We start from the raw sequence: 112,427 nt of genomic DNA on the forward strand, positions 1-112,427 counted from the left end.
GCCGGAACGCCGAGTTCGGCCACGGTGAGTTCCTCGGGCAGCCTGCCGATGGCCGCGGGCTTGGGTTCGGCCTCCGGCCAGCGCGCGGCCCCCGGGGGCCCCCCCGCCCCCCCGGGGGGTTTGCTGTTTACCCGCAGGGCCTACTTGGCGTCGATTGGCACCAAGAGGTCCTTGACGGCCGGGTCCGTGCGCAGGAATTCCTGCACCGCGGGATCCTGGAACGCCTTGACGAGGTTCTGCACGTTTTCGGTGTCCTGGTATTCGGTGCCGATGGTCAGCTGCCCGGCGAACTCGTCGGGTGCCGCGGGGGCAAAGATCTGCTGTTCGAGCGGAACCTTCGCCGAGACGTAGTACTCGGTGTAGCCCACGGCGGCATCGAGGTCGGGCAGTGAACGCGACTGGGCTGCGAAGTCCAGCAGCTTGAACTTCAGGTTCTTGGGGTTCTCGGCGACGTCTTTCTGGGTGGCCTTCCACTTGTCCACGCCGTCGGCGAGCTTGATCAGTCCGGCACGCTCCAGCAGCCACAGTCCCTGGGCCTCGTTGGCGGGGTCGGAGTACAGGGAGATGGTGGCCCCGTCCGGGATCTCGTCGACCGACTTGTACTTCTCGCTCCAGATCCCGAAGCCCCAGCGGAAGACCGGGGCGGCGGCGGCGAGCTTGAAGTCCGGGTTGGCCTCCTGCACCTGCGAAAGCCAGAGCTTGTGCTGGTAGACGGTTCCTGCGACCTCGCCGGTGGACACCGCGCGGTTCAGCGTGGTCGAATCGGCCAGCCCCTTGAAGGCGACCTTGATGCCGTACTTGGGGGCGATCTCCTCGGCCACGAAGTTCACCAGGGCCTGCTCGGCGTGGTTGCCCTCCGCGGTGACCACCGTCAGGGTGGCCCCTGCAACGGTGTTCGGGGACTTGGTGCCCGCGTTGGAACTGATGATTGCGGCCGCTGCGATGGCACCGGCAAGGGCGAGGGCACCCAGGGTCCAGGGCCACTTCTTCTTTTTCTGGATGGTGAAGCCGTGGGACTCGGGACCGCTCTCGGTCTTGTTCTCGGTGATGGTCATGGGGAACTACCTTTCGGGCAGGGGAGTGGGCGAACGGGTGCTGCGGGAAGGACAAGGAGATGGCGCGGGCGGGTGCGGCACGGGCCGCGGCGCCTATGCGCGGCGGCGCAGGTGCGGGGTGGTGGCCCGCACCAGGGCGTCGCCGGTGAGCTGGACGACGGTGACCATCGCGATCAGCAGTATCACCGTGGCGAGCATGACCGTCTGGTCGAAACGCTGGTAGCCGTACGTGACGGCGACGTAGCCGATGCCGCCGGCGCCGATGGTTCCGGCGATGGCCGAGTATTCGATCATGGCGATGGTGTTGATGGTCAGCCCGCCCAGGATGGCCGGGACCGCCTCGCCCAGTTGCGCGCTGCGGATGATCTGCAGCGGGGAACCGCCCGAGGCGCGGGCGGCTGCTGTGACCGAGCGCGGGACGTCGCGCAGGCAGTTCTCCACCAGCCGGGCGAAGAACGGGATGCCGGCCAGGGACATGGGCACCACGGCGGCGGCAATGCCGATGTTGGTGCCGGTGACGAAGCGGGTGAACGGGACGATTGCCGCCATCAGCACCAGGAACGGCAGGGACCGGCCGATGTTCACGATCCAGCTGAGCACCGAATAGGTGCCCCGGTGCTCGTAGAGCCCGCCCGGCGCCATGTTGTGCAGCGCCACGGCGATCGGGGTGCCCAGCGAAACAACGATCAGCATCACGATGCCGACCATGGCCAGGGTCTCGCCCAGGGCCGGCACCAGCAGTGCGGGGAGCTCGGGCAGGGGAGTGTCGGAAAGCGCGCGGATCTGCACCGCGGCGGGGGTGCTTAGGCCCATTGGAGTTCCTCCGTGGATCGGGGTGCGGATGCGGCCGGGGAGACCGCTTCGCGGGGAACGGCACGCAGTCCGTGGCGGGCGAACGCCGCGGCGGCCAGGGGTTCGGGGGCGCGCAGCCCCACGGTGGCGTTGCCCGTGCTGGTGCCGTCGATGCTTTGGATGGTTGCAGCGAGCAGGGCCACCGGTTCGTTGAGTTCCGCCGAGACCAGCTGCAGCCAGTCCGCCGGGACGGTGCGCGAATCGTAGGTGACGTGCCAGGCCCGGGAACCGGCCCCGGGATCGGCCGGCGAGAGGTGCGGCTGCAGGGCCCGCCCCAGGGCCGAGTCGTGGTCGGTGAGCAGGTCCACCAGGGAACCCTGCTCGGTGATGCGCCCGTTTTCCAGCCGGGCGGCGGAATCTGCAACGTGTAGGACCGTGTCCATTTCGTGGGTGATGAACACGACCGCGAGGTCCAGGTCGTCGCGCAGCTGGCGCAGCAGGGAGACCACCGAGCGCGTGGTTTCCGGGTCCAGTCCCGAGGTGGCCTCGTCGGAGAGCAGCACGGAGGGGCGAAGGGCCAGCGCGCGGGCAATGCCCACGCGTTGGAGCTGGCCGCCGGATAGCTCGAACGGATAGTGGTCGGCACGGTGGGAGAGGCCGACGCGTTCGAGCAATTCCGCCACGCGCGCCTTCGTCTCCGCCGGGGTCACGCCCAGGTACTGGAGGGGCAGGGCGATGTTCTCCGCGGCGGTGCGGCGCGAGAGCAGGCTTGCGGACTGGAAGATCGTGCCGATGCGGCGCCGGGCGACCCGCAGCTTGCGTTCCGGAAGCCGGGCCAGGTCTTCGCCGTTGACGATGACCTGGCCGGAGGTGGGGCGTTCCAGGAGGTTGATGCACTGGGCCAGGGTGGATTTTCCGGCGCCCGAGGGGCCCACGATGGCAAGGATTTCACCGGTGGCAACGTCGATCTCCAGGTTGTCCAGGACCGTGACGGTTTTGTCTCCGTGTCCGTAGACCTTGGTGAGGTTCTTCAGGCTGATCATGCGATGGCTTTCCGTGCTGGCTTGGCACCCGCTGGTGCCGCTGTGTTCCTGCCCCGCCAGGGGGTGGAATTCCGGGGATGGTCAATTCTGCGCCGAGGCGAACGGCCGCGGCCATGGCTCGTTCACGCAGCGGCACGCAACGACTTTCTGCGTCACGCGGGAGGGGCCGGGCGCGGCATTTATTGCGTCCTGTGACGGCCGAAACGGCGCCGCGGACACATTGCGTCACAAACGTGCCGCTGGACGGTTGGGGCATGCCACGGGCCGAAACGCGGATTTATGGCCCGCCCGGCCTCGTTTCGCGCGGCGGGCGGCGACCCCGGGGCGTGTAGGGTGCCGCCGCCCTCGCGGCCGGCAATGAGGATCGTGACATCTGCGCGGCGGACATCGGGCATCGTCACGGTGGCGACTTCCGGAGGGGTGGCGATTGACGAAAAGGTGATCGTCCGCATATCCTGAACGAACGGTCAGTAAATAATCTTTTGTCACAGTGAGGTGAGCACTATGGCTGCACAGCAAGAAAGCGGCGGATCGCTATCCGCAGTTCTTTCTCCTGAGGAGCAAGCAGGGCAGGATCGCTTCAACGCGATCATTGCCGAGGATTCACGCATCGAGCCGCGCGACTGGATGCCCGAGGCATACCGCAAGACCCTGACGCGGCAGATGTCCCAGCACGCGCACTCCGAGATCATCGGCATGCAGCCCGAGGCCAACTGGATCACCCGTGCCCCGTCCCTGAAGCGCAAGGCCATCCTCATGGCCAAGGTGCAGGACGAAGCGGGACACGGCCTCTACCTGTACTCGGGCACCGAGACCCTCGGCACCCCGCGCGACGTCTTGAATGAGCAGTTGATGACGGGCAAGGCCAAGTACTCCTCGATCTTCAATTACCCGGCACGCTCCTGGGCCGACATGGGTGCCATCGGCTGGCTGGTCGACGGTGCCGCCATCGCCAACCAGGTCCCGCTGTGCCGCGCCTCCTACGGTCCCTACGGCCGGGCCATGGTGCGCATCTGCAAGGAGGAATCCTTCCACCAGCGCCAGGGATTCGAGATCCTGCTCGAGCTGGCCAACGGCACCGAAGCGCAGAAGAAGATGGCGCAGGACGCGATCAACCGCTTCTACGCCCCGTCGCTGATGATGTTTGGCCCGCCGGATTCCGACTCGCCGAACTCCGGCCAGTCCACCGCGTGGAAGATCAAGCGCTTCTCCAACGACGAGTTGCGCCAGCGCTTCGTGGGCATGATCGTCGAGCAGGTCAAGGTGCTGGGGCTGACCCTGCCGGACCCGGAACTGCGCTTCGACGACGAAACCGGGACCTGGAAGCACATGGACCTGGACTGGGTCGAATTCAAGGCAGTCATCGCCGGCAACGGGCCCTGCAACGCGCAGCGCCTGCAGCGCCGCCGAGATGCACACAACGAAGGCGCCTGGGTGCGCGAAGCTGCCGCGGCCTACGCGGCAAAGATGGCTCGAAAGACCGAGGTTGCATAGCTCATGACCGAAAAAGAAGGCACCTGGCCGCTCTGGGAAGTATTCGTCCGCTCCTCCCGCGGGCTCTCGCACGTCCACGCCGGTTCCCTGCACGCACCGGACGCGGAGATGGCGCTGAAGAACGCCCGCGACCTGTACACCCGCCGCAACGAGGGCGTGTCCCTGTGGGTCGTGGCCAGCAGCGACATCATCGCCTCGGACCCGGACGCGAAGGGCATGTACTTCGAGTCCCCGCAGGGCAAGGACTACCGCCACGCAACGTACTACACCAAATCCGAGGGCGTGAAGCACCTGTGAGCGCACACAACATCGACCACTCCCTGGACAGCTTTGGCGACGCCACGGCATCGGCCACCCGCGTCACCCCGGGCAACGCCCTGCGCCCCGAGGACATCGCCATCCAGCAGGCAAAGCCGTCCGAGCAGGTCGCCCAATACGCGTTGCGCCTGGGCGACGATGCCCTGATCCTGGCCCAGCGCCTCTCTCACTGGATTTCCCGCGGACCGGAGATCGAGGAAGACATCGCCCTGGGCAACATCGCCCTGGACCAGCTGGGCCACGCCCGCTCTTTCCTCTCCTACGCCGCCAAGGCCTGGGACCAGACCGAGGACGACCTGGCCTACTGGCGCGAGGAAGAGGACTTCCGCTCGCTGCACATCGTCGAGCAGCCCAACGGCGACTTCGGCGTGACCATCGCGCGCCAGCTGATCATCTCCATTTACCAGCACCTGCTCTACACGGCACTGCTGGACTCCAGCGACCCGACGATCGCGGCCATCAGCGCCAAGGCCGTCAAGGAGGTCGACTACCACCGCGACCACGCCATCGCCTGGACACTGCGCCTGGGGATCGGCACCGAGGAATCGGCACGCCGCATGCGCCACGCACTGGATGTCCTGTGGCCCTACGTGGGGGAGATGTTCGAGGACGAGGAACTGCACTCCGCCCTGGGCGACGTTGCGGTGGCACCGTCCTCGCTGCGCGCGGCCTGGGAAGAGGAAATCAATGCCGTGCTGCACGACGCGGAACTCGAAATCCCCACCATTCCCTTCGCGATGGCCCGCGGCCGCCGCGGCGAGCACTCCGAACACCTCGGCTTCATCCTGGCCGAGATGCAGGTACTGGCGCGCAAGCACCCCGGCGCCAGCTGGTAAGCAAAGGACACTGAAGACATGATTGCCACCCTCACCGAGCTGCGCGAGATCGCCGCGCGCGTGACCGACCCCGAGATCCCGGTGCTCACCATCGCGGACCTGGGGATCCTGCGGGACGTGGAAGTGGAAGACGGCACCGTGGTCGTCACCATCACCCCCACGTACTCGGGATGCCCGGCGATGGACGCAATCACCGAGGACCTCGGCATCGTCTTCAAGGACTCCGGCTACGACTCGGTCCGGGTCAACCTGGTCCTTTCCCCGGCCTGGAGCACCGACTGGATGACAGAGTCGGGCAAGGCCAAGCTCCAGGCCTACGGCATCGCCCCGCCCACGGGCACCGGCCACCGCGGGCCGGTGACCCTGGGCATGGCCGTCAAGTGCCCGCAATGCCACTCGCTGAATACCAAGGAACTTTCCCGCTTCGGTTCCACCTCGTGCAAGTCCATGTACCAATGCAAGGACTGCCTGGAACCCTTCGACTACTTCAAGGTGCTCTCATGACAGACACGACTGCCGCCCTGCCGGCCGACAACGGCGTTGACCCCGAGGTCCCGGGACGCCGCCGGACCACGTTCCACACCCTTAGGGTCTCCGAAGTCCGCCGGCTCACCGCCGACGCCATCGAGGTGACCTTCGCGGTCCCCTCGGCATTGGCCGGCCAATACGACTACCTTCCGGGCCAATACGTGGCCCTGCGCAAGGAACTCGAAGACACCGAGGGCAACCTCGTGGAACTGCGCCGCAGCTACTCGATCTGCGCCGAGCCCACGGCCGGGGAAATCCACGTCGCCATCAAGCGCGACATCGGCGGCATCTTCTCCACCTGGGCCAACGAGTCCCTGCAGGCGGGGGACACCATGGATGTCATGAGCCCCACCGGCGGCTTCATCTCCAAGCACAAGATGAACGGGATGAACGATCCGTCGGACATCGACGTGGAAACCGAGGACACCTTCGTGGCCGTGGCCGCCGGATCCGGCATCACCCCGGTCATGGCCATCGCCCGCACCGTGCTGGCCGCCAACGAGAACGTGCACTTCGACCTCGTCTACGCGAACAAGGCAGCAATGGACGTGATGTTCCTGGAGGAACTGGCGGACCTCAAGGACCGCTACCCGGCGCGTTTCGCCCTGCACCACGTGCTGAGCCGCGAACAGCGCATCTCCCCGCTGCTCTCGGGCCGCATCGACGCCGAGAAGCTGAACAAGCTGCTGGGTTCGGTCATCCGCACCGACCAGGTCGACGAGTGGTTCCTCTGCGGCCCCTTCGAACTGGTCCAGCTGGTGCGCGACAACCTCGCCGCCCAGGGGGTTCCGGCGGAAAAGGTGCGCTACGAGCTGTTCACCACCGGCGAGCCCACCCGCCCCGAGGGCAATATCGGCCGCCCGGTCGTGATCGACGAGTCCGATGAGACCTACCAGATCGCGTTCAAGCTCGACGGCCTGCAGGGCGAGGTCCAGAGCCCGGTCAACGCCCGGGAGACCATCCTGAACGCCGCCCTGCGCGTGCGCCCGGATGTCCCGTTCGCCTGCGCGGGCGGGGTCTGCGGCACCTGCCGCGCCAAGGTCGTCGAGGGTTCGGTGGACATGGACGAGAACTACGCCCTGGAACCGGACGAAATCGAGCGGGGCTACGTGCTGACCTGCCAGTCGCGCCCCACCACCGAACGCGTCCTGGTCGACTACGACGCCTAGGCACCAACCACCACGCAAGGATCCATCCGCGAAAAGCGGGTGGATCCTTGGCATAGGACCCGAAACCGGAGTGAACCCATGATTGAACTGAACATCACCGACGGCGTGGCAGAGATCGTGCTCAATGCCCCGGAAAAGATGAACTCGCTGAACGAGGCCGCACTCGATGAGCTCGGGGCCGCCTACGACAAGGCCGCCGAGGGCGTGGAAACCGGCGAGGTGCGCGCGCTGCTGCTGCGCGGCGAGGGCCGCGGCTTCTGCGCCGGACGCGACATCTCCGGCGTGGTCCCGGCCGACGACGACGTCATGGGCTACCTGGGCGGCAAGGTGCAACCGCTGCTGGCCAAGATGGCTTCCTTCCCGGCACCCACCTTCGCAGCGGTGCAGGGTGCTTGCCTCGGGGTCGGGCTGGGCCTGGCCATCGCCACGGACGTGGTCTACGTGGCGCAGAACGCCAAGATCGGTTCGCCCTTCGCCAACCTCGGCGCGACCCTGGACTCGGGCGGGCACTGGCTGTTCACCGAGCGCCTGGGCACGCACCGTACGCTGGATTTGATCTACACCGCCGAACTGATCAGCGGCGCCGACGCGGTGGCTTCCGGACTCTTCTCCCGGGCGATGCCTGCCGAGGACCTGTTGGAAACCACGCGCGGGATCGTCGCCAAGGTTGCCAGCGGTGCCACCGGAGCCTTCCGTGCCTCGAAGGAGCTCGTTGCCGAAATCCGCGATGCCCGGTTGGGGCTGTGGGATTCGATGGCCAACGAGAACGTGGCGCAGGCCGAGCTCTGCGCGACCGAGGACTATGCCGAGGGTTTCCTGGCGTTCCAGGAAAAGCGGAAGCCCGCTTTCAAGGGCTAGGTTTCCGCACTCTGGGATTGAACGGCGTCGTCACCCACGGTGGCGGCGCCGTTGCCTTGCGTGGGGCTTGGGCCGCTCGGGTGAGATCCGTTGAACTTCGAACGTCCGCCGAGTCCGTGCCGGGCTGCCAACGGGAAACAGCCCGCGAATTTGACGACCGGTTTACTTGAGGCGCATCGGATACGGGTGCAGACGTTGGCCGGCGGAACGGACGGTGTTCCGCCCCGGCAGGATGCCCGACGGCCTTCCGGGCAGCGAGGTCCCTGTATTGCGCCGGCAGCGAATCGGATGGCTTTCGGCAACCGGCTCAGCGAATGTGAGGGCATGCCAACAAGCCTGTCCGTTGTCGTCGGAGGCCTCACCCTGGCCCTCCGGCATTGGCCCGCCGGCGAGCCTTCGGGCAGGCCGCCGGTGGTGCTGCTGCCCGCCACCGGCGTAACGGCCGAGGACTGGGACATCGTGGCATCGGCACTGTGCCCGACGCGGTCCGTGTACGCGGTCAACCTCCGGGGCCACGGTCCCAGCGACTGGCCCGGGACCTACTCGATCGAACTGATGGCGGACGACGTGTTGCGCCTGCTGGACGGCGGGCTTGGCCGGATGCCCGTCGACCTGGTCGGGCACTCCCTGGGCGGGCTGGTGGCCTGCCGGGTCGCCGCCGCACGTCCCGACCTGGTGCGCCGGCTTGTGCTCGAAGACGTCGGGCTGCTTCAGCCCCGGCCCGCCGATCCTCCGACCAAGCCCGCGGGCATGCTGCCGTTCGACTGGCGTGTCGTCGAGCAGGTTCGCCCGGAGATCGACAACTTCGATCCCGGTTGGGCCGGCGTGGTCGCGTCGATCGCGGTTCCCACCCTGGTGGTGGCCGGCGGTGCATCCAGCCCTGTTCCGGAGGAGGCGATTGCCGACCTGGTGCGAGTCGTTCCGGACGGCCGGATGGTCACCATTGATGCCGGTCACCTCGTGCACGCGACGGAGCCCACTGCGTTCTTTCGCCAGCTGACAGGCTTCCTGGACGCGTAGCCCAAGAACGGCACGAAGTAGCGGTGGTGCATGCCGGGTTCAGCCTGCACCGGGCGCTGGGTGGGTGCCCGGTCTGTGACGGTGGACTTGAAGCATTGCCCTCGCTCGCCTATGTCAAAAATCCTTTACATCGATTGGCGGGCGTCGTAACCTCTCACGTAAAGAATCTTTGACATCGAGGAGTTGCGGAAAATGCCCGATGAAGAAAAAGTTGCATGGGCGACGCTGGGTTCCTTTGGCCTGGGCATGCTCGCCTTTGCCGCCCTGGTGGTGGTCCGCCTCCTGGGCGGGATACCGGTCAGCGAACAGAGCTATTCGATCCCCATCCTTATCTGCATGATGGTCATGACGGTTCCGGTGATGGTGATGCGGGCCATCTTGTCGAGGGGGAGCGGCGATACCGACCTCGGGCACGATGAGCGGGACCGTGAGATCACCCGTCGGTCGGACCAATCCAGATACCGGGTTCTGCTGCTGGCCTGTGTGGTTGTCCTGTCCATGACCTTCAGCGGCACGGAACATTTTTGGATCGCGTCGGTGGTCTTTGCCGGTTTGGGGCTTTCGTACCTCGTTGGCGCCGCGGTGCAGATCTCCGGGTATCGTCGTGGTGTGGCCGTCAGATGAACCACGGTAAGCTCGACAACTCCATCCGCAGGCTCAGGGCCGAGAACGCCGGCATGACCCAGGCCGAACTGGCAGGCCAGATCGGCGTCAGCCGGCAAACCATCATTGCCGTCGAACAGGGAAAGTACTCGCCGTCCCTTGAAACGGCTTTCCTCATCGCCCGGGTCCTGGGCAAGCCACTGACGGATGTTTTCACCTACGGGCCAAGCGAGTGAAAGTGCTCAGTCCTCGTGCGGTTCGAAGTCTCTCCGCAACGCCAGCAACGGCAGCGCCGCAAACGCGGTCAGCCCCACCCAAATCCACATGGCCGGCTGCAGGCCCAGCGCGTCGCCCGCCAGTCCGCCCACGATGCCAAGGACGGGTACCGGCCCCATGGTGAACACCAGCCGGAAGCCCTGTTGCCGACCCATCATGGCGTCCGGAGTGGCTCGGGCCAGCAGGCCGTATGCGGTGGCGTTGTAGGAAACCATGAGCGCGTTGTACAGGACCGAGTGGGCGATGACCAGGACGAGAGCGCCGTCCGGTAGATTGCCCGCCACCGGAACCAACACGACGGACAGCGGCAGGCAGAGCACCGTGAGCGCGAGGACCTTGTGTTCGCCCAGCTTTTCCACCAGCGCCGGGACAGCCAGCGACCCCGCAAGCCCGCCGACGGCAATCGTTGAGATGACCAACCCGATGGCCTGCGGAGTGAAGCCCAGGACCTTGACGAAGTACAGGGTTTCCACGGCCGAACCAAATGCCAGGCCCATGTTGGTGATGGCGGAGGAGGAAACGAGTGCGCGAATGGTTGGGTGCTTGAGCGTGAATCGCAGGCCCTCCCCAAAGGACTGCCGGAAGCCGATCCGTGGTGTCCGTTCACCCGGGGGAGATGCGGAGTCCCGATTTGAGCGAAGTCCCCAAAACAGGGTTGCAGCGGCGAATAGGTTCGCCGTCCCGGCGACGATCAGTGTGAAAGGTGCGGTCATGACCGCCACCAGCACTCCGGCCAAGCCCGGGGCCATGATCCCGACCGAGGTTTCGACGGTCTCCTTCCGGGCATAGGCCGCTGAAACCAGGTCGCGTCCCGCGATGGAAGGAAGGGCAGACCCCGCGCCCATGCTCCACAGCATCCCGGCCACGCCCACCAGGAACGAAACGAGAACCAGTTGCGGGTAATTCAATGCGCCCAGCAACCAGGCCAGAGGCACCGAGAAAATCGCCAGTCCTCCGGCCAGCTGGGCCCACATCATGGTTCTGACCCGGTTGACTCGGTCAAGCATGATTCCGGCGGGGATGGCCAGGAGCAGGAAGGCCACCGATTCGGCGGCATTGAGGAACCCGATCTGGGTGGCATTGGCGCCGAGCGCATAGATGGCGACGAGGTCGTTGGCGACATTGAGGATGCCCGAGGCCACCGCGCCGAACGCGATGGAGAGCAGCAGGGCCGGGAACCCCGGGCGGTGGCGCAGGAGCTGGAGGGGTGCGGCTGCAAGAGGCTCGGTTGCGGAGGCCTCGTCGATTGATTCCCCGTCCACGAATTCCCCGATCGTCCGTCTTGGATCAAGCCATTGGGAAGAGTCTATGGCTAATGGCCGACTAGCGGGTGTCGACGTCCTCGAAGATCAGGAACGTCTGGGTGTCCAGCACCCCGGGCATCGACTGCAGCTGGTCGAAGATCACCCGGCGCAGGTCGACGTTGTCCCGTGCCCTGACCAAGAGGATCACATCGAAGTTGCCTCCAACCAGGCCGATGTGGTGCACCTCGGGCATCGCGGCGAGGCGTTCGCGCATCTCCCGCCAGGAGTGCTGGCGCAGTTTCAGGGTCACGTAGGCGCTGGCCCGCAGGCCCGCGCGAAGCGGGTCGACGACGGCGGTGTAGCGCGTGATGACCCCCTCGTCCTGCAGGCGGTTGATCCGCGAATACGCGTGTGCACGGGAGACGTGCACCTTTTGCGCGACGGTGGTCACCGACTGGCGGCCGTCCTTGGTGAGCTCCTCCAGGATGCGCCGATCCACCTCGTCGAGCCGAACCGGGGGAGTCTCCATCAAATGCCTCTTTCCACTTCGTCCAAAAACCGTCATGTAGTGACGGTCACACTTTCAAACCGTCTCTAAGAATATCGATATCATGCGCAGTTTTCCAGAATATTCCAAGATGCTGGATACATTTCATCGAAAATACCGATACTTAGTACAAGAACTGACGCAACGACGGGTCGCCCCGGGCAGCAGCGTCGCACCGAACAGCAGAAAGCCGTGAACCGTGACAAACACCGAAGCACGCGTGGCAATTGAGCAGGTGAGCAGCAAGTTCGGGATTACGCCCGAGGACTACATGCTCCCGGCCCGCACCGAGATCCACATGCTCGACATCAACGGCAAGCTGCACCCGGCGGGGGAGCAGGGAGCGGAGCCCGGGCACGAATACCCGTTGCCCAGCCCCAGGGCCCTGGTGGATGCCTACGAGCAGCTGGTCATCGGGCGCCGCGTCAACGACCAGAACTCCGCCCTGGTGCGCCAGGGCCGCATGGCCGTCTATCCCTCCAGCCACGGTCAGGAGGCCGCCCAAGTCGCGGCCGCCCTGTGCCTGGGAGAGGACGACTGGATGTTCCCCACCTACCGCGACACCGTGGCAGTCATGGCCAAGGGCGTGGCGCCCATGGAGGTGATGGCCGGATTCCGCGGGGAGTGGCACAGCGGATACGACCCGAAGCAATACAAGGTCTCCATCCAATCCACCCCGCTGACCACCCAGCTGCTGCACGCGGTGGGCGTCGCCCACGCGGCCAAGCTGCGTGGCGAGGACACCGTGGTGCTGGCCATGTGCGGCGACGGCGCCACCTCCGAGGGCGACTTCCACGAGGCGCTGAACTTTGCCGCGGTCTTCAACCTGCCGGTGATCTTCTTCGTCCAGAACAACCAATACGCGATCTCCGTTCCGCTCTCCCAGCAATCGGCCGCACCGTCCCTGGCACACAAGGCGGTCGGCTACGGCATGGCCGGCGAGCGCGTCGACGGCAACGACCTGGTGGCCCTGCTGGCCGTCCTGGGACGCGCGGTGCGCCTGGCCCGCGAGGGCAACGGCCCGCTGCTGGTCGAAGCCCACACCTACCGGATGCAGGCGCACACCAACGCGGATGACGCCACCCGCTACCGCGAGGACGCCGAGGTCCAGGCCTGGATAGCCAAGGACCCCGTCGCCCGCATGCGCAGCTACCTTCTCGAGGCGGGTCTGCTGCCCGAGGCCACCGAGGCACGGATCACCGCCAGCGCCGAGGCGGTGGCCCAGGCCCTACGAGACGGCATGAACTCGGAGAACACCCCGGACCCGGCCGACCTCTTCGCCCACGTGTACTCGACCCAAACCACCCAGTTGCGCGAGCAGGCAGCCCTGCTCGCCGACGAACTCGCCCGCGAGGAGGACGCAAAATGAGCGGCACGGCTACCACATCTTCGGCCGCCAACGTCAGCGCGGCAACCGCCGCGGCAGCGGCCCGCACCGCCGACACCGGCACCCAGCCGGTGACCTTCGCCAAGGCACTGAACACGGCCCTGGCCGATTCCATGGCCGCCGAGGATTCGGTCCTGGTCTTCGGCGAGGACGTCGGGATCCTGGGCGGGGTCTTCCGCATCACCGACGGGCTGACCAAGCGCTTCGGCACGGGCCGCTGCTTCGACACGCCCCTGGCCGAATCGGGCATCGTGGGCATGGCCATCGGAATGGCCATGAACGGCATGCGCCCGGTCATCGAGATGCAGTTCGATGCCTTCGCCTACCCGGCCTTCGAGCAGATCGCCTCGCACGTGGCCAAGATGCACAACCGGACCAAGGGCAGGATGGCGCTGCCGATGGTCATCCGCATCCCCTATGCCGGCGGCATCGGGGGAGTGGAGCACCACTGCGATTCCTCCGAAAGCTACTACGCGCACACCCCGGGGCTGAAGGTCTTCACCCCTGCCACGGTAGGGGACGCCTACCTGATGCTGCGCGAGGCCATCGACTCCCCGGACCCTGTCATCTTCATGGAACCCAAGAAGCTGTACTGGACCAAGGAGCAGGTCGACCTGGACGCGCTGCGCGTCTCGCACGAGACCGACGCGGTGCCTCCGACCGAGGGACGGGCGGCCGTCGCACGCACGGGAACCGACGCCACGCTGATTGCCTACGGGCCTTCGGTCTCCACCGCCATGGCCGCGGCCGAGGCAGCCGCGCTCGAGGGCCGCAGCCTCGAGGTCATCGACGTGCGCACCATCGTGCCGCTGGATGACGCGACCATCGCGGAGTCCGTGCGCAAGACCGGACGCGCGGTGGTCATCGCCGAGGCCCCTGGCTTCGCCTCGGTCTCCAGCGAAATCGTCGCCCGGATCCAGGAACGGTGTTTCCACTCGCTGGCCGCGCCGGTGCTGCGCGTGACCGGGTTCGACACCCCGTACCCGGCACCGAAACTCGAGAAGTACTACTTGCCGTCTGTTGACCGCATCCTGGATGCCGTCGATGCGCTGCAATGGGAGGAAGGGGCATGAGCGTGAAAACCTTTTTGCTGCCGGACCTCGGCGAGGGATTGACCGAGGCCGAGCTGGTCAAGTGGCTGGTCGCCGTCGGCGACACCATCGTCATCGACCAGCCCATCGCGGAGGTCGAAACCGCCAAGTCCATGGTGGAGGTGCCAAGCCCCTACGCCGGAACCGTGCATGAACTCCACGGAAGCGTCGGTGAGATGGTCATGGTGGACTCGCCGCTGTTCTCGGTGCTGGAGGAGGGTGCCGCGGCCCCGGCAGTGCACGCCGCGGCACCCAAGGCCAGCGTCCCGGAGCGCGAGGTCGCCCAAAGCTACCGCGAGGAGGAGCGCGCCGGAGCCAAGGCCCCGGCGGGCGAAGGCTCGGGCAACGTGCTCATCGGCTACGGCACCCCGGAGGGGCTCTCCGCCAAGGCGCGCAAGCGCCGCCCGCGCTCCGGTGCCGCACAGGCACCCGCTCCGGCCGTCCACGAACGGGTCGCCGCGGTGGAACCCCGCCGCGCCCCGCTGGTCATCTCGCCCCTGGTCCGCAAGCTGGCCAGGGACCGCGGCATCGACATTGCCACGGTCAGCGGCAGCGGTCCCGGCGGCCTGATCCTGCGTTCGGACATCGACGTCGCGGGCAAGTCCACGGCGGCATCCGTTTCCGTGCCGGAGCCGGCGGCGGTCCCTGCCGCTTCACCGGCGGCTGCCGCCACCGCCCCGGGCGAACTGGATTCCAGATCGGGCCTGGCGATTTCCTCCAGGACCCCGATCACCGGGGTGCGCAAGACAATTGCCCAGGCCATGGCCCGTTCCCGGACCGAGATCCCCGAGGCGACGGTATGGGTGGACGTGGATGCCACGAACCTGCTGCAGATGCGTGCGTCCTTGAAGGCCACGAACCCGGAGAACACCCCGGGGATCCTGGCATTCATTGCCCGCTTCGTGGTGGCAGGGCTGCAAAAGTACCCGGCCCTGAACACGCGCATCGAGCGCAACGGGCAGGGGGACGCCGAAATCATCGGCTTCGACGGCATCAACCTGGGCATCGCAGCGCAGACCGACCGCGGGCTGATGGTCCCCGCCATCCGCAACGCGCAGCGGTTCAGCGCCCGCGGGCTGAACGCCGAGCTGGCCAGGCTCACCGAGGTCACCCGGTCCGGCAAGGCCACGGTCGCAGAGCTCACCAGCGGCACGTTCACCCTGAACAACTACGGGGTCTTCGGGGTCGACGGGTCCGCGGCCATCATCAACTACCCGGAGGTCGCGATCCTGGGTGTCGGACGGATCATCGACAAGCCGTGGGTCGTGGGCGGAGAGCTCGCGGTCCGCAAGGTCACCGAGCTGACGCTGGCCTTCGACCACCGGGTCTGCGACGGCGCCACGGCGGCAGGGTTCCTGCGCTTCGTGGCCGACGCCATGGAAAACCCGGCGGCGGTGCTGGCGGACCTGTAACGGTCCGCAACCCGTGGCAAACCGGTGCCCGCGGAGACAGGTTCTTGGTGAACCGTCGCCGCGGGCACCAGCGCATCCGCCCCGGGACGGGCGGATGCGCTGGTGCTTGGGGCAACCCAACATGCGCCTTGGGCATGGAGCAGGTGAAGGCGGCGCGCGGCCACCAACCGGGAGGACCTCACGCATTGACAGGCTGACGTCTTGTTCTTCATTCGCGCAACCCCTATGGAAAGAGGCTCCGACCCACTATCCTGATGCCATGGAAAAGCTACCTGCAGAATACGAGCACTACCTTGTAGGCAAGGACGAACTCCACGTCGAAACGATCATGCCGATCTTCCGCGAGTCAATCGCCGAAGGCAAGTTCGGGGTCCACATCCGCGGGCTCGGCGGCCATTCCGAACAGGCCTACGTGGACGAGAGCGTCCCCTTCGGCAAGATCAAGATCACTGTTCCATAGCACCTGCCTCCCCGGCAGCGCGAGAACATTCCCCGCGGACGAGCACACCGGCCACGGGGAATTGATTTTGCCCGGGCTCCTATTCGTGCAGAATGTGGACATCGCCGAAACCCCGGCATCGACCGGCACCGAGGAAGCGTGATCCCGCCATGATGCAAGCACTGGCCCCCAACGTGGAACAACTTGACGCGCGCTGCTGGCGATTGCACCACCATGGATTTTCCATGAATTCCGGGCTCGTCGTGGGAGAAGACCGGGCCGCGGTCATCGACACCGGCTCCGGGCCGCGCGAGGCGGCGGGGCTCTATGCCGCGATCCGCCGGATCACCGGCCTTCCGCTGATTGTGGTCAACACCCATGCCCACGGCGACCACGTCTTTGGAAACAAGTATTTTGCCGCCCACGGGGTGGAACATTTCCATGCCAGTGCCGCCGCCGTGGAGCATCTGCGCGGGCACGGCCATGAGGAACGCCAGCTGGTGCGCTTCCTGGAACCGGAAATGGCCCTGCGCCAGGGCCCGTACTCGAGCATTCTCATCCCTGCCGAGATCGTTGCCGAGTCCGGCGCGATGCTGGATCTGGGCGGCACGGCCTTGGAGGTCTTTGGCCTGGGGCGCGGGCACACCGCCGGGGACCTGCTCGTGCGCTGCGGCCGGATCCTGTTCGCCGGGGACCTGGTCGAGGAGGGCGGCCCGCCAAACTTCGAGGACGCCGATCCCTTTCTGTGGGCGGAGCTGCTGGGCAGGCTCGAGGAGGAATGCGGCCCGGACACGGTGATCGTCCCGGGGCACGGCAACGTGGTGGACGTGGACTTCGTTCGCCACCAACACCGCGAAATGCTTGCCGCCATCCGGGAGGGGAAGGAAATCGTGGCGTCCTGGCCGGCGGGAAGCTTCGACCCCACCGCGTACCAGTTGGAACTGCTGCCCTACGGACCTGAACAGTCATCGATCTTCCTGCAAAGGCTGCGTGAATTACGGCCATAGCCGGTTGCGTAGGATGAATGCATGAGTGAACCACCTTTCAGCCTGCGTCGGATCGCGGTGAAGGTGTACTCACCCTCCCTGCTGTACGGCCTCGGCCTGGGCGCGGTTACGCCCATCATTGCGCTCTCGGCACTGGACCGCGGGGCCAACCTGGCCACGGCGGCGCTGATCGTCACCCTGGTCGGTGTCGGCTCCCTGCTCTCCAACGTCCCGGCCGCGGTGCTGACGACGCGATTCGGTGAGCGCCTGGCCATGGTCTTCGCCTCCGGCTGGGCTTCGCTGGGCATGGTGCTGGGCATCGTCCCCTCGAACCTCGGCCTCTTCGCCGTGGGCGTCACGATGCTGGGCATGGCGGGCGCCGTTTTCAACCTGGCCAGGCAAACCTACCTCGCGGAGGCCGTCCCGCTGGCGTTCCGGGCCAGGGCCATGTCGACCCTGGGCGGCGTCATGCGCATCGGGGTGTTCATCGGCCCCTTCGCCGCAACCCTTGCCATGAAATGGCTGGGGATCGCCGGTGCCTACTGGGTGGGCATGGTCGCGATGTTCATCGCCATGATCGTGTGTTTCCGGATCCCCGACCTGGAATCGCGCGCACCGCTGGAAGCGGGCCAAAGCCGCGCCGGCGGATCCATGTGGAGCATCGCCAAGGACCAGTGGCGGACGCTGCTGGGGATCGGGCTGGGCATCGTGTGCATCACCGCGGTGCGCTCCACCCGCCAGGTCGTTCTTCCCTTGTGGGGCGAAAGCATCGGGATGGACGCCGCCACCATTTCCCTGGTCTACGGCGTCTCCGGAGCCGTCGACATGCTTGTCTTCTATCCCGCAGGCAAGGTCATGGACAAGCGCGGCCGGGTGTGGGTCGCGGTGCCGTGCATGGTGGTGATGGCCGTGGCGTTGTTCCTGCTGCCGCTGACCCACGGTGTTCCGACGATGATGGCCGCTGCCATGGTGCTGGGATTCGGCAACGGCATCGGTTCGGGAATCGTGATGACCCTGGGCGCCGACTATTCGCCGGTGTCCGGCAGGGCCAAGTTCCTGGGGCTGTGGCGCTTGATGTCCGACTCCGGGGCAATGGCCGGGCCGGTGCTGCTGTCGGCGCTCGTGGCCACCGCGACCCTCGGGGCCGGGATCTGGGCCATTGGAGGGGTTGCGCTGCTGGGTGCCGGGATCTTCGGCTACTGCATTCCGCGGAACCGCCGGCGGATGGGCGCCCCGTAGCGGGCAAACAGCACGTGCACGAACAGGCCGGTGACCATGGCCGTTCCCAGGACCAGGGCCAGGCCCACCGCCAGGAAGAGCAGCAGCGGCCCGTTCCCCACGGTTCCGATGGCCGGGTGCGGCATCGCCAATGCCAGGGCCAGGCCGCCTGCCACTGTCAGTGCGCCGAGGCTCGCGAGGACCCGCAGGAACCGCTCCGGAGCCGGCTGCGAGCCGTGGCCAGGGCCGTCCGAAACCTTGGAACTCCCGTGCGCATGGCGCAGGAACAATCCCGCCAGCACGCTCCACCAGGCCACCACGAGGTAGGCGGCGATCACATCGCTCGGGCGGTGCCACCCCAACACCAGGGTCGAGGCCCCGGCAATCGCGGCATAGCCCCATCCCAGCAGGGCCAGCAAGGGCCGATGCGCGTCCGGGGTGACGATGAAGATGGTGGCCATGGCCGCGGCGGCAAAGGTGGTGTGCCCGGAAGGGAACGAGTTCATGGACGCCCCCGAGATGTTCAGGTCCGGCCTCTCCAGCACCACGTGCTTGAGCAGCTGGGTGGTTCCGGCTGCGCCCAGCAGCAGCGCCCCGGCCACCAAGGGACGGAGGAAGTCGCGCCGGCGCACCAGGGCGAAGAGGATGAACGCGGCGGCGAGCAGCGCCGATGCCGCGGGCATGTGGTCCAGGAAGGCCAGGGCCGGGGCGCGGGTCTTGTCGGCGGCCAGGAATGCCTCCCCGCCCAGGAGCGCGGCCTCATCGATCCATTGCCCCAGTTTCGTGTCGACGAAGAAGCTGAAGCACGCCCAGAAGGCGGCGGCCAGCAGCACGAGGGCGCCGTACCATGGCCACACGGCGCGGCCCGGGGCGGTGGTCGGCAGATGTTGGGTGGAAGGGCTCATTGGAAATAGGGTTTCACAATTTCGTTCCCGAGTGTCCGGAACGTGGGCTTTATCCCACAGGTTCCTCACGGGCAATGTGACCTGGAACGGACCGGGCAGCGCTGGCATCTGCAACTCGGAAGGGCCGACGGTGCACGACTGGGCGGGCCGGCGGGAACCCCCGCAACGCCGCGGGCCGGGACCGGAGCACAATCGCCGCGACGTTTCGGGTTGCCGTGCCGGATAGGCTGGAAACCATGAACCAACTGCCCGATCTCGACGAACTCCTCAATGCCGCCCATGTGGTGTCCCTGCCCATGACGGTGCAATTCCGCGGGGTGCGACACCGCGAGGCGCTGCTGCTTGAGGGGCCGGCCGGCTGGGGCGAGTTCTCGCCCTTCCTGGAGTACGCTGCTCCCGAGGCGGCCTCGTGGCTGCGCTCGGCCATCGAGGCGGCCTGGGAAGGCTACCCGGAACCGGTGCGCAGCAGTGTTCCGGTCAATGCCACGCTTCCGGCCGTCGGCCCGGAACGGGTGGAGGCCGTCCTGGCCTCATACGACGCCACTCACACCATCAAGGTCAAGGTCGCCGAAAAGGGACAGGACCTCGCCCATGACGTCGCCCGGGTGGCGGAGGTCCGCCGGTTGCTCCCCGACGCTGCCATCCGCATCGACGCCAACGCCGGATGGGACCACGACGCCGCGCTGGCCGCGCTCGAGGCGCTGGCCGGCTTCTCCCTGCAATACGCGGAGCAGCCCGTTGCCGGGATCGCCGGCCTGGCCCGGTTGCGCGAAGAGGTGGCCCGCCGCGGGCTCGGGATCCCGATTGCCGCCGATGAATCGGTGCGCAAGGAATCCGACCCGCTGGCGGTGGCCCGCGCGGGCGCGGCCGACCTGATCGTGATCAAGGCACAGCCGCTGGGCGGGGTGCGCCGGGCGCTCCAGATCGTGCATGACGCAGGACTGCCCGCCGTGGTTTCCTCGGCGCTGGACACCTCCATCGGCCTGCGTCAGGGTGCCGCCCTGGCCGCCGCACTGCCGGAGCTGCCTTACGCCTGCGGGCTTGCAACCGGCTCGCTCTTTTCCTCCGACATCACCGCCGACAGGTTCGTCGCCGTCGACGGCGCCCTGCAGCTGCGGGACATCGCCGCGGACCCGGAACTGCTGCGCCGGCACGCGGTCGGCACCGAGCGACTGGCCTTCTGGTGCCGGCGGCTGGCCGACTGCCACGGGGAACTGCTGGGGGCAAACGCCTAGCCGAAGCAGGAAACGGTCCTCGGCGGGCGCCGGGACACGCGCCTCGGCGAGACCCACCTCACAATTCAGCCATTTGGGCCGAAACCGACGCCTGCCCGTTGCCCGCCGTTAACCTTGCGGCGGCCCGTCGCTCACCGGTGGCTGGAACGCTAAGAACCGAAGTCATCCACTCGATAGCGTTGCACGGAGAAAACCATGAGCCTCACACGTAAATTCCTTCCCATGCTCGGCCACACCCGTGGCAACCGCGATGCCGCAACCTGCCACTTCAAGTGCGGCAACGCCTGCGCCAAGGACGTTTGCAACACCAGCGAAAACGGCTACTTCCGGGACATTGCCGACGCGGCACTGAGCCGCCGCTCCATCCTCGGCTTGGGGGCCGTGGCTTCCGCCGCACTGGTGGTGGGCGTCGAGACCCTTGGCGCAACCACGGCCCACGCCGACACCCTGGTGGCCCCGAACGGGGGCGGCAAGCTCAACTTCAAGGCCATCGCCCCGGTGCCGCGCAGCGTCGACGCAATGACCGTTCCCGAGGGCTACGACTGGGCACCGATCATCCGCTGGGGCGACCCGCTGTTCAACAACACCGCGCAATTCGACATCAATGCGCAGACCGAAAAGCGCCAGGCCGGCCAGTTCGGCTACAACAACGACTACCTGAACATCATCGTGGACAAGTACTCGGGGCGCTCGGGCGTGCTGGTGGCCAACCACGAATACACCAACGAAGACCTGATGTTCGATCCGGCCTGGTTCGAGGTCAACAAGGCCGAGGCCGCGAAGATCGCCATGGCCGCACACGGCTTCTCCGTCGTCGAGATCAAGCGCGTCAAGAGCGGCACCCCCTGGGCCTACGTCCGCGGGGGCGAGCGCAACCGCCGCATCACCGCCACGACCCCCTTCGCCGTCGACGGCCCGGCCGCCGGGTCGGACCTGCTCAAGACCGTGGCCGACCCCGAGGGACGCACTGTGCTGGGCACCTTGAACAACTGCGCCGGCGGCACCACCCCGTGGGGCACCGTGCTCTCCGGCGAGGAGAACTTCAACCAGTACTTCCGCGGCACCGGCTCGGCCAGCGACGCCCGCTACGGGCTGGCCGACGAGGCGACTGAACGCGGCTGGGAAGACGTTGACCCACGCTTCTCCGCCCGCAACCCGGGCTACGAGAACGAGATCAACCGCTTCGGCTGGATCGTGGAGATCGACCCGCAGAACCCGACCTCCACCCCGGTGAAGCACACCGCGCTGGGACGCTTCAAGCACGAGGGCGCCAACGTGCGGATCGCCGACGACGGACGCGTCGTGGCCTACTCGGGCGACGACGAACGCTTCGACTACGTCTACAAGTTCGTTTCCAAGGCCAAGTACCGCCGCGGGGACCGCAAGCACAACATGACGCTGCTTTCCGAGGGCGACCTCTACGTGGCCAAGTTCTCCGGAAATTCCCCTGCGGCCCAGATCGACGGGTCGGCCTCCGTGCCTTCCGACGGCGCCTTCGACGGCTCGGGCACCTGGCTGCCTTTGGTCAAGGACGGCGCCTCCATGGTTCCGGGCATGAGCGTGGAGGAAGTACTCGTCTACACCCGCCTGGCCGGCGACAAGGTCGGCGCCACCAAGATGGACCGTCCCGAGGACGTTGAGCCGAACCCGGTCACCGGAAAGCTGTACATCGCGCTGACCAACAACACCCAGCGCAACACCACCGGCAAGGCGACAGTCGACGAGGCGAACCCGCGCACCAAGAACCGCGACGGCCACGTCATCGAGCTGACCGAACGCAACAATGACGCGACGGCCACCGAATTCGCCTGGAACATCCTGCTGGTGGCAGGTGACCCGTCCAAGGACGAAAGCACCTACTTCTCGGGCTACCCGAAGGACAAGGTCTCGCCTATCTCCTGCCCGGACAACCTGGCCTTCGACTCCAAGGGCAACCTTTGGATCTCCACCGACGGGCAGCCCGGCACCATCGGGTACTGCGACGCCTTGCACAAGGTCACGCTGACCGGTGCGGAGCGCGGACGCGTCGAGCAGTTCCTGGCCGTCCCGGCCGGCGCCGAGACCTGCGGCCCGCTGATCCACGACCGCGACGGCTCGGTGTTCGTGTCCGTCCAGCACCCGGGCGAAAACGGCACGTACCAGGACCCGACGTCGTTCTTCCCCGACTACGTGCTCAGCCCCTCCAAGGCCAAGCGCGGCCAGGTGTACGGCCCGCGTCCCTCGGTGGTCCAGGTGTTCTCCTCGGCCAAGGGGAACGGGCCCAAGAACAAGTAGGTAACTGAAGCCCGTCGGCCCAAAAGGCTCTCGGTCCCCACGGTTTGCCGCCGTGGGGCCGGGAGCCTTTTGCGTGCCCGGAAGATGACTTGCTGCGCGTTCTCTGGAATGCCTGGGCACCAACCGCAACATCGTCGTTTGCCGATGGCCGCGGAACGGTTCTGGTCGGGGACGGAATTAGGATGGTACTCATGCCCTCCGATTCCGTCCCCGATCTTGCCTCCATCGAAGTTGCCCGCCTGCTGCTTGCCGCACTGCAGAGCCACGGCGTCCGCGACGTGGTGATCTGCCCAGGATCACGCAGCGCCCCGCTCGCCTACGCCCTGGCCGAGGCGGAAGCCGCCGGAACGATTCGCCTGCACGTGCGCATCGACGAACGCGGAGCGGGATTCACCGCGCTGGGGCTGAGCCTGGCAAGCGGTGCCCCGGTGCCGGTGGTGACCACCTCGGGAACCGCGGTGGGGGAGTTGCTGCCCTCTGTCATGGAAGCCAACCACGTCGGAGCCAGGCTGCTGGTTGTTTCGGCCGACCGCCCCACGGAACTGCACGGCACCGGCGCCAACCAGACCACCAACCAGGTCGACCTGTTCGGCGCCCACGTGCGCGGAAGCGTCACCATCCCGGCCGGAACAAACCCCGATTCCCTGGTTGCCGCCGCCCTGGCATCCGCGCGGGGATCGGCCGCGGTGGCGCCCGGCCCGGTCCAGATCAACGTGGCTTTCCGGGATCCGTTGGTTCCTGTTCCCGGGGACAAGTTGCCGGATTTCGGCGCCAACGTGACCCATCCACCTGTCGCGCTTGAACCGGGCGCTGACTTGGGATGGAGGAATCACACACCAGGTGCCGAACGCCGCACGGTGGTGGTTGCAGGTCACGGTGCGGGCTCCGAAGCCGAGGACTTCGCGCGGACTTTGGGCCTGCCGCTCTTTGCCGAGCCGAGTTCCAACGCACGATTCGGCCCCAACGCCATTGGCCCGTACCGTACGCTGCTGGCCAAGCACCTGGGGCGCATCGAACGGGTGGTGCTCTTTGGCCGACCGACCCTCAGCCGGCCGGTGGGCATGCTGCTGGGCAGCCCGGACATCGAGTCGGCTCTATGGTCGCCGGCCCCGGCCCCGTGGTTCGAACGGGGGCGCCGGCGCGAGAAAAACATCTCCGATCCGGCGGCCCTCGTGGAGTTCGCCGGGGTGGCTCCCGAAGGGTGGCTGGAGAAATGGCAGCGTCTGGGGCGGCAGGCCGGGGAAACCATCAAGGCCTCCATCGCCGCAAACGGGGTCCTGAACGGCCCCGTGGTCGCCCGCGAAGTCTGGGAGTTGTCCCGCGGGAACCTGGTTCTGGGATCCTCCAACGTCATCCGCGATGCGGACCTCTGCGGACGCCCAGCGGAAAAGGCCGCGGCCAGGGTATATGCGAACCGGGGCCTGGCCGGGATCGACGGAACCGTTGCCACAGCCACGGGCATCGCCCAGGCGCGTGGGGGCAGGAAGACCACACTTTTGGTCGGGGACGTGACGTTCCTGCATGACGTGGGAGGGCTGCTGATCGGTGAGGGGGAGCACGAACCCGAGATGGACGTGGTGATCCTCAACGATGCAGGGGGCGCCATCTTCTCCACCCTCGAACACGGTGCTGTCGAGGAATCCGGGCGCTATGCCAATGCCGTCGAACGGCTCTTTGCCACCCCGCACCGGGTGCGGATCCAGCCGCTGGCCGCGGCCTACGGGTGGGAATACCTGGCCGTGAACACCGTGGAAGAACTCAGAAGTGTGTTGCAGACTCCTGGAACCCGCCGTCTGATCGAGGTGGCGGTGCCGCGCAGGGGCCTGCGCGCCATGCATGCGGGGATCACTGCACAAATCAACGAACTGGGCTGGCCGGAAGCCCGCTAGGCCAAACCAGATCGAGCCGGCTTCCCGGTCCCGGCAACGAGGTCGGCGAGGGGGATACGGCTGCGCGTGACTACACATCGGGTTCCAGGACGGGCGTGAAGCATCTGGCTCCGGGTGGGCCCTGTCGCTGATGACCGGGCCGTGAAGCGGTATTCGGTCCAGGCTGGTGGTGTTAACGACCGAGGGGACGGCTCGCCATCCGTATGGATGCCTGCCGCCCCCTCGGGCAATCGTGCTGTGCCGGAACTACTCCGCGATCTCCACGTGGGTGGGGTCGAGGACGCGCTTGAGGAAGTCCTGGGTGCGCGGCTGCTGCGGGTTTCCGATGACGTCCTTGGCCAGGCCCTCCTCGACGACGACGCCGCCGTCCATGAAGACCACCCGGTCGGCGACCTCCTTGGCGAAGGCCATCTCGTGGGTCACCACCAGCATGGTCATTCCGGCCTTGGCCAGCGAACGCATGATGGAAAGGACCTCGCCCACGGTTTCCGGGTCAAGGGCCGAGGTCGGCTCGTCGAAGAGCATCAACGTCGGGTCCATGGAAAGCGCCCGGGCGATCGCCACGCGCTGTTGCTGGCCGCCGGAGAGCTCATCGGGGTAGCGAGCGCCAAAGTCGGCCAGACCCACGTGTGTGAGGTTCTTCTGCGCTACTTCCTTGGCCTGGGCCGCGGGACGCTTCAAGACCTTGGTCTGTGCAATGGTGCAGTTCTCCGTCACCGTCAGGTGGGGGAAGAGATTGAACTGCTGGAAGACCATGCCGACCTTTTGGCGCATCCTGTCGAGATCCACTTCGGGATCGGTGGCATCGAAACCGCCCACATGGATCTTGCCGGCGTTGGGCTGTTCGAGCAGATTGACGCAACGGAGAAGCGTCGACTTCCCGGACCCCGAGGGGCCGATCAGGCATACGACTTCTCCGGGTTTGACCTCGAGGTCGATGCCCTTGAGCACCTCGTTGGATCCGTAGGACTTGTGCAGTCCCGTAATGGAAACGCCCGATGCCTTGAAATCGGCAGTGGTGTTGGTATTTGCAGTCATGAGTGTATTCCCTATCGCTTCGTCCGCGCGGAACGGGATTCGAACTTTCGAGCGACGAGGCTCAAAGGAACGGTGATCACCAGGTAAAGGGCGCCGGCCACGAGCAATGGCGTGATGCCGGCCCCGAGGGAGGTGATGCCGTCACGGCCGATCTTGGTCATTTCGTACTGCGCCATGCTGGCACCGAGGATAAAGGCCAGCGACGAATCCTTGGTCAGCAGGATGACTTCGTTGGTCATCGGAGGGAGAACGATCTTGAATGCCTGGGGGATCACGATGGTGACCATGGCACGCCACGCGGGCATGCCCAAGGACCTGGCGGCCTCGACTTGTCCCTTGGGAACCGCCTGGAGCCCTGCTCGAAGGGTTTCGGCGATGTAGGCGGCGGATACCAGGCCGAGGGAAACCATCACGACCACCGGCTGCGGCCAGCTGGTGCCGGGGAACGCGGTCGGCACCCCGTATCCAAAGGTGATCAGGACCAGGATTGCAGGAATGCCGCGGAAGAACTCGATGAATCCGGTGGCGAACCAACGGTACGGTGCGAAGCTGGCCATCTTCATCAGTGCCAGGAGCAGGCCAAGTGCGAGGCCGAAGGCAAAGGAGATGACGGTGTAGTACAGGGTGTTCTTCAACCCGACAGTGATCAGCTCGGGGAAGATGGGGCCTAGTTTGTCGAACGCGAAGAAATTGTCCGCGAGGAGCTTCCCGTCGACCTGCAGCACCAGAGCCACAATGACGCCGACGAAAATGACGATCTGAATGATTTTGCTTAATCGGGCGCGTTGACGAGTAGTCATGGCCATGAGATTAAAGCCTTCCGTAAAAGGTGGCGAGGCCCTGGATCCGTTCTGGAGCCGGGGCCTCGCTCGAGTGCTTGTGTCAAACGCAGCTGGCGTTAGTTGGTGGCGCCGAACCAGGTTTCCTGGTACTTGGCGAGCGATCCGTCATCGGTCAGGCGCTTGAGGGTGGTGTTGACCTTTTCCAACATCACGGTTCCACCCTTCGGCACGGCAATGCCGAGCTGTTCACCGGTCTTGAAGTCTGCGACGCGCTTGAGCGACGGGTCATCCTTGATGGCGTATCCCAAGACCGACTGGTTTCCCAAGGTGGCAACGGTCGTGCCGGCCTTCAAGGATGCGATCTGGAGGCCGGAGTCCTCGTAGCCGATGGCGTCGAGGCCATTGTCCTTCGCGTACTTGGCCCCCGTGGTGGCCTGCTGCACGCCGACCTTTTTGCCCTTGGCGGATTCGATGTCGGTGATGCCGGAACCTTCCTTGGCCACCAGGGTCAGGTCGTCATCCATGTACGGGGTGGAGAAGTCCATGTTGCCCTTGCGTTCGGGGGTGATGGACAGCGAGGAAATCGCGATGTCGCACTGGGTCCGGAAGAGTCCGGACTCGATGGAGTCGAAGCTGGAATCGATCACGTTCAGCTCGAGGCTCAGGTCCTTGGCGATCTCCGCGGCGACGTCCATGTCGAAGCCCACGTTCTTGCCGTCCTTCACGAATTCGAAGGGCTCGTAGGGGATGTCCGAGCAAACGGTGAGTTTCCCGGCGCTGATGAGGGGCAGAGCGTTTGCGTCCGATGATGCAGCGGGGGTGTCGCTGCCGCCGCAAGCGGTGAGGGCAAGTGCGCCGACTGCCGCTACGGCAAGGGACTTGAGCACGGTTGATGAAATCCGCATTGGAGTGTGATCTTTCTCTAGGTGATCGCTCGCAGGGTTTGCGTTGGTGATCATTCTAACCGGAAGCGCCGACCCATGAGATGTGCCTCACAGGCTACATTCTTTTTCTGTAGGTAAACAAGTGCCGTTGTGCAATCGTTGTCTGGACGCGTGGCGGTGGCTAGAGGCCCAGGGCCTCGCGCATGGGGCGCATCTTGGCCCACGACTCGGCCAGCTCGGCGGCCGGGTCCGATGCGGCGACGATGCCGCAACCCGCGTAGAGCCTGATGGAGGTCGGTGATTCAATCACTCCACCACGCAGGGCGATCCCGAATTCGCCGTTCCCGCGTGTGTCGATCCAGCCCACGGGCCCGGCATACGGTCCGCGGTCCATGCCCTCGAGTTCACGCAGGATCAGGCCGGCTGCCTTGGTAGGGGTGCCGCACACGGCCGCGGTGGGATGGAAGACCTCCGCCAAATCAAGCATGCTCGGCACCGAACCGTCTGCCCGGGTCGCCAGGGTTGCCTTCACATCGGAGGCCAGGTGCCAGACGTTGGGCAGCTGCAGGACGAACGGCTCGTCCGGGGCGTCCATGCCGGATGACAGCGGGCCGAGTTGATCGGTCAGCGAGTCGATGGCCAGCTGGTGCTCGTGGCGCTGCTTTTCGTCCTCCAGGAGCATGCGGTGCGCGTAGTGCGCATCCCCGCGCGGGGCGGTGGCGCGATCCAGGGTGCCGGCCAGCACGCGGGCCTCGGCGATGTCGCCGCGAACCCGGACCAACATTTCCGGTGTCGCGCCAATGAGCCCGTCCACCGAGTAGGTCCAGCAATCGCCATAACGCAGCGCCAGCTGGCGCAGCACCTGGGCCACGGCGATCGGCGAGCCGAGTTCGGCAACTGCGTCGCGGGCCAGGACCAGCTTGGTCACGGCGCCGGACTCGATGACGGAGACTCCCTTGCGCACCGAATCCAGGTAGGACTCCTCGGAGATCTGCCCCGCCACGAGCCGGTCGATGCCCGAGCCCAACTCGTGTTCGGGGGAGTATTCCTCCAGCAGCGCCGCAAGCTCCGCCTCGGCCGCTTCCACGCTCAGCTCGGCCCCGGGATCGGCAACCGTGTAGGTGATCCAGCTGCAGGCGTCGTTGCGGCCCACGACGATCCTGGGAACGATCAGCCGGGAGACGTAGGAACTACTGAAGGAAAAGGAGAAGGCACCGTAGGCGATCAGCCCCGTGCCCGACTGGTTCACGTTGTCCTCGACGTCGGCGGCGGCCGCCACCGCATTCCACCACGCGCGTGCCTCGGCAAAGCGCTCGGCACCCGTGGATTCAAAGCGCGCGACCTGGCCAAAACCAACGGTTCCCTCGCCGCGGCGGGACCACACCAGGGAGTCGTCGCGGACGACGTAATCGAGCAGGCCGTGCTCGCTCATGGCCGGTCGCTGGATGGTGATCGAACGCAGGTGCGGGACGATGCCCGGGGCCTGGGCCCCCAAAGCGGCGGAAAGTTGGGAAGTCATGATCTGCCAAGCTTACCGCCGGAAAACAACCGCCATGAAAGCACCGTGGCGCCGCTCACCCGCGTTTGCGGGAACGGGACGTTTTCCCCTAGCCACGGAACTTTGCAACAATGAAATGGTGAGCCGTGCATCGCTGGAAAAGCGCCCCGAAGAAGTCCAAGCCATGTTTGATGATGTTGCCCCGCGTTATGACGTGATGAACGACATCCTTTCCATGGGCCAGACCCGCCGATGGCGAAAGATCGTCGTCGACGCGGTGGGTGCCAAGCGCGGCCAGCGGGTCCTGGACCTGGCCGCCGGAACCGGAACCTCGTCGGAGCCGTACGCGGATGCCGGCATCGGCGTCGTCGCGTGCGATTTCTCCCAGGGCATGCTCAAGGTCGGCAAGCGCCGCCGCCCCGACATCGACTTCGTCGCCGGGGACGCCACCAACCTCCCCTTTGCGGACAACAGCTTCGACGCCTCCACGATCAGCTTCGGCCTGCGCAACGTCAACGAGCCGAAGAAGGCGCTGGCGGAGATGCTGCGCGTGACCAAGCCGGGCGGGACCCTGGTCATTGCCGAGTTCTCCCACCCGACCTTCGCGCCGTTCCGCACCGTGTACACCGAGTACCTGATGCGCGCGCTTCCTCCGGTGGCCAAGAAGGTCTCCTCGAACCCCACGGCCTACGTCTACCTGGCCGAATCCATTCGTGCCTGGCCCGCCCAGGACGGGTTGGCCTCGTGGATCGAGGATGCGGGGTGGGAATCATGCCGCTACCGCAACCTTTCCGGCGGCATCGTGGCCGTGCACCGGGCCACCAAGCCCCTGGCCTAGACCCGCGATGCGGGCCGCCGCCCGGCGTCCGACCTGCCAGGAACCCGGCACATAGGATGGCCGGGCAATGAATGGCGATAGAGTGATCCATGTACTAGAGCAGCTGGTGCCAACCGACCAGCACCCAGATTCGGCCACGTGCCGCGGCTGGAGCCGACCGTCGAGAGATAGTAAGTCTTAGAACAGTGACCGATTCCCAGACAAACTGGACAGCTGCCGGACACGGCGTGCACGACTCCTTTGATTTGAACCCCGAGACCGGCGTGCTGGCCGCGGCCGTCAACCTTCCCGGCGGCTTTGGGCTGATTGCCCAGGACCCCGAGTTCGGGCCCGCCATCGCCACCGGGCTGGCCAAGGTCGAAAAGCTGTTGCGCGACGCCATCGCCAACTCCGACCCGCTCATCGATGCCACCAGCCGCCACCTGGTCGAGGCCGGAGGCAAGCGCATCCGGCCCCTGCTGGTGATCCTCACATCCTTGCTGGGAGAGGGCGTGACCGAGGACGTCATCAAGGCCGCGGCCATCGTGGAACTGACCCACCTGGCCACGCTCTACCACGACGACGTCATGGACTCCGCGCCGCTGCGCCGCGGCGCACCCACGGCCCACGAGGTCTGGGGCAACTCGGTCGCGATCCTCACCGGCGACCTGATCTTCGCCCGCGCCTCGGTGCTCGGCGCCGAGCTCGGCCCGGAGGCAGTGTCCATGCAGGCGCGCACCTTCGAGCGCCTGTGCCTGGGCCAGCTGCACGAGTCCGTGGGGCCGCGCGAGGGCGATGACCCGATCGAGCACCACCTGAACGTGATTGCCGACAAGACCGCATCCCTGCTGGCCACCTCCGGCGCCTTCGGCGCGCTCTTCGGCGGGGTGGAGCAGTACGTCGAGGTGCTGCGCTCCTACGGCGAGAAGGTCGGCGTGGCCTTCCAGGTGGCGGACGACGTCATCGACGTCACCGGCGCGCAGATCCGCTCCGGCAAGACGCCCGGCACAGACCTGCGCGAGGGTGTGCCGACGCTGCCGATCCTGCTCATGCGCGATGCCGCCGCAGCCGGCGACACGGATGCGGCCGCGGTGCTGGAGCTGGTTGACGGCGACCTCACCGAGGACGCGGCCCTGGCCCGTGCGGTGGAAGCCGTCGCCGGCAACCCCGCCACGACCCAGGCCTGGGACGTCGCCCGGAACTGGGCGGATGCCGCCATCGAAGCCCTGGCCCCGTTGCCGGAGGGCACCGTCAAGGAATCATTGGCCGCGTTTGCCGACGCCGTGGTGACGCGCGAACTCTAGGCCAAGCGCACCGGAAGACTAGAAACGGAACCGATCGGGATTCTCTCCCCAGAGGTTCCCCTCGCCAAGGGCCGCCCGCAACTGGGCGGCCTTTTGCGCGCGCTCGGCGACCGGGACGCGGTGGCGCAGGTGTCCGTAGAGGTTGTCGTCCGGGAAGCGCGGGAAGACGTGCTGGTGGTAATGCCACACGTGTTGGTTCCCGGCCGGCTCGTTGTGCTGCCGGGTGCTGGTCCCCTCGGGGTCCCACGCCAGCTTCATGGCCAGGGCGATGCGCCTGGTTTCAAACATGACCTGCGCGGCGACCTCGTCGGGCAGGTCGTAGAGGGCCTCGTGGTGGTCCGCCGGGATGACCATGGCATGGCCCCCGTAGGGGCCGAAGCCGTCGCACGCCATGATGACGGCGACCTCCCGGGTGCGGTAGATCAGGTCACTGGGCACGCAGAGGTTGCCCGGGGAGAGCTCGCCGCCGGCGAGCAGCTCGCAAAACGGGCAGAGATAGCCCTCCGGTGCGTGCGATTTCCACAACGCGCCCATGAATCGAGCGTTAATTGTTCAGTTCGGGGGAGAGTTCGTCGAAGACCCACGAGAACATGTCCAGGACGTATTCGCTGAAGGTGCCCTCTTCGCTCTTCCAGATGCCGCGGGCATTCTGGCGGCGGTACACGATCGGGTCCGGGACCTCGAGCTGGTCCACGCGGATGCCCCACACGTACTTTTCCTCTTCGTCCTCCAGGAACAAGAGGTATCCGTCCTCGATCTCCAGCTCGTCGGGATCGAAGAAGTAGTGGTAGGCCTCCATCAGGTCCTCGCAACCGCCCAGGGCCAGGTAGAACTCGCGCAGCACCAGCGGAATGGGGGAGGAGACCTCGGAGAGGGCGTCGTCGAGTTCGGACTCGGTCAGCCCGTCTTCGACCTGCCACTCGTCCTCGAGGTACAACGGAACGAGCGAACGGAACTTCTCAAGGAACATTTCAGCCATGTCATCCATCATATCGGGCAGGGCGCTAGTGCAAGTCCATGGCCGTGAGCGCGAGCCACAATTGCACCCGGTCCGCCGTGGTCGTCGGGTCGTAGCCGGAGAGCTCGCTGATCTGTTGCAGCCGGTAGCGGACGGTATTGCGGTGCAATCCCAGGGCATCGGCCACGGCACCGACGCTTCCGTCGAGTTCCAGGTAGCTGCGCAATGTGCCCAACAACTCGGCCGAGTGCTTCCTGTCGAAGGCCTGCAACGGCTCCAGGGCCTCCTGCGCGAGGGCGTGCAGCGGCACGTCGCGGGCCGCGAGCAGCAGCGAGGTCAGCGAGAGCTTGGAGGGGGTGTTCAGCCGTTCGCCGTGGCGCAACGCCTCGATGGCCTCGAAGAAGCTCCAGCGCAGGCCGTTGGGTTGGGTGTAGCCGCCGCCAAAACCGACGCGTGCCCCGATTCCGGCTCCCTGCAGGTAGCGGTCGATCCCGTCGGCCAGCCCGGCGCCGTCGTGCAGCGCCACGACCAGCGCGAGCCGGTCATCGACGATGGCCGAGACGGCGTGCTCGAAGTGCGGCGGGATGGGCAGGGTGCGCAGCGCCTTCTCCTGGCCCTGCGCGGCCGCCACCAGCACCACCGAGTGCGGCTGGCTGGGGACGACCCCGATGCCCTGGAGCCGGGCGTCGGCCTCGGAACCCGTGAGCGTTCCGGCCAGGAGGTCCGAGAACGCTTGTCCCGCGACCAGCCGCGTGGATTCGCGCAGTCGCGACTGGTTGGCCAGTTCCAGCCCGATCAGGCCCTGGGCGTAGTCGACGAGGCCGTCGTGTCCGTAGGGTTCGGCCAGGTAGAGGGTGCACTTGTCCCGTAGGCCCGTGGCGATGGGCACCTCGTGCCACGAATCCTCGCCCAGTTCCGGCCCGTGGATCCGGGCGGCAAACTGGGTCAGCGCCACCGCGGTCCCCAGCATCCGGGAGAGCTCGCGCAGCATGGCCCGCAGGCCGCCGGTGAGCAGCGTGGAGGCCAGTTGCTGGTGGCCCTTGAGCAGCTGTTCGAGCCGCTGCAGGTGATCGGCGTTCAGTGCATCGGCAATGAGCTTGGTGATGGCCATGAACGGGGTTTCGTAGGGAACCTCGAAGACCGGGAGGCCCAGCTCGGTGGCCTTGCGGATGACGGCGGCGGGCACGGAGCGGTGGCTCAGGCCGGTCCCGTATCCCAGGGCCAGTACGCCGGCGGCATGAACCGTCTGGACGAACGCCTCCTGGTTGGCAATCGTGGTCTGCCGCAGGCCGGTGGTGAGCACGATTGCCCCCGTGGTGAGGAAGGGGGAGGGGTCGCGCAACTCGGTGACGGCTGCCCATTCGATGGGGGTGTGCCCCACGCCGGAAAAGTCGGTGAGGGCCTTGAGCCCCAGGGTGTGGGACTCAAGAAGTTTCAGCAGGGTGATGGCCATGCACCAATACTATGAAAGATTTTGTGCATTCGTACGACGAGTTGCACCGGAAACGCGCAATTCCGCTCGTGATGTCCTATAGCAGGGATCACATGTGGGTTAACGTAGGTGCATGACCACAGCATCTTCGAGCGGGACGCCCCTGGCGGCACCTGCCGGCAGGGAGACCTTCTCCTCGCGCAAACTCTTCATCCTCTCCGCCATCGGCTCCGCCGTCGGCCTGGGGAACATCTGGCGATTCCCGTACATCGCGTACGAAAACGGCGGCGGTGCATTCCTTGTCCCGTACCTCGTGGCACTGCTCAGCGCGGGCATCCCGCTGCTCTTCCTCGACTACGCGATCGGTCACAAGTTCCGCGGCTCCGCGCCGCTGGCCTACCGGCGCCTGCACCGCAGCGCGGAGGTCCTGGGCTGGTGGCAGGTGCTTGTCTGCTTCATCATCGCCATCTACTACGCGGTCATCATCGCCTGGTCCGCCATGTACACCTGGTTCTCCGTGACCAAGGCCTGGGGCGCTGACCCCGGCGCGTTCTTCACCGGCGACTTCCTCCAGGTCTCCGAGTCCGTCAACGTCGGCTTCAACTTCGTGCCGGGCGTTTTCTGGCCACTGATGATCACCTGGGTTGTCGTCATCGGCATCATGGTCGCCGGAGTGAACAAGGGCATTTCGCGGGCCAACGCGGTGTTCCTGCCGCTGCTGGTGGTCATGTTCATCATTCTGGTCGTCCAGTCGGTGTTCCTTCCCGGTGCGGTCGACGGGCTGAACGCGTTCTTCACCCCGAACTGGGAAGCCCTGGGAGACCCCGGCGTGTGGGCCGCGGCCTACGGCCACATCTTCTTCTCGCTCTCGGTGGCCTTCGGCATCATGGTGACGTATTCCTCCTACCTCAAGCGCAAGACCGACCTGACCGGCTCGGGCATGGTCGTCGGTTTCGCCAACTCCGGTTTCGAGATCCTCGCCGGCATCGGCGTCTTCGCAGCCCTGGGCTTCATGGCGCACAATGCGGGCACGGCGGTGGGAGACGTAGCGGTGCCGGGCATCGGCCTGGCCTTCATCGCCTTCCCGACGATCGTTTCCGCGGCGCCTGCGGGTGCGCTGATGGGCGTGCTGTTCTTCGGCTCCCTGGTCTTCGCCGGGGTCACCTCGCTGATCTCCATCCTCGAGGTCATCGTCGCCGCGGTGCAGGACAAGTTGGGCTGGTCCCGCGTGAAGGCCTCGCTGGCGGTGAGCATCCCGGTGGCGTTCATCTCGCTGTTGCTCTTCCCGACGGCCACGGGCCTGTACCTGCTGGACACCTTCGACGCCTTCGTCAACAGCTTCGGCATCCTCGCCGGTGCACTGGTCGCGGTGATCATCATCGCCTGGTTCCTGCGCAAGCTGCCGATGCTTTCGGACCACCTCAACAAGGTGTCCTCGGTGCGCATGCGCACGACCTGGATCGCCCTGGTCTCCGTCGTCGCCCCGCTGGTGCTGGGCTACATCCTGTACAACGAGTTCGCAACCAAGATCACCGAGACCTATGAGGACTACCCGGTGTGGTTCGTCGGCGTGTTCGGCTGGGGCATGGCCGGTGCCCTGGTCGTCGGCGCACTGCTGCTCACGCTGATCCCGTGGAGCGCCAAGTCCAAATTGAACGACCCCGAATACGCGGCCATGGTGGCCGCAGATGAAGCGGAGGAAACACGATGACACCCATCGCAATCGTCATGATGGTCATTGCCATGGTGACCGTCTGGGGCGGCCTGGGCCTCGCACTGGTCAACCTGGTCCGACACCCCGAGGACGAGGGGCACCTGCCCGAGACCATCGCCCCGGAGCTCTAGGGCCTCCGGCGTGTAGGCACACGTCAACCAACTGATCGGTCCGTTGCGGCTGCAGGTGATTCCTGCCGCCGCAACGGACCGATCGCGCTTAAGGAAATGGGCCAAGGCTCCCTGTGCACTTGCACTGGAATCCGGGATTCGGACTGTGCCAAATTCACTGGCGGGCGTTGTGGCGCGCGGCATAGGCTACTGGGTAGTAGAGACCACCAAGACACCGGGTTCCATGGTGCCCCCGGTGCCGGGACCGCAAAGGACCGGGCACCGGGAGCCAGGTCCGGGAAAGGACTGAACCTTCATGGACATCACCTATCGCATCGAGCAAAAGCGGCACATTTCCGGCGCTTTCCCCGGCCCCAAGTCGGTGGAGCTCGCGGCCCGCCGCAGCAACGCCGTCGCCCTGGGCGTGGCATCGGCCATGCCCGTCTACGTGGCGGACGCCGACGGCGGGATCATCGTGGACGTCGACGGCAACGCGATCATCGACCTGGGTTCGGGCATCGCGGTGACGTCCGTCGGCGCCTCCAATGAGAAGGTCGCGGCCGCCGTTGCTGCCCAGGCAGCCCGCTTCACCCACACCTGCTTCATGGTCACCCCGTACGAGGGCTACGTCGAGCTGGCCGAGAAGCTTGCGGAAATCAGCCCGGGCACCCACGCCAAGAAGGCAGTCTTCTTCAACTCCGGTTCCGAGGCCGTGGAGAACGCCATCAAGGTGGCCCGCGTGGCCACCGGCCGCACCGCGGTGGTCGCCTTCGACCACGCCTACCACGGCCGCACCAACCTGACCATGGGCCTGACCGCCAAGGCAGCCCCGTACAAGCGCGGCTTCGGTCCGCTGGCATCGGAAATCTACCGCATGCCGATGAGCTACCCGTTCCGCGAGGAAAACCCGGACATCTCCGGCAAGGAAGCCGCCGAGCGCGCCATCCTGGCCATGGAGAAGCAGATCGGCGGCGACCAGATCGCCGCCATCATCATCGAGCCGATCCAGGGCGAGGGCGGCTTCATCGTCCCGGCCGCCGGCTTCCTGCCGCGCCTGGCCGAGTGGGCCAAGGAGCAGGGCATCGTCTTTGTGGCCGACGAGGTGCAGGCGGGCTTCTGCCGCGCCGGCGCCTGGTTCGCCTCGGACATCGAGGGCATCGTCCCGGACATCATCACCGTGGCCAAGGGCATTGCCGGCGGCATGCCGCTGTCGGGAATCGTGGGCCGCGCCGACCTGCTGGACTCGGTCCACCCGGGCGGGCTGGGCGGCACCTACGGCGGCAACCCGGTTGCCGTGGCCGCGGCGCTGGAGACCATCAAGTTCATGGAAGAGCAGGACCTGGCTTCCCGCGCCCGCGAGATCGAGGAACAGTTCTTCACCCGCATGCGCAAGCTCCAGTCCGAGGTCGCGGTCATCGGCGACGTCCGCGGACGCGGCGCCATGGTGGCCATCGAGCTGGTCAAGGCCGGCGGCACCGAGCCGGATGCGGAGATCACCAAGAAGATTGCCGCAGATTGCCTGGCCGAGGGCGTGCTGATCCTCACCTGCGGAACCTACGGCAACGTCATCCGCCTGCTTCCCCCGCTGGTCATCGGTGACGAGCTGCTGGCCGAGGCGTTCGAGGTGCTCGAAAAGGCCATCCGCGCCAACGTCTAGCCCATGTGCTAGCGCAAGACCGGGAAAGGAGCCGGTCGGTTGTCCAGGGCTTTGGACAACCGACCGGCTCCTTTCTTCGTGCCCGGGCCCGGCGGGCGCCAAGCGAGGCGGCTCGGAAACGGACGGGCACCCGGCGCGCCTTGCGACGTCGACGCTCCCGGGAATGGACTCCTTATGCCACCTTGACGGGCACGACGCGACGGGGCAGGCGTGCCATGTCGATGCACAGCAGGATCACCGCGACCCAGACCAGCGAAAAGCCGATGAGGCGCTCCGGCGGCATGGGTTCCTTGAAGACCACCAGTGCCACGATGAACTGCAGGATGGGGGCCACGAACTGCAGGGTGCCGATGGTGGTCAGCGGCAGGCGGCGCGCGGCGGCCCCAAAGAGCAGCAGGGGAACGGCGGTGATGACCCCGCTGGAGGCCATCAGCCAAAAGTGCGCAGGTCCGGCGGACAGCACCGTGTCGGTGTTCGTGGCAACCAGCCACGCCATGAATCCGAGCGCCGGGACGGCCAGGATCGCGGTCTCCATGCTCAACGAGGTCAGCGCGGTGGCGGTGCGGCCCACCCGGTTCTTCACGAAGCCGTAGAGGCCGAAGGAGAACGCCAGCACCAGCGCCACCCAGGGGACGTTGCCGTAGGCGAATGACAGCGTCGTGACGGCGGCGAGGCCGAACCCGATGGCCACCCACTGCATGCGGCGCAGCCTTTCCTTCAGGAAGAGCACGCCCAGGGCGATCGACACCAGGGGGTTGATGAAGTACCCCAGCGCGGCTTCCGCCGCGTGCCCGTTGAGCACCGCGTAGGTGTAGGTCAGCCAGTTCACCGCAATGAGGACGGAGGCCACGGTCAGGCGGGCCATGGCCCGGCGGTCGCGGCCCAGCGTGATGAACCGGCGCCAGTTCCTGGTCACCAGCAGCAGGACCGCGCAGAAGACCAGCGAAAAGACGATGCGGCCCGCGACGATTTCCACGGGGGAGGCGATGGCAATGGTGAGGAAGTACAGCGGAAGTATTCCCCACAGGCCGTAGGCGCCCAGGCCCTGGAGCAGTCCGGCGTTGCGTTCGTTTGCGGGGGCGCTCGAAGCCGCGGTGGCCGTCGTGGCCGGGGAGGGCGTGGGGGTCATGGTCTCTTCAACCGGGATTGCATGGTTTCCATTCCGGGTGCGCGTGCACGCTGGTCGGGGTTCGGTGCGCAGCCTGCGCACCGAACCGAGCCTATCGCGGGCCCGAACGCCCCGGATGACGGGCCCGTCGGGCCTTGCAGCCCGGAGGCCTGTTTCGTGCGGATCCGGCCCCGGGGAGCGTGAGCATGCCCACACCGGTTCACGTTTAGCGGCCGGGGCCAATTAGACTAGCGTGGCGTGCGCTATTTGCGCGCCCGAATGATCATTCTCCGGAAGGAACCCCTCGTGTCCGATTCAGCAGTTCGCCCGCTCCGTGTCGCCATTATCGGGGCAGGTCCGGCTGGCGTCTATGCTGCCGACATTCTCACCAAGGCGGAGCGCGAGTTCGAGGTCAGCATCGACCTGCTCGATGCCTACCCCGCTCCCTACGGGCTGATCCGCTACGGCGTGGCCCCGGACCACCCGCGCATCAAGGGCATCGTCAACGCCCTGCACAAGGTGCTGGACCGCGGCGACATCCGCTTCCTGGGCAACGTGACCTACGGGCGCGACCTGACGCTGCACGACATCCGCGACATGTACGACGCGGTCATCTTCGCCACCGGCGCCATCAAGGACGCCCGCATGGACATCCCGGGCATCGACCTCGAGGGGTCCTTCGGGGCCGCCGACTTCGTCTCCTGGTACGACGGACAGCCCGACGTACCGCGGACCTGGCCGCTTCAGGCCAAGGAAATCGCCGTGCTGGGCAACGGCAACGTGGCCCTGGACGTGGCCCGCGTGCTGTCCAAGCACGCCGAGGACCTGCTGGTCACCGAGATCCCGGACAACGTCTTTGAGTGCCTGAAGGATTCGCCGGTCACCGACGTGCACATCTTCGGCCGCCGCGGCCCGGCCCAGGTGAAGTTCACCCCGCTGGAACTTCGCGAACTGAGCCACAGCCGCGACGTGGACATCGTGCTCTACCCCGAGGACTTCGAGTTCGACGAGGCCTCCGACGCGCTGATCAAGTCCAACAACCAGGTCAAGACCATGGTCAACACGCTGACCAACTGGATCGTCGAGGAGCAGGACACCGGTGCCTCGCGCCGCCTGCACCTGCACTTCCTGCACAACCCGGTCGAGGTGCTGGGCGAGGACGGCAAGGTGGCCGGCATCAAATTCGAGCGCCAGGAGCTTGACGGCACCGGCAACGTCAAGGGCACCGGCGAGTTCGTCGACTACCCGGTCCAGGCCGTCTACCGCGCCATCGGCTACCTCGGTTCCGAGCTGGCCGAGATCGAATTCGACGAGAAGCGCGGTGTCATCCCCAACGAGGGCGGACGGGTGCTGGACGCCGACGGCACCCATGTCCCGGGGCTCTACGCCACGGGCTGGATCAAGCGCGGACCCGTGGGCCTGATCGGGCACACCAAGGGCGACGCCTTGGAAACGATCGGGAACCTGCTCGAGGACCGCCTGTCGCTGCCGGTTGCCGGCAACCCCGACGAGGATGCGATCATCAAGCTGCTCGAGTCCCGCGGCATCGAATACACGACCTGGGACGGCTGGAAGAAGCTGGACGCGCACGAGATTTCCCTCGGTGCCGAGGCCTCGCCGGCGCCCACCTCCAACGGCCCGGTCGACCGTGCCCGCGTCAAGGTCGTGGAGCGCGAGGAAATGGTTCGGATCTCGCGCGGCTAAGCTGTAGGTGGGCAGGGGCCCGTATTTTTCGAAGTAGCGGAAAATGCGGGTCCCTGTCTCTTCTTAACGGCAAAGCGGCCCGGCCTCCTGGCAAGGAGGCCGGGCCGCTGTCGCGGGTGGCTGGAAGCCGGGGGCTGCTTAGGCCTTGCCGGCCATTTCAGCGGCGCCATCGGTTGAGCCGGCAACGCCGGCCGCGTAGCCCTCGCGCAGGATCGCACCGAGGTTCGCGTCGACGTTCGTCCAGTACTGGAAGAAGCCTTCGCGGATCGACTCGATGGTGATGCCCTGGCACTGGCCCAGCAGGGTCGCGTGGAAGCGTTCCTTGGCCTCGGCGTCGTAGACCTCGCGGTACAGGGTGCCTGCCTGGCCGAAGTCGTCGTCCTCGGAGCGCAGGGTCTGCGCGGAGCGAACCATTTCGCCGTCGGTTTCCCAGCCGCCCTCGCCGGCGCGTTCCGGCTGTGCCGCCGGGCCGCCGAAGGAGTTCGGGGTGTAGACGCGGGCGTCTGCGTCGTTGAAGTGGTACTGCATGGAGCCCTCATGCATGTAGTTGTTGACCGCGGCCGCGTGCGGCTGGTTGACCGGCAACTGGTTGTAGTTGGTGCCGATGCGGTTGCGCTGTGCATCCGGGTAGGAGAACACGCGCGCCATCAGCATCTTGTCGGGGCTGATGTCGATGCCCGGAACCAGGTTGGACGGGGAGAACGCTGCCTGCTCGATCTCGGCGAAGAAGTTGCGCGGGTTGCGGTTCAGCGTGAAGTGGCCGACCGGGATCAACGGGTAGTCCGCGTGCGGCCAGACCTTGGTCATGTCGAACGGGTTGAAGCGGTAGGTCTTGCCCTCTTCGTACGGCATGATCTGCACGGAAACATCCCAGGTCGGGAAATTGCCGGCCTCGATGTTGTCGAACAGGTCGCGGCGGTAGAAGTCCGCGTCGGAGCCGGCAAGCTTCTCTGCCTCTTCGTTGGACATGTTGTGCACGCCCTGGCGGGAGTGGAAGTGGTACTGCACCCAGAAGCGCTCGCCCTCGGCGTTGATCCACTGGTAGGTGTGCGAGCCGTAGCCGTTCATTTCGCGCCAGGAAGTCGGCAGGCCGCGGTCGCCCATCAGGTAGGTCACCTGGTGTGCGGACTCGGGGGAGTGCGTCCAGAAGTCCCACTGCATGTCGGCGTCGCGCAGGCCCGAGGCGCCCAGGCGCTTCTGCGAGTGGATGAAGTCCGGGAACTTGATCCCGTCGCGGATGAAGAACACCGGGGTGTTGTTGCCCACGACGTCGTAGTTGCCCTCGGTGGTGTAGAAGCGAAGCGCGAAGCCACGCACGTCGCGCCAGGTGTCCGGGGAGCCCTGCTCGCCGGCGACCGAGGAGAAGCGCAGCAGCGTCTCGGAGGTGGCGCCCGGCTGGAAGACCGCCGCACGGGTGTACTTCGATACGTCTTCGGTGACGGTGAATTCACCGAAGGCTCCGCCGCCCTTGGCGTGCGGGTTGCGCTCCGGCACGCGCTCGCGGTTGAAGGCGGCCAGCTTCTCGACGAGGTAGCGGTCGTGGAGGGCGGTGATGCCGTCCGGGCCGGAAGTCAGCGAGTGTGCGTCGCTGGCAACGGGGGCGCCGCTCTGGGTGGTGGTGAAGTTCTCGCTCAAGAGATTCTCCTTCTTCATGTGGGTTGGCAACTCTTCTGCAGGGTTCCCCGGCGGGCGGCTAGGCCGCACCGGTTTTCCTGCAGTCTTCACAGACGCCCTGGTAAAGGACATCGGCAATCTTGATTTCCATGCCGTGGCTGTTGGACGGGGTCAGGCAGGGGGCGTGGCCCACCGCGCATTCGACGTCTTCGATCCGGCCGCAGCTGGTGCAAATGGCGTGATGGTGGTTGTCGTTGACGCGGGTCTCGTAGAGGGCCGCGGAGTGCGGGGGAGTGAACCGCCGCAACATGCCTTGTTCCGTCAGATCATTAAGCACGTTGTAGACGGACTGGATGGAAACATCGGGCAACGCGCGGTGGACCGCGGCGACAACTCTTTCCGCCGAGGAGTGCGGGTGGCTCTGAAGGGCGTCGAGCACGGCGAGGCGGCCGCGGGTGACCCGCAGTCCGAGCTCGCGCATCTGTGCCGAATAGTCCATGTGACCCATTCCATCGGCTTATTTTGAATATGTCAAGATAAGGCGCGCCGTGTCCCGCTGCATGTCGCTAGACTCGATCCGTGGCCCGACTCCTTGCTGACCTGACACCTTTGCGCGAAAGCCCCGCCTTCAAGAGGCTGTGGATCGGTAACGCACTTTCGGCGGTCGGCGGACAACTCACCCTCGTGGCGGTCAGCCTCGAGGTCTACGCGCTGACGGGTTCCAGCCTCTACGTCGGCCTGCTGGGCGCCTTCGCGCTGGTGCCGCTGGTGCTGACTGGCCTGTATGGCGGCGCCATCGCCGATGCCCACGACCGCCGCAAGGTCGCGCTGGCCTCGGCGCTCATCCTCTGGGCGGCCACCGCGGCCATTGCGGCCCAGGCCTGGCTCGGCGTGGACAACGTCTGGGTGCTCTACGGACTGGTGGCCATCCACTCCGCGGCCGGAGGCATCAACCAGCCCACCCGCGGGGCCATCATCCCGGCGATCGTCGGTCTCAAGGCGCTGCCGGCGGCGAACTCCCTGAACATGGTCACCTTCGGCATCGCCCAGATGATCGGCCCTTTGCTCGGCGGGCTGCTGGTCGCCCAGATCGGCTTCGGCTGGACCTACACCATCGACGTGTTGACCTACGGCGCCGCCGTGTGGTCCGTCTACCAGCTGCCCGCGCTGCCGCCGGAGGGAACACCGGCCAAGGCCGGGCTGCGTTCGGTCATCGAGGGATTCAGGTTCCTGGGCACCCAGCCCAATGTGCGGATGACCTTCCTGATCGACATCGCGGCCATGGTCCTGGCCGCGCCCCGGGCGCTGCTTCCTGCCATTGGCGCCGTGCTGATAGGCGGCGGCGAGCTGACCATGGGCGTGCTCCTGGCCGCGACCGCCCTGGGCGCCTTCCTGGCGGGCCTGTTCTCCGGGCCCGTGGGGCGGATCCACCGCCAGGGCGTGGCGGTGTTTGCCTGCGTCTGCGCGTGGGGAGCGAGCGTGGGGCTCTTCGGGGTGGTCGTCATCCTGGCCGCCCGCAGTCCGGTCCCGCCCGACGGCTCGGCCGGTGCCTGGATCTGGCCCGCCGCGGCATGCATGGGGTTGGCAGGGGTCGCCGACGCCGTGTCCTCGGTGTTCCGCACCACCATCCTGCAGACCGCCACCCCGGACCACCTGCGCGGGCGCCTGCAAGGGGTCTTCATCGTGGTCGTTGCCGGCGGGCCGCGGCTGGGGGAAATGCTCTCCGGTTCCGTGGCCGGTGGCATCGGCGAGGGCTGGACGCTGCTTTTCGGCGGCATCGCGTGCATCGTGGCCGCCGCAGCATTGATGCGCTGGGAACCCGGCTTCCTGCGCTATGACGCGCGGCGTCCGCGGCCCTGAGTCCGTGCTTCCGGCGGGAACAAAGCACGCTCTCAGGCACGTTAACTAGACTGGACCCAAGCATCGGCCCGACGTGGCCGTTTTCGTACCTCGAGGAGAGAACCACAGTGCACAATCACAACAACGGCCTGAAGACGGCGGGGTTGCTTGGCGGCATGTTCGCGCTGCTGCTGGCCCTTGGTGCCCTGCTGGCCTCGGGAACCGGAAGCAGCTCCTTCATCTGGATCTTCGCCCTCATCGGCGTGGCCACCACCGCCTACGGCTACTGGAATTCCGACAAGCTGGCGATCCGCTCCATGCAGGCCTACCCTGTCACGGAGGCCGAGCAGCCGGCCATGCACCGGATCGTGCGCGAGCTCTCCATTGCCGCCCAGCAGCCCATGCCGCGGCTCTACGTTTCCCCGACCAACGCGCCCAACGCCTTCGCCACCGGACGCAACCCGGAAAACGCCGCGGTGTGCTGCACCGAGGGCATCTTGCAGCTGCTGAACGAACGCGAATTGCGCGGGGTGCTGGGGCACGAGCTGATGCACGTGTACAACCGCGACATCCTCACCTCCTCGGTGGCGGCGGCCGTCGCCGGCGTCATCACCTCCGTGGCCCAGATGATGCTCTTCTTCGGCGGCGGGGACCGCCGAAACGCCAACCCGATTGCCCTGATCGCCATGTCGTTGCTGGCGCCGCTGGCCTCCACCGTCATCCAGATGGCCATCAGCCGCACCCGCGAGTACGACGCGGACGAGGACGGGGCGAAGCTGACCAACGACCCGCTGGCCCTTGCCTCGGCCCTGCGCAAGCTCGAGGGCGGCGTGCAGCGGGCGCCGCTGCCGGCCGATGACCAGCGCCTGGTGAACACCTCGCACCTGATGATTGCCAACCCCTTCGCCGGCGCCCGGAAGCTCTTTGCCACCCACCCGCCGATGGACGACCGCGTTGCCCGGCTGGAAAAGATGGCTGGCCAGTCCCTGGGGTACTGACCACACACCAGGTGCAACCACGGCACCCCAAGCGGTCCCGGGCAATGGCCCGGGGCCGTTTTTCATGCCCGGGATGTCCCTGCCGCCAACGACGATCTGCCCTCCGGTCCGCATTGCCTGGCACCAATGCCTCCGGGAAGCTTTATTTCCGTGCAGTTCGCACCCACAATGGAGCCAAGGGGGCATCACCTCGCCAACGGTCACGGCCTGAAACCAGGAACGCTCGTTCTCCATGACAAGGAATTCCATGAAACCCGTTCGCTCGCTTCGGCTCACGGCGGTCCTTGCCCTGGCCGTCCTGCCAATCGCCGGCTGTGCCGGCGCTGCCCCCGAGGCCGAGGTGGACGAGGCCGTCCAGGTCACCAGCACCGCAGACGCCTGCACGCTCTCCACGGCCACGGCACCCGGCGGAACCGTCACGTTCAGGGTGAAGAACGAGGGCAACCAGGTCACCGAGTTCTACCTGCTGGCCGAGGACGGGCTTCGAGTCATTGGCGAGGTGGAAAACATCGGCCCCGGGCTGACGCGCGACCTGATCGTGGTGGCGCCGGAGGGCAAATACGTCACCGCCTGCAAGCCGGGGATGGTGGGCGACGGCATCCGCGCCGCCATGGTCCTCACCGCCGCGCCGGAGGGGCAGACTGTCAGCACCGACAGGGCGGAGAAGCAAAGGCAGGCCGTCACGCTCTACGCCGCCTACGTCAAGGACCAGGCCGAGCAGCTGGTGGCCGGCACCCATGATTTTGCCAAGGCATTCACCGACGGCGACGTGGCCGCAGCCAAGGAACTTTACCCCGCGGTGCGCATGCACTGGGAGCGCATCGAGCCGGTCGCTGAATCCTTCGGCGACCTCGACCCGATCCTGGACGCCCGCGAGGCGGACTTGGAGCCGGGGGAGGACTGGACCGGTTGGCACCGAGCGGAGAAGGACCTGTGGCCGCCGGCCTCCGGATACAAGGCCATGGGCGACGCCGAACGATCCGCGCTCGCCACCAAGATGGTCGCCGACACTCAGGAGCTCTACGACCGCACCCGCGAGCTGACCTACACCCCTGACAAGCTCGCCAACGGGGCCAAGGAATTGCTCGACGAGGTTGCCACCGGGAAGGTCACCGGCGAGGAGGAAATCTGGTCGCACACCGATCTTTGGGATTTCCAGGCCAACGTCGATGGTGCCCGCATCGCCTACGAGGACCTTAAGCCGTTGCTCGCCGATTCCGACGCGGAACTCGACAGCTCGTTGCAGCAGAACTTTGACGCCCTGCAAAAGCTCCTTGACCAGCACAAGAAGGGCGAGGGATTCGTGTACTACGACCAGCTGAGCCAGGAGCAGGTACAGGAACTGAGCGCCGGGGTCGACGCGCTGGCAGAACCCCTTTCCAAGCTGACCGCTGCCGTGGTGAAGTAGGGATCATGCTTGGGAGGAACAAGGTCGCCGGGGGAGCCTCCGGCGAATACGGGGACACTGTCACTGGGGCCTCCAAGGCCGCACCCAGCAGGCGTTCCCTGCTTGTCGCGGCGGGGGCCGGCGGTCTCGGGATCGCCGCCGGTGCCCTGGCGCAGGCCAAACTGGCCGGGGCGCAGGCCGCCGCCGATCCCGTTGCCGACATCGTCGAATTCCACGGTTCCCACCAATCCGGAATCGCCACCCCGGCGCAGGATCGGATGCACATTGCCGCCTTCGACGTCACCACTGAAAGCAGGCAAGAGCTCGTTGCCCTTCTGGGTGACTGGACGGATGCCATCGGACACCTGATGCGCGGTGTGGATGTGGGGGAGTTCGGGGCCACCGGGGGAAGCTATGACGCTCCGCCGGAGGACACCGGCGAGGCACTGGGCCTTTCGGCCAGCAACCTGAGCATCACCGTCGGATTCGGCCGAAGCCTCTTTGAGGACGCAAATGGCCCCCGCTTTGGGTTAGGCGGCAAGATCCCGGCGGCCCTGATTGCGTTGCCCCATTTTCCCGGGGACGCGCTGGAGGAGGCCCGCAGCGGTGGAGACCTCGTGGTCCAGGCCTGCGCGGATGACCCGCAGGTTGCTGTCCACGCGGTGCGGAACCTGGCACGCATTGCCTTTGGCCGTGCCCGGGTGCGCTGGTCCCAGATCGGCTTTGGCCGCACTTCCTCGACGTCCACCGCCCAGGCGACCCCGCGAAACCTGTTCGGGTTCAAGGATGGCACGGCAAACCTGAAGGCGGAGGAACAAAAGGCCCTGGACGAACACGTTTGGGTCAGCGGCGCCACCGGCCGGGAAGCATGGATGAACGGCGGAACCTACCTGGTGGCCCGACGTATCCGCATGCATATCGAAACCTGGGACCGAACCTCCTTGCGCGAGCAGGAGAACATCTTCGGCCGCACCAAGCGAGATGGCGCTCCGCTGTCCGGAGGCACCGAATTCTCCGAACCGGACTTTGCCATGGCGGGCCGCGGTGGTCCGGTCATGCCGGTTGACTCGCACGTGGCGCTGGCCCACCCGTCGGCCAACAAAGGCACGCAGATGTTGCGACGCGGATTCAACTACACCGACGGGTCCGACGGACTGGGCCGCCTGGACGCGGGGCTGTTCTTCATTGCCTTCGTGGTGGACCCGCGCACGCACTACGTGCCGATGCAAAACGCCATGGCGAAGAAGGACGCGCTCGTCGAGTACTTGAGGCACACGGGCTCCGGACTGTTTGCCGTCCCGCCGGGGGTGCAGGAGGGTCAGTACCTTGGGCAGACCCTGTTCGGCTGACTGCGGGGAATCCGGCAGGTGTGCCCGCCATGAATGCAACGGGAGGCCGTCACCAGTGCTGGTGAAGGCCTCCCGTTGTCTGCGGCCGAGCCGCGCCGTCGTGGTGTCCGCTTAGCGGAAGTTCACGAACTGCAGGTCCGCATCCTCAAAGCCGCGCAGCAGGGCCATGGTGGCCTGCAGGTCGTCGCGGGACTTGGAGGAAACGCGCAGCTCGTCACCCTGGATGGTGGACTTTACGCCCTTGGGCGCCTCGTCGCGGATCAGCTTGTTGATCTTCTTCGCTACGTCCTGGGCAATGCCCTCCACGATGGATGCCTCGATGCGGTATTCCTTGCCGGAGGCGAAGGGCTCTCCCGCGTCCAGCGACTTGAGCGAGATGTTGCGCTTCACCAACTTCGACTGGAACACGTCGAGAACGGCCTTGACGCGCTCCTCGGAGTTCGCCTTCATCAGGATCTTCTCGCCGCTGAAGTCGATCTCGGCGCCAATGCCCTTGAAATCGTAGCGCTGGACAATTTCCTTCTGCGCCTGGTTCAGCGCATTGGACACTTCCTGGCTGTCTACCTTGCTGACAACATCAAAAGTTGAATCGCTCGCCATGTGAGCCTCCTTGGGTAGTGATTGTGCTTTGCCTACAAGAGTACCGGGGCGTCCCAAAAGCCCGAGAACCCGGCAGCTGACGCGCCGACGAACCCTCGATTTGTACTCTTGGGAAAAAGTCATGTAGAGTTTCTACTCGTTCCGAAGGGAACAATTCGGCAGATTACCCGAGCGGCCAAAGGGGGCTGACTGTAAATCAGCTGGCAACGCCTTCACTGGTTCGAATCCAGTATCTGCCACCGAATGAACGAAGCCCGTGTTCAAATCCAAGAGATTTGAACACGGGCTTTTTTCATGCCCGGACCACCTTGGCGCAGGTGGGGCCGTTGTTTGGGGTTGGGTGGCGGGACTTCCAGTCGGGATGCGACCCACTCGACATCCCATCGTGCAATTCCCGCCGCCCAAGTTCAGGCGGCCATCTTTTCGCTCATCGGGACCACGTAAATGTCCCAGAGCAACATGATTGAATCCCGTGGGGCCGACAGCACTGCGTGATAGTGCGCCCACTGCCATTCGGTCGCACCGTTGTCGTCCAAAGGACGGGGAGGGCACGAGCCGGGCGTGAGCCACCGCTTGCCGTTCCAGATGGCCTGCAGCGGTCCCACGGCCGTGGCCGCGGCCGTGGTGTCTTCCAACGGGACGGGAAAAGAAACCCGTTCCTGGATCCGCATCGCGGGGGCAACCGCAAAGGGCGTGGATTCAACGATGGCCAAATCCATGGGCAGCGCGTCGACGTAGCGCTCCGCCAGCAGCATTCCTTCGGAGAGGGCCTTGCGCCCGGTTTCCCCGGTTGTAATCAGCAACAAGGTGCAGCGTGTCATTTCCGTGTTGGCATCCGACCCGCATCCGTCTCGACGCGGTCCGGGTCGGGATGCATCCTTCCTGTTGTCCGTGGAGCCCGGCGTACGCATGGGGTACGCGGGGCCTGGCTGGCGAACCGGAGGGGAACACAAGTCCCGCGCTTCGCCCGGTGCTTTGGTGGATGGCCGCCTCCTTGGTCGGTTGTGGCATTTCCTTGAGCATACGGACGCGCTCGCACCGGTGGGCGCTGCCCGTGAAAGTTGTGGATAACTTGTCACGTGTGGTGGTTCCAGGGGCATGGAACCGGCGCGGGGACTCCAACGGCCGGGTGCCGACTGCGGCGAGTCCGGCTTCACGCGGTACCGTTGGTACATGGCTACTATCAATATCACCGAGTCTGAGTTCACGACGACGCTGGAAGAAAATGACATTGTCTTCGTGGATTTCTGGGCGGCGTGGTGCGGACCCTGCCGCCAGTTTGCCCCGGTCTATGACGACATTTCAGAGAAATACCCCGACGTGAAGTTTGCCAAGGTGGACACCGAGGCCGAACAGGGGCTGGCGCGCGCAGCAAACATCACTTCCATCCCCACGCTGATGGCCTTCCGCGACAAGGTGCTGGTCTTCTCGCAGCCCGGCGCAATGAACGCTTCGCAGCTCGACGACCTCGTCGTGGCCGTCAAGGGCATCGACATGCAGCATGTCCATGCGCAGATCGCCGAGCAGGAAGCCCAGGCCCAGTAGCTTTTGACCCGGCGCCCTAGCGGCGCCGGTGGTCCATCGGCGCCAGGCGCGGGCCAAACGCCTGCTTGCGTTGCCCGGACAGCCCGATCAGGCGAACCACGCGCTGGCGGTGGCCGGAGAAGGGCGCCAGCAAGTCGAGCATCCCGGCGTCGTCAACCCGGCGGCCGGTGAGTACCTGCCCGACGAAGGCCGCCAAGTGGTAATCGCCCACCGAGACATGGTCCGCGGCACCATGGGTGCGCTGCAGGACCTCGGCGATGCTCCACGGACCCACGCCGGGGAGCGATTCCAGCGCCGCGGCCAGCGTACCGGCACCCATGGCGTTCTCCCGCACGGCACCCAGGTCCATCAACGCCCAACGTTCAAGGGCGCCGGCCGCCGCCGCTGCCCGAAGCGCGGTGGCGGAACGCTTCGAGTCCACGCGCGCTTGGTGCCATTGCCACGGTTGCAGCGAACGAACGGCGGCCGGCGTCGGCGGTAGGCGCATGCCGGACGGGGCCGGGCCCGGAGGCAATCCGCCGACGGCCAGGCAAAGGTAGCGCCAGGCGAAGTTGGCCTCGAGCACCGTGACCTTCTGTTCAAGGATCGCCGGAAGCAGGGCATCGAAGACGCGCCCCGTGGAGGGGAGCCGCAGCCCCGGATTGGATTTCCGGCTGCGGGCCACGGTCGGGTGCAACAGGCCCCTGGTTTCCGGGGAATCGAAGGCGCTCCAGTCGTCGTAGGCGCCCAGCAGGTGCAGGCCGCGCTCCACCGCATGCGCGGCTCCCGGGCCCCAGGCCTTGAGGAAAACCTCCGCGTCGATCCCAGCCGAGCGGGTGGCCTGCAGCGTGACGGGACCGGTCGGGGTGTGAAAGCACAGCCAGGCGCCGGTGTTCCCGACCCGGGTGGCAGGGTCGCCGGCGCCGCGTTGCAGGATGCCCAGGGACTGGCGCAGGGAATACGGGCCGTGCGGCTTCCAGGAAGCCCGGGCGTCGCAGGCCGGCGGCGGGGTCGCGGGGGAATCGGGCATGCTTCCATACTCTCACCGGTGCCGTCCCCTCCAGCGCATGAAGAATCACTACGAACGGCGTCCTGAATGTGACGGGGCGCCGGTAGAGTGAGCGCCATGAAGTATGCGCGCACAGTCCTGGACCTGATCGGGAACACCCCGCTGGTCAAGCTCAATTCGGTCACCGCCGGCGTCGAAGCCACCGTCCTCGTCAAGCTGGAATACCTGAACCCCGGAGGGTCCATCAAGGACCGGATCGCCCTGAAGATGGTGGAAAACGCGGAGGCCGACGGGAAGCTGTTGCCCGGCGGCACCATCGTCGAACCCACCAGCGGCAACACCGGCGTGGGCCTGGCCATGGTCGGCCAGCTCAAGGGCTACAAGACTATCTTCGTCACCCCGGACAAGGTCGGCGAGGAGAAGCGCGACGTGCTGCGCGCCTACGGCGCCGAGGTCGTGGTGACCCCCACCGCGGTGGCCCCCGATTCCCCCGAGTCCTACTACGGCGTCTCGGACCGCCTGGTCCGCGAGATCCCCGGCGCCTACAAGCCGGACCAGTTCTCCAACCCCGCCGCCCCGGACAGCCACTACGAGTCCACCGGCCCGGAAATCTGGAACGACACCGACGGCACGCTGACCCACGTGGTCATCAGCGCCGGCACCGGCGGCACCATCACCGGCACCGGCCGCTACCTCAAGGAGATCTCCGCGGACCGCGCCTCCGGTCCGGTCAGGATCATCGGCGCGGACCCCGACGGTTCGGTCTACTCCGGCGGCACCGGCCGTCCCTACTTCGTCGAGGGCGTCGGCGAAGACATGTGGCCGGGCAACTACGACCCCTCGGTGCCCGACGAGGTCATCGCCGTGACCGACGCCGACGCGTTCGCGATGACCCGCCGCCTGGCCAAGGAGGAGGGCCTGCTGGTCGGCGGCTCCTCCGGCATGGCGGTGGTCGCCGCGCTGCAGGCGGCCAAGGACCTGCCCGCCGACGCCGTCGTCGTGGTGATCCTGCCCGATGGCGGGCGCGGCTACCTGGGCAAGATCTTCAACGACTCCTGGATGCGCTCCTACGGCTTCCTGCGCGACGACACCGCCGACACCGTGGGCCAGCTGCTCTCCGCCAAGCCGAGCGACCTGCCGGACCTGGTCCACACCCACATGAACGAGACGGTCCGCGACGCGGTCGCGATCATGAACGAATACGGCGTCTCGGCCCTGCCGGTGCTCTCCGCCGAACCGCCGGTGCGCATCGGCGAGGTGCGCGGCTACATCGACGAGCGCACGCTGACCGACAAGCTCTTCCGCAACGAGATCGCGCTGACCGACCCGGTCGGCCCGCTGGTCACCGCCGCACTGCCGCTGATCGGCATCCACGAAACCATCGACCGCGCCAAGGAGCAGCTCTCCAAGCACGACGCCCTGCTGGTCACCGACGACGGGGCAGCGGTCGGGGTCATCACCCGCCACGACCTGCTGACCTACCTCACCCACTAAGAAAGTTGGCTCCCTTTCATGACTGAAAACATCCAAGGATTCAACACCCGCGCCGTCCACGCCGGCCAGGCCTTCGAGCCGCGCACCGGGGCCGTGGTCCCGCCGCTGCACTTCTCCTCGACCTACGCCCAGGACGGCATCGGGAACCTGCGCGCCGGCTACGAGTACGGCCGCGGCGGCAACCCCACCCGCGACGCCCTGCAGGAGCAGCTCGCCGCGCTGGAAAACGGCACCCACGCCTACTCGTTCTCCTCCGGCCTGGCCGCCGAGGACTCGCTGATCCGCGCCCTTGCCGCACCCGGGGACCACATCGTGCTGGGCAACGACGCCTACGGCGGAACCTACCGGCTGATCTCCAAGGTGCTCGGCGGCTGGGGCATCGGCAACACCCCGGTGGACATGTCCGACCACGCGGCGCTGAAGGCGGCCATCGCGGCGAACAAGACCAAGCTGGTCTGGGTCGAGACGCCGTCGAACCCGATGATGCGCATCTCCGACATCAAGGCCATCGCCGAGATCACCCACGCCGCAGGCGCCCTGCTGGTGGTCGACAACACCTTCGCCTCCCCGTACCTGCAGCAGCCGCTGGATCTGGGTGCCGACGTGGTGGTGCACTCCACCACCAAGTACATCGGCGGGCACTCCGACGTCGTGGGAGGGGCCATCGTGGTCAAGGACCCGGTGCTGGCCGAGGCCATCGGCTTCATCCAGTTCGCCGTCGGCGCGGTCTCCGGCCCGATGGACGCGTTCCTGACCACCCGTGGGCTGAAGACCCTGGGCGTGCGCATGCGCACCCACTCGGAAAACGCGATGGCCGTGGCACAGTGGCTGGCACAGCGCCCCGAGGTCGAGGCCGTGCACTACCCGGGCCTGGAATCGCACCCGGGGCACGAGCTGGCCAAGGCGCAGATGCGTGACTTCGGCGGCATGGTCTCGGTGCAGTTCACCGGGGGCGAGGACGCGGCGCGCACCGTGGCCGAGTCCACCCGCGTGTTCACCCTGGCCGAGTCCCTGGGCGGCATCGAATCGCTGATGAACTACCCCTCGGAGATGACCCACGCCTCGGTGAAGGGCACCGAGCTGGCCGTGCCGGTGAACCTGCTGCGCCTCTCGGTGGGCATCGAGGATGTGGCGGACCTGATCGCCGACCTCGAGCAGGCCTTCGCTAAGCTATAGGCTCGCGGCAAAACGCAGCGCGCAAGGGCCGTGGACGGGGATTCGATGCCCGTCCACGGCCCTTCGCCGTGGTGCCGTCTCATCGACGCGCGCCTATTCGGGCACGACCTTGCGCGGGGCCACCACCGGGGTGCGGGTCGCGGCGTCGTATTCCATGACCTGTTTTCCGCCGATCCACACGCGCAGGGCCCGGGACATCACGTCCAGCGGGTCCCCGCTCCACAGCACCAGGTCCGCGTCCTTGCCGGTCTCCAGCGAGCCCAGGCGCTCGGCCAGGCCCAGCACCCTCGCCGGGTTGATGGTCACGGCCCGCAGCGCCGTGACCGGGTCCAGGCCCTCCTTCACCGCCAGCGTGCACTGGTGGATCAGGAAGTTGATGGGGACCACCGGGTGGTCGGTGATGATGGAGATCTCGACGCCGGCCTCGGCGAGCCGGCGCGGGTTGGCCAGCGAGCGTCCGCGCAGCTCCACCTTGGACTTGGTGGTGAACAGCGGGCCGATGAGCACCGGCACGTTCCGCTCCGCCACCACGTCGGCGATCACGTGGGCCTCGGTGCCGTGGTCCAGGACCAGCTCGTAGCCGAACTCCGCGGCCAGGCGCAGGGCCGTGGCCACGTCGTCGGCGCGATGGCAGTGCTGGCGCCAGGGAATCTCGCGGCGCAGCACCATGCCCAGGGCCTCGAGCCGCGCATCGCGTCGGGCCGGGTCGTTGGCGGCGAGGTAGTTCTGTGCCTCGATGAACGCCTGGCGGATCACCATCGCGGTGCCCAGCCGGGTGGCGGGGGTCTTGTCCTTGGCCCCGTAGATGCGCTTGGGGTTCTCGCCCAGGGCCGACTTGATGCCGCTGGGGGCCCGCAGCACCATCTCATCGACGTAGCGCCCGTGGGTGTGGATGGCCACGGTCTGCCCGCCGATCGGGTTCCCGGACCCGGGGTTCACGTTCACGGTCGTCACCCCGCCGGACAGGGCGTCGTCGAAGCCCGGGTCGAAGGGGTCGATGGCGTCCAGGGCACGCACCGCGGCCATGTTCGGGTCGGTCATCTCGTTCACGTCGGACCCGGCCTCGTGCTCGCCCTCCGGGTGCATGCCCAGGTGGACGTGTGCGTCGATGAAACCGGGCAGCAGCCACGCACCTTCGGCATCAAAGACCGGTGTGTCCTCCGGGATCGGAAGATCGGCGCCCAGGGCGGTGATCACCGCGTCCTTGACGATGAGCGTGCCGGTGAATTTCTCCCCGGCGATGGGCACGATGAACGCATTGGTGATGGCAAAAGTACTCATGAAGGCACTCTTCCATGAATCGCCGCCCACGGACACAGCCGCAGGCGGGCACGCGTTGGCTCAGCCGGCGTTTTCCCGCTTGCGGCTCTGGCGCTCTGCCTTTCGCTGCGCGCGGGCGGCCTTGGACTGCGGGGCGAAGTGCTTGACCGTGCCCGGGCTGAAGAGCAGGGCCACGCCCACCAGCAGCAGTGCGCCGAAGATGCCCACCCGCACACCGCGGGTCAGCAGCGGGATGCCCACGATGATCCCGCACCAGATCAGCGACATCCGGCCGGCGAGCTTCCCGCGCCAGAGCTGGAAGGTGCAGAATCCGATGACCAGGCCCAGCCCGACCAGCGCGATGCCGGCGCCCCAGAAGCCCGGGGCCTCGTTGCCGGGGCGCGCGGCGGCGTTGAGGAAGAATCCGCCGGCGAACGCGAGGGCGGAAAGGGCGGCGGCGGTCCACCACCAGCGGGCGGCACGCAGCGAGGCCGGGAGCGCGGGCTTCGGGTTTTTCACGCGGCGTCCACGGGATTGTTTTCGGGCTTCTCCATGCACCGCAGGTTACCCGAAGAACGCCGCACGGCGGATTCCGTGGCGCGCCGTGCGAGGTGGCGCACCTCTTATAGGATTTATCCCATGAGCATTTCCCCCGCCATGGACCACCCCGAAGCCGAGCCCGTCGCCGTCGGCACATTGGATGCGGTGTGTGTCGTCCATGCCCTGAAGCCGGACGCCGGGGCTGTGGGCACCACGGCCATCGACAAGCGCCCGATCGACGGTCCGGTCAAGGTGCGCAAGATGGGCCTGTACGCCGACGTGCAGGTGGACCGCGAACACCACGGCGGCCACGACCAGGCGGTCTACGCCTACTCCCAGGCCGAGGCCGAACGCTGGGGCGGGGAACTGGGCAAGGAGATCCCGGCGGGATTGTTCGGGGAGAACCTGCGGGTATCCGGGATCGAGACCAGCGACGCGGTGGTGGGGGAGCGCTGGGCCATCGGCAAGGCGGTGGTCCTGGAGGTCACCAGCCCGCGGATTCCCTGCTCGACCTTCGCCCGGCACCTGGGGGAGGAGAACTGGGTTCGCCGTTTCACCGAACGCGGCGATGTCGGCTGTTTCCTGAAGGTCATCCGGACCGGGAAGATCGCTGCCGGGGATTCGGTCGCCGTGATCTCTCGGCCCGGGCACGGCGTCCGGGTGCGGGACATCTTCGTCGGGCCCACCCCGGAGCATGCCCGGCGGTTGCTGGACCACCAACAAGCCACCGGCCGGGAACTGCCGGCCAAGGTCCTGCGCACGCTGCCGGAGCCCGAAACGGGGCAGTAACCCGGGCACAAAATGTGCCATCGAGGCACATCATAGACCGGTTGTGCGGGCCGTGTGCGCAACCTCACCGGAGCAAAGTCCCCCAAGTTACGTGCGGGACGATAGTATTAGGTGTTCACTGTATCCGGCTTCCCTCGCATTCTGCCCAATTCTTGAGGCAGAAGCTCGTCGTGTGTGAGCCCGCAAAACAATGCGGGTTGTTGCTTTCATAGGGGAGTCGCCGGACCAAAGTGATTGCGTCCGATTGTGCTGCGGAACCTCGTTGATACGGGGTCTATTCCGCCCCTATGAATGAGGTAATTCTCCTTGTCTTCTGACATGCCCGAAAACCAGCCCACCGCCGAAACCAAGACCGAAGAAGATTCGATTCTCTTCACCGACCTGGGCCTCGACGGCCGCGTCCTCGCCGCCGTCTCCGACCTGGGCTACGAAAAGCCCTCCCCGATCCAGGCAGCCACCATCCCGCTGCTGCTCGAAGGCCGCGACGTCGTCGGCGTTGCACAGACCGGCACCGGCAAGACCGCCGCGTTCGCCCTTCCCGCACTGTCGAAGATGGCAGAACTTGCCGACCTCAACGGCACCGCCCGCAAGACCCAGGTCCTGGTCCTTGCACCGACCCGCGAGCTCGCGCTCCAGGTCGCCGAGGCCTTCACCTCCTACGCCAAGCACATGGGCGACTTCACCGTCCTTCCCGTGTACGGCGGATCCGCCTACGGCCCGCAGCTTGCAGGCCTGCGCCGCGGCGCCCAGGTTGTCGTCGGCACCCCGGGCCGCGTCATCGACCACATCAACAAGGGTTCCCTGGACCTGTCGGACCTGCAGTACGTGGTCCTCGATGAGGCCGACGAAATGCTGCGCATGGGCTTCGCCGAAGAGGTCGACAAGATCCTCGAGGCCACCCCGGAAGAGAAGCAGGTCGTGCTGTTCTCGGCCACCATGCCGTCCTCGATCCGCCGCATCTCCAAGCAGTACCTGCGCAACCCGCAGGAGGTCTCGGTCAAGTCGAACACCTCGACCGGCACCAACATCCGCCAGCGCTACGTGCAGGTCATGGGAGCCCACAAGCTCGATGCCATGACCCGCATCCTGGAATCGGAGTCCTCCGAAGGCGTCATCGCCTTCGTGCGGACCAAGATGGCAACCGAGGACCTGGCCGACAAGCTCAAGTCCCGCGGCTTCACCGCCGCCGCCATCAACGGCGACATCCCGCAGCAGCAGCGCGAACGCACCATCGAGAACCTGCGCGACGGCAAGATCGACATCCTGGTCGCCACCGACGTCGCGGCCCGCGGCCTCGACGTTGAGCGCGTGTCCCACGTGATCAACTTCGACATCCCGCACGACACCGAGTCCTACGTGCACCGCATCGGCCGCACCGGCCGTGCCGGCCGCTCGGGCGACGCGATCCTGTTCATGACCCCGCGCGAAAAGTACTTGCTGCGTGCCATCGAGAAGGCCACGCGCCAGTCGGTGGAGCTCATGCACCTGCCCAGCGTCGACGCCGTCAACGACAAGCGCCTGGCCAAGTTCGCCGACCAGATCGGCGAGACCATCTCCTCGCAGGACCTGACGGTCTTCCGCAACCTGGTGGAAAAGTACTCCGCCGAGCACGAGGACATCACCGAGGTCGAGATCGCCGCGGCGCTGGCCCACATGGCACAGGGCGGCCGCCCGCTGCTCATGCAGGAACTCCCGGTTGCCCCGGCCAAGCAGGCACGCCTGGCCAGCGGCGGACGTGACGGCTTCAACTCCCGCGGCCCGTCCCGCGCCCTGACCGAAGGCAACGCCACCTACCGCCTCGCGGTGGGCCGTCGCCAGCGCGTCATGCCCGGCTCCATCGTTGGCGCACTTGCCAACGAAGGCGGCCTGACCTCCGCCCAGATCGGCGGCATCGACATCCGTGCCGACCACACCCTGGTGGAACTGCCGGCAGACCTCTCCTCGGAGCAGCTGCGCTCGCTCTCCCGCACCCGCATCGGCGGCGAGCTGATCCACCTCGAGCTGGACAACGGCCGCAGCCCGAAGTCCGACCGCGAAGGTGGCCGCGAAGGCGGCTACCAGGGTGGCGGACGCGGCGGCTACGGCGGAGGCCGTGGCGGTGGCGGCGGCTACCAGGGTGGCGCACGCAGCGGTGGCGGCGGTGGCTACCGCGGTGGCAACGACCGTCGCACCGAGGGTGGTTCCACCGAAGGCGGCCGTGGCGGCTACGACCGCAACGCCGGTGGCGAGCGCGGCGGATACCGCGGCAACGCCGGTGGCGGAGAGCGCAGCTTCGGCGGCTCCTCGCGCAAGCCCCGCACCGCCGGTGGCACCGGTGGCCCGCGTCGTCGCGACTACTAAGCACTGAATAGACAATGACCCCCGGTGGGGGCGTGATCCTGGAAGCAGGGGCACGCCGCCGCCGGGGGTCTTGTTGTTTACCGCCGGCATCCGCATTGGTTGGTAGGCTCCGGGCATGGACACCCAACCACCGGTCTTCGATGCCGCGGCCAGCACCCGGCCCACCACGCGCCTGGTCCCCGGCTCCGCGGCCGATCTTGCCGCGGAGGTCGAGCTGGTGGGCATCAGGCATTATCCGGGCTACGAGGACTTCGCCGCCTATGCCCGGAACCAGGGCGAGGACCCGGTGCGGCTGGCCCGCGACATGGCGGCACTGTTGCATTTCATCCACGACCACCGGCAGGCACTGGAGCCTGCGGGCCGCTTGCGGCTGGCCGCGGAGATCTTCCTGGGCAACGCCGTGGCCCAGGGTAGGGAGGATGCCGGGTGGCAATCAACGACTCCGGGGCAGATGATGGTCGGCGCGTTCGACCGGTTCTATGATCCGCGGATGATGATCGATGCCGTGGCCCGGGGCGGTGGCCAGGCGGTGGAGCGGGCCGCGGTGCTGCTGGACGAGTGGTTTGCCCAGGTTGTGCCTAAGCTGGCGCCGCTCAATCCGGTTCCGCGCCCCCTCGAGGCCGTGCCCACTCCATACCGGCGCCCGCTTCTGGAGCAAGCCGTCTACCGCGACGAGGGCGGCGTCGTCATCGACTACGGACGCCGCTGGACGGACGGGGAAACCCCGGAAGCCAGCTACGAACGCATCAGCCACCCCGAGCGCTTTGCCGAGCTGGGTCGGATCGTGTTGGCGCTGGCCGCACACCTCGAGGACACCTATGAACTGCGGCGCGAGGATGCGGAACCGGAGGACGGCACGCGCATCACCCTGGTTCCCGCGGACCCCCTGGCCGCAACCATGCGCCTCGAGTCGAGAACCGAAGGGAGGCAACCGACCGTGCGGGTCTTCGCCGGTGTCGCGCACGACTTCGTTCTTCCCGCCTGCGGCTGCGATGCCTGCGACGAAACGCTGCAAAGTGCCGGCGACGAACTGGAGACCCTGGTGCTCGGCGTCGCGGCCGGGGGATTCGCTGAGCGCATATACGACGTCGGCGGCCAGCCTTGGCTCCAATTCCGGCTGGTCTCGCCCGACGGGAGCTCAACCCGTGGCGGGGAAGGTGTCGCCGGACCGGACGTGGACCTTGACGCGGCCAGAAGCATGCTGGAAAAGGTGCCCGGTGGCTGGCACCCGTGGCCATTGCGGGCACTGCCGTGAAGGGTGCTGCCACCGGCTGCCCCGTGACCCGAAAAGCCCCGGTGATTTAGGTCACCGGAACCTGTCGCCAATCGGTGTCTGACCTGCCCCTTCCGGCCACTTTTGTGTGGTCGGTCACAAAGTGGCATCCCGATTTCACAGCGCAGAAAATTGCTGGTAGAGTTCTTACTCGTTGCCCCCCTAGCTCAGTGGTAGAGCGCGTTCTTGGTAAGAACGAGGTCACCGGATCGATTCCGGTGGGGGGCTCTGAATGGAATGGCCCGCGTCTTAGTCGGCTCGAAAGAGAATCGGACGCGGACGCGGGTTTTACCATTCGTGGCGGCTTAGCTCAGCTGGTTAGAGCGCACGACTCATAATCGTGAGGTCCCGGGATCGAGTCCCGGAGCCGCTACAGATTGATCCCCGTCTTCCTGGTGAAGGCGGGGATTTTTTGTGCGCCCGCAATGCGCCGCTGGAAACCGGCCGGGGGGGTGCATCCAGTCTGTCGCGAAGGACGAGCGACGCTTGACCTTCGGGGCGGACGAAACCAGACTTAAAGGACATCAATCCTCGGCGAGGAGATAGGCCATGGGGATTCGGAAGCGCCCGCTGGACCGCTACTACGTCCAGCCATTTGGCCTCGAGCGCCAGGCGTGGCCGCTCACGGCCAAGGAAGCTGCGCGCCTGCTTGGGTGCGTCGCCGCGACCTGCATTGTGGTCTCCCTGGTTGCAGCCAAAATGCTGGCCTTTCTGCGTCCTGACTCGGCCGCCGCCGTGTTCGTGCCGTTCTTCACGTTTGTGCTGCTGCTGATTCCCGCGCTCCATGTGGTGCACAGGATCTTGCGGCCCACCGATGCCGAGATCGCCAGACGCTGGGAATTCATGATGGCCCATCCGGACGACTACCCCGATGTGTCGCACCCGTCGCCATAGCCCGGAGGGGGGCGGTAAGTGCTTGGGGCACTCGCCCTTTCGCCTGGGCCGGTAGCCGGTTTGGTGCGTGGGCGGGTCGGCGACGAGCTGGGATGCCAAGCCGCGTCGCAAAACAAGCCCGGGCCCGGACCTGTCGGAAACAGCGTCCCGCCGTGAATCGGCTGGGAAAAGCGCGTGGCCGGGCCGTGACGGGCTGTGGGAACACCGCGATGCCATAGGGTGGTGCGGTGATTCCACTTGCAAATTTGCAGGCAACGCTTGCCGCAGCACTCGTTCGGCCCAGCACCGCCAGTTTTCTGCCGGACTGGCTGAATCCCGATGTCTTCCTTCGCGATCCAGCGCTCGGCCCCTGGGTGATCCTGCTCATCTGCGGCATCGTGTTTGCCGAGACCGGGCTGCTGGTCGGATTCTTCCTGCCCGGCGACTCCATGCTCTTCACCGCAGGGCTGCTGGTCGCCACGGGGACCTTGGATGTCAACCTGCCGATGTTTGCGGCCCTCATATTTGTTTCGGCCTTTGTCGGGGACCAGACCGGCTACCTCATTGGACGCAAGGCCGGGCCGCCGATCTTCAACAAGCCCGATTCACGCCTCTTTCGCCAGGAATACGTGGAGAAGGCACACGCGTTCTTCGAACGGTTCGGTGGACGGGCCGTGGTGCTGGCACGCTTTGTGCCCATCGTCAGGACTTTCGTTCCCGTCATCGCTGGCGTCGCGCGCATGAGCTACCGGGTCTTTGTCCTGTACAACTTGCTCGGTGCCCTGCTGTGGGGTGTCGGAGTGACATTGCTGGGATTCTGGCTGGGCCAGTATGAATGGGTCGGGGAGAACATCGACCTGATCTTCATCGTCATTGTGCTCTTGTCGGTCATTCCGATCGGCGTTGAAATGATCATGGCCGGCCGACGCAAGAGGGCCGCCGGATAGGAAGCGGCTAGGGATTCGCCATGGGGCCGAATCCGCGGCGGGGCGGGAGCTGTCTTCGATTTCGTTGCCCTCCCGGCCGTGGAGCAGGCAGCGCAAGGCGGAGCAGGGGGCGTCGCCCGGTCCGTGGCCGGGCCGGCGCAGGACCGGCGAAAGTGTGGCATTGGTCATGTGGGCGGTTTTCGATGTGCATTTTGCATCGGTTATTGGGTAGAGTATTTTCTCGTTGCCCCCCTAGCTCAGTGGTAGAGCGCGTTCTTGGTAAGAACGAGGTCACCGGATCGATTCCGGTGGGGGGCTCGGAAAAAGAAACCGCGGTTGCGCCCAGGAAATGGGTGCAACCGCGGTTTTTTATTTGGCTTTTGGACCGCTACTTCCGCAGCGAGGTGTTTCCGCTGACCCGGGAAACTATCCGGTCGATGAGGATTCCCAGGCCGATGGCCACGGCCACTGCCACAACGATTCCCAACAGATGGTGTTCCTCGAACCATTGCCCGGCAAGGACCCCGATCAGAACCGAATAGGTAGCCCATCCGAGGCTGGAAAAACACGTCAGGATGATGAAGGTCCGGTGGGGGAATCGTGTCGCCCCTGCCACTAGGTTGACCGCGACACGGCCAATGGGAACGAACCGGGCGACCAGGATCAGGGACACCGGGCGAAGCCGCAATTCATAGCCGGCCCAGGCAAAGGCATGCTGGAGCCGTTTCCGACGCATCCAGGAAAACTTGTCGGTGCCGATGGACCGTCCCAGAAGGTACGCCACGTTGTCACCGACGAAGGCTCCGAGTCCGGCTACCACTCCCAGGATCCATGGATTCGGATTCCCTTGTGTGGGCACCAAGGAGGCCAACGCCACGACCAGCGATTCGCTGGGGACCGGTGGAAAGAACCCATCAATTGCGCAAAAGAGGAAGATCATCAGATACGAAAGTGGGTTTCCGGCAGCGGCAAGGATGAAGCCGCTTAGGGCGTCCAAGGCGGTGGAAATAGAGTCCAAAAGCGTTCCTGTTCATCGAATGTCCCGGGCCCCCAAGAGTGAATTCGAGCGTCCACTTCCAAGGCTAACGACGTCACTTCCCTTTTCCTACTTTGGCACCCGCCGCGATCAATCCGACGGTTCACATGGGTTGCCCGATAGGATTGACGAAGTGCGAAAGCCGCAATCATGTGTGCCCGACCTCCTGGGCGGGACTCTTTGGGGTCATTCGCTCTCGACGACCATGACCCTTCAGGAGAGGACGAAGCACATGCCGAAAGCGGACTTCAACCAAGAGTTCCCGACCCGTGCTTCACTGCGGCGCGCTCGCGAAGCCGAACTGGCTGCGCAGCAAAAGACCAAGGAAGAACCGAAGAAGGCTGTCTCAAAGCCTGGCGAAGTTGATGAATTCGATGCCGTTCCCGAAGCCGCGGTAAGCCCGGCTACGGCGAGCAGGCAGGCCACTGCCGCTCCGGTGCAATCACCGGGAGCAACAAGTGCGAAAACCGCGCCCACAGCCGCCTCGGTCAGCGGTGTCTCCAATACGCCACCGGCAAAGCCGGGTCCGGTAACGCCGGGAAATGTGAAGCCTGCGTCCGCACCGGCCAAACCAGTACCGACAACGGCCGCCGATACCAAGAGCGCGGACAAGCCTGCGGGTGGTGTGCCGCCGGCCGTCCCGAAGCCCGACCCGAAACCGGCGCCAACCGCGGCCAAGCCTGCTTCACCCGCATCCGTGGCCAAGCCTGCTGCACCCTCATCCGCGCCGAAGCCGGCCGCCACCGCGGCACCGGCCGCCAAGCCTGGCGCACCTGCACCTGCACCTGCACCTGCAACTGCGGCCGCGGCGAAGCCTGCCGCTACCGTTGCACCGGCGGCGAAGCCCGCTGCCCCTGCGGCGAAACCCGCCGCTACCGTTGCGCCGGCCGCCAGGCCTGTCGCACCCGCTTCCGCGGCGAAGCCGTCCGCCGCTGCGGCACCGGCCGCCAAGCCCGCTGCCCCTGCACCTGCTTCCGCGGCGAAACCTGCCGCAACCGTGGCACCGGCCGCCAAGCCTGGCGCACCCGCATCCGCGGCGAAGCCGGCAGTAACACCCGCACCGGCCAAAACGGGGACCCCCGCACCTGCCGCAAAGCCGGCGGCAGCCGCCAAACCCGCCGCCGCTGCACCGAAGCCCGCCGTTCCGGCCGCCAAGCCGACTCCCGTTCCGGCCCCGAAGCCTGCACCGGCAGCAACGAAGCCGTCGAGCGCCCCTGCGTCCCAGCCCGCTCCGGCGGCTGCCGCATCCGTCCCTCCCGCAGCTGCCACGAAGCCTGCGGACCCCAAGCCCGCAGCCGCCGCTGCGGCACCGGCAGCCAAGTCGGCCGATTCGGCCGCGGCAGAAGACCTCTCGACTCCGGAAGGCCGACGCCAGGCCTTCCGGGAAATGAACCCGGCTGCCGGAACCCGCGACACGTTCCTGCGCCCCGAGGACGAGACAACATTCCGTGCAGAGCGCGGCTTCCGCGGCTTCCTCTCGCGCCTGGGCTTCAACATGGAGCCCTCGGCCGAGGAAGTCGAGGAGCGCAATTGGCGCCGCACCGTGGGCACCCGGCTGACCGAGTCCAAGACCATCTCCGTGGTCAACGGAAAGGGCGGGGCCAACAAGACCCCCACCGCCGTCCTGCTTTCCGCGGTCTTTGGCCGCAACACCGGTGACCCGGTCCTGGTCTGGGACAACAACGGAACCCGCGGAACCCTGGGATGGCGCACCGTCCAGGGGCCCCACACCGCCCACTCCATGGACCTGCTGTCCGCCGCACCCCGGCTCAAGGAGGTCAAGGTCGGGGATCCGGTGATCCACGACTACACGCACTACCAGCCGGAAGACTGCTACAGCGTGCTGCGCACCGACCCGACCCTGCTTGCCAGCGAGCAATTCGTCAACGCCGCGGACTTCGACGCCCTGCACGGGATCGTCTCGCGGTTCTTCGCCCTGACCATCGTGGACTCGGGCAACGACGAGTCGGCCGAACGCTGGATGCGCATGATCGACCACACCGACCAGCTGGTCATCGCCAGCACCACGGTGGAGGAACACGCCGAGGCTGGGGCCCTGCTCCTGGAGGCGCTGGCCAAGCGCGGCGGGCACTACGCGGAGCTGGCCAAGAACGCCGTCGTGATCGTGTCCCAGCACCAGCCGCACGGCAACCGGGAGCAGCTTGACCGCATTGCCCACGGTTTCCGCCGGCTGGCACGCTCCGTCGTGACCGTTCCCTACGACGCGGCGCTGGTCAAGGGGCAGATCCGCTTCGAGGGATTGCGTCCGGCAACACGCCGCGCCTGGCTCCACGCCACCGCAGCGGTGGCCGGGGCATTGCACGACTGAGTTGGAGAACCCCGCGCTGCTGTGCCGCGGCATCCGGTGGCCCGCATCCCCGGGTAGCCCGCGCCTGGCGCTCGACGACGCCGAACACCGGGGCCACGACGCGGCCCTGGATCCGGGCACGCGGCTCGGCTTCACGGTGCTGCCCGGGCGCTGGTGCCTGGGCCACCAACTGATCCAGGACCGGACCCACCGCACCCTGGTGCCCTGTCCGGATCAGGCGCTGGTCGCCACCGGCACCCAGTGCACCGCCTGCGAGGCAGCCGACCAGTCCCGGGCCATGCACGACTTCCACCGCTCCGGACGTGCCAGCCCGGGCCTGCGCGACTACCTGGACCAGCCCCACTGGCTCTACGTGGCGACCTTCGCGACGGGGACCACCAAGATCGGCACCGCGGCGGGCCCCAGCAAGTGGCGGCGCCTGGCCGAACAGGGGGCGATCAGCGCCCGCTATGTCGCCTGGTGTCCCGACGGGGCGAGCGTGCGGATCCTGGAGGATCTGGTGACCGGCCGGCTGGGGCTCACCCAGCAGGTGCGGGCCAACTCCAAGGTTCGCGGCCTGCTGGAAAGCCATGACACGTCGGCACGGATCGATGCCCTGAACGCGACGAGCGCGGATTCGGTGCGCTCCCTCCTCGCCGGGCTCGGCCCCGGGATCCTGGCAGGCTCGCGTGTCGTGGAGGAAACCTGGAAGGCCCCCGATGCGGGACGGGAGCTGCTGGAGGGCTTCGACGCCCAGGCCCTGCAGCCTTACCCGGCTTCCCTGGCCGAAGCGGCCCACGGCTTCGAGGTGGCGGCGGTCTCCGGGCAGGTCCTGGGCGTGCGGCTGGGCGGGCAACCAGAGATCTTCGTGGCGAACGGCGCGCTGCTCAAGGGGCGCAAGCTCGCCCTGGGCGACTATGTGACCGATTCGCCGCCGGTGCAGGGCGCCCTGTTCTGACTGGATTTGCCGTGCTGAATTAGTATTGAGTCATGACCAACACCCCCTGGGAAGCCTCGTCCGGGCTCTACAAGAAATTGACCTTCGGTTCGATGGCGGTTTCCGGCACGGGCATCGTCCTGGCCCTCATTGGCGCCAACACCCACAACCGCCCGCTGATGTACACCGCAATGGGCATCATCGGCATCGGGCTGGTGGCCCACGTCATCGGGCTGGTGGTGCGGGCCCGCGACGCCAGGGCCTGGCGCGTCTCCCAGGGCCTGGTTCCGGCCAGGGCGCCCCGGCGCGCGAAGAACGCGCCCCAAGACACCCCCTAGCAGTCCCCGGCGGCCCCGACGGCGGGTCCCGCCTGCCCTTGCCCACACGCCTCAACTCGTCCCACACAGGAGCGACACACCGATGAGCATCAATCCCGAACTGGCGGGCCGGACCTACCCGGCCCAGGACCCCTACGTGGTGGGCCGCGAAAAGATCCGCGAATTCGCGGCGGCCGTCAAGGCCACCCACCGGGCGCACTACGACTTGGACGCCGCGGCCGAACTCGGCCACAAGGACCTGCTGGCCCCGCCGACCTTCGCCATCATCGTGGCGCAGAAGGCCGATGCCCAGCTCATCGCCGACCCGGCCAGCGGCATCGACTTCTCCCGCGTGGTCCACGCCGACCAGCGCTTCACCCACCACCGGCCGATCGTCGCCGGCGACGAGCTGCTGGCAGAACTGCACGTGGACACCGTGCGCCCCATGGGCGGCGGGGCCATGATCACCACCCGCTCCGAAATCAGCACGGTGTCCGGCGAACAGGTTGCCACCACCGTTTCCTCGCTCCTGGTACGCGGAGAGGACCAGTAATGATCGACTTCGACACCCTTGAAAAGGGCCAGCCCATCGGCGCCACCACCGTCTTCGTGAATCGCGCCGACCTGGTGCGCTACGCCGGGGCCTCGGGGGACTTCAACCCCATCCATTGGAACGAGCGCTTCGCCACCGAGGTCGGGCTGCCTGGCGTCATCGCCCACGGCATGTTCACCATGGGGGCGGCCGTGCAGCTGGTTTCCGACTGGGCGGGGGATCCCGGGGCAGTCATCGACTACCAGACCCGCTTCACCAAGCCGGTCCCGGTGGCCGACCCGGACGGGTCCAACCCCTCCGATTTCGAGGGCACCGCCATCGAGATCAGCGGCGCCGTCGGGGCGCTGGACGCCGAGGCCCGCACCGCGCGCGTTGACCTGACGGTCAGCGTCGAGGGCACCAAGGTGCTCGTCAAGGCCCAGGCCGTGGTGCAACTCTGAAACCAGCACCCCAACCCGCATCGCCCGCCCCCGCCGGGCGTCGGGGCAACCCCGAGGTCCGGCCCTGGCGCAACGGCGTGCTGGCGCTGTACCTGGCCTCCGGGCTGATGCTGGCCACGCTGGTCTCCCGGCTGCCCTCGGTGCGCGACGCGCTGGGGCTGAGCCACGGGGAGGTGGGCCTGCTGCTGCTGTGCATGACGGCCGGCTCCTTCGCCTCGGTCTCGGTCTCCGGGTTCGTGGTCATGCGACTGGGATCCAAGCGGACCCTGGTGCTGGCCGCGTCACTGACCGCCGTGGCGCTGGCCCTGGTGGGCGTCGCGGCGGCCGGGTTCCACTCGCTGGTGCTCACCGGGACGGCACTGGGACTCCTGGGCGCGGGCAACGCCGCCTGGAACGTGTCCTCCAACGTGCAGGGCGCCGCCATGGAACGGGCCCTGGGCGTGCCGATCATGCCGGTGCTGCACGGCTTCTTCTCCGTGGGCACGGTGCTGGGCGCAGCGGCCGGGGCACTGGGCGCGGCGCTGCATTTGTCCATTTCCTGGCACTTCGCGGCCATGTCCGCGGCCGTGCTGGCCATCATCTTCACCGGCACCAGGGCCTTTAGGCCCGACGCCTCAAACGCCGGCAGCGGGCACTCCAACAAGTCGCTGCTGGCCGACGCCTGGCGCGAACCGCGCACGCTGGTGCTCGGCGTGCTGGTCCTCGGCATGGCGCTGGCCGAGGGCGCGGCGGGGGACTGGGTAGCCCTGGCCCTGTCCGACGGCTACGGGGCCATCAACTCCGTGGGTGCCATCGGCTACGGGGTCTTCGTCGCCGCGATGACCCTGGCCCGGCTCGGCGGCGGGCTGGTCCTGGCCCGGCTCGGGCGCGTGGTGGTCATCCGGATCTCCGCGGCTTCCACCCTGGCCGGCCTGCTGCTCTTCGTCTTCGGCCCTTCGCTGCACACTGCCTTCGCGGCCCTGGTCTTCTGGGGCCTGGGGGTGGCGCTGAGCTTCCCGGTGGCGATGACAGCTGCGTCGGATGACCCGATGCGCGCCGCCGCCCGGGTCTCGGTGGTCTCCACCATCGGCTACGGCGCCTTCCTGGGCGGGCCTCCGCTGTTGGGCCTGCTGGCGGACCGTGTCGGGCTGCTGCACGCCCTGGGCTACGTGGGCATCCTCGTGGTCATTTCCTTCTTCCTGGCCCCGGCCGCCGGTCCCCGCAGGGCCGCCGCCGTGGCGGCACCCGCAACCACCACCACCGAACCCTAAGGCGCAAACCACCGTGAACACCCACCTGCTGGCACCCCTGACCACCACCGGCGTTGGCGGCCCCGCCGCCGGCTTCGTGCGCGCGAGCACAAAGGCGGGCATCGTGGCCGCCGTGGCCGCGGCGCAGGACGCAGGGGAGGACCTGCTGATCCTGGCCGGGGGCTCCAACTTGGTCATCGACGACGCCGGGTACCCCGGCACGGTGCTGCAGATCGCCACCGAGGGCGTGGCGATCGGCGACGCGCTTCCCGACGGGCGCGTGCGCGTGGACATCGCCGCAGGGCACCCGTGGGACGACGCCGTCGCCCAGACCCTGGCCGCAGGGCTCTCGGGACTCGAGGCCCTGTCCGGGATTCCCGGTTCCGCCGGGGCCACCCCGGTGCAAAACGTCGGCGCCTACGGCTCCGAGGTCGCCCACACGCTGCTCGGGGCCACGGTCTACGAGCGCGCGACCGGGAAAACCACCGACTTCGACAACGCAGCGCTGGGCTTCGGCTACCGCGACTCGCTGCTCAAGCGCACCACCGTCAACGGCTCGCCCGCGTTCGTGGTGCTCTCGGTGTCCTTCGCGCTGGAACGCCGGGACGACTCCGCGCCGATCCGCTACGCGGAGCTGGCCCGCACCCTCGGCGTGGCCGCGGGCGAGCGCGCCGACGCCGCGGCGGTGCGCGCCAAGGTGCTTGAATTGCGTGCCTCCAAGGGCATGGTGCTGGACAAAGAGGACCGCGACACCTACTCCACCGGTTCCTTCTTCACCAACCCGGTCGTGCCCGCCTCCGTGCTGGAGGTGCTGCCGGAAGGCGCCCCGAACTTCCCGGTGGACACCCCGGGGATGGTCAAGCTCTCGGCGGCGTGGCTGATCGACAAGGCGGGGTTCGCCAAGGGCTACGGGCTTCCCGGCACCCCGGGGGAGTCGGTCGCCGGCGGGCGGGCGGCCCTGTCCACCAAGCACACGCTGGCCATCACCAACCGCGGGGACGCATCCAGCGCCGACATCCTGGCCATCGCCCGCGCCGTGCGGGCAGGGGTCCTGGACCGCTTCGGCATCGAACTGCACAACGAACCCCTCTTGATCGGCTGCGCCCTGTAGGGAATCCTTGGGAACACCATGGCCTTGATCCCGGCAGCCCTCACCAGCACGCAACGCAACGCCGTGGCGCGCCTGCGCCTGGCCGCGCAGGGGCTGCTGCCCAGGATCCCGGCCGCGACCCTTCCGGTCCCGGCGGCCACGCCCGCGGACGTGGTCGCCGCGCTGGGCATGATGCAGGCCCAGGACCTGCCCCAGGCCTGCTGGGGCGTGGGGGTCCGCCTGCCCGGCGCCGGGCTCGGTGCGATCCATGCGGCCCTGGCCGACGGGTCCGTCATCCGCTGTTGGGGCGCCCGCGGCACGCTGATGCTCATCGATCCGCGGCTGCACGGTGCGCTGCTGGCCGTGACCGCGCAGCGGATGAACGCCAAGATGGCCGGCACCCGGGCGCAGGAAGACATCACCGAGGCCGAAATAAAGCGCCTGGCAGAAGTGGCCCGTGAGCGCTGCGCAGGGACCGGCGCCACGCGCGCCGAATTGCTCAGGGCCTTCGAGGATTCCGGATCGAGCATCGAGGGGCAACGCGGCTACCACCTGATCGTGGCCGTGAGCCTGCGCGGGGTCATCGTCCAGGGCCCCATGGAGCCGGGAAGCGAGACCCGGCAGCTGTTCATGGCCGCCGGGTCCTGGCTTCCGGACGGCGGGCAGCCTCCCGACGCCGGCGAGGCGCTGGCCACGCTGGTGCGCGGATACTTCGAATCCCACGGCCCCGCGACCGTCGCCGACTGCGCGTGGTGGCTCGGCCTGCCCCTGACCCCGGTGCGTGCCGCCGTGGCGGCGCTGGACCCGGTGCTGGGCAGCACGGAACTGGGCGGGACCACCTACCTTTTTGCCGATCAGCACCGGGAGCGCTGGGAGCAACCGCCGGGGGCACGCAGCGTTCTCGCGCTGCCCGGGTTCGACGAGTTCCTGCTCGGCTACCGGGACCGCTCGGTGGCCCTGCCGGAGGAACACTCGCAGGTGGTGACGCCGGGAAAGAACGGGATCTTCCTGCGCACCGTGGCCGCCGGCGGGCAGATCGTCGGCACGTGGGAGCTTGCCGGTGCGGGCACGGCCCGTGCGGGGCGCTTCGTTCCCTTCGGGCCGGAGCCCGGGGAAGGCCGCGCCCGGCAGATCGCCGCCCGCATCGAGGAATACCTGCGGTTCAGGAACGGCTGATCCGGCCGCGGCCATGCGTCCGCGCCCCGGGGACCGCCCGGTGGGCACGAAAAAGCCGGCCGCCGCCCCCCCGCCCCCGCAACGGGGTAAGGGGGCAACGACCGGCCGTGGGCCTTCGGACCGAGGGCGGGTGCCCGGGTTAGAGGCGGCCCTGTGCGATGGCCAGCATGCGGCGCAGCGGCTCGGCGGCACCCCAGAGCAACTGGTCGCCCACGGTGAACGCGGAGATGTAGTTCGGTCCCATTTCGAGCTTGCGGATGCGTCCCACCGGGATGTCCAGGGTGCCCGAGGCTGCGACCGGGGTCAGCGCGTCGACGGTGGCTTCCTTGGTGTTCGGAACCACCTTGGCCCACTCGTTGTCTGCGGCCAGCAGCGACTCGATCTCGGAAACCGGCAGGTCCTCGGTGAGCTTGAGGGTCAGCGCCTGGGAGTGCGAGCGCATGGCGCCGATGCGGACGCACAAGCCGTCCACGACGACCTTGTTGGCCTCGGTGTTGCCCAGGATCTTGTTGGTCTCGACCCCGGCCTTCCACTCTTCCTTGGACTGGCCGTTGCCCAGATCGGCATCGATCCACGGGATCAGCGAGCCGGCCAGCGGCACGCCGAACTGGGTGGCGTCCAGGCCGCCGCGCTGTGCGGCGAGGACCTTGCGGTCGATCTCGAGGATCGCGGAGGCCGGGTCGTCAAGCTCGGAGGCGACGTGGTTGTTGATGTCGCCGAACTGGGTCAGCAGCTCGCGCATGTGCCGGGCGCCGCCGCCGGAGGCCGCCTGGTAGGTCATCGAGGTGCCCCATTCGACCAGGCCGTTGGTGAACAGCCCGCCCAGGCCCATGAGCATGCAGGAGACGGTGCAGTTGCCGCCCACGAAGTCCTTGGTGCCGTTGCCCAGCGACTTGTCGATCACGTTGCGGTTGATCGGGTCCAGAACGATCACCGAGTCGTCGTTCATGCGCAGCGTGGAGGCGGCATCGATCCACAGGCCGTCCCAGCCGCGCTTGCGCAGGTCCCCGTGGACCGCGGAGGTGTAGTCCCCGCCCTGGGCGGTGACAATGATCGGCAGCTTGGCCAGGGTGTCAAGATCGTAGGCGTCCTGCAGTGCGGGTGCACCCTCGGCGAAGGCCGGGGCGGAGCCGCCTGCATTGGAGGTGGAGAAGAACACGGGGTCGAGGTTCGCGAAGTCGCCTTCGTCCTGCATGCGTTGCATCAGGACGGAGCCGACCATGCCGCGGTAACCGACAAAGCCAACGGAAGAAGTCATGCATCCAGCTTAAGGGGTTCGGGGCCCGCACGGGGATTCGGTTACGCGCCGCGGCCAAACGGTGCGGCCCCAAACGCCAAGCGCCCCTTGCACGGACCAGGTCCGTGAAGGGGCGCCGCACCCGCGCATCGCGCGGGGATCCGGTCGTGCTATTTGCCGTCGTCCGCCAGCAGGGCCTTGCGCATGCCCACCAGCTTCAACGAGCCGAAGGCGAAGACCTGGGTGAAGACCAGCAGCAGCACCAGGCCCATGATCTTCGAGCCGGTGAGGACCATGAAGAGGCCCAGTCCGGCGAAGATCAATGCGAAGAGCGGGAAGAGCATGTAGCCGAGCACGAAGAGTCCCTCGGGGCTGGTCTTCAGCGCCTTGAAGGCTTCCTTCATGCCTTCTTCTCCCACGCCTCGACGCGGTACTGGGTGCCGTTGGCCGCGGTGAGCCAGCCGGAATCCGGCTCCGAAAGCGACTTGCTCCAGCCACCATCCAGGGCCGGGGCACGGGTGTCGCCCTTCGGGGAGGCGTTGATGACGGTCTTGACCGCGAGGTGGGCCTGGCCGGCGAACATCGAGTAGATCTCGCCGCCGCCGATGATCCAGATTTCCTGCGCGCCCTCGGCCGCGCGGGCGGCCTTGAGGGCTTCCGCGGTGGTGGCGACGGGCACCGCTCCGGCGCTGCGCAGCGTGGCGTGGCGTGCGACATCGCGGGTGATCACGATGTTGGTGCGTCCGGGCAGCGGGCGGAACTTCTCCGGGAATGATTCCCAGGTCTTGCGTCCCATGATCACCGGGTGGCCGTTGGTGGTGGCCTTGAAGTGCGCCAGGTCCTCGGGCAGGGACCACGGCATGGTGCCGTTGGCGCCGATGACGCGGTCCGCGGCCTCGGCCCAGATCATGCCGATGCGTTCGGGGGCGGTGGTTTCGGCGCGGTGTCCGGCGCTCTGGTTGGAATTGCTCATACGGCGATGGGGGCCTTAATCGTCGGGTGGTGTTGGTAGTCCTCGATCACGAAGTCTTCCAGCGTGTAATCGAAGATGGAATCGGGGGTGCGCGTGATGCGCAGGCGCGGGTATGGGTAAGGCTCGCGGGAGAGCTGCTCGGTGACCTGCGCGACGTGGTTGTCGTAGATGTGGGTGTCCCCGCCGGTCCACACGAACTCGCCGGGTTGAAGGCCGAGCTGGTCGGCCATCATGCAGGTGAGCAGCGCGTAGGAGGCGATGTTGAACGGGACGCCCAGGAACATGTCGGCGCTGCGCTGGTAGAGCTGGCAGGAAAGCTTGCCGTCCGCCACGTAGAACTGGAAGAACGCGTGGCAGGGCGGCAGCGCCATGTTCTCGATCTCGGCGACGTTCCAGGCCGAGACGATGTGCCGGCGCGAATCCGGGTTGGCGCGCAGCGAGTCCATGACCTGGGTGATCTGGTCGATGTGGCGCCCGTCCGCGGTCGGCCAGGAGCGCCACTGGACGCCGTAGACCGGGCCCAGCTCGCCATTGTCATCTGCCCATTCGTCCCAGATCTTCACGCCGTTTTCGCGCAGGTAGGAGGTGTTGGAGTCCCCGCGCAGGAACCAGAGCAGCTCCACGGCCACCGACTTGAAGTGGACGCGCTTGGTGGTGATCAGCGGGAAGGAATCCGACAGGTCGAAGCGCATCTGGCGGCCAAAAACACTGGAGGTTCCGGTGCCGGTGCGATCACCCTTGGCGGTGCCGTGGGCTAGTACGTCGCGGAGCAGGTCCTCGTAAGGGGTTGGAATCGTCACTGGTCCAGTCTAGACGGTGGCGGGAGAAGTGCAGCGGACGCCGGTACCCAATAGGCTCCCAAAGGGGCTCGCAACGTGCCGGGACCGGTTTGAACCGGCGTCCGCCCGCGGGCCGGAGCCTTGATGTGATTCCCGGCTCGCGGGCGCGTCGGCGTGGGGTGGGCGTTCCGTCTCATCCAAGGTCGACCAATTCCGATTTCGCGTCGACCGCTCCAAGATGACCGCTCCAAGACGACTTGCCACGGCTTCGGCCGCCTAACACGATCGGCCACCGGGCAGCCGGTCGAGCTTCGCCTCTGGTGCCGGTCCCGCAGCTTTGGTAGCTTTCAACGCATGGCCATCAAACTTGAGAACGTCGGAATTGCCGTTCGCGACCTTGAAGAGGCAATCGCCTTTTTCACCGATCTCGGCCTGACGGTCATCGGGCGCGACACGGTCAGCGGCGAATGGACCGACACCGCCGTCGGCCTTGACGGAAACCACGCCAACATCGCGATGCTCCAGACCCCGGACGGTCATGGTCGACTCGAACTTTTCGAATACATCCATCCCGAAGCGATCGAGTCGAACCCGACTCGTCCCAACGACATCGGCATGCACCGCGTGGCCTTCTCGGTAGACGACATAGACAAGTCACTCGAGGTAGCCGCAAAGCACGGATGTTATCCGCTACGCGGTGTGGCGAACTATCAGGACGTCTATAAACTCACGTACCTCCGTGGCCCCAGCGGAATCCTCGTGATGCTCGCAGAGGAACTGAAGAAGACCGACACCTGAATCGACTCGATCGACTTAGACGTTACATTCGACTTTCGCTCCGACACGCAACAAGGCAGAGATCCGGATGCTGCAAGCCCCAGCCCCAGCCACAGGCCGGGGTCCGCGGCGTGTATGAGCATGGTGGAAGGCGCGGAGTCGCTGTACTCGTCGGAGTTGGTGCCGTCCGGGTTGTCCCACAGGTTCGCCGTGCCGAATCGTTGCCCGGTGGCCGCGCCGGCCTCAGGCCAGCAGGTCGTTGTATTCCGGGTAGCGTCGCAGGTAGTCCTGCACGTAGGTGCACTCGGGAATGATTTTCAGCCCGCGCTCGCGCATCTGTTCGAGCACCAGCGTGACCAGCGCCCGGGCAAAGCCGCGGCGGCCGTATTCCTCGTTGATGATGGTGTGCTGCAGCGTTGCGGTCTCGCCGTCGACCCGGTAGCCCAGGAAGCCCACATAGGTGGCCCCGTGCCATAGCCCGTAGCGGCCCCGGTCGGCATCGTGGTCCAACCGCAGCCCCTGGTGCACAATCTTTTCCTGGGTGGTGCCGTGATCCTGTTGGGTCATGATGCGCTCCTTAGCAAAGCCGGAAAACCATACCGGGCGCCGCGCCAAACGGGCGCCTACTTACGAGACTACCGTGAAGGGTGCGCCCTAGTCCTCAAACGCGTCGTAAACTTCCACCGAGACCAGTGTTCCCTTGCCAGAGACCGGTTGATGGACCACGATGACGGCGCCGGGTCGCAGGAACGGGTCCTCGGCGGGAAGGAAGGGCGTCAGCGCGCCATTCATGCGCGCACGCAGTTCGGCGAGCACCAGCGGCAGCACCGGGCGGTGCGTGCACAGCGCCTGGGACCGGCGCCTGTCCAGCAGCTTGGCCACGGTGCGCTGCGCCTTCTCCGGGCGGCGCGTGGCGGCGTGCTCGGTGACGGAACCGAGCAGCTTGACGGTGAGGTGGCGCTCCGTCAGGTAGGGCGCAACCGTCTGCACGCAGCGCGTCCAGGGGCTGGAGGCAACCTTGGCCGGGCGCCAGGAACCCAGCAGCCGGGCCACTGCCAGCGCCTGCCGCTGGCCCGTGGCGGCCAGCGGCCGCTTGCCTTCCTCGCGGGTCCAGTTGGAGCGCGGCTTCGCCTTGGCATGTCGCACCACCACGAAGGGGCGCGTCTCCAGCAACCCGTCCCGGTGCGCGGCAACCAGGGCTGCAAGGGGCTCCAGGTCTCCCGGGTTGGTGATCCACGACCGGGCAACCTTCGGCGTGACCCAGCGCACCGCGTCGGTTTCCTTGCCGTCGGGGACCGCCGGGGTGTTCGGTGCCTTGGCCGCCCAGTAGTAGACGACCTTTTGGCCGGAGCCCACCTGGTAGGTCATGGCCGGCAGCGGGATGCCCAGCTCGACATCCAGCCCGACCTCCTCGAAGACCTCCCGGGTGGCGCACTCCGGCATGGTCTCCCCGTCGTCGAGCTTGCCCTTGGGCCAGGACCAGTCGTCATAGCGGTCGCGGTGGATCATCAGCACCTCGAGCCCGGCGCCGTTGACGCGCCAGACCAGGGCCCCGGCGGCCAGCACCGCAAATTTTCCTTCGCGAATCCCGGCGGAATCGCTTGATCGCACGAAATGCACGCCGCTAGCGCCTGACCACGGTGCGCTGGCGGGCACGGGAATCGATCAGCCAGGACTGGATGTCGGCCAGTGGCTTGCCGTCCTCGTCCTTGTGGTGCCGGGTCCATTCGCCGTCGGCGTCGAGGTGCCAGCTGGCGGTGCGCGGATCCATGTAGCGGTCAAGCAGCGCCACGAGCTCGGTGATGTCCTCGCGGCTGCTCAGCGACACCAGCGCCTCGACCCGGCGGTCCAGGTTGCGGTGCATCATGTCGGCCGAGCCGATGTAGACGATCGGTTCCCCGGCGTTGGAGAACATGAACACGCGGCTGTGTTCCAGGAAGCGGCCCAGGATCGAGCGCACCCTGATGTTTTCGCTCAGCCCCGGAACCCCCGGGCGCAGCGCGCAGATCCCGCGGACCACCACGTCGACCTGCACCCCGGCCTGCGAGGCGCGGTAGAGCGCGTCGATGATGGCTTCGTCGACCATCGAGTTGACCTTGATGACCACGCGCGCGGCCAGCCCGGCCTTGCGGTTGGCGATCTCCGACTCGATCTTGTCGATCAGGCCCGAACGCAGCGAGCGCGGGGCCACCAGCAGGCGCCGGAACGTGGAGCGCGGGGCGTAGCCCGAGAGCTGGTTGAACAGCCGCGAGAGGTCCTCGCCCACGGCGTCGTCGGAGGTCAGCAGGCCCAGGTCCTCGTAGTAGCGGGCGGTGCGCGGGTGGTAGTTTCCGGTGCCGATGTGGCAGTAGCGGCGCAGCTTGTCGCCCTCGCGGCGGATCACCAGGGAGAGCTTGGAGTGGGTCTTCAGGCCCACGATCCCGTAGACCACGTGCACGCCGGCCTGCTCGAGCTTCCGCGCCCAGGAGATGTTGGCCTGCTCGTCGAACCTGGCCTTGATTTCCACCAGCGCCAGGACCTGCTTGCCGGCCTCGGCGGCGTCGATGAGCGCGTCCACGATCGGCGAGTCGCCACTGGTGCGGTAGAGCGTCTGCTTGATGGCCATGACCTTGGGATCGGCCGCGGCCTGCTCCAGGAACGCCTGGACGGACGTGGAGAAGGAGTCGTAGGGGTGGTGCAGCAGGATGTCGCGGCGGCGCATCGCGGCAAACACGTTGGCCGCCTTGGAGGTCTCCGACTCGTTGAGGAAGCGCGAGGTGTGGGCCAGCTGCTTGGGGTAGTGCAGGTCCGAGCGGTCGATGTTCGCGATCACGCCGAGCCCGCGCAAATCCAGCGGCGCGGGAAGCGCGAAGACCTCGTCCTCCTCGATGCCCAGTTCGCGCACCAGCAGGGCCAGGATGTTCGGGCTGATGTCGTCGACGACCTCCAGGCGCACCGGGGGACCGAAGCGGCGGCGCAGCAGCTCCTTCTCCAGGGCCTGGAGCAGGTTCTCCGCGTCGTCCTCCTCGACCTCGAGGTCCTCGTTGCGGGTGACGCGGAAGAAGTGGTGCTCGACGATGTCCATGCCCGGGAACAGGTGCTCCAGGTGCACCGCGATCACGTCCTCGAGCGTGATGAAGCGCGCGACCCTGCCCGCGGAGTTGCCGGCGCGCGGGCCGTCCACGGAGATCAGCCGGGCCATCACGTCGGGCACCTTCAGCCGGGCAAAGAGCTCCTTGCCGGTGACCGGGTTGCGGACCACCACGGCCAGGTTCAGCGAGAGCCCGGAGATGTAGGGGAAGGGGTGGGCGGGGTCCACGGCCAGCGGGGTGAGGATCGGGAAGACCTGGTCGATGAACCACCGGCGCAGTTCCTCGCGGGCCCGCTCGTCGAGCTCGTGCCAGCCCACCAGCAGGAGCTGCTCTTTTTCCAGGGCGGGACGCACCTGCTCGGCGAAGACCTTCGCGTGGCGCAGCTGCAGGGCGTGCGCGTCGGACAGAAGCATTTCCAGCTGGTCGATGGGGCTCAGCCCGGTCGCGGAGGGCACCGCCAGGCCGGTGGCGATGCGGCGCTTGAGGCCGGCGACGCGCACCATGAAGAACTCGTCCAGGTTCGAGGAGAAGATCGAGAGGAAGTTGACCCGCTCCAGCAGGTGCGTTTCCGGGTCCTCGGCCAGTTCCAGCACGCGGGCGTTGAAGTGCAGCCAGCTCAGCTCGCGGTCCAGGAAGCGGTCGTCGGCGAAGTCGCCGTCGGGCAGCGGCGAGGGCTCGAAGTCGGGCAGCTCGATCCGGTCCTGGGTGGCCCGGGCCGCCGGGACATCGGTGATGCCCAACGCGGAGGTGACTGGGTACGGATCCATGGCTGTTGCCCCTAGCGTGGATGAGGTGGAGGTCTCTTGCCCCGCGGCAAGACCGTCGGGGCGCGCGGCGTTGCGTCGATAACTACCTTACCGAAACCGGTGCGTACATGACGTCGACATCCCACTTGGTGAAGCCGAGCTTCCGGTAGAGCGAGACCGCGGCGGTGTTGTCGGCATCCACGTAGAGCATCAGCGCGTCCAGCCCCAGGGAGTTGAGGTAGTCGATGCCGGCCAGGGTGAGCACCTTGCCCAGGCCCGTGCCCTGCGCCTCGGGGACCACGCCCACCACGTAGATCTCGCCGATGGCCTGGTGTTCCCCGGTGGTGGGGGAGGAGACCGCGGGGTGCACCTTGGTCCAGTGGAAGCCCAGGATGCTGCCCGCTTCGTCCACCGCCAGCAGGAAGCCTGCGGGGTCGAACCAGTCCTCCTCCATGCGCGCGGCAAGGTCCTCGAGGGTCAGCGCGCCCTGTTCGGGGTGGTGCGCGAAGGCCGCGGCGTTCGCGGCGACCCAGCCTGGGCCGTCGCTGGCCGGGTCGAAGGCCCGGATGGAGATGCCATTGGGCACCACCGGGGCCGGGACCTGCGTGCCGGTGACCATGCGCATGCGCCACAACTCGCGCATCGGGGCGAACCCGAAGTGCTCGGCCAGCTTGGCCGCCGCCTCGTGGTTCCCGTGGGCCCAGGCCCGCAGCCTGCCCAGGTCGGTCCGCCCGGCCAGGGCCGTGAGCAGCGCGCCGGCGATGCCCGAGTCCCGGAACGCGGGGTGCACCACCATTTCCAGGGTGCCCGGCGCGTCGGCGTCGCCGAGGACCGCGATTGCCGCGCCCACCAGTTCGCCGGAGGAGGTGCCGGTGCCCTCGTCGAGGTAGGCGTAGGCGCCCAACAGGTGCCCGGAAGCCGAGGCGGTGCGCAGGTCGAGCAGGGTTTGTTCGCTCAGCGGCGGGTTGCCGTCGGCTTCCTCCCCGGCCGCCACCAGCAGGTGCAACGCGGAGAGCACTCCGGGGGCCGGCTCGCCGGCAAGCATGTCGATGGTGACTTCGGGATTCGTCGCAGCGTTCATATCCCTAAGATAGCCTCAGCGGCGCCTAGGCGTCGACGACCTCGGGGTTTTCGTGGCGTTGCGAGGCGAAACGGTAGCCGACGTTGCGGACCGTGCCGATGAGCGTCTCGTGGTCGGTGCCCAGCTTGGCGCGCAACCGGCGCACGTGCACGTCCACGGTCCGGGTGCCTCCGTAGTAGTCGTAGCCCCAGACCTCGTGCAGCAGCTGCTCGCGGGTGAAGACCCGGCCCGGGTGCTGCGCCAGGTACTTGAGCAGCTCGAATTCCTTGTAGGTCAGGTTCAGCGGGGTGCCATGGACCTTGGCGGTGTAGCTGGCCTCGTCGATCAGCACGCCCGCGGCGCGGATCGGCGCGCCGGCGGATCCTTCGTCGGGGGCCGAGCGGGCGAGGGCCAGGCGCAGCCGCGCTTCGACCTCGGCGGGGCCGGCGGTGTCGAGGACCACGTCGTCGACCTGCCAGGACGCGGAGATCGCCGCCATCCCGCCCTCGGTGAGCACCAGCAGCAGCGGGCAGGCGATGCCGGTGGTGCGCAGCAACTGGCACAGGGTGCGCGAGGCGGCCAGGTCCTTGCGGCCGTCGACCAGCACCACCTCGGAACCCTCGGTGGCCAGCAGCGCGGAGCCCTGGGCGGGCATCACGCGGACCGTGTGGGAGAGCAGTCCCAGCGAGGGAAGGATGTCGGCCGAGGGGCCGGGGGCGTTGGTCAATAGCGCGATGACGGCCATCGATGCCTTCCCTCCCACATGCTTGGGTTGCCGATTCCCCGAAGGCGGTGCCGCGCTTGCGGCGCAACCCCCGGTGAACCGGTGTTTACACAATGAAGTATAGATTGCCGCGGGTTTCCATTACGTTTCCGAGCCCGCAACACGCGCCGCCGCCCGCCGCCCAAGCGGCGGGGTGCCGGGCGGGATAGGGCAGGATGTAACCTGTGAGATTCAAAGTTTTGGCCACAGGAACGATTGCCCTTGCCCTGGTCGTCGGGGCCGGCCAGCTGCCCGGCGCGACGGGTTGGCCGGTGCTCGGGGTCACCCTGGTGCTGCTGGCCGCCTTCGCCGTCGGCTGGCCGCGGCTGATGAAGGTGCCCTCGCCCAACCCGGTGTCGCTGGTGATTTTCGTGGTCGGTGCCGGGGCAACCCTGCTGGGCCTCTTCGCACGTCCCGGCCCGGGACTCGGCTGGGTGGCACCGAGCCTGGCCGCCGGTGTCATCCTGATGTTCCTCACCCAGTTGGTGCGCGGCACCGACGCGCAAAAGCGCCTGGAGTCCGCCGCCACGGGCATCACCGGCATGATCATCGCCTCCTTCGGATCCGGCTGGGCGGTGCTGGGGACCGAACCGGCAGGTCCCGGCCTTGCGCTGGTGGCGGGGATTGGCATCCTGGGAGCCGCGGCGCCCGGGGTGCTGCGGCTGCCGGACCGCGTGGTCTTCCCGCTGGGCTTCGTGCTGGCGGTGCTGCTCGGCGGGGCCGCGAGCCTGCTGCACCCCGGCGTCAGCCTGGTTCCGGCGCTGGTGCTTGGCGCGGCCTGCGGCCTGGTGGTCGTCGGCTCGAGGGCCATGCTGGTTTCCCTGGGCGGGCCCAAGGGGCCGGCCCAGATGGCTGCCGCGGCGCTGGCTCCGTTGCTGGTCTGCGGATCGGTGACCTGGTACATCCTGCTGCTGCTCGTCTAGTGGCGAGGGCCGAATGGGCGACGCCACGGTCCACGTCACGAAAGGCCCGGACGCCCGGCCAAACCGGTTAGGATGGTGGCATGAACGAATACCTTGGACTCGAAATCTTCTTCCTCTCGCTGCTGACCCTGGCGGGCCTGGGCATGGCCGGCTTCGCCGGGCTTGTCGTTGCGCGCCTCTTCAAGGGCCAGAAGTAAAGCACAAACAGCACTAGGAAGCACACGCGATGGCAATCGAGATTCCCACCGACCTGACCCCCGAACTGGTGCCGCTCTCGTGGCTGATCGGTACGTGGGAAGGCACCGGCCGGCTCGGCGAAGGCGAAGCGGACGACGAATTCTTCTTCCAGCGTGTGAGCTTCACCCAGAACGGCCTGCCGTTCCTGGAATACCGGTCCGAAACCTGGATCACCGACGAACAGGGCAACAAGTTGCGCCCGCTCACGGTCGAATCCGGATATTGGTCCCTCGAGCGCCCCATGCTGGACGCCGATCTTGGCCCGGGAATGACTCCCGGCGACATTGTTCCCGCCCTGCGTTCGGCCCAAGACGTTGAAGACTTGCGCACGGACGAGGGCGGGTTCAAGATCCAGGCCAACATCGCGCACCCCGGGGCGATCTGCGAACTGTATTACGGCGTCATCAAGGGCCCGCAAATCCAGCTGGCCACCGACTTGGTGATGCGCGGCACCAACGCCAAGGACTACGCCTCGGCCACCCGGATCTACGGCTTGGTCAACGGCGACTTGTACTGGCGCTGGGATGTATCCACCGGCGGCAACGACCTCAAGGCCCACGCCTCGGCCGCCCTCAAGAAACAGGGATGACCATGGCGCTTTCGCCGTTACTGTCCAGGCCCGGCGCCGTCGCGGCCTCCGGGATCGATGAGGGCGTCGCCGCCCACTACGGGGAGCCGAACAAGGAGCAGCACAGGCTGCTTTCCGGTGCCGCGGTGGCCGACCTGTCCCACTTCGGGGTTCTCACGCTGTCCGGGGAGGACCGCCTCTCCTGGCTCAACACCCTCTCCAGCCAGGCCCTGACCGATCTGCGCGCCGGCGAAAGCACCCAGACGCTGCTGCTGAGCGTGCAGGGGCGCATTGAATTCGACATCCGCGTGCTGGCCGACGCCGACAAGCTTTGGCTGCTCGTCGAGCCCGGCCAGGCCGAACCCCTGGCCGCATTCCTGCAGCGCATGCGCTTCATGTTGCGTGTGGAGATCACCGACGTCTCGGAGGAGTTCGCCGTCGTCGGTGCCTGCGCACCGCAGCCGGCCCTGGCGAAGAACCCGGTGTGGGTGGACCCGTGGCCGGGCGTCACCACCGGCGGCTACGCCTACTCGGAGCCCGAACACCCGGGGGCCGAGCGCCCCTGGTTCCTCTACATCGTGCCGGACGCCGAGCTGGCGGGGGCGGTCGCCGACCTGCCGCTGGCCGGGATGCTCGCCGTGGAGGCGCTGCGCATTGCCGCCTGGCGCCCGCGCTTCGGCTTCGAGACCGACGACAAGGCCATTCCGCACGAACTGGACTTGATCCGCACCGCCGTGCACCTGGACAAGGGCTGCTACAAGGGCCAGGAAACCGTGGCCCGCGTGCACAACGTCGGGCGCCCTCCGCGCCGCCTGGTGTTCCTGCAGCTCGACGGGTCGATGCACACCCTGCCGGCCCTCGGCTCCCCGGTGATGGTGGGGGAGAAGGCCGTCGGCTCGCTGACCTCCGTGGCAACCCATTTCGAGGCGGGCCCCATCGGGCTGGCGCTGGTCAAGCGCAACATCGACACGGGACTCGAGCTGGAGGTCGTGGACGGCGAGGAACGCTATGCCGCGAAGCAGGAGATCATTGTGACTCCCGAGGCCGGGCAGATTGCAGGCCGCTTCACCGGATTCATCCGCCCTCCGCGCTAGAAAACGCCGAAACGGGCCCACCCATCCGTGGCTTCCACGTTTCGGTGCAACACCCGCGGCACGGCGGGGAACGGCCATACACTTCAAACGCCCGGCAGGGGTTCCCTGTCGGGCGTTTTACGTGGACGGGCATGCAGCAAAGCCCGTTGAGGTCCCTATTTCGTTGTGCCGGTAGTCCACGGGGCAGCTGTCGTGCGTTCACGCCGGGCTTTCCAACCGTTCACTTGAACCTTGTACCGTCGCCCTCATGTCTTCCTTCAAGTTCGGGCGCGTCCTCGCCCTCGCCGCCGCGGCCGGCGCGCTGTCCCTCTCCTTCACTCCCGCAGCCCTTGCTGCCACCGGTGAAACACACAAAGTCGAGCATGACGGCCCAAAGGCCGCTTCCCCGGGTAAGGGGCAGGGCGCGGGCGCCGGGCGGTGCCACGCCCCGGGCCAGCCGCCAGTCCCGTCCCGGGAAGGCACCGTGGCCTACTTCCAGGACGCCCATGAGTACAGCCCGCGCGAGCACGCCGTGGGCTACCGCGGCGGCATTGCCCGCCTGGCCACCGTTCTGGACGGCATTGAGGCCGCCAACGAGAACCCGGCGACGATCTTCGGCGGCGACATGGCCGGCGGCAGCCTGTTCGGCGGTGTCTACAAGGGGTTCCCGTTCGTGGAGGCGTTCAACGACCTCGGCGTCGATGCCGCCACCTTCGGCCAGCACGACTTCGACTTCGGCCTCGATCACGCGCTGGAGCTCGTGAAGGCCTCGGAATTCCCGTGGATTGCTTCCAACCTCGTCTACAAGGACGGCAGCGATTTCCTTCCCGGCAGCGTGGCCCGAACCGTGGAAGCCGGCGAGCTGACGGTCGGCGTCATTGGCCTCACCGGGTCACTGCAGAACAGCTCCGCCAATGCCGATCTCGACCAGCGGCCCTACCTCGAGTCCACCCAGGCCGGAGTGAAACTGCTGCAGGAGCAGGACGTCGATGTCATTGTCGTCTCCGGCCAGATCGACCGGGCCGAAGCGCTCGAGCTCATGGACCGGGTACCGGAAGTCCAAGTTCTCATGCGTGAGGAGAACAGCGGTTCGTCCCCGGCCGAGGCCGTCGAGCTGGGCGACGAGCGCCTGATGGTCACCGGCATGGGCGACTACGGCGTGGTCGCTGAAATCGACATTGCCAAGGACCTCTGCGGCAACATCACCACGGGTGCCGTCCTGCACGACGTCGACGATTCGGTGGCCGAGGAACCTGCTTGGGCGGCAAGGGCCGCCTTCTACGAGCAGGACATGGAAGAGCGCCTCGATGCCACGATCGGGACGGCGACCGGAGATTTTGGACGCCGTGCCGCGGGCGAGCTGGCCGCCGATGCCTTCCGCGACTACTACACGGCCGACCTCGGCTGGGCGAACGGCGGCGGAATCCGCGCCGAGATCGACGGCGGCGATGTCTCGCTGCGAGACCTGCACACCGTTTTCCCCTTCGGAAACCGCGCGATGCTCATCGAGGTCACCGGTGAACAATTGATCGAGGGCCTGAACCAGGGTGCCGACTCCAGTCCCGAGGGCTACGGGGGCTTCCCGCGGGTTTCCGGCTTCACCTTCACCTATTCCCAATCGGCCCCCGCCGGCCAGCGCATCACCGACGTAGTCCTTCAGAACGGCACGCTGGTCGATCCGGCCACCACCTACTCCCTGGCCATCACCAACTACGTGGCAACCAACGGCGGTGACGGCGTGAGCGCCTTCCTGAACGCCCCGATCGCGGTGTCGGCAGACGGGGGCACCGCGGATGTCAGTGCGCTGACCGCGTATGTGGAGAAGCTCGGCACCATTACGCCCAACGAATTCCCGCGGGCCACGATCCTCCCGTAGCCGCGCCGGAAAGCGCCGCAAGGGGCCAGGGAATTGCGGTTCCCTGGCCCCTTTTGCGTCCCCGCCCTGCGCCCGTGCGGGCTTCAGGCGCCGTTGTGCAATTTCAGCGACATCAGGGAGCCGACCAGCTCGAAGCCCAGCGAGGTGGCCAGGGCGCTGGCCGCCTCCTGCCCTTCCTTGATGCGCGCCTGCGGGATCAGGCCCTCGGACAGGGCGTCGTCGACGGCCAGCGCCGCCGCGTAGCGCCCCAGTCCGTGGCCGCGCAGGTGCGGGTGCGTGAGCACCGTGGTGTCGGCCAGCAGCCCTCCGGGGGCCCAATAGCCGGCGCCTGCCACCGGGTCGGATCCGGTGTCGGAGAACAGCACGAAGCACTGGTCCCAGTCGCCAAGCGCTGTGCTGGCGGCGTCGTCGCGCGGGGAATTGTTCCGCAACTCCGCCAGGTCCTCCACGTCCGCGGACACCGTGATGTGCTCCGAATCAACGATCTCGAACGGCGCATCCAGGTAGGTCAGCGCGTCGACGCCCAGGGACCTGATCGAGGGGGCCAGGCCCGAGGCATGCAGCAGCCCCAGCAGCGCCCGGTCATCGACGAAGTGCTGGTCCGCGGCGCCGCGCAGCAGCTGCAAGACGTCCTGGGGCGCGCGCACCACCTGGTGGTCGCCCAGGTGCAGCACCTCCACCCGGTCGGTGCCGATCGAGGGGACGAAGAGGCTGACCGGCGCGCGGTCGGGCTGCAGGGCGGAGTCGGGCACGGAAAATTCGCGGGCCCAGGACAGCGCAATGATGGCACGGGTGCCAAATTCAAGATTCACGCTCCGAGCCTAATGCAGGAGCGGGCCGGCAACGGTGTCCGCCGGCGCAAACCCGCGGGCAGGTGGCATGTGTCCCGGCCCACCAGGGGCTCAGCCGAAGAGGATCCGCGCCTCGTCGTAGCGCTCCTGCGGGACGCGCTTGAGGTTGTTCAGCGCCGCCTGGAACGGCACCCGGTTGATCTTGGTGCCGCGCAGCGAGACCATCGAGCCCCAGGCCTCGTCGGCGACCGAATCCACCGCCGCCATGCCCAGCCGGGTGGCCAGCACGCGGTCGAAGGCGCTGGGCACCCCGCCGCGCTGGATGTGTCCCAGTACCGTGGCGCGGGTCTCGATGCCGGTGGCGTCCTCGATGAAGGGGGCCAGCTGCTCGCCGATGCCGCCTAGGCGCGGGCGCCCGAAGGCGTCCAGGCCGCGCTCGGAGAAGGCCCCGTCGGCGCCCTCTGGCACGAAGCCCTCCGCCACGACCACCAGCGGGGCGCGCCCGCGGTCGTGGGCCTCGCGGACCCAGGCGTAGATCTGTTCCATGGTGGTGGATTGCTCGGGGATCAGGATCGCGTGCGCGCCGGTGGCCATGCCCGCGTGCAGCGCCAGCCAGCCCACGTGCCGTCCCATGACCTCGGCGATCATGCAGCGGTGGTGGGATTCGCCGGTGGTGCGCAGCCGGTCGATGGCCTCCACGGCGATCTGGTTGGCGGTGTCGAAGCCGAAGGTGAAGTCGGTTGCGTCCAGGTCGTTGTCAATGGTCTTGGGCACCCCGACGATCTTCAACCCGGCGTCGGTCAGCCGCTTGGCCCCGGCAAGGGTGCCCTCGCCGCCGATGGCGATCATGGCGTCCACGCCGATGCGCTTCAGCGTGGCGGCGATGTTTTCCGCCCCGCCGTTTTCGCCGTCGAACGCGTTGGTGCGCGAGGTGCCCAGGATGGTGCCGCCCTGCTTGGAGATGCCGCGGACCGCGGAGCGGGGGAGCTCGACGAAGTCCCCGTCCTTGACCCCGCGCCAGCCGTCGCGGAAGCCCACGAACTCGTGGTCGTAGCTCTTGATGCCGTTCAGGACGGCTCCGCGGATGACGGCGTTCAATCCGGGGCAGTCCCCGCCGCTGGTCATGATCCCGATGCGCATGCTCACTCAATTCTTTTCGCTGCTCGATCACCGCGGCGCCGCGGTGCGGTGCTGCGATATTTCATTACCCATGGAGCGCGACGTTGAGCTCGCCAGCAACCAGTCTAGCCATCGGGCACTTGTGATCGTCAACACGGAGCCAAAGTGCTACGCGCCCGCATGTCCCCGCTCGGGGCCGCCCGGCGCCGGAAACCGCGACGGCCACGCCCCCATCCGTGCCACGCCGCCCGCCGTGCCACGGAAGGTGGCGCAGCGGGCGGGGAGGTGAAGGGGGACGTGGCCGCGGAGGCGCCTTGGGGCGCAGCGGGTGGCTAGCGGACCTGGCGGATGAGCTTTTGCAGCACGATCGAATCGTCCTGCGCCGGAATCAGCAGCCAGGCGACGAGGTACGCGCCGATGCCCAGGACCGGCAGCAGGAAGCTGAGCAGCAGCCCGATGCGGACCAGGGTGACATCCCAGCCGAACTTCTCGGAGATGCCACCGGCAATGCCGGCGACCAGCCGCTTGGGGCCGCGGCGGAAGGGGATCGAGCGAAGTGAATTGAAAAAGGTGTCCATGGTGTCAAAGTCTTTCATGCCGGGGCCGGAAAATGGCTGTGAAACGGGTGTGCGGTTGTGCGCGGGGATCAGTGGGTGCGGCGCGCGGCCAGGATGCCGGCGACGATGAGGATCACGCCGGCACCGCCCACCAGGGAGATGAAGAGCAGCGGCGCGCTGATCTGGAAGTTCAGCAGCAGGCCCGCGAGCAGCGCGATGCCGATGGCCAGCAGGATCAGGCCGAAGACCAGGGTCCCGGTGGGGAACGGCTCGGCGGGTTCGCCGGTGGCGTGCTGTTGTTCGGTGTGCTGGCTCATGGTGCAACCTCGGCTTTCTCTACGTTGATTTCAATGCTGCTGAAGGCCCCGTCGATGTCCAGGCGCAGCTCCGGGCCGCCGAGGCCGCCGTTGAGCACGGTGGACTCGTCGCGGATTTCGGCGGTGGCGCCGTTGACACTCATGGAACCGAAGACTCCCTGGGAGTCGATGACCACCGGGATGTTGTCCGGGACGGTCAGCTCCATGGAGGAAAAGACGTTGTCGAGCTTCACGGTGGTGTCTGAGGTGATGCCCGCGTACGAGCGCAGGTCCAGTTTCCCGGAGTGGAAGACATTGGTGGTGCCCGACTGGTCGGTGCTGGTGATGCCCATGAATCCGGGCAGCGGCCGTGAATCGCGCAGCGAGCCGCCGCCCCAGAGCAGGGAGAGGATCAGCGCGACGATGCCGAAGCCCACCAGCGCCCCGCCGGTGCGCTTGTTCAGTGCCGCCCCGATCAAGGCCAGGGCGATGACGACAAGCGCCACGGCGAAGCCCACGGCGACCGCGTCCGCCGGCAGCACCAGCATGCCCAGGTGGGACAGGCCCGTGACCATGGCGAAGAGGAGCACCGCGAGTCCCAGCACGATGGTTGCCACGTAGCCGGGAACAGCCTTGCGGCGCACCGGCTTCGGGGACTTCCCGGGCCACGGGGCCCCCGGGCCCAAATCCGGGGAGGGCAGCGGCGGCCCGAATCCGGCGGCCCTGGGTGCGGTGCCGGCACCCGTCGCGGGGCCCGGGGAGGCAGGTGCCTCATGTGATGGCAGTGGCATGGTGTGCTCCTGGGTGAATTCTCCGGATCGTTGCCCGGTTCCGGGCACCGGCGTGGTCGGCGCCTCGGATTCCGCCGCTCCTGCGGGTTTCTCGGCAGGTTCCTCGGCATGCTCCGGCGATGCGCCGGTCTCGTCGGTGTTCCCGGGCTTCGCGGCCGTGCCCGCGGATTCCTGGGAACCATCGTGCACCGCGCCGGAGGCCATGAGACTGGTTGTCGAGCTCCCCGGCGTTCCGGGCGCGGCGCCCGGTGCCGACGAGTAAGTTGCGGTGCCCGGCTGCGTGGCGGCCGGGGTCCCCGAGGGATCCGCGGCGGTCGGGGTCCCGCGGGATGCGGCCCCTTCGGCAAAGCTGCCGCGCCGGGAGAAGACGAGGAAGCAGATGCCCAGGATCACCAGGAGCGTCCAGAATCCGCCGTCCCACCAGCCGAAGAGTGCCGGGGAGCTCACGGCGCCGAGGATGGAGAAGACCAAGGCCCCGCTCATCCCGCTGCTCCAACGCCCCGCGATGGCTTCCTGCACGTGGATCTTGCCGTCGGGACCGGGCAGCAGTGCCCAGCCCACGCCGTAGACCAGCAGTCCCAGGCCAGCGACGAAGCACAGCGCCACGAAAGCGCCGCGCACCAGTATGGGGGAGACGCCAAAGCGTTGCGCCACCCCGGAGGCGACGCCACCGACCCAGTGGTCCTCGCCGCGTTGCAGCCCCAGCTCCCGTACCCAGCGGAAAAACCCGTGTTCCATTGATGCTTCTCTCATGCTTCAATCCTCGTGCCTTCCCGGGTGCCGCCGCTATGGGGGTCGCCCCTGATTGAACCCTGAGGCCGACCCCGGGAACCGTGCCCGCCGGCCCAATCCTGCCCGCGGGCGTGCTTGGATGGATACATGGACCAAACACCTCTTCGTCCCGCGCTGTTGCGCGGGGAGACCCGCATCATTGCCGGGGTGTGTTCTGGTGTTGCCGCCCACCTGGGCCTGAAGGCTTCCTGGGTGCGCATCGGGTTCGTGCTGGCGGCGCTGCTTGCAGGTGCCGGGGTCGTGTTCTACGCCTGGCTGTGGATCTTTGTCCCGAGCTCGGGGGACGCGCAACGCGATGCCGCCCGCGGCACCGGAACCCGCCGCTTCACCCTGGCCGAGGGGTTGGCCGGCACGGCGACGCCGGAGACGGCCGACCCGCTGGGCGCCGCCCGCCAGGGGCCGCTGCGCCAGGTCCTCATCGGGATCGCGCTGCTGCTGGTGGCAGGGCTCGCCGGCGCGCAGCTGCTGGGCGTGTCGATCCGCTGGGACCTGGTGTGGCCGGTGTTGGTGGTGATCGCCGGTGCCGTGCTGGCCTGGATGCAGCTGGACGAGGGCGGGCGCGCCGGGCTGCGCAAGAGCACCGGGGCACTGGGCGCCGCAGGGCTCACCCGCCTGCTCGTGGGTGTCGGGTTGGTGGTCGCCGGGGTGCTGCTCCTCTTCAGCGGTGCCGTGGGAATCGGCTCGCTGCTCTCCGGGCTTGCCGTGGCGGTTGCCCTCATCGCCGGGCTGTTGCTGGTGCTGCTGCCCTGGGCCCTGCGCTTCTGGCGCGACTTCGTCTCCGAGCGCACCAACCGGGTGCGGGCCGCGGAGCGCGCCGACATCGCCGCCCACCTGCACGACTCGGTGCTCCAGACCCTTGCCCTGATCCAGAAGCGCGCCGAGGACCCGGCGAAGGTGCTCACCCTGGCCCGCGCCCAGGAACGCGAGCTGCGTTCCTGGCTCTATGACGAGCACGAGCGCAGCGACGACGGCATTTCCGCCGCGATCCGGGCCGCCGCCGGGGAAATCGAGGAGCTCTACCTGGTGTCCATCGACATGGTCGGGGTCGGGGAGCGCGCGGGACTGCCCGGGCACGAGGCGCTGCTCCAGGCGACCCGGGAGGCCATGGCGAACGCGGCCAAGCACGCCGGGGGCACCATCTCGGTGTACGTGGAGGCTGGACCGAAGAAGATCGAGGTCTTCGTGCGCGACCGCGGCACCGGCTTCGACCCCGCCGCGGTCTCGGCGGACCGGCACGGGGTGCGCGAATCGATCGTCGGGCGCATGGAACGCAACGGCGGGCACGCCACCATCAAGAGCAACGACGAGGGCACCGAGGTGCACCTGACCATGGACGTAGAAGACGGAGAAGACAATGACTGAGCCAACCCGCAATCCCGCAGGCACCCCGGTTCCGGTGGTGGTGGTCGATGACCACGGGATCTTCCGCTCCGGGCTCAAGGCGGACCTGGACGCGCGCCTGGAAGTTGTCGGCGAGGCGGCCACGGTGGAGGACGCGATCGCCGTGGTGCACCGGGAAATGCCCGCCGTGGTGCTGCTCGACGTGCACCTGCCCGGCGGGCGCGGTGGCGGCGGCGCGGAGGTGCTGGCCGGTTGCGCGGATGTCTTCGAGCAGGTGAAGTTCCTGGCCCTGAGCGTCTCGGACGCCGCGGAGGACGTGGTCACGGTGATTCGCGCCGGGGCCCGCGGCTATGTCACCAAGTCGATCTCCGGGGCCGAGATCTCCGATGCGGTGCTGCGGGTGGCGGGCGGGGACGCGGTGTTCTCCCCGCGGCTGGCCGGGTTCGTGCTCGATGCCTTCGGCACGCAGGCGGCGATCAGCGCCGACGAGGAGCTGGACCTGCTCAGTGCCCGTGAGCTGGAGGTGATGCGCCTGATCGCGCGCGGCTACAGCTACAAGGAGGTCGCCAAGGACCTGTTCATCTCGGTCAAGACCGTGGAAACCCATGTTTCCTCGGTGCTGCGCAAGCTCCAGCTCTCCAACCGGCACGAGCTCACCCGCTGGGCCGTGGACCGCCGGATCCTCTAAGCCGCGCGGCCCCCGGGCCCGGCGCCTGCCGCCCGCCCGGTCCGGGCGCATGAAGAAGGCCGGTGGCTGGTCCCGCATCGCGGATCCGGCCACCGGCCTCGTTCGTGGAAGCCCCTGTGAGGCTACTAGGCTTCGCTACTTGGCCTCGCCCAGCAGGGTGGCCAGGCGGCCCACGCCCTCGGCCAGGTCCTCGTCGCCCAGCGCGTACGACATGCGGATGTAGCCCGAAGGGCCGAATGCCTCGCCCGGGACCACGGCCACCTCGACCTGTTCCAGGATCAGCGCGGCAAGCTCGGCGCTGGTGTTGGGCACGACGCCGCGGATCTCGCGGCCCAGCAGCCCGCGCACGTCCGAGTATGCGTAGAACGCCCCCTCGGGGACCGGGCAGTTCACGCCGTCGATGGCGTTCAGCGCGGAGACCATGGCCTTGCGGCGGCGGTCGAAGGCCGTGCGCATCTCGGCGACGGCATCCAGCGGGCCGGAGACCGCGGCCAGGGCGGCGATCTGCGAGACGTTCGAGACGTTGGAAGTCGCGTGCGACTGCAGGTTGGTGGCTGCCTTGATCACGTCGGCCGGGCCGGCCATCCATCCCACGCGCCAGCCGGTCATGGCGTAGGTCTTGGCCACGCCGTTGAGGATGATGACCTTGTCGCCCAGTTCCGGGGCGGCCGTGGCGATGGAGGTGAACACCGCGTCGTCATAGGTCAGGTGTTCGTAGATCTCGTCGGTGATGACCCAAAGGTCCTTCGACGCGGCCCAGCGGCCGATTTCCGCCACCTGGTCCGGGGAGTAGACGGCACCGGTCGGGTTCGACGGGGAGACGAAGAGCAGCACCTTGGTCTTCTCGGTGACGGCGGCCTCGAGCTGGTCGATGGTGACCTTGTAGCCCTGCTCCGGGCCGGCGAACACCTCGACGGGCACGCCGCCGGCCAGCCGGATGGCCTCGGGGTAGGTGGTCCAGAACGGGGCGGGCACGATGACCTCGTCTCCCGGATCCAGCAGGGTGGCAAACGCGTTGTACACGGCCTGCTTGCCGCCGTTGGTGACCATGACCTGGGAGGCTTCGAGCTGGTAGCCCGAATCGCGCATGGTCTTCTCCGCGATGGCCGCGCGCAGCTCCGGCAGGCCCGCCGCGGGGGAGTAGCGGTGGTACTTGGGGTTGCGGGCCGCGGCAACCGCGGCCTCAACGATGTAGTCGGGGGTGGGGAAATCCGGTTCGCCGGCGCCGAAGCCGATGACGGGACGTCCCGCCGCCTTCAGTGCCTTGGCCTTGGCGTCTACGGCCAGAGTGGCGGATTCTGCGATGGACCCGATACGTCGGGAAATGCGTGCCATGTCGTCGCTTCCTGGAAAGGGAGGTGTGGGTGAACGTATGAGCCAAGCTTAGTCGGCGCAGTGGTGGGAGGACGATTATTCGGTGACACGCCGTGCGAGTGTGAAGCATCGCTTCGCAACACAGGGAACCGGGCCCGGTCCGGCCCCGAGGAACCTGCCGGTGCGGTTGGTTAGTAGCAGGCTACTGGCCGGGCTCGCGGCCGTAGCGCTTCCGGTGCAGTTCGCTGGCCAGATCGGCCTCGGGGTTCGACTCTTGTTGCTGGTGGCGCACCTGGTGCAACTGGAAATAGGCAGCTGCCCCCAGGAATAGCACCGGGGTCGCCGCGAAGGGCAGGAAGAGGACCCCGGAGAAGGAGATCAGCCCGAGCTGCGCTCCGGCGGCCAGCACCAACAGGCTGGTCCCCACCCACATCAGCAGGTTCACGCCTAGGCGCATGGCCCAAAGGACCAACCCGATTCCGAGGTACCAGGACAGCGGCAGGGCCGATCGCATGGTGAGGATGCCGATGGCGATCCCCAGCAGCATTTGCAGGAACAGGTGCCCGGAAAGGTCCTTGCGCATCCGCAGGCACGCCCAGGCGCCGAGGGCGATGAACATCGGCACCGCGGCCAGCAGCGCCTGCGGAAGGACTCCCGCGGCAGGCGAATAGCGTGAGGTGGTGCGCAGGATGGCATCGAGCACGGAGCCGCCGGCAAAGACCAGCAGTACAAGGGCGCCGGCGTGCCCGGGGCTGGGGTGCCGGGGTGTCAGGGGGAACATGACCCCAACCTAGCAGTGGTTTTCCGGCGCCAAATCATGCTTGAAACCGGGTCCGGAGTGCCCGGTTCGACAATCGGCACATTCTTTGCGTAGACTTGTTCCTCGGTGTTGGAAAACATCTGGAGCACCAAGTCCGCAATGGATTTGATGGTCCGCGAGCATTACGCTCGAAGGGTAGTGGCGCAATTGGTAGCGCAGCGGTCTCCAAAACCGCAGGTTGCAGGTTCGAGTCCTGTCTGCCCTGCGCAGTGGCAATCCTCTACGGTTGCTCGGCGAATATTCACGTCACGGTGTGTTGTGGTCGATACGGCTGCGGCACACCGTGATTGTTTCAAGTGGGATAATCTGAAACGAGGAATCGGTGACCGAAACGACTGCGAGCGATTCGCACGGCGCTGGCCACAAGAAGAAGCCTTCGAAAGCCGGTTTCTTCGCGGGCATGGCCCTCTTCTTCCGCCAGATGATTTCCGAACTGAAGAAGGTCGTCACCCCGACCCGCAGTGAGCTGGTCAACTACACCTTGGTAGTCATCGGCTTTGTGGTGTTGATGATGCTGATCATTTCCGCTCTGGATTTCGTGTTCGGAAACGGATCAATTCTCATCTTCACCAATTCGCCCGAACAGTAACACGGGACCATTCGCCCCATATTTCTGGTGAACCAGTAACAGAAAGCAGGAACCGCAGTGTCCGAGCAGGAACTCGAACCGCAGGCCACCGAAGAATTCGAAGGCCAGGCAGTAGAGGCTGATACCGATCAGGTGTCGGCCGATTCCGTCGTTTCCGAGGACGCCGTGCAGGCTCCCGAGGTTTCCGAGGACGCCGAGCAGGCTCCCGCGGATGCCGAGCAGGATGCCGCAGCCGAGGAAACCCCGGCAGTGGATCCCATTGAAGAATTCCGCACCAAGCTTCGCCGCCAGCCCGGCGACTGGTACGTCATCCACTCGTACGCCGGTTATGAAAACCGCGTCAAGGTGAACCTCGAGACCCGTATCCAGACCCTGGGCATGGAGGAATTCATTTATGAAATCCAGGTCCCGATGGAAGAGGTCGTCGAGATCAAGAACACCACGCGCAAGATCGTGCGTCGCGTTCGGATCCCCGGCTACGTCTTGGTCCGCATGGAACTGACCGACGCCTCGTGGGGTGCGGTTCGCCACACTCCCGGTGTCACCGGCTTCGTCGGCAACGCCCACGATCCCGTGCCGCTGCGTCTCGAGGAAGTCTTCTCGATGCTCGAGCACACGATCGTCACCGAAGAAGAGGGCGAGCACTCGAAGCCCGGCCGCGCCCCGATCACCGAGGTCCACGTTGACTTCGAGGTCGGCGAATCGGTCATCGTCAACGACGGCCCGTTCGAAACGCTGCCGGCAACGATCAGCGAGATCAAGCTGGAATCCTCCACCTTGGTCGTATTGGTCTCGATCTTCGAGCGCGAGACCCCCGTGACCCTGTCGTTCAGCCAGGTCACCAAGATCCAGTAACATTAAAGACTTCGTGCCTTCCCGGTTTGCTTTACCGGGAAATCGGCATGACTCGGCCGCCGCGCCACGGCGGTCAACCCCCCGAGGCACGCTCCTGTGCATCGGGGCAACGCAATAGAAGAAGGACCCGACATGGCCCCCAAGAAAAAGGTCACCGGACTCATCAAGCTGCAGATCCAGGCAGGCGCCGCCAACCCGGCACCTCCGATCGGCCCGGCGCTTGGTCAGCACGGCGTCAACATCATGGAATTCTGCAAGGCGTACAACGCCGCCACCGAGTCGCAGCGCGGCAACGTGGTTCCGGTTGAAATTACTGTCTACGAAGACCGTTCCTTCACCTTCATCACCAAGACCCCGCCGGCAGCAGAGCTCATCAAGAAGGCTGCAGGCGTGCCCAAGGGTTCCGCTACCCCGCACACCGTCAAGGTTGCCAAGCTGACCCAGGCACAGGTTGAAGAGATCGCCACCGTGAAGATGGAAGACCTCAACGCCAACGACATCAAGGCTGCTGCCCTGATCATCGCCGGCACCGCCCGTTCGATGGGCATCACCGTAGAAGGCTAATTCCGCCTTCCACACCCGCGCACCTGGAATTCCGGGAACGCACCCCCAAAACAACCAAGACGATGCGGAACCAACCGGATAGATCCGGTGCACCGCATCGCAAGTGGCAGGGTCCCGCGCGACCCATACATGACCACGACTGCATAAGGAGAAAAAGCAGATGGCAAAGCGCAGTAAAGCATTCGTAGCCGCCGCGGCGAAGATCGAAGAAGACAAGTTCTACGCTCCGGCCGAGGCAGTTGCCCTCGCCAAGGAGATCGCCTTCTCGAAGGCCGACGAGACCGTTGAGGTTGCTTTCCGCTTGGGCGTTGACCCTCGCAAGGCAGACCAGATGGTTCGCGGCACCGTGATCCTTCCCCACGGCACCGGCAAGACCGCCCGTGTCCTCGTCTTCGCAAACGGCGACAAGGCAGAAGCTGCAATTGCAGCCGGCGCCGACTTCGTTGGCTCGGACGACCTGATCGCCAAGATCGCCGGCGGCTGGACCGACTTCGACGCAGCAGTTGCAACCCCTGACCTCATGGGCAAGGTCGGCCGCTTGGGTAAGGTCCTGGGTCCCCGTAACCTGATGCCGAACCCGAAGACCGGTACCGTGACCATGGATGTCGCCAAGGCCGTCAACGAGATCAAGGGTGGCAAGATCGACTTCCGCGTCGACAAGCACTCGAACCTGCACTTCATCATCGGCAAGGTTTCCTTCGATGCCCAGAAGCTTGCAGAGAACTACGCAGCAGCACTGGACGAGGTTCTTCGTTTGAAGCCTTCCTCTTCCAAGGGCCGTTACATCACCAAGGCCACCGTGGCCACCTCCTTCGGCCCGGGCGTCCCGGTCGATGCGAACGTGACCAAGGTGATCGCAGACGCCTAACAACGCGTCTTCGTTCCGGACCCGGCACCGCCCCCCAAACGGGGGATTGGTGCCGGGTCCGGCCGTTTAACCGGCATGCCGGCGAGCATCGGACCTGCTCGCGAACCGTCTTGTGTCCGTGGCTCGAAGCCACCGAGAATTACCGTCCCAATGCTTGGGACCCACGGGCCTGCGGAAGCCTCGTGGAGGTCCGTAAGCAGGGTTCCGATCGATGCAGTAATTGACGGGTTGCGGGTGCGACGCAGGTCTACCTTCGGGGCGCGGAAGGATCTTGCACCTACTCAAGATGAAATTGTGCAAATTCTCAAACTTTTGAGTTGTAGGTTGCTACATTCCTGATATGGTTAAGTCGTCGCGATTTGATCGCGGCCAGGTGATTATGTCACCACACGCTCCATGGCGGAGACCCCAAGCCCCGCCCGAGCGTGTTACCGCAGCAATGCGTTCCCCCAAGTTGCATTGCTGCATAGACGGGCCCCTCCCTTCCGCTATCCCCCAAGTTGCGGAACCCGAGGGGCCTGTCGTCTATCTCCGGGAGGTTCCGACCCCGGGCCCGGGGAGTTGCGAAGAACACCTGGCTCCGATTTGGAGACGATGGCTCCGCGCTGTTAGGCTTGGTACTACCGAAGACCGTCGGTCGAGGATTGCTGTTTTTGCGGTAAGACTCCGAAAGTCCCACAAAGGACGACCTGCGCAGGTGAACGAAGTGAATTTCACGCGAATTATCGCGAGCTTTCCGCCCCGTGCATCTGCATGGGGCGTTTTTTATGTCAGTACTCCTGGCCGGGTCAGATCGACTGGTTTCAGATCTATACCCCGGAAGGAGTGTTATGGCAACGCCGACTAAGGTTTCCGCAGTAGAGGAAATCACCGCCGACTTCAAGGAGTCGACCGCCGCTGTCCTGACCGAATACCGTGGGCTTACTGTTGCGCAGCTCAAGCAGCTTCGCCGTTCACTTGGTGCAGACACCAAGTACGCGGTTGTGAAGAACACCTTGACTGGTATCGCAGCAAAGGAAGCCGGCATCGAAGCATTCGAAGGCCAGCTTGCTGGCCCGACTGCAATCGCCTTTATTAAGGGCGACGCAGTTGCTGCCGCTAAGAGCCTCACGGATTTCGCTAAGGACAACAAGCAGCTCATCATCAAGACCGGTTACTTCGAGGGCAAGGCCCTTGACGCAACCGAGGTTGCCGCTCTGGCAGCTCTTGAATCGCGTGAGTTCCAGCTGGCACGTGTTGCTGGTGTGTTGAAGGCACCGGCTTCCGCCGCTGTCCGCACCATCGAAGCACTGCGCGCAAAGCTCGAAGAAGCAAACGGTGGCGCTGCTGAAGCACCTGCCGAGGCCGAGGCACCTGCTGCCGAAGCCGCCACCGAAGAAGCCTAAGCTTTCTTCAACCCCTCACTCAAGTAACTTGCGGCATATATTTGCCGCCGACGGAAAGGCTGCCCATCATGGCTAAGCTGTCCACCGAAGAGCTCTTGGAAGCCTTCAAGGAAATGACCATCATCGAGCTCTCCGAGTTCGTTAAGACCTTCGAGGAGACCTTCGAGGTCTCCGCAGCTGCTGTTGCAGTTGCCGGCCCGGCCGCTGGTGCCGCTGAAGCCGAAGAGCAGACCGAATTCGACGTTATCCTTGAAGCCGCTGGCGACAAGAAGATCGCAGTCATCAAGGAAGTTCGCGCCCTGACTTCGCTGGGTCTGAAGGAAGCCAAGGAGGTCGTTGACTCGGCACCGAAGGCTGTCCTGGAAGGCGCCACCAAGGAAGCTGCAGAGAAGGCAAAGGAAGCCCTCGAGGCTGCCGGCGCAACCGTTACTGTCAAGTAACTCTTCGCTTCTAAGCCGCTGGCCCACAGAACCTTTTGGTTCTGTGGGCCAGCGGTCTTTTAACGTCGATTAACGCCGATTTCACTCGGAAAAAGCTTATGGCTTGCTGTGATTTCCGGTGACGCTTACCACTTGGACCTGCGTTACTAATGTTTTTTGATATCGTAGATAACAGATAGGTAACGAACCGGGCGCAACGTAGGGAGAGCAACGATGTCGAACAACGGAACGGCGCTCCTCGATGCCTCGGTAACGGCCACCCGGAAGCAGAATGTCGATGCCGCTGGGGCAAGCGCGCAGAGGCCACCCCGACTGGCGCTGCTCGACGGCCTGCGATTCGCGGCCGCCGCTCTCGTGGTCCTTTTCCACTACACGGCCTGGCACCACGGATTCTGGGGCACGGCCGTGGCCAAGGACGCCTGGCCCGTCCTCTCAAAAGTCACCGTTTACGGCAACATGGGCGTCCAACTCTTTTTCATCATCAGCGGATTTGTCATCCTGCTGTCCGCTTACGGGAAGGGCGCCGGGCGGTTTGTCGGATCGCGCGTCGGCCGGTTGTACCCGGCCTACTGGTTTGCGGTGTTGGCGACCGGATTCCTCGTGATCGTCATGTGGCCCCAGCTGGGATCGGGGCTGGGCGCCAAGGAGTTGTTGGCGAACCTCACCATGTTCCATCCCTTGATGGAGCTGCGGCACATCGACGGGGTCTATTGGACGCTGTGGGTTGAGATGCGCTTCTACCTGCTCATTCTGGCGCTGATCATCCTGCGCCTGCTCACGATCCGCTACATGACCATCCTGGCCGTTGCATGGCCCGTGCTGGGTCTGGCGGCACAGCTCATGAACCGCGAGGTCGCCGCAGGGGCCCTCATGAGTGAATACGCGCCCCTCTTTTGCGGCGGGATCATGTTGTTCATGATCTACCGCTTCGGGCACAGCGCCTTGCGCTGGTCGGTGCTGGCACTAAACGTCGGTGTTGCCGCGTACTTCACCGGGGTGAAGGGAACTTCCGAGGCCCTGGAACTGGTTGGCTACGTGATCCCGGCCTGGCACTACTGGGTCATCGTGGTGGGGCTTTTTGCCGCGGTCGCCCTGCTGTCGCTCACGCGTCTGGGAAACGTGCAGTGGAAGTTCCTGGGGATACTCGGGGCGCTGACCTACCCGGTCTACCTCCTGCACCAGATTTGGGGCTGGTGGATGATTGACCATTTTGCGCCCGTGCTGGGGCAATACGCGACCCTGCCGCTGGTCATGGGAATTGTCTTCTTGGCCGCCTTCATGGTCAATCGCTTCATCGAACGGCCGTTGGCCAAGCCGTTGGCGGCGGCCACCACCAAGGGGCTGGGCTACCTCGGCGGCCGCCTTGCCCTCAAGAAGAAGGCTGAGGCACCGGTTCCCGGTCGCTAATGTCCGCCACCGTCGCACCCAGTGCGGCGATCAACGCCGTTGAATCCACAAAGGCCGAATGTCCGTGGGCACCGGCCCCGATGCAGATGCGCCCTGGTTCCACTCCCACGTCGGCGTAGACAGGCCATGGCGTACTCGAACCCAGCGGAGTGATGGTGCCGCGCTCGTACCCCGTCGCCGCAAAGGCAACGTCGGAGTGCGGCAATGACAACTTGTTCACGCCCAGCAGTGAGCGCAGCTTGGGCCAGGAAATGACCCTGTCGCCCGGAATCAGGGCGAAGAAGAACGATCCGTCCTTGTGCTTGACCACCAGGGACTTGATGATCTCGCGCGGTTCGACGCCCAAAAGTGCCGCGGCCTCCGCCAGGCTTCGGGCGGGCGGTCGGGAAACTACGTCGACGTCCAGCCCTCGCCTCGCCGCGTCCTGCTGCATGCGCTCCACGCCCGCCGGCAACTCAACGGCCACGGACCTAGGCCTCGCGGCTCAACAGCAGGGCGTCGCCCTGGCCGCCGCCGCCACACAGACTGACCGCGGTCTTGCCCGAGCCGCGGCGCTTGAGCTCCAAGGCGGCGGTCAGTGCCAGGCGTGCACCGGAGGCACCGATCGGATGCCCCAGCGCAATCGCGCCGCCGTGGATGTTGGTCTTTTCCAGGGGATATCCAAGGTCCTTCAGGGACTGGCAGGCCACGGCGCCGAATGCCTCGTTGATTTCAATGAAGTCGAGGTCCGACGTCTGCCAGCCCTGGGTCTTCAAGGCTGCGGCTATCGAATTCGACGGCTGCGAATGCAGCGAATTGTCCGGGCCGGCGACTTGGCCGGCCGCCCCGATGGTCGCAAGGATTTCAAGGTCGTGAGCCTGGGCGTACGCGCGCGAGGTGACGATGACTGCGGCCGCCCCGTCGGACAGGGGAGAGGAGTTGCCCGCGGTGATGGTGCCGTCCTTGGCGAAGGCCGGGCGCAACCCTGCCAGGGTCTCCAGCGTGGTGCCCGGGCGGACACCCTCGTCGGTGTCGATGAGCAAGGCATCGCCCTTGCGTTGCGGAATGCTGACCGGAACGATTTCCTCCGCGAAGACGCCGGAGTCCATGGCCGCGGCGGCACGTACGTGCGAGGCCGCCGCCACCTCGTCCTGCTGGGTGCGGGTCAGGCCCAGGACGGAGTTCTTGGTTTCAGTGCTGACACCCATGGAATTGCCGTCAAAGGCGTCGGTCAGCCCGTCGTTGGCGACCGAGTCGATGGCCGAGATGTTTCCGTAAGTCCACCCCTGGCGGGAACCGGGGAGCAGGTGCGGGGTCTGCGTCATGGATTCCTGGCCGCCGGCCACCACCACGTCGGCATCGCCCACGCGGATCAGCCTGGCGGCGTCTGTGATGGCGGCAAGTCCGGAAAGGCAGACCTTGTTCAGGGTGGTGGCATTGACGTCCCAGCCGATCCCGGCGGCGATGGCACTCTGGCGGGCCGGGTTCTGGCCGCAACCGGCCTGGACTACGTGCCCCATGATCACGGCCTGCACGTCGCTGGCGGGGACCCCGGAGCGTTCCAGTGCGCCACGGATGGCCGCGGCGCCCAGATCTACGGCACTGAGACTGGCGAGTTGGCCGTTGAGCCGGCCGAAGGGGGTGCGGGCACCAGCGACCAGAACCGCGTCTCGTGGTGAGGACATGATCGAACTCTCGCTTTCAAGGGATACCGGGAATCAGTACTTACCTCTAGGCTAGCGCGCTGTGGTTTGCACCACAGGGTTCCCAGGCAATCGTGACAGAAATCTCAGTCCAATCCCGGGCTGGGCTGCCGGGTTGCACGCGGACCGCTGGACATGGTAGGCCGCATGGTGTAACGTGGAACTTTGCGTCTTCTCTTTTCATCTCCGGCCTTCATATAGCGGTGGGCCTGCTCAGCGGTGCTGTGATCAGTGAAACTCTTCACAGAGAGACGACGCCGGAAACCTGACGGTCTGTGGAAGGATCCATCTTGGTCGCCTCGAGCACCTCTAACAACCAAACCGCTAGTTCGGCCCGCAGCGCGGAATATGCTGGCCGACTTTCTTTTGCAAAGATTCACGAACCACTTGACGTCCCAAACCTCTTGGCGCTGCAGACCGAGAGCTTCGACTGGCTCATCGGCAACGAGCGCTGGAAGAACCGTCTGGCATACGCCCAGACCATTGGTGACACCAGTGTAGCCAGCATCTCCGGCCTGGCCGAGATCTTCGAAGAGATCTCCCCGATTGAAGACTTCCAGGAGACCATGTCCCTGAGCTTCTCGGAGCCGGAATTCGCTGACCCGAAGTACACCATGGCCGAGTGCAAGGACCGCGACGCAACCTACGCGGCTCCGCTGTACGTCAAGGCCGAGTTCATGAACAACAACACGGGCGAAATCAAGCAGCAGACCGTGTTCATGGGCGACTTCCCGCTGATGACCGACAAGGGCACCTTCATCATCAACGGCACCGAGCGTGTCGTGGTGTCCCAGCTGGTGCGTTCCCCGGGCGCCTACTTCGAGCGGACCCCGGACAAGACCAGCGATAAGGACATCTTCACCGCGAAGATCATCCCGTCGCGCGGTGCCTGGTTCGAACTCGAAATCGACAAGCGCGACCAGGTCGGCGTCCGCCTTGACCGCAAGCGCAAGCAGTCGGTCACCGTCCTGCTTAAGGCCCTGGGCTGGACCGAAGGTCGCATCCTGGAGGAATTCGGTCAGTACGACTCGATCCGCGCCACCCTCGAGAAGGACACCACCGATACCCAGGAAGAAGCACTCCTGGACATCTACCGCAAGCTTCGCCCGGGCGAGCCGCCGACGGTCGATGCTGCACAGGCGTTGCTGAAGAACCTCTACTTCGAGGCGAAGCGCTACGACCTGGCCAAGGTTGGTCGTTACAAGATCAACCGCAAGCTCGGTGTCGACACCCCGCTGAACAGCCCCGACGCCTCGGTCCTGAACATCGACGACATCGTCGCGATGATCAAGTTCCTGGTGGCGCTGCACGCCGGCGAGAAGACCACCCCGGGCATCCGCGACGGCAAGCCCGTCGACCTGACCGTGAGCATCGATGACATCGACCACTTCGGCAACCGTCGCATCCGCGCCGTGGGCGAATTGATCGAGAATCAGGTCCGCACGGGCCTGTCCCGCATGGAGCGCGTCGTCCGCGAACGCATGACCACGCAGGACGTCGAGGCAATCACCCCGCAGACGCTGATCAACATCCGTCCGGTTGTTGCGGCGATCAAGGAGTTCTTCGGAACCTCCCAGCTCTCGCAGTTCATGGACCAGAACAACCCGCTGGCCGGTCTGACGCACAAGCGTCGTCTTTCCGCGCTGGGCCCGGGCGGTCTGTCCCGTGACCGTGCAGGCATGGAAGTCCGAGACGTCCACCCGTCCCACTACGGACGCATGTGCCCGATCGAAACCCCTGAAGGCCCGAACATTGGCCTGATCGGTTCGTTGGCGACCTACGGCCGCATCAACGCCTTCGGCTTCATCGAAACCCCGTACCGCCAGGTCGTCGATGGCCGGGTCACCGGCCAGATCGATTACCTGACCGCCGACGACGAGCTCGACCACTTCATCGCACAGGCCAACGCGCCGCTGAGCGAGGACGGCAGCTTCATCGAAGACGGCGTCCTGGTCCGTGAAAAGGGCGGTGGCGGCGAGCCCGTCATCGTCGAGCCGTCCGAGATCGCATACATGGACATTTCCCCGCGCCAGATGGTGTCGGTGGCAACAGCCCTGATCCCGTTCCTCGAGCACGACGATGCCAACCGCGCACTGATGGGCGCCAACATGCAGCGCCAGGCAGTGCCGCTGCTGGCCTCCGAGTCCCCGCTCGTGGGTACCGGCATGGAGAAGTTCGCAGCAGTGGATGCCGGCGACTCCGTCGTTGCCTCCACCGGCGGCGTCGTCTCCGAGGTCTCCGCCGACCTGGTCACGGTCATGAACGACGACGGCACCGAGAGTGCCTACCCGATCATGAAGTTTGCCCGTTCCAACCAGGGCAACGCCTACAACCAGCGCGTGATGGTTTCCGAGGGCGACCGGGTTGACTACAACTCGATCATCGCCGACGGCCCGTCGACCGACAAGGGCGAGCTCGCCCTGGGCAAGAACCTCCTCGTGGCGTTCATGTCCTGGGAAGGCCACAACTTCGAGGATGCGATCATCCTCTCCCAGCGCATGGTCTCCGACGATGTGCTGACCTCGATCCACATCGAGGAGCACGAAGTCGACGCCCGCGACACCAAGCTCGGTGCCGAGGAGATCACCCGGGACATCCCGAACGTCTCCGAGGAAATCCTGGCGCAGCTCGACGAGCGCGGCATCATCCACATCGGCGCCGAGGTCGAAGCCGGCGATATCCTCGTCGGCCGTGTCACGCCCAAGGGCGAGACCGAGCTGACCCCGGAAGAGCGCCTGCTGCGCGCCATCTTCGGCGAGAAGTCCCGCGAAGTGCGCGACACCTCCCTGAAGGTGCCGCACGGCGAGTCCGGCGTGGTCATCGGTGTTCGCATCTTCGATCGCGACAACGACGACGACCTGCCCCCGGGCGTCAACCAGCTGGTCCGCGTGTACGTGGCCCAGAAGCGCAAGATCACCAACGGTGACAAGCTCGCCGGCCGCCACGGCAACAAGGGCGTCATCTCCAAGATCCTGCCGATCGAGGACATGCCGTTCCTGGAAGACGGAACCGCCGTCGACATCGTCCTGAACCCGCTGGGTGTTCCGGGTCGAATGAACGTCGGACAGGTCCTGGAAATCCACCTGGCCTGGGCCGCGAAGCAGGGTTGGAAGATCGAGGGCGAGCCCGAGTGGGTCAAGAACCTGCCGGCCCTCCCGCGTGAAATGGGATCCACCAAGGTTGCCAGCCCCGTCTTCGACGGTGCGTCGGAGGACGAAATCCGCGGGCTGCTCGACCACACGGCAGTGACCCGCGACGGCGTCCGCCTGATCGGCAACTCCGGCAAGGCCCGTCTGTTCGACGGCCGCTCCGGCGAGCCGTTCCCGGATCCGGTGTCCGTGGGCTACATGTACATCTTGAAGCTCCACCACCTGGTGGACGACAAGATCCACGCCCGCTCCACCGGCCCGTACTCCATGATCACGCAGCAGCCGCTGGGTGGTAAGGCACAGTTCGGTGGCCAGCGCTTTGGTGAAATGGAAGTGTGGGCCCTGGAGGCCTACGGTGCCGCATACACCTTGCAGGAACTGCTCACGATCAAGTCCGATGACATCCACGGTCGCGTGAAGGTCTACGAGGCGATCGTCAAGGGCGAGAACATCCCGGAGCCCGGCGTTCCGGAATCGTTCAAGGTCCTGATCAAGGAAATGCAGTCGTTGTGCTTGAACGTCGAGGTCCTCGGAACCGACGGCCAAACCATCGAAATGCGAGACTCGGACGAAGAAGTCTTCCGGGCCGCGGAAGAACTCGGCATCGACCTTTCCCGGTCGGAGCCGAACTCCGTCGAAGAGGTCTAGTTCCAACCCCGCGTCCAGGGGTAGGGGAGTGCTGGGGGCCACAGGCCCGCAGCACTCCCCAGGCCCCGGGGCACGCCACGGAACTGGAATTCTTCCAGACCCAACGGTGAGCGCGGATCCGCTCCGGATCCGCGAACACCTCACCACATTAGACTTCAGAGAACTTAGAAGAGAGATAAGGACCATATGTCCAGCGAATCCTCATTCGGCCTCATGCGCATCGGCCTGGCAACTGCGGAAGAGATCCGCGGGTGGAGCTACGGCGAGGTAAAGAAGCCCGAAACCATCAACTACCGCACCCTCAAGCCGGAGAAGGACGGTCTTTTCTGCGAAAAGATCTTCGGTCCGACCCGTGACTGGGAGTGCAGCTGCGGCAAGTACAAGCGCGTGCGTTTCAAGGGCATCATTTGCGAGCGCTGTGGCGTCGAAGTCACCCGCGCCAAGGTCCGTCGCGAGCGCATGGGCCACATCGAGCTCGCCGCTCCGGTGACCCACATCTGGTACTTCAAGGGCGTTCCCTCGCGCTTGGGCTACCTGCTTGACCTGGCTCCGAAGGATCTTGAGAAGATCATCTACTTCGCCGCCTACATGGTTACCGCCGTTGACGAAGAGCGCCGCCACGCCGAGCTGCCGAACCTCCAGGCCCAGCATGACCTGGAACGCAAGCAGCTGGTTGACACCCGCGACTCCGACATTGCCGCCATCGCCCGCGACCTCGAGGACCAGCTTGCTGCCCTCGAAGCCGACGGTGCCAAGGCAGCGGAGAAGAAGAAGGCCCGCGACCTGGCCGACAAGACGATGGCCCAGGTGCGTAAGCGCGCCGACGCCGACATCGAGCGCCTTGACCAGGTCTGGGACCGCTTCAAGAACCTCAAGGTCGCAGACCTCGAGGGAGACGAAGGCCTGTTCCGTTCGCTGCGCGAACGCTACGGACTGTACTTCGAGGGCTCCATGGGCGCCGAAGCCATCAAGAAGCGCCTCGAGGGCTTCGACATGGAAGCGGAAGCCGAGATCCTTCGCGAGATCATCGAGAACGGCAAGGGCCAGCGTAAGACGCGTGCCCTGAAGCGCCTCAAGGTCGTCAACGCGTTCCTGACCACGACCAACTCCCCGTTGGGCATGGTCCTGGACGCCGTTCCGGTGATTCCGCCGGAACTGCGCCCGATGGTGCAGTTGGACGGTGGCCGCTTCGCGACCTCCGACCTCAACGACCTGTACCGCCGCGTGATCAACCGCAACAACCGCCTCAAGCGCTTGTTGGACCTGGGCGCGCCGGAAATCATCGTGAACAACGAAAAGCGCATGCTGCAGGAAGCTGTGGACTCGCTCTTCGACAACGGCCGTCGTGGTCGTCCGGTGACCGGTCCGGGCAACCGTCCGCTGAAGTCCCTGAGCGACATGCTCAAGGGCAAGCAGGGACGATTCCGCCAGAACCTCCTCGGCAAGCGCGTTGACTACTCGGGCCGTTCGGTCATCGTGGTCGGCCCGCAGCTGAAGCTGCACCAGTGTGGTCTGCCCAAGCAGATGGCCCTGGAGCTCTTCAAGCCGTTCGTGATGAAGCGCCTGGTTGACCTCAACCACGCACAGAACATCAAGAGCGCCAAGCGCATGGTCGAGCGTTACCGTCCGCAGGTTTGGGATGTTCTCGAAGAGATCATCACCGAGCACCCGGTGCTGCTGAACCGTGCACCTACCCTGCACCGTTTGGGCATCCAGGCGTTCGAACCTCAGCTGGTTGAAGGCAAGGCCCTTCAGCTGCACCCGTTGGTTTGTGCCGCCTTCAACGCCGACTTCGACGGTGACCAGATGGCAGTCCACCTGCCGCTGAGCCCCGAGGCCCAGGCCGAGGCCCGCATCCTGATGCTGTCCTCGAACAACATCCTGAAGCCGTCCGACGGCCGCCCGGTTGCATTGCCTTCGCAGGATATGATCATCGGTCTGCACCACTTGACCACCAAGCGCCTGGACGAAAAGGGCGCCGGTCGTGCGTTCTCCTCGACCTCCGAGGCCATAATGGCCATGGACCGCGGCGAACTGCACCTCAACTCGCCGGTGAAGATCCGCGTCACGGGCTTTGTCCCGTCCGCGGACCAGCCGGCACCGGAGGGTTGGGTCGAGGGCACCGAAGCACTCATTCCCACGACGCTTGGACAGGTTCTCTTCAACGAGACCCTGCCGGCGGACTACCCGTGGGTTGAGCAGGTTGCAGGGAAGGACGCTCTCTCCGAGATCGTCAACGACCTGGCCGAGCGCTACCCGAAGGTCGTCACCGCGGCAACGCTGGACAACCTGAAGGATGCAGGCTTCAAGTGGGCCACCCGCTCGGGTGTCACCGTCGCCATCTCCGACATCACCTCGAACATGGACAAGGCTTCGATCCTTGCCCCGTACGAGGAGAAGGCGCGCCGCGTCCAGTCGCAGTACGACAAGGGCCTGATTGCGGACTCCGAGCGTCGCCAGGACCTGATCGACATCTGGACCAAGGCGACCGACGAGGTTGCCGAGGCCATGAAGAACGGCATGGAAGAGCTGAACACCATTAACCGAATGGTGACCTCAAAGGCTCGTGGTAACTGGCTGCAGTTGCGCCAGATTGCCGGTATCCGTGGTCTGGTGTCCAACCCTAAGGGCGAGATCATCCCGCGTCCGATCAAGTCTTCCTACCGCGAAGGCCTGTCGGTTCTCGAGTACTTCATCGCCACCCACGGTGCCCGTAAGGGTCTGGCCGATACCGCGCTGAAGACCGCCAACTCGGGTTACCTGACCCGTCGTCTGGTGGACGTCTCGCAGGATGTCATCGTGCGCGAACTCGACTGCGGCACCAGCCGCGGCCTGAACGTGCCGATTGCATACACCGATGAGATCGGCACCGTGCGCATGCACGAAACCGTCGAGAACTCGGCCTACACCCGTACGTTGGCCACCGATGTGACCGACGCAGAGGGCAAGGTGCTGGCTCAGGGCGGCGCGGACGTGGGCGACGTGCTCATCGACGAGCTGTTCAACGCCGGTGTCACCGAGATCAAGGTCCGCTCCGTGCTGACCTGTGAGTCGGCCGTCGGAACCTGTGCACTGTGCTACGGACGCTCCCTTGCCAGCGGCAAGACCGTGGACATCGGTGAGGCAGTGGGCATTATTGCCGCACAGTCCATTGGTGAGCCCGGTACCCAGCTGACCATGCGTACCTTCCACACCGGTGGCGCTGCTTCCGCGGAAGATATCACCCAGGGTCTGCCGCGTATCCAGGAGCTCTTCGAGGCGCGTACCCCCAAGGGTGTCGCCCCGATCTCCGAGGTCGCCGGCCGCGTCACGATCGAGGACAGCGAGAAGCAGCTTCGCGTTGTCATCACCCCGGACAACGGCGACGAAGAAATCGCCTACCCGGTGCTGCGTCGTGCACGTCTGTTGGTCGTCGAGGGCGAGTCCGTCACCGTTGGCCAGCAGCTGGTTGCAGGTGCGATCGACCCGAAGCAGGTTCTGCGAGTTCTTGGCCCGCGAGAGGCACAGAAGTTCCTCGTCCGCGAAGTCCAGGAGGTCTACCAGTCCCAGGGTGTTGGCATCCACGACAAGCACGTGGAAGTCATCGTTCGCCAGATGCTTCGCCGCATCACCGTCATCGAGTCGGGCGACACCGACCTGCTGCCGGGCGAGCTTGCCGACAAGGCACGCTTCCAGTCGGAGAACCGCAAGGCTGTCTCCGAGGGCAAGCGTCCGGCCTCGGGTCGTGACGAGCTGATGGGTATCACCAAGGCTTCCTTGGCCACCGATTCCTGGCTCTCGGCCGCGTCCTTCCAGGAGACCACGCGTGTCCTGACCCAGGCCGCAATGGAAGGCAAGTCCGATCCGTTGCTCGGCCTGAAGGAAAACGTCATCATCGGTAAGCTGATCCCGGCCGGCACCGGCCTGGACCGCTACACCCAGGTGAACGTGGAACCGACCGAGGCAGCGAAGGCTTCGCTGTTCACCGGCCAGTCCGCATTCTCCACCGGCATGGACTACGAAGGTCTGGAGCCGGGCCTCAGCCCGGAATTCCACGCCATCGCCATGGATGACTACGATCTCGGCAACGATTTCCGCTAAGGCGTAGCACTTCTCCCCGGCCGCCCCGGGGAGAAGGCCACGCAACGAGGCCGGCCCGTGCCGCGCATCCTTCCTCGCAAGGGGATGGGAGCGCGGTGCGGGCCGGCCTTTTTTGTGCTTGGAAAACGGGGCTGCGGCGACTGGCGGAGATGTCCGACCCGGGCGGCCACGGAACAGGGCCGGCGGGGGATGTCGGCCAGCTTTGCCCGTATGCGATGGGACAGGCGCGATTCTCCACTAGGTGCAACCGCACCTGATTCGCGCGCCAGCGGCGGATCGCTATTGGGTCCTGCGTGGTCCCGGCGGGTTGTCCGGCCGGGGAAGATGTGCCGAAGCATGCGGCACCAGACACTATCAGTGGCAACGTCATTCAGGGGATAAGTATCCTAGTCCGGGGACGCGGGCAATGGGCCGCAGGCCGGTGGTCCGCGCGGGCGACGGGGCCACGAAGCCTATGCCGCTGGTGAGGTCGGCCTATGCGAGGCTTTCGGCCTCGGGGTGAAAGACCCAGTTTCGTCGGAGTCGTTGTTCGGGATCGCGCGCGACCGATTGGAGCACGTAGGGGATCGCGTCGACCACCAGGATCCGGAAATGGCCGGCATGGAACGAAGCGTGACACACGGGGCACAGCAGTCCGCCGTTGGCCAGATTGGTCTCACCGCCCAAATACCAGGGCTTGATGTGGTTCGCTTCGCAGCGGTGGGCGGCCATGGTGCAGCCGGGATTGATGCACCCCTTGTCCCGCAGAAGCATGGCCCTGCGTTGCGCCCTGCTGAAGAAGCGTTGCTTCCGTCCCAGATCGAGCGGCTCCGATTTACTGCCCAACACCGCCGGAATGACGTTCGCTGTGCAGGCCAACCGGCGGACATATCCCGCGGAGACCAAGTTGTTGCGGGCCGTGATGCCCGGATCGTTGAGCTTTCCGACGAGTGAATCCCACGAGATCGTGACGATCAAGTCGACGTTGGGCTTCAGCGGCATCGCCGATGCGTCCTTCCCGTCCCCGTCGGCAGCGTATCTGATGGAGTCGAACACGAACTGTAGCAATGCCCTGGCCTTGGCCCGTTGCCGCGCCTCTGCGGTACTTTCGCCCGGCAACGGCACGAGTTCCGGGGCCGGCTCCGGCACGGTGAGTTCCTGGCCCACGTCGGTGAACCCCGCCCGCGGGCGCTGGTCCTCCGGAACGTCGGGATCGATGGCCCATGCGGGGATGGTGGGTGCCGCGGGGGCGGGTACGTCGTCGGGAATTCCCGGAAGCTGAGGCTGGCCGCCGACGTTTGCCTCGGTGTCCGGCGTCGACGGGGCATGCGTCGTGTTTCCGAAGGCGGAGCGGGGATTGGCCAGCTGGTCGGAGAGTTGCGAAAGCCTCTCGTGGCCCGCCAGATCGGTGCACATTTCCCAGATGTAGCCGCGGGCCTGCCGGCCCTTGAAGGAGAGTCCCAAGTGGGGCAGCATCCGGGCCTCGCCGCGTTCCAAGGCCTCGGCGTCGAGCCGGGCGGAGATGCTCTTGATCAGGTTGCCGGTGCCGGTCGGATTGCGGGTGAGCAACGACTCGGCCACCTGGCCCTCTATGAGCTCGGCGGCTTCCTCGGGGCACGCCTGCGCGTCGATTCCCGGTTGCAACGCCAGCAGGCGCTGGGCGGCCTGCGCCACCTGAGCGGGATCGGCGCTGCCGTTGTTGAACACCTTGGAAAGCCGGGGGAATCGGGGCGCCACGGGCACCCCGTTGAATCCGGTGCGGGGCAGCAACAGATCGCGGGTGGCCAAACGCTGCTTGGACTGGGCGGAGGAGAGATGCAGCTGGTCCCGGGCCATCTCGGTTGCGTCGCGGAAGAGCATCTTGGTTCCCTGGCCGTTGCATTGATCGGCCGGAAGCGAAGCGGAGCCGTCGATGAAGCCGGCGAGATTGGCGTGGATGCGGTGCAACTCGGCCAGAGGCGCTTCCTTCAAGGTGTGTGCATCGGAATCCTCGATCTTGCCGGCAGCGACGATCTGGGCGCGGCCGATGAGGCGGGCCAGGTCCTCGGTCAGAAGCGCCAACAGGGTGGCGCGCACCGGGGACGGGGTGACGGAGTCGGCGATCGTGTCCAGCAGCGTGCGCAACAAGGGAGTCAGCACGGCAAGCAGGCGCAACTGGTCGTCCACGGGTGGCTCGGATACCGGAGTATCCGTGCCTTCCGCGGACGGTGCCAGGAGTTGCTGGAGTCCAGCCAACCCGGCTCCTGCCAGCGATGCCATCTGTGTCATGTATCCACGATGAGCCCATTCCTGCGCCGGTGGGCGGGAAGGCTGCGGGGATGTGGACAACTCCACCCAAGCTTGCGTCGACGCCGGGGCATTGATTGGGTGAATGTTCCGGGAAGGCGCCGCCCCGCCGACGCCTTGGACACGGGGGAGAGGGCGAAGACCTGGACAACTTTGCGGGAACGGGAAGCGACGCCACGGCGGCGGGCGGGTAACAGCCATGTGCACATCGGTTGGCGGGGATGCGCCGGGTCCCGCACGGGATTAAGTGATCTGTACCCCATCGGCCCATGGGGGAGACCCTGCGTCGGTGGAGACGCATTGCGCGTGCTAAGCTAGGGGTAATTGTTTTTCATGTGTGGCAAATGGACACGGTCCGGGTTGCGGGTAGGTTGCGCAACAGATGCCACACTTTCGCACGCCTAGGGTCAATTCCGAAGTCGCTGTGATGAAACGACTATAAACGCAGCGTCTCCAAGCAGTTTGATTGTGGGCGGCGCCGCAGAACAAGAAACCGGAGGACACGAAAGTGCCTACTATTCAGCAGCTGGTCCGCAAGGGCCGCTCGCCGAAGGTCAAAAAGACCAAGGCCCCAGCCCTCAAGGGCAACCCGATGCGTCGTGGCGTATGCACCCGTGTGTACACCACGACCCCGAAGAAGCCGAACTCCGCACTTCGTAAGGTCGCACGTGTGCGCCTTGCAGGTGGCGTTGAAGTGACCGCTTACATCCCTGGTGTTGGTCACAACCTTCAGGAACACTCCATCGTGCTCGTTCGCGGTGGTCGTGTGAAGGACCTTCCGGGTGTGCGCTACAAGATCGTCCGTGGTGCCCTCGATACCCAGGGTGTGAAGAACCGTAAGCAAGCTCGTTCTCGCTACGGTGCCAAGAAGGAAGGTAAGTAATGCCTCGTAAGGGCCCGGCGCCAGCGCGCCCCCTCGTCTCGGATCCGGTTTACGGTTCCCCCCTCGTTACCCAGCTGATCAACAAGGTCTTGGTTGATGGCAAGAAGTCCACTGCAGAGCGTATCGTTTACGGTGCACTCGAAGGTGCGGCAGCCAAGAACAGCGCCGACCCGGTTGTGACCCTGAAGAAGGCCATGGATAACATCCGCCCGGCCCTCGAAGTTCGCTCCCGCCGTGTCGGTGGCGCAACCTACCAGGTTCCTGTTGAGGTCAAGCCCGGACGCTCCACCGCGCTGGCTCTCCGCTGGCTCGTCGGCTACTCCAAGGCTCGCCGCGAGAAGACGATGATCGAGCGTCTCATGAACGAGATCCTCGACGCATCGAATGGTCTGGGTGCCGCTGTCAAGCGTCGCGAAGACACGCACAAGATGGCAGAGTCCAACAAGGCCTTCGCCCACTACCGCTGGTAAAAAGCGTTTAGTCCGGTTGGCGGGATTGATCGCAGATCAGTTCCGCCAACGTTTCGGACTTAACCTACAAAGGGAGACATCGTGGCACAGGACGTGCTTACCGACCTTAACAAGGTCCGCAATATCGGTATCATGGCTCACATTGATGCCGGTAAGACCACTACTACGGAACGCATCCTGTTCTACACGGGTGTGAACCACAAGCTCGGCGAAACGCACGATGGTGCCTCGACGACTGACTGGATGGAGCAGGAAAAGGAGCGCGGCATTACTATCACGTCTGCCGCCGTGACCTGCTTCTGGAACAACAACCAGATCAACATCATTGACACCCCGGGCCACGTTGACTTCACCGTTGAGGTTGAGCGCTCGCTGCGCGTCCTCGACGGCGCAGTTGCCGTGTTCGATGGCAAGGAAGGCGTGGAGCCGCAGTCCGAGACTGTTTGGCGCCAGGCCGACAAGTACAACGTGCCGCGTATCTGCTTCGTCAACAAGATGGACAAGCTGGGTGCTGACTTCTACTTCACCGTGGACACCATCATCAAGCGTCTTGGCGCCAAGCCGCTGGTCATGCAGCTGCCGATCGGCTCCGAGTCGGAGTTCACCGGCGTTGTCGACCTGCTGAGCATGAAGGCATTCGTCTGGGAAGGCGACTCCAAGGGTGACGTCACCATGGGTGCCGCCTACGAGACCCGCGAAATCCCGGCCGACCTGCAGGAAAAGGCTGAGGAATACCGCGCCAAGCTGGTTGAGGACGTCGCCGAGGGCTCTGACGAGCTCATGGAGAAGTTCCTCGAAGGCGAAGAGATCAGCGTTGCTGAGCTCAAGGCCGGCATCCGCAAGATGGT

105 protein-coding genes and 5 tRNA genes (1 of these 110 running past the window's edge) are annotated in these 112,427 nt (G+C 66.4%); 68 read left to right on the forward strand and 42 right to left on the reverse strand.

The genetic code is table 11. The features are described 5' to 3' along the window. Positions 1 to 140 precede the first annotated feature (140 nt). From ACIPVK_RS04145 to ACIPVK_RS04155, 3 genes are all read right to left on the reverse strand, one after another. On the reverse strand, positions 141 to 1,055 hold the full coding sequence (locus tag ACIPVK_RS04145) for a MetQ/NlpA family ABC transporter substrate-binding protein (protein WP_407610716.1): 915 nt from the start codon (positions 1,053 to 1,055) through the stop codon (positions 141 to 143). Positions 1,056 to 1,148: 93 nt separating this feature from the next. Continuing rightward, entirely contained in the window at positions 1,149 to 1,868 is a 720-nt protein-coding gene (locus ACIPVK_RS04150) for a methionine ABC transporter permease (protein WP_407610717.1), read from the reverse strand. Next, a complete protein-coding gene (locus tag ACIPVK_RS04155; RefSeq protein ID WP_407610718.1) occupies positions 1,859 to 2,890 on the reverse strand; it encodes a methionine ABC transporter ATP-binding protein in 1,032 nt (343 codons plus the stop codon). The genes ACIPVK_RS04150 and ACIPVK_RS04155 overlap by 10 nt, the downstream gene beginning before the upstream one ends. A gap of 504 nt (positions 2,891 to 3,394) precedes the next feature. On the opposite strand from ACIPVK_RS04155, the gene paaA reads away from it, so the two are divergent. The 9 genes from paaA to ACIPVK_RS04200 all read left to right on the forward strand — a co-directional run bounded on the left by paaA (position 3,395) and on the right by ACIPVK_RS04200 (position 9,952). After that, a complete protein-coding gene (gene paaA / locus ACIPVK_RS04160) occupies positions 3,395 to 4,384 on the forward strand; it encodes a 1,2-phenylacetyl-CoA epoxidase subunit PaaA (protein WP_407610719.1) in 990 nt (329 codons plus the stop codon). Positions 4,385 to 4,387: 3 nt separating this feature from the next. Next, complete coding sequence (gene paaB, locus ACIPVK_RS04165) at positions 4,388 to 4,681, forward strand: 1,2-phenylacetyl-CoA epoxidase subunit PaaB (protein ID WP_407610720.1); 294 nt, start codon at positions 4,388 to 4,390, stop codon at positions 4,679 to 4,681. Continuing rightward, positions 4,678 to 5,538 (forward strand): 1,2-phenylacetyl-CoA epoxidase subunit PaaC, encoded by an 861-nt coding sequence (gene paaC / locus ACIPVK_RS04170; protein ID WP_407610721.1) that lies wholly within the window; start codon positions 4,678 to 4,680, stop codon positions 5,536 to 5,538. Before paaB ends, paaC begins: the two co-directional genes overlap by 4 nt. An 18-nt stretch (positions 5,539 to 5,556) precedes the next feature. Then, a complete protein-coding gene (gene paaD, locus ACIPVK_RS04175; protein WP_407610722.1) occupies positions 5,557 to 6,042 on the forward strand; it encodes a 1,2-phenylacetyl-CoA epoxidase subunit PaaD in 486 nt (161 codons plus the stop codon). Beyond that, positions 6,039 to 7,235, forward strand: coding sequence for a 1,2-phenylacetyl-CoA epoxidase subunit PaaE (paaE, locus tag ACIPVK_RS04180; RefSeq protein WP_407610723.1), 1,197 nt, complete (start codon positions 6,039 to 6,041; stop codon positions 7,233 to 7,235). The genes paaD and paaE overlap by 4 nt, the downstream gene beginning before the upstream one ends. A 78-nt stretch (positions 7,236 to 7,313) precedes the next feature. After that, a complete protein-coding gene (locus tag ACIPVK_RS04185; protein ID WP_407610724.1) occupies positions 7,314 to 8,093 on the forward strand; it encodes an enoyl-CoA hydratase/isomerase family protein in 780 nt (259 codons plus the stop codon). 324 nt (positions 8,094 to 8,417) lie between these two features. Then, positions 8,418 to 9,113 carry an alpha/beta fold hydrolase gene (locus tag ACIPVK_RS04190; RefSeq protein WP_407610725.1) on the forward strand — a complete coding sequence of 232 codons (696 nt, stop codon included), beginning with the start codon at positions 8,418 to 8,420 and terminating at the stop codon, positions 9,111 to 9,113. A 192-nt stretch (positions 9,114 to 9,305) separates the two neighbouring features. Next, positions 9,306 to 9,737 (forward strand): hypothetical protein, encoded by a 432-nt coding sequence (locus ACIPVK_RS04195; RefSeq protein ID WP_407610726.1) that lies wholly within the window; start codon positions 9,306 to 9,308, stop codon positions 9,735 to 9,737. Continuing rightward, positions 9,734 to 9,952, forward strand: coding sequence for a helix-turn-helix transcriptional regulator (locus tag ACIPVK_RS04200; protein ID WP_407610727.1), 219 nt, complete (start codon positions 9,734 to 9,736; stop codon positions 9,950 to 9,952). The genes ACIPVK_RS04195 and ACIPVK_RS04200 overlap by 4 nt, the downstream gene beginning before the upstream one ends. A 6-nt stretch (positions 9,953 to 9,958) precedes the next feature. On the opposite strand, the gene ACIPVK_RS04205 is transcribed toward ACIPVK_RS04200, so the two are convergent. Both ACIPVK_RS04205 and ACIPVK_RS04210 read right to left on the reverse strand, forming a co-directional pair. Continuing rightward, positions 9,959 to 11,254 carry an MFS transporter gene (locus ACIPVK_RS04205; protein ID WP_407610728.1) on the reverse strand — a complete coding sequence of 432 codons (1,296 nt, stop codon included), beginning with the start codon at positions 11,252 to 11,254 and terminating at the stop codon, positions 9,959 to 9,961. Positions 11,255 to 11,315: 61 nt separating this feature from the next. Beyond that, positions 11,316 to 11,765: an Lrp/AsnC family transcriptional regulator gene (locus tag ACIPVK_RS04210; protein WP_407610729.1), complete on the reverse strand. Its 450-nt coding sequence runs from the start codon at positions 11,763 to 11,765 to the stop codon at positions 11,316 to 11,318. 217 nt (positions 11,766 to 11,982) lie between these two features. Here ACIPVK_RS04210 and pdhA point away from each other — a divergent pair, with 217 nt between their 5' ends. The 6 genes from pdhA to ACIPVK_RS04240 all read left to right on the forward strand — a co-directional run bounded on the left by pdhA (position 11,983) and on the right by ACIPVK_RS04240 (position 18,337). Then, positions 11,983 to 13,152, forward strand: coding sequence for a pyruvate dehydrogenase (acetyl-transferring) E1 component subunit alpha (pdhA, locus tag ACIPVK_RS04215; RefSeq protein ID WP_407610730.1), 1,170 nt, complete (start codon positions 11,983 to 11,985; stop codon positions 13,150 to 13,152). After that, positions 13,149 to 14,243: an alpha-ketoacid dehydrogenase subunit beta gene (locus ACIPVK_RS04220; protein WP_407610731.1), complete on the forward strand. Its 1,095-nt coding sequence runs from the start codon at positions 13,149 to 13,151 to the stop codon at positions 14,241 to 14,243. Before pdhA ends, ACIPVK_RS04220 begins: the two co-directional genes overlap by 4 nt. Next, on the forward strand, positions 14,240 to 15,673 hold the full coding sequence (locus ACIPVK_RS04225) for a dihydrolipoamide acetyltransferase family protein (protein ID WP_407610732.1): 1,434 nt from the start codon (positions 14,240 to 14,242) through the stop codon (positions 15,671 to 15,673). The genes ACIPVK_RS04220 and ACIPVK_RS04225 overlap by 4 nt, the downstream gene beginning before the upstream one ends. A 259-nt stretch (positions 15,674 to 15,932) precedes the next feature. Then, a complete protein-coding gene (locus tag ACIPVK_RS04230; protein WP_407610733.1) occupies positions 15,933 to 16,133 on the forward strand; it encodes a hypothetical protein in 201 nt (66 codons plus the stop codon). A 149-nt stretch (positions 16,134 to 16,282) separates the two neighbouring features. After that, positions 16,283 to 17,119: an MBL fold metallo-hydrolase gene (locus ACIPVK_RS04235; protein ID WP_407610734.1), complete on the forward strand. Its 837-nt coding sequence runs from the start codon at positions 16,283 to 16,285 to the stop codon at positions 17,117 to 17,119. A 21-nt stretch (positions 17,120 to 17,140) separates the two neighbouring features. Next, positions 17,141 to 18,337 (forward strand): MFS transporter, encoded by a 1,197-nt coding sequence (locus ACIPVK_RS04240; RefSeq protein ID WP_407610735.1) that lies wholly within the window; start codon positions 17,141 to 17,143, stop codon positions 18,335 to 18,337. Here ACIPVK_RS04240 and ACIPVK_RS04245 read toward each other — a convergent pair. Beyond that, positions 18,295 to 19,221 (reverse strand): phosphatase PAP2 family protein, encoded by a 927-nt coding sequence (locus ACIPVK_RS04245; protein ID WP_407610736.1) that lies wholly within the window; start codon positions 19,219 to 19,221, stop codon positions 18,295 to 18,297. The two genes, ACIPVK_RS04240 and ACIPVK_RS04245, sit on opposite strands and share 43 nt — an antisense overlap. Positions 19,222 to 19,457: 236 nt before the next feature. Between ACIPVK_RS04245 and ACIPVK_RS04250 the strand changes: the two genes are divergently transcribed. From ACIPVK_RS04250 to menD, 3 genes are all read left to right on the forward strand, one after another. After that, positions 19,458 to 20,456 (forward strand): o-succinylbenzoate synthase, encoded by a 999-nt coding sequence (locus ACIPVK_RS04250; protein WP_407610737.1) that lies wholly within the window; start codon positions 19,458 to 19,460, stop codon positions 20,454 to 20,456. A gap of 195 nt (positions 20,457 to 20,651) precedes the next feature. Further along, entirely contained in the window at positions 20,652 to 22,730 is a 2,079-nt protein-coding gene (locus ACIPVK_RS04255) for a PhoX family protein (protein WP_407610738.1), read from the forward strand. 191 nt (positions 22,731 to 22,921) lie between these two features. Further along, on the forward strand, positions 22,922 to 24,619 hold the full coding sequence (gene menD, locus ACIPVK_RS04260) for a 2-succinyl-5-enolpyruvyl-6-hydroxy-3-cyclohexene-1-carboxylic-acid synthase (RefSeq protein WP_407610739.1): 1,698 nt from the start codon (positions 22,922 to 22,924) through the stop codon (positions 24,617 to 24,619). 246 nt (positions 24,620 to 24,865) lie between these two features. Here the strand turns inward: menD and ACIPVK_RS04265 are convergent, their stop codons facing one another. From ACIPVK_RS04265 to ACIPVK_RS04280, 4 genes are all read right to left on the reverse strand, one after another. Then, the gene (locus tag ACIPVK_RS04265; RefSeq protein WP_407610740.1) at positions 24,866 to 25,657 is read right to left on the reverse strand and encodes an amino acid ABC transporter ATP-binding protein; all 792 of its coding nucleotides are present in this window, start codon (positions 25,655 to 25,657) and stop codon (positions 24,866 to 24,868) included. 11 nt (positions 25,658 to 25,668) lie between these two features. Next, positions 25,669 to 26,463, reverse strand: coding sequence for an amino acid ABC transporter permease (locus tag ACIPVK_RS04270; RefSeq protein WP_407610741.1), 795 nt, complete (start codon positions 26,461 to 26,463; stop codon positions 25,669 to 25,671). Between the two features lie 92 nt (positions 26,464 to 26,555). Further along, positions 26,556 to 27,344 carry an ABC transporter substrate-binding protein gene (locus ACIPVK_RS04275; protein ID WP_407610742.1) on the reverse strand — a complete coding sequence of 263 codons (789 nt, stop codon included), beginning with the start codon at positions 27,342 to 27,344 and terminating at the stop codon, positions 26,556 to 26,558. Positions 27,345 to 27,504: 160 nt separating this feature from the next. Continuing rightward, positions 27,505 to 28,842 (reverse strand): isochorismate synthase MenF, encoded by a 1,338-nt coding sequence (locus ACIPVK_RS04280; protein WP_407610743.1) that lies wholly within the window; start codon positions 28,840 to 28,842, stop codon positions 27,505 to 27,507. Between the two features lie 118 nt (positions 28,843 to 28,960). Between ACIPVK_RS04280 and ACIPVK_RS04285 the strand changes: the two genes are divergently transcribed. After that, on the forward strand, positions 28,961 to 29,659 hold the full coding sequence (locus ACIPVK_RS04285) for a demethylmenaquinone methyltransferase (protein ID WP_407610822.1): 699 nt from the start codon (positions 28,961 to 28,963) through the stop codon (positions 29,657 to 29,659). 185 nt (positions 29,660 to 29,844) lie between these two features. Then, positions 29,845 to 30,942, forward strand: a complete 1,098-nt coding sequence (locus ACIPVK_RS04290; RefSeq protein ID WP_407610744.1) for a polyprenyl synthetase family protein — start codon at positions 29,845 to 29,847, stop codon at positions 30,940 to 30,942. A gap of 18 nt (positions 30,943 to 30,960) precedes the next feature. Here the strand turns inward: ACIPVK_RS04290 and ACIPVK_RS04295 are convergent, their stop codons facing one another. Genes ACIPVK_RS04295 through ACIPVK_RS04305 form a run of 3 tightly spaced genes read right to left on the reverse strand, consistent with a single transcriptional unit; the run spans position 30,961 to position 33,353 of the window. Then, positions 30,961 to 31,476: an HIT family protein gene (locus ACIPVK_RS04295; protein WP_407610745.1), complete on the reverse strand. Its 516-nt coding sequence runs from the start codon at positions 31,474 to 31,476 to the stop codon at positions 30,961 to 30,963. A 10-nt stretch (positions 31,477 to 31,486) separates the two neighbouring features. After that, positions 31,487 to 31,921 (reverse strand): hypothetical protein, encoded by a 435-nt coding sequence (locus ACIPVK_RS04300; protein WP_407610746.1) that lies wholly within the window; start codon positions 31,919 to 31,921, stop codon positions 31,487 to 31,489. Positions 31,922 to 31,946: 25 nt separating this feature from the next. After that, positions 31,947 to 33,353: a PucR family transcriptional regulator gene (locus tag ACIPVK_RS04305; protein ID WP_407610747.1), complete on the reverse strand. Its 1,407-nt coding sequence runs from the start codon at positions 33,351 to 33,353 to the stop codon at positions 31,947 to 31,949. 112 nt (positions 33,354 to 33,465) lie between these two features. Here ACIPVK_RS04305 and ACIPVK_RS04310 point away from each other — a divergent pair, with 112 nt between their 5' ends. The 3 genes from ACIPVK_RS04310 (at position 33,466) to gabT (ending at position 36,813) form a co-directional block, all read left to right on the forward strand. Continuing rightward, positions 33,466 to 35,043, forward strand: coding sequence for a sodium-dependent transporter (locus tag ACIPVK_RS04310; protein WP_407610748.1), 1,578 nt, complete (start codon positions 33,466 to 33,468; stop codon positions 35,041 to 35,043). Continuing rightward, positions 35,040 to 35,177 carry a methionine/alanine import family NSS transporter small subunit gene (locus ACIPVK_RS04315; RefSeq protein ID WP_407610749.1) on the forward strand — a complete coding sequence of 46 codons (138 nt, stop codon included), beginning with the start codon at positions 35,040 to 35,042 and terminating at the stop codon, positions 35,175 to 35,177. The genes ACIPVK_RS04310 and ACIPVK_RS04315 overlap by 4 nt, the downstream gene beginning before the upstream one ends. A gap of 295 nt (positions 35,178 to 35,472) precedes the next feature. Then, a complete protein-coding gene (gene gabT, locus ACIPVK_RS04320) occupies positions 35,473 to 36,813 on the forward strand; it encodes a 4-aminobutyrate--2-oxoglutarate transaminase (protein ID WP_407610750.1) in 1,341 nt (446 codons plus the stop codon). A 172-nt stretch (positions 36,814 to 36,985) separates the two neighbouring features. On the opposite strand, the gene rarD is transcribed toward gabT, so the two are convergent. After that, positions 36,986 to 37,942: an EamA family transporter RarD gene (rarD, locus tag ACIPVK_RS04325; RefSeq protein WP_407610751.1), complete on the reverse strand. Its 957-nt coding sequence runs from the start codon at positions 37,940 to 37,942 to the stop codon at positions 36,986 to 36,988. Between the two features lie 258 nt (positions 37,943 to 38,200). Here rarD and ACIPVK_RS04330 point away from each other — a divergent pair, with 258 nt between their 5' ends. Next, a complete protein-coding gene (locus ACIPVK_RS04330) occupies positions 38,201 to 39,625 on the forward strand; it encodes an FAD-dependent oxidoreductase (RefSeq protein ID WP_407610752.1) in 1,425 nt (474 codons plus the stop codon). Between the two features lie 138 nt (positions 39,626 to 39,763). On the opposite strand, the gene ACIPVK_RS04335 is transcribed toward ACIPVK_RS04330, so the two are convergent. Then, positions 39,764 to 41,278 carry a catalase gene (locus tag ACIPVK_RS04335; RefSeq protein WP_407610753.1) on the reverse strand — a complete coding sequence of 505 codons (1,515 nt, stop codon included), beginning with the start codon at positions 41,276 to 41,278 and terminating at the stop codon, positions 39,764 to 39,766. 40 nt (positions 41,279 to 41,318) lie between these two features. Beyond that, entirely contained in the window at positions 41,319 to 41,747 is a 429-nt protein-coding gene (locus tag ACIPVK_RS04340) for a Fur family transcriptional regulator (RefSeq protein ID WP_407610754.1), read from the reverse strand. A 71-nt stretch (positions 41,748 to 41,818) separates the two neighbouring features. Between ACIPVK_RS04340 and ACIPVK_RS04345 the strand changes: the two genes are divergently transcribed. The 4 genes from ACIPVK_RS04345 to efeB all read left to right on the forward strand — a co-directional run bounded on the left by ACIPVK_RS04345 (position 41,819) and on the right by efeB (position 46,812). Continuing rightward, a complete protein-coding gene (locus ACIPVK_RS04345) occupies positions 41,819 to 43,099 on the forward strand; it encodes an MFS transporter (RefSeq protein ID WP_407610755.1) in 1,281 nt (426 codons plus the stop codon). Between the two features lie 107 nt (positions 43,100 to 43,206). After that, positions 43,207 to 44,076, forward strand: a complete 870-nt coding sequence (htpX, locus tag ACIPVK_RS04350) for a zinc metalloprotease HtpX (RefSeq protein WP_407610756.1) — start codon at positions 43,207 to 43,209, stop codon at positions 44,074 to 44,076. A 247-nt stretch (positions 44,077 to 44,323) separates the two neighbouring features. Further along, entirely contained in the window at positions 44,324 to 45,484 is a 1,161-nt protein-coding gene (efeO, locus tag ACIPVK_RS04355) for an iron uptake system protein EfeO (protein WP_407610757.1), read from the forward strand. Between the two features lie 5 nt (positions 45,485 to 45,489). Next, positions 45,490 to 46,812: an iron uptake transporter deferrochelatase/peroxidase subunit gene (efeB, locus tag ACIPVK_RS04360; protein WP_407610758.1), complete on the forward strand. Its 1,323-nt coding sequence runs from the start codon at positions 45,490 to 45,492 to the stop codon at positions 46,810 to 46,812. A gap of 111 nt (positions 46,813 to 46,923) precedes the next feature. Here efeB and ACIPVK_RS04365 read toward each other — a convergent pair whose 3' ends face one another. Beyond that, positions 46,924 to 47,412 carry a YajQ family cyclic di-GMP-binding protein gene (locus ACIPVK_RS04365; protein WP_407610759.1) on the reverse strand — a complete coding sequence of 163 codons (489 nt, stop codon included), beginning with the start codon at positions 47,410 to 47,412 and terminating at the stop codon, positions 46,924 to 46,926. Between the two features lie 157 nt (positions 47,413 to 47,569). Here ACIPVK_RS04365 and ACIPVK_RS04370 point away from each other — a divergent pair. Continuing rightward, positions 47,570 to 47,651 (forward strand) — tRNA-Tyr (locus ACIPVK_RS04370). A gap of 168 nt (positions 47,652 to 47,819) precedes the next feature. On the opposite strand, the gene ACIPVK_RS04375 is transcribed toward ACIPVK_RS04370, so the two are convergent. After that, positions 47,820 to 48,218: a hypothetical protein gene (locus tag ACIPVK_RS04375; protein ID WP_407610760.1), complete on the reverse strand. Its 399-nt coding sequence runs from the start codon at positions 48,216 to 48,218 to the stop codon at positions 47,820 to 47,822. Between the two features lie 367 nt (positions 48,219 to 48,585). On the opposite strand from ACIPVK_RS04375, the gene trxA reads away from it, so the two are divergent. Then, the gene (gene trxA, locus ACIPVK_RS04380) at positions 48,586 to 48,957 is read left to right on the forward strand and encodes a thioredoxin (protein WP_407610761.1); all 372 of its coding nucleotides are present in this window, start codon (positions 48,586 to 48,588) and stop codon (positions 48,955 to 48,957) included. A 16-nt stretch (positions 48,958 to 48,973) separates the two neighbouring features. Here trxA and ACIPVK_RS04385 read toward each other — a convergent pair whose 3' ends face one another. Further along, positions 48,974 to 49,966, reverse strand: coding sequence for a DNA-3-methyladenine glycosylase family protein (locus tag ACIPVK_RS04385; protein ID WP_407610762.1), 993 nt, complete (start codon positions 49,964 to 49,966; stop codon positions 48,974 to 48,976). Between the two features lie 96 nt (positions 49,967 to 50,062). Between ACIPVK_RS04385 and ACIPVK_RS04390 the strand changes: the two genes are divergently transcribed. Continuing rightward, positions 50,063 to 51,439 (forward strand): cystathionine beta-synthase, encoded by a 1,377-nt coding sequence (locus ACIPVK_RS04390; protein ID WP_407610763.1) that lies wholly within the window; start codon positions 50,063 to 50,065, stop codon positions 51,437 to 51,439. 18 nt (positions 51,440 to 51,457) lie between these two features. Further along, positions 51,458 to 52,615, forward strand: a complete 1,158-nt coding sequence (locus tag ACIPVK_RS04395) for a cystathionine gamma-synthase (RefSeq protein WP_407610764.1) — start codon at positions 51,458 to 51,460, stop codon at positions 52,613 to 52,615. A gap of 93 nt (positions 52,616 to 52,708) precedes the next feature. Here ACIPVK_RS04395 and ACIPVK_RS04400 read toward each other — a convergent pair whose 3' ends face one another. After that, entirely contained in the window at positions 52,709 to 53,896 is a 1,188-nt protein-coding gene (locus ACIPVK_RS04400) for an amidohydrolase (RefSeq protein ID WP_407610765.1), read from the reverse strand. Positions 53,897 to 53,956: 60 nt separating this feature from the next. Beyond that, positions 53,957 to 54,394, reverse strand: coding sequence for a hypothetical protein (locus ACIPVK_RS04405; RefSeq protein WP_407610766.1), 438 nt, complete (start codon positions 54,392 to 54,394; stop codon positions 53,957 to 53,959). Between the two features lie 120 nt (positions 54,395 to 54,514). On the opposite strand from ACIPVK_RS04405, the gene ACIPVK_RS04410 reads away from it, so the two are divergent. The 8 genes from ACIPVK_RS04410 (at position 54,515) to ACIPVK_RS04445 (ending at position 60,934) form a co-directional block, all read left to right on the forward strand. Next, complete coding sequence (locus ACIPVK_RS04410) at positions 54,515 to 55,204, forward strand: MOSC domain-containing protein (RefSeq protein WP_407610767.1); 690 nt, start codon at positions 54,515 to 54,517, stop codon at positions 55,202 to 55,204. 318 nt (positions 55,205 to 55,522) lie between these two features. Further along, on the forward strand, positions 55,523 to 57,544 hold the full coding sequence (locus ACIPVK_RS04415; RefSeq protein WP_407610823.1) for a DEAD/DEAH box helicase: 2,022 nt from the start codon (positions 55,523 to 55,525) through the stop codon (positions 57,542 to 57,544). A gap of 115 nt (positions 57,545 to 57,659) precedes the next feature. Beyond that, a complete protein-coding gene (locus ACIPVK_RS04420; protein ID WP_407610768.1) occupies positions 57,660 to 58,799 on the forward strand; it encodes a DUF6226 family protein in 1,140 nt (379 codons plus the stop codon). A gap of 174 nt (positions 58,800 to 58,973) precedes the next feature. After that, positions 58,974 to 59,045, forward strand: a tRNA-Thr gene (locus ACIPVK_RS04425). A gap of 71 nt (positions 59,046 to 59,116) precedes the next feature. Next, positions 59,117 to 59,190 (forward strand) — tRNA-Met (locus tag ACIPVK_RS04430). Positions 59,191 to 59,366: 176 nt separating this feature from the next. Continuing rightward, a complete protein-coding gene (locus tag ACIPVK_RS04435; RefSeq protein WP_407610769.1) occupies positions 59,367 to 59,711 on the forward strand; it encodes a hypothetical protein in 345 nt (114 codons plus the stop codon). Positions 59,712 to 59,941: 230 nt separating this feature from the next. After that, positions 59,942 to 60,637: a VTT domain-containing protein gene (locus tag ACIPVK_RS04440; RefSeq protein WP_407610824.1), complete on the forward strand. Its 696-nt coding sequence runs from the start codon at positions 59,942 to 59,944 to the stop codon at positions 60,635 to 60,637. Positions 60,638 to 60,862: 225 nt separating this feature from the next. Beyond that, a tRNA-Thr gene (locus ACIPVK_RS04445) sits at positions 60,863 to 60,934 on the forward strand. 70 nt (positions 60,935 to 61,004) lie between these two features. On the opposite strand, the gene ACIPVK_RS04450 is transcribed toward ACIPVK_RS04445, so the two are convergent. Both ACIPVK_RS04450 and ACIPVK_RS04455 read right to left on the reverse strand, forming a co-directional pair. Beyond that, a complete protein-coding gene (locus ACIPVK_RS04450; protein ID WP_407610825.1) occupies positions 61,005 to 61,613 on the reverse strand; it encodes a DedA family protein in 609 nt (202 codons plus the stop codon). A 252-nt stretch (positions 61,614 to 61,865) separates the two neighbouring features. Next, the gene (locus ACIPVK_RS04455) at positions 61,866 to 62,921 is read right to left on the reverse strand and encodes a hypothetical protein (RefSeq protein WP_407610770.1); all 1,056 of its coding nucleotides are present in this window, start codon (positions 62,919 to 62,921) and stop codon (positions 61,866 to 61,868) included. 118 nt (positions 62,922 to 63,039) lie between these two features. On the opposite strand from ACIPVK_RS04455, the gene ACIPVK_RS04460 reads away from it, so the two are divergent. From ACIPVK_RS04460 to ACIPVK_RS04495, 8 genes are all read left to right on the forward strand, one after another. Beyond that, positions 63,040 to 63,981 (forward strand): MinD/ParA family protein, encoded by a 942-nt coding sequence (locus ACIPVK_RS04460; RefSeq protein ID WP_407610771.1) that lies wholly within the window; start codon positions 63,040 to 63,042, stop codon positions 63,979 to 63,981. 1 nt (position 63,982) lies between these two features. Further along, positions 63,983 to 64,918 carry a DUF2797 domain-containing protein gene (locus ACIPVK_RS04465; RefSeq protein ID WP_407610772.1) on the forward strand — a complete coding sequence of 312 codons (936 nt, stop codon included), beginning with the start codon at positions 63,983 to 63,985 and terminating at the stop codon, positions 64,916 to 64,918. A 32-nt stretch (positions 64,919 to 64,950) separates the two neighbouring features. Continuing rightward, entirely contained in the window at positions 64,951 to 65,235 is a 285-nt protein-coding gene (locus ACIPVK_RS04470; RefSeq protein WP_407610773.1) for a hypothetical protein, read from the forward strand. Positions 65,236 to 65,317: 82 nt separating this feature from the next. Next, positions 65,318 to 65,767, forward strand: coding sequence for a MaoC family dehydratase N-terminal domain-containing protein (locus tag ACIPVK_RS04475; RefSeq protein WP_407610774.1), 450 nt, complete (start codon positions 65,318 to 65,320; stop codon positions 65,765 to 65,767). Continuing rightward, on the forward strand, positions 65,767 to 66,207 hold the full coding sequence (locus ACIPVK_RS04480) for a MaoC family dehydratase (protein WP_407610775.1): 441 nt from the start codon (positions 65,767 to 65,769) through the stop codon (positions 66,205 to 66,207). Before ACIPVK_RS04475 ends, ACIPVK_RS04480 begins: the two co-directional genes overlap by 1 nt. 77 nt (positions 66,208 to 66,284) lie before the next feature. Then, complete coding sequence (locus ACIPVK_RS04485; RefSeq protein ID WP_407610776.1) at positions 66,285 to 67,457, forward strand: MFS transporter; 1,173 nt, start codon at positions 66,285 to 66,287, stop codon at positions 67,455 to 67,457. 13 nt (positions 67,458 to 67,470) lie between these two features. Continuing rightward, positions 67,471 to 68,547 carry a UDP-N-acetylmuramate dehydrogenase gene (locus tag ACIPVK_RS04490; protein WP_407610777.1) on the forward strand — a complete coding sequence of 359 codons (1,077 nt, stop codon included), beginning with the start codon at positions 67,471 to 67,473 and terminating at the stop codon, positions 68,545 to 68,547. A gap of 18 nt (positions 68,548 to 68,565) precedes the next feature. Further along, positions 68,566 to 69,702, forward strand: coding sequence for a winged helix DNA-binding domain-containing protein (locus ACIPVK_RS04495; protein WP_407610778.1), 1,137 nt, complete (start codon positions 68,566 to 68,568; stop codon positions 69,700 to 69,702). Between the two features lie 139 nt (positions 69,703 to 69,841). Here the strand turns inward: ACIPVK_RS04495 and asd are convergent, their stop codons facing one another. From asd to ACIPVK_RS04515, 4 genes are all read right to left on the reverse strand, one after another. Beyond that, on the reverse strand, positions 69,842 to 70,960 hold the full coding sequence (asd, locus tag ACIPVK_RS04500; RefSeq protein WP_407610779.1) for an aspartate-semialdehyde dehydrogenase: 1,119 nt from the start codon (positions 70,958 to 70,960) through the stop codon (positions 69,842 to 69,844). Between the two features lie 149 nt (positions 70,961 to 71,109). Then, the gene (locus tag ACIPVK_RS04505) at positions 71,110 to 71,343 is read right to left on the reverse strand and encodes an NF038396 family protein (RefSeq protein ID WP_407610780.1); all 234 of its coding nucleotides are present in this window, start codon (positions 71,341 to 71,343) and stop codon (positions 71,110 to 71,112) included. Continuing rightward, positions 71,340 to 71,849 carry a dihydrofolate reductase gene (locus ACIPVK_RS04510; RefSeq protein WP_407610826.1) on the reverse strand — a complete coding sequence of 170 codons (510 nt, stop codon included), beginning with the start codon at positions 71,847 to 71,849 and terminating at the stop codon, positions 71,340 to 71,342. The genes ACIPVK_RS04505 and ACIPVK_RS04510 overlap by 4 nt, the downstream gene beginning before the upstream one ends. 59 nt (positions 71,850 to 71,908) lie before the next feature. Then, positions 71,909 to 72,712 carry a thymidylate synthase gene (locus ACIPVK_RS04515; protein WP_407610781.1) on the reverse strand — a complete coding sequence of 268 codons (804 nt, stop codon included), beginning with the start codon at positions 72,710 to 72,712 and terminating at the stop codon, positions 71,909 to 71,911. A gap of 333 nt (positions 72,713 to 73,045) precedes the next feature. Here ACIPVK_RS04515 and ACIPVK_RS04520 point away from each other — a divergent pair, with 333 nt between their 5' ends. Next, positions 73,046 to 73,489 (forward strand): VOC family protein, encoded by a 444-nt coding sequence (locus ACIPVK_RS04520; protein ID WP_407610782.1) that lies wholly within the window; start codon positions 73,046 to 73,048, stop codon positions 73,487 to 73,489. 222 nt (positions 73,490 to 73,711) lie between these two features. Here ACIPVK_RS04520 and ACIPVK_RS04525 read toward each other — a convergent pair whose 3' ends face one another. The 5 genes from ACIPVK_RS04525 to ACIPVK_RS04545 form a co-directional block, all read right to left on the reverse strand. Continuing rightward, positions 73,712 to 74,035 (reverse strand): GNAT family N-acetyltransferase, encoded by a 324-nt coding sequence (locus ACIPVK_RS04525; protein ID WP_407610783.1) that lies wholly within the window; start codon positions 74,033 to 74,035, stop codon positions 73,712 to 73,714. 87 nt (positions 74,036 to 74,122) lie between these two features. Then, a complete protein-coding gene (locus ACIPVK_RS04530; RefSeq protein ID WP_407610784.1) occupies positions 74,123 to 75,088 on the reverse strand; it encodes an NUDIX hydrolase in 966 nt (321 codons plus the stop codon). Between the two features lie 4 nt (positions 75,089 to 75,092). Continuing rightward, positions 75,093 to 77,306: an RNA degradosome polyphosphate kinase gene (locus ACIPVK_RS04535; RefSeq protein WP_407610785.1), complete on the reverse strand. Its 2,214-nt coding sequence runs from the start codon at positions 77,304 to 77,306 to the stop codon at positions 75,093 to 75,095. 82 nt (positions 77,307 to 77,388) lie between these two features. After that, the gene (gene mshD, locus ACIPVK_RS04540) at positions 77,389 to 78,366 is read right to left on the reverse strand and encodes a mycothiol synthase (RefSeq protein WP_407610786.1); all 978 of its coding nucleotides are present in this window, start codon (positions 78,364 to 78,366) and stop codon (positions 77,389 to 77,391) included. Positions 78,367 to 78,391: 25 nt separating this feature from the next. Continuing rightward, complete coding sequence (locus tag ACIPVK_RS04545; RefSeq protein WP_407610787.1) at positions 78,392 to 79,090, reverse strand: winged helix-turn-helix domain-containing protein; 699 nt, start codon at positions 79,088 to 79,090, stop codon at positions 78,392 to 78,394. 203 nt (positions 79,091 to 79,293) lie between these two features. On the opposite strand from ACIPVK_RS04545, the gene ACIPVK_RS04550 reads away from it, so the two are divergent. From ACIPVK_RS04550 to ACIPVK_RS04565, 4 genes are all read left to right on the forward strand, one after another. Continuing rightward, positions 79,294 to 80,031, forward strand: a complete 738-nt coding sequence (locus ACIPVK_RS04550; protein WP_407610788.1) for a hypothetical protein — start codon at positions 79,294 to 79,296, stop codon at positions 80,029 to 80,031. Positions 80,032 to 80,257: 226 nt separating this feature from the next. Next, on the forward strand, positions 80,258 to 80,857 hold the full coding sequence (locus ACIPVK_RS04555) for an FABP family protein (RefSeq protein ID WP_407610789.1): 600 nt from the start codon (positions 80,258 to 80,260) through the stop codon (positions 80,855 to 80,857). A 2-nt stretch (positions 80,858 to 80,859) separates the two neighbouring features. Then, the gene (locus ACIPVK_RS04560; RefSeq protein ID WP_407610827.1) at positions 80,860 to 81,930 is read left to right on the forward strand and encodes a YgfZ/GcvT domain-containing protein; all 1,071 of its coding nucleotides are present in this window, start codon (positions 80,860 to 80,862) and stop codon (positions 81,928 to 81,930) included. A gap of 247 nt (positions 81,931 to 82,177) precedes the next feature. Beyond that, positions 82,178 to 83,785, forward strand: a complete 1,608-nt coding sequence (locus ACIPVK_RS04565; RefSeq protein ID WP_407610790.1) for a bifunctional metallophosphatase/5'-nucleotidase — start codon at positions 82,178 to 82,180, stop codon at positions 83,783 to 83,785. Positions 83,786 to 83,868: 83 nt separating this feature from the next. Here ACIPVK_RS04565 and ACIPVK_RS04570 read toward each other — a convergent pair whose 3' ends face one another. From ACIPVK_RS04570 to ACIPVK_RS04590, 5 genes are all read right to left on the reverse strand, one after another. After that, positions 83,869 to 84,597 (reverse strand): GNAT family N-acetyltransferase, encoded by a 729-nt coding sequence (locus ACIPVK_RS04570; RefSeq protein WP_407610791.1) that lies wholly within the window; start codon positions 84,595 to 84,597, stop codon positions 83,869 to 83,871. A 90-nt stretch (positions 84,598 to 84,687) separates the two neighbouring features. Continuing rightward, positions 84,688 to 85,716: a 6-phosphofructokinase gene (locus ACIPVK_RS04575; RefSeq protein WP_407610828.1), complete on the reverse strand. Its 1,029-nt coding sequence runs from the start codon at positions 85,714 to 85,716 to the stop codon at positions 84,688 to 84,690. Positions 85,717 to 86,027: 311 nt separating this feature from the next. Continuing rightward, on the reverse strand, positions 86,028 to 86,273 hold the full coding sequence (locus tag ACIPVK_RS04580; protein ID WP_407610792.1) for a PspC domain-containing protein: 246 nt from the start codon (positions 86,271 to 86,273) through the stop codon (positions 86,028 to 86,030). 68 nt (positions 86,274 to 86,341) lie between these two features. Next, positions 86,342 to 86,569, reverse strand: coding sequence for a hypothetical protein (locus ACIPVK_RS04585; RefSeq protein ID WP_407610793.1), 228 nt, complete (start codon positions 86,567 to 86,569; stop codon positions 86,342 to 86,344). Continuing rightward, complete coding sequence (locus ACIPVK_RS04590) at positions 86,566 to 88,092, reverse strand: PspC domain-containing protein (protein WP_407610794.1); 1,527 nt, start codon at positions 88,090 to 88,092, stop codon at positions 86,566 to 86,568. The genes ACIPVK_RS04585 and ACIPVK_RS04590 overlap by 4 nt, the downstream gene beginning before the upstream one ends. Before the next feature lie 126 nt (positions 88,093 to 88,218). On the opposite strand from ACIPVK_RS04590, the gene ACIPVK_RS04595 reads away from it, so the two are divergent. Together ACIPVK_RS04595 and ACIPVK_RS04600 are read left to right on the forward strand one after the other, a co-directional pair. Further along, the gene (locus ACIPVK_RS04595) at positions 88,219 to 89,493 is read left to right on the forward strand and encodes a PspC domain-containing protein (RefSeq protein ID WP_407610795.1); all 1,275 of its coding nucleotides are present in this window, start codon (positions 88,219 to 88,221) and stop codon (positions 89,491 to 89,493) included. After that, positions 89,486 to 90,160 carry a LuxR C-terminal-related transcriptional regulator gene (locus ACIPVK_RS04600; protein ID WP_407610796.1) on the forward strand — a complete coding sequence of 225 codons (675 nt, stop codon included), beginning with the start codon at positions 89,486 to 89,488 and terminating at the stop codon, positions 90,158 to 90,160. The genes ACIPVK_RS04595 and ACIPVK_RS04600 overlap by 8 nt, the downstream gene beginning before the upstream one ends. 135 nt (positions 90,161 to 90,295) lie before the next feature. Here ACIPVK_RS04600 and ACIPVK_RS04605 read toward each other — a convergent pair whose 3' ends face one another. Then, the gene (locus ACIPVK_RS04605; protein ID WP_407610797.1) at positions 90,296 to 91,495 is read right to left on the reverse strand and encodes a pyridoxal phosphate-dependent aminotransferase; all 1,200 of its coding nucleotides are present in this window, start codon (positions 91,493 to 91,495) and stop codon (positions 90,296 to 90,298) included. Positions 91,496 to 91,676: 181 nt separating this feature from the next. Continuing rightward, positions 91,677 to 92,255, reverse strand: coding sequence for a hypothetical protein (locus tag ACIPVK_RS04610; protein WP_407610798.1), 579 nt, complete (start codon positions 92,253 to 92,255; stop codon positions 91,677 to 91,679). Positions 92,256 to 92,426: 171 nt separating this feature from the next. Here ACIPVK_RS04610 and ACIPVK_RS04615 point away from each other — a divergent pair. From ACIPVK_RS04615 to ACIPVK_RS04650, 8 genes are all read left to right on the forward strand, one after another. Continuing rightward, positions 92,427 to 92,499, forward strand: a tRNA-Trp gene (locus tag ACIPVK_RS04615). Positions 92,500 to 92,616: 117 nt separating this feature from the next. Further along, complete coding sequence (gene secE, locus ACIPVK_RS04620; protein WP_407610799.1) at positions 92,617 to 92,883, forward strand: preprotein translocase subunit SecE; 267 nt, start codon at positions 92,617 to 92,619, stop codon at positions 92,881 to 92,883. 57 nt (positions 92,884 to 92,940) lie between these two features. Then, complete coding sequence (gene nusG / locus ACIPVK_RS04625; protein WP_407610800.1) at positions 92,941 to 93,738, forward strand: transcription termination/antitermination protein NusG; 798 nt, start codon at positions 92,941 to 92,943, stop codon at positions 93,736 to 93,738. Between the two features lie 132 nt (positions 93,739 to 93,870). After that, a complete protein-coding gene (gene rplK, locus ACIPVK_RS04630; protein WP_217389408.1) occupies positions 93,871 to 94,302 on the forward strand; it encodes a 50S ribosomal protein L11 in 432 nt (143 codons plus the stop codon). A 160-nt stretch (positions 94,303 to 94,462) separates the two neighbouring features. Then, positions 94,463 to 95,170 carry a 50S ribosomal protein L1 gene (gene rplA / locus ACIPVK_RS04635; RefSeq protein WP_407610801.1) on the forward strand — a complete coding sequence of 236 codons (708 nt, stop codon included), beginning with the start codon at positions 94,463 to 94,465 and terminating at the stop codon, positions 95,168 to 95,170. Positions 95,171 to 96,000: 830 nt separating this feature from the next. Beyond that, on the forward strand, positions 96,001 to 96,555 hold the full coding sequence (gene rplJ / locus ACIPVK_RS04640; protein ID WP_407610802.1) for a 50S ribosomal protein L10: 555 nt from the start codon (positions 96,001 to 96,003) through the stop codon (positions 96,553 to 96,555). A gap of 68 nt (positions 96,556 to 96,623) precedes the next feature. Further along, on the forward strand, positions 96,624 to 96,995 hold the full coding sequence (gene rplL / locus ACIPVK_RS04645) for a 50S ribosomal protein L7/L12 (protein ID WP_132358704.1): 372 nt from the start codon (positions 96,624 to 96,626) through the stop codon (positions 96,993 to 96,995). A gap of 213 nt (positions 96,996 to 97,208) precedes the next feature. Beyond that, a complete protein-coding gene (locus tag ACIPVK_RS04650; protein ID WP_407610803.1) occupies positions 97,209 to 98,402 on the forward strand; it encodes an acyltransferase family protein in 1,194 nt (397 codons plus the stop codon). On the opposite strand, the gene ACIPVK_RS04655 is transcribed toward ACIPVK_RS04650, so the two are convergent. Both ACIPVK_RS04655 and ACIPVK_RS04660 read right to left on the reverse strand, forming a co-directional pair. Next, a complete protein-coding gene (locus ACIPVK_RS04655) occupies positions 98,365 to 98,835 on the reverse strand; it encodes an aminoacyl-tRNA deacylase (protein WP_407610829.1) in 471 nt (156 codons plus the stop codon). The two genes, ACIPVK_RS04650 and ACIPVK_RS04655, sit on opposite strands and share 38 nt — an antisense overlap. A gap of 37 nt (positions 98,836 to 98,872) precedes the next feature. Further along, positions 98,873 to 100,066: an acetyl-CoA C-acetyltransferase gene (locus tag ACIPVK_RS04660; RefSeq protein ID WP_407610804.1), complete on the reverse strand. Its 1,194-nt coding sequence runs from the start codon at positions 100,064 to 100,066 to the stop codon at positions 98,873 to 98,875. A 308-nt stretch (positions 100,067 to 100,374) separates the two neighbouring features. Between ACIPVK_RS04660 and rpoB the strand changes: the two genes are divergently transcribed. Next, a complete protein-coding gene (rpoB, locus tag ACIPVK_RS04665; protein ID WP_407610805.1) occupies positions 100,375 to 103,881 on the forward strand; it encodes a DNA-directed RNA polymerase subunit beta in 3,507 nt (1,168 codons plus the stop codon). Positions 103,882 to 104,067: 186 nt separating this feature from the next. Further along, positions 104,068 to 107,961, forward strand: a complete 3,894-nt coding sequence (locus ACIPVK_RS04670; protein ID WP_407610806.1) for a DNA-directed RNA polymerase subunit beta' — start codon at positions 104,068 to 104,070, stop codon at positions 107,959 to 107,961. Between the two features lie 474 nt (positions 107,962 to 108,435). Here the strand turns inward: ACIPVK_RS04670 and ACIPVK_RS04675 are convergent, their stop codons facing one another. Beyond that, complete coding sequence (locus ACIPVK_RS04675) at positions 108,436 to 110,208, reverse strand: DUF222 domain-containing protein (RefSeq protein ID WP_407610807.1); 1,773 nt, start codon at positions 110,206 to 110,208, stop codon at positions 108,436 to 108,438. Positions 110,209 to 110,734: 526 nt separating this feature from the next. Here ACIPVK_RS04675 and rpsL point away from each other — a divergent pair. The 3 genes from rpsL to fusA form a co-directional block, all read left to right on the forward strand. Next, on the forward strand, positions 110,735 to 111,109 hold the full coding sequence (gene rpsL / locus ACIPVK_RS04680; protein WP_068731493.1) for a 30S ribosomal protein S12: 375 nt from the start codon (positions 110,735 to 110,737) through the stop codon (positions 111,107 to 111,109). Continuing rightward, positions 111,109 to 111,579, forward strand: a complete 471-nt coding sequence (gene rpsG, locus ACIPVK_RS04685; protein ID WP_407610808.1) for a 30S ribosomal protein S7 — start codon at positions 111,109 to 111,111, stop codon at positions 111,577 to 111,579. Before rpsL ends, rpsG begins: the two co-directional genes overlap by 1 nt. Before the next feature lie 81 nt (positions 111,580 to 111,660). After that, positions 111,661 to 112,427 carry the start of an elongation factor G gene (fusA, locus tag ACIPVK_RS04690; protein ID WP_407610809.1) on the forward strand. It continues 1,348 nt past the right edge of the window, so only the first 767 of its 2,115 coding nucleotides appear in the window; it begins with the start codon at positions 111,661 to 111,663; the stop codon falls past the right edge of the window.

The organism is Paeniglutamicibacter sp. MACA_103 (genome assembly GCF_045798555.1).
Classification (GTDB): domain Bacteria; phylum Actinomycetota; class Actinomycetes; order Actinomycetales; family Micrococcaceae; genus Paeniglutamicibacter.

Bases quoted from the DNA above. Each gene is read 5' to 3' on its own strand.
- ACIPVK_RS04145 (WP_407610716.1), bottom strand. From the start codon at position 1,055: ATGACCATCACCGAGAACAAGACCGAGAGCGGTCCCGAGTCCCACGGC.
- ACIPVK_RS04150 (WP_407610717.1), bottom strand. From the start codon at position 1,868: ATGGGCCTAAGCACCCCCGCCGCGGTGCAGATCCGCGCGCTTTCCGAC.
- ACIPVK_RS04155 (WP_407610718.1), bottom strand. From the start codon at position 2,890: ATGATCAGCCTGAAGAACCTCACCAAGGTCTACGGACACGGAGACAAA.
- paaA (WP_407610719.1), top strand. From the start codon at position 3,395: ATGGCTGCACAGCAAGAAAGCGGCGGATCGCTATCCGCAGTTCTTTCT.
- paaB (WP_407610720.1), top strand. From the start codon at position 4,388: ATGACCGAAAAAGAAGGCACCTGGCCGCTCTGGGAAGTATTCGTCCGC.
- paaD (WP_407610722.1), top strand. From the start codon at position 5,557: ATGATTGCCACCCTCACCGAGCTGCGCGAGATCGCCGCGCGCGTGACC.
- paaE (WP_407610723.1), top strand. From the start codon at position 6,039: ATGACAGACACGACTGCCGCCCTGCCGGCCGACAACGGCGTTGACCCC.
- ACIPVK_RS04185 (WP_407610724.1), top strand. From the start codon at position 7,314: ATGATTGAACTGAACATCACCGACGGCGTGGCAGAGATCGTGCTCAAT.
- ACIPVK_RS04190 (WP_407610725.1), top strand. From the start codon at position 8,418: ATGCCAACAAGCCTGTCCGTTGTCGTCGGAGGCCTCACCCTGGCCCTC.
- ACIPVK_RS04195 (WP_407610726.1), top strand. From the start codon at position 9,306: ATGCCCGATGAAGAAAAAGTTGCATGGGCGACGCTGGGTTCCTTTGGC.
- ACIPVK_RS04200 (WP_407610727.1), top strand. From the start codon at position 9,734: ATGAACCACGGTAAGCTCGACAACTCCATCCGCAGGCTCAGGGCCGAG.
- ACIPVK_RS04210 (WP_407610729.1), bottom strand. From the start codon at position 11,765: ATGGAGACTCCCCCGGTTCGGCTCGACGAGGTGGATCGGCGCATCCTG.
- ACIPVK_RS04220 (WP_407610731.1), top strand. From the start codon at position 13,149: ATGAGCGGCACGGCTACCACATCTTCGGCCGCCAACGTCAGCGCGGCA.
- ACIPVK_RS04225 (WP_407610732.1), top strand. From the start codon at position 14,240: ATGAGCGTGAAAACCTTTTTGCTGCCGGACCTCGGCGAGGGATTGACC.
- ACIPVK_RS04230 (WP_407610733.1), top strand. From the start codon at position 15,933: ATGGAAAAGCTACCTGCAGAATACGAGCACTACCTTGTAGGCAAGGAC.
- ACIPVK_RS04235 (WP_407610734.1), top strand. From the start codon at position 16,283: ATGATGCAAGCACTGGCCCCCAACGTGGAACAACTTGACGCGCGCTGC.
- ACIPVK_RS04240 (WP_407610735.1), top strand. From the start codon at position 17,141: ATGAGTGAACCACCTTTCAGCCTGCGTCGGATCGCGGTGAAGGTGTAC.
- ACIPVK_RS04245 (WP_407610736.1), bottom strand. From the start codon at position 19,221: ATGAGCCCTTCCACCCAACATCTGCCGACCACCGCCCCGGGCCGCGCC.
- ACIPVK_RS04250 (WP_407610737.1), top strand. From the start codon at position 19,458: ATGAACCAACTGCCCGATCTCGACGAACTCCTCAATGCCGCCCATGTG.
- ACIPVK_RS04255 (WP_407610738.1), top strand. From the start codon at position 20,652: ATGAGCCTCACACGTAAATTCCTTCCCATGCTCGGCCACACCCGTGGC.
- menD (WP_407610739.1), top strand. From the start codon at position 22,922: ATGCCCTCCGATTCCGTCCCCGATCTTGCCTCCATCGAAGTTGCCCGC.
- ACIPVK_RS04265 (WP_407610740.1), bottom strand. From the start codon at position 25,657: ATGACTGCAAATACCAACACCACTGCCGATTTCAAGGCATCGGGCGTT.
- ACIPVK_RS04270 (WP_407610741.1), bottom strand. From the start codon at position 26,463: ATGGCCATGACTACTCGTCAACGCGCCCGATTAAGCAAAATCATTCAG.
- ACIPVK_RS04275 (WP_407610742.1), bottom strand. From the start codon at position 27,344: ATGCGGATTTCATCAACCGTGCTCAAGTCCCTTGCCGTAGCGGCAGTC.
- ACIPVK_RS04280 (WP_407610743.1), bottom strand. From the start codon at position 28,842: ATGACTTCCCAACTTTCCGCCGCTTTGGGGGCCCAGGCCCCGGGCATC.
- ACIPVK_RS04295 (WP_407610745.1), bottom strand. From the start codon at position 31,476: ATGGGCGCGTTGTGGAAATCGCACGCACCGGAGGGCTATCTCTGCCCG.
- ACIPVK_RS04300 (WP_407610746.1), bottom strand. From the start codon at position 31,921: ATGGCTGAAATGTTCCTTGAGAAGTTCCGTTCGCTCGTTCCGTTGTAC.
- ACIPVK_RS04305 (WP_407610747.1), bottom strand. From the start codon at position 33,353: ATGGCCATCACCCTGCTGAAACTTCTTGAGTCCCACACCCTGGGGCTC.
- ACIPVK_RS04310 (WP_407610748.1), top strand. From the start codon at position 33,466: ATGACCACAGCATCTTCGAGCGGGACGCCCCTGGCGGCACCTGCCGGC.
- ACIPVK_RS04315 (WP_407610749.1), top strand. From the start codon at position 35,040: ATGACACCCATCGCAATCGTCATGATGGTCATTGCCATGGTGACCGTC.
- gabT (WP_407610750.1), top strand. From the start codon at position 35,473: ATGGACATCACCTATCGCATCGAGCAAAAGCGGCACATTTCCGGCGCT.
- rarD (WP_407610751.1), bottom strand. From the start codon at position 37,942: ATGACCCCCACGCCCTCCCCGGCCACGACGGCCACCGCGGCTTCGAGC.
- ACIPVK_RS04330 (WP_407610752.1), top strand. From the start codon at position 38,201: ATGATCATTCTCCGGAAGGAACCCCTCGTGTCCGATTCAGCAGTTCGC.
- ACIPVK_RS04335 (WP_407610753.1), bottom strand. From the start codon at position 41,278: ATGAAGAAGGAGAATCTCTTGAGCGAGAACTTCACCACCACCCAGAGC.
- ACIPVK_RS04340 (WP_407610754.1), bottom strand. From the start codon at position 41,747: ATGGGTCACATGGACTATTCGGCACAGATGCGCGAGCTCGGACTGCGG.
- efeO (WP_407610757.1), top strand. From the start codon at position 44,324: ATGAAACCCGTTCGCTCGCTTCGGCTCACGGCGGTCCTTGCCCTGGCC.
- efeB (WP_407610758.1), top strand. From the start codon at position 45,490: ATGCTTGGGAGGAACAAGGTCGCCGGGGGAGCCTCCGGCGAATACGGG.
- ACIPVK_RS04365 (WP_407610759.1), bottom strand. From the start codon at position 47,412: ATGGCGAGCGATTCAACTTTTGATGTTGTCAGCAAGGTAGACAGCCAG.
- trxA (WP_407610761.1), top strand. From the start codon at position 48,586: ATGGCTACTATCAATATCACCGAGTCTGAGTTCACGACGACGCTGGAA.
- ACIPVK_RS04385 (WP_407610762.1), bottom strand. From the start codon at position 49,966: ATGCCCGATTCCCCCGCGACCCCGCCGCCGGCCTGCGACGCCCGGGCT.
- ACIPVK_RS04390 (WP_407610763.1), top strand. From the start codon at position 50,063: ATGAAGTATGCGCGCACAGTCCTGGACCTGATCGGGAACACCCCGCTG.
- ACIPVK_RS04395 (WP_407610764.1), top strand. From the start codon at position 51,458: ATGACTGAAAACATCCAAGGATTCAACACCCGCGCCGTCCACGCCGGC.
- ACIPVK_RS04400 (WP_407610765.1), bottom strand. From the start codon at position 53,896: ATGAGTACTTTTGCCATCACCAATGCGTTCATCGTGCCCATCGCCGGG.
- ACIPVK_RS04410 (WP_407610767.1), top strand. From the start codon at position 54,515: ATGAGCATTTCCCCCGCCATGGACCACCCCGAAGCCGAGCCCGTCGCC.
- ACIPVK_RS04415 (WP_407610823.1), top strand. From the start codon at position 55,523: ATGCCCGAAAACCAGCCCACCGCCGAAACCAAGACCGAAGAAGATTCG.
- ACIPVK_RS04420 (WP_407610768.1), top strand. From the start codon at position 57,660: ATGGACACCCAACCACCGGTCTTCGATGCCGCGGCCAGCACCCGGCCC.
- ACIPVK_RS04435 (WP_407610769.1), top strand. From the start codon at position 59,367: ATGGGGATTCGGAAGCGCCCGCTGGACCGCTACTACGTCCAGCCATTT.
- ACIPVK_RS04460 (WP_407610771.1), top strand. From the start codon at position 63,040: ATGAACCCGGCTGCCGGAACCCGCGACACGTTCCTGCGCCCCGAGGAC.
- ACIPVK_RS04470 (WP_407610773.1), top strand. From the start codon at position 64,951: ATGACCAACACCCCCTGGGAAGCCTCGTCCGGGCTCTACAAGAAATTG.
- ACIPVK_RS04475 (WP_407610774.1), top strand. From the start codon at position 65,318: ATGAGCATCAATCCCGAACTGGCGGGCCGGACCTACCCGGCCCAGGAC.
- ACIPVK_RS04480 (WP_407610775.1), top strand. From the start codon at position 65,767: ATGATCGACTTCGACACCCTTGAAAAGGGCCAGCCCATCGGCGCCACC.
- ACIPVK_RS04495 (WP_407610778.1), top strand. From the start codon at position 68,566: ATGGCCTTGATCCCGGCAGCCCTCACCAGCACGCAACGCAACGCCGTG.
- asd (WP_407610779.1), bottom strand. From the start codon at position 70,960: ATGACTTCTTCCGTTGGCTTTGTCGGTTACCGCGGCATGGTCGGCTCC.
- ACIPVK_RS04505 (WP_407610780.1), bottom strand. From the start codon at position 71,343: ATGAAGGAAGCCTTCAAGGCGCTGAAGACCAGCCCCGAGGGACTCTTC.
- ACIPVK_RS04510 (WP_407610826.1), bottom strand. From the start codon at position 71,849: ATGATCTGGGCCGAGGCCGCGGACCGCGTCATCGGCGCCAACGGCACC.
- ACIPVK_RS04520 (WP_407610782.1), top strand. From the start codon at position 73,046: ATGGCCATCAAACTTGAGAACGTCGGAATTGCCGTTCGCGACCTTGAA.
- ACIPVK_RS04525 (WP_407610783.1), bottom strand. From the start codon at position 74,035: ATGACCCAACAGGATCACGGCACCACCCAGGAAAAGATTGTGCACCAG.
- ACIPVK_RS04535 (WP_407610785.1), bottom strand. From the start codon at position 77,306: ATGGATCCGTACCCAGTCACCTCCGCGTTGGGCATCACCGATGTCCCG.
- mshD (WP_407610786.1), bottom strand. From the start codon at position 78,366: ATGAACGCTGCGACGAATCCCGAAGTCACCATCGACATGCTTGCCGGC.
- ACIPVK_RS04545 (WP_407610787.1), bottom strand. From the start codon at position 79,090: ATGGCCGTCATCGCGCTATTGACCAACGCCCCCGGCCCCTCGGCCGAC.
- ACIPVK_RS04555 (WP_407610789.1), top strand. From the start codon at position 80,258: ATGGCAATCGAGATTCCCACCGACCTGACCCCCGAACTGGTGCCGCTC.
- ACIPVK_RS04560 (WP_407610827.1), top strand. From the start codon at position 80,860: ATGGCGCTTTCGCCGTTACTGTCCAGGCCCGGCGCCGTCGCGGCCTCC.
- ACIPVK_RS04565 (WP_407610790.1), top strand. From the start codon at position 82,178: ATGTCTTCCTTCAAGTTCGGGCGCGTCCTCGCCCTCGCCGCCGCGGCC.
- ACIPVK_RS04575 (WP_407610828.1), bottom strand. From the start codon at position 85,716: ATGCGCATCGGGATCATGACCAGCGGCGGGGACTGCCCCGGATTGAAC.
- ACIPVK_RS04580 (WP_407610792.1), bottom strand. From the start codon at position 86,273: ATGGACACCTTTTTCAATTCACTTCGCTCGATCCCCTTCCGCCGCGGC.
- ACIPVK_RS04585 (WP_407610793.1), bottom strand. From the start codon at position 86,569: ATGAGCCAGCACACCGAACAACAGCACGCCACCGGCGAACCCGCCGAG.
- ACIPVK_RS04590 (WP_407610794.1), bottom strand. From the start codon at position 88,092: ATGAGAGAAGCATCAATGGAACACGGGTTTTTCCGCTGGGTACGGGAG.
- ACIPVK_RS04595 (WP_407610795.1), top strand. From the start codon at position 88,219: ATGGACCAAACACCTCTTCGTCCCGCGCTGTTGCGCGGGGAGACCCGC.
- ACIPVK_RS04600 (WP_407610796.1), top strand. From the start codon at position 89,486: ATGACTGAGCCAACCCGCAATCCCGCAGGCACCCCGGTTCCGGTGGTG.
- ACIPVK_RS04605 (WP_407610797.1), bottom strand. From the start codon at position 91,495: ATGGCACGCATTTCCCGACGTATCGGGTCCATCGCAGAATCCGCCACT.
- ACIPVK_RS04610 (WP_407610798.1), bottom strand. From the start codon at position 92,255: ATGTTCCCCCTGACACCCCGGCACCCCAGCCCCGGGCACGCCGGCGCC.
- rplK (WP_217389408.1), top strand. From the start codon at position 93,871: ATGGCCCCCAAGAAAAAGGTCACCGGACTCATCAAGCTGCAGATCCAG.
- rplA (WP_407610801.1), top strand. From the start codon at position 94,463: ATGGCAAAGCGCAGTAAAGCATTCGTAGCCGCCGCGGCGAAGATCGAA.
- rplJ (WP_407610802.1), top strand. From the start codon at position 96,001: ATGGCAACGCCGACTAAGGTTTCCGCAGTAGAGGAAATCACCGCCGAC.
- rplL (WP_132358704.1), top strand. From the start codon at position 96,624: ATGGCTAAGCTGTCCACCGAAGAGCTCTTGGAAGCCTTCAAGGAAATG.
- ACIPVK_RS04650 (WP_407610803.1), top strand. From the start codon at position 97,209: ATGTCGAACAACGGAACGGCGCTCCTCGATGCCTCGGTAACGGCCACC.
- ACIPVK_RS04655 (WP_407610829.1), bottom strand. From the start codon at position 98,835: ATGCAGCAGGACGCGGCGAGGCGAGGGCTGGACGTCGACGTAGTTTCC.
- ACIPVK_RS04660 (WP_407610804.1), bottom strand. From the start codon at position 100,066: ATGTCCTCACCACGAGACGCGGTTCTGGTCGCTGGTGCCCGCACCCCC.
- ACIPVK_RS04670 (WP_407610806.1), top strand. From the start codon at position 104,068: ATGTCCAGCGAATCCTCATTCGGCCTCATGCGCATCGGCCTGGCAACT.
- ACIPVK_RS04675 (WP_407610807.1), bottom strand. From the start codon at position 110,208: ATGACACAGATGGCATCGCTGGCAGGAGCCGGGTTGGCTGGACTCCAG.
- rpsG (WP_407610808.1), top strand. From the start codon at position 111,109: ATGCCTCGTAAGGGCCCGGCGCCAGCGCGCCCCCTCGTCTCGGATCCG.